The organism is Algoriphagus formosus, from assembly GCF_002807035.1.
In the GTDB taxonomy this organism is placed as follows: domain Bacteria; phylum Bacteroidota; class Bacteroidia; order Cytophagales; family Cyclobacteriaceae; genus Algoriphagus; species Algoriphagus formosus.
The window spans coordinates 1,268,773-1,351,043 of record NZ_NIUC01000001.1 but is presented as its reverse complement, the minus strand read 5'-3'; the positions used below and the strand labels follow the sequence as shown (position 1 = coordinate 1,351,043).

The 82,271-nt window shown below is 42.8% G+C and carries 73 protein-coding genes and 2 rRNA genes (1 of these 75 running past the window's edge); 40 read left to right on the top strand and 35 right to left on the bottom strand.

The features are described 5' to 3' along the window. Positions 1-88: 88 nt before the first annotated feature. Together CDH51_RS06010 and rrf are read left to right on the top strand one after the other, a co-directional pair. A 23S ribosomal RNA gene (locus tag CDH51_RS06010) occupies positions 89-2,959 on the top strand. Between the two features lie 165 nt (positions 2,960-3,124). After that, positions 3,125-3,236: ribosomal RNA gene (gene rrf / locus CDH51_RS06005) — 5S ribosomal RNA — on the top strand. A gap of 431 nt (positions 3,237-3,667) precedes the next feature. Here rrf and CDH51_RS06000 read toward each other — a convergent pair. The 5 genes from CDH51_RS06000 to CDH51_RS05980 form a co-directional block, all read right to left on the bottom strand. Next, the gene (locus tag CDH51_RS06000) at positions 3,668-5,707 is read right to left on the bottom strand and encodes a M16 family metallopeptidase (protein ID WP_100627748.1); all 2,040 of its coding nucleotides are present in this window, start codon (positions 5,705-5,707) and stop codon (positions 3,668-3,670) included. A 27-nt stretch (positions 5,708-5,734) separates the two neighbouring features. Then, complete coding sequence (locus CDH51_RS05995) at positions 5,735-7,063, bottom strand: M16 family metallopeptidase (protein ID WP_026944791.1); 1,329 nt, start codon at positions 7,061-7,063, stop codon at positions 5,735-5,737. A gap of 224 nt (positions 7,064-7,287) precedes the next feature. After that, on the bottom strand, positions 7,288-8,553 hold the full coding sequence (locus CDH51_RS05990) for a replication-associated recombination protein A (protein ID WP_100627747.1): 1,266 nt from the start codon (positions 8,551-8,553) through the stop codon (positions 7,288-7,290). A 152-nt stretch (positions 8,554-8,705) separates the two neighbouring features. Further along, positions 8,706-9,719, bottom strand: coding sequence for a threonine aldolase family protein (locus tag CDH51_RS05985; protein WP_100627746.1), 1,014 nt, complete (start codon positions 9,717-9,719; stop codon positions 8,706-8,708). Then, entirely contained in the window at positions 9,709-10,668 is a 960-nt protein-coding gene (locus CDH51_RS05980; RefSeq protein ID WP_100627745.1) for a glycerophosphodiester phosphodiesterase family protein, read from the bottom strand. The genes CDH51_RS05985 and CDH51_RS05980 overlap by 11 nt, the downstream gene beginning before the upstream one ends. Positions 10,669-10,868: 200 nt before the next feature. Between CDH51_RS05980 and CDH51_RS05975 the strand changes: the two genes are divergently transcribed. Continuing rightward, positions 10,869-12,665, top strand: coding sequence for a tetratricopeptide repeat protein (locus CDH51_RS05975; protein ID WP_100627744.1), 1,797 nt, complete (start codon positions 10,869-10,871; stop codon positions 12,663-12,665). A 3-nt stretch (positions 12,666-12,668) separates the two neighbouring features. Next, positions 12,669-13,403, top strand: a complete 735-nt coding sequence (locus CDH51_RS05970; RefSeq protein WP_100627743.1) for a LytR/AlgR family response regulator transcription factor — start codon at positions 12,669-12,671, stop codon at positions 13,401-13,403. Positions 13,404-13,677: 274 nt separating this feature from the next. Here the strand turns inward: CDH51_RS05970 and CDH51_RS05965 are convergent, their stop codons facing one another. From CDH51_RS05965 to lpdA, 4 genes are all read right to left on the bottom strand, one after another. Continuing rightward, positions 13,678-14,130, bottom strand: coding sequence for a DUF2721 domain-containing protein (locus CDH51_RS05965; RefSeq protein WP_100627742.1), 453 nt, complete (start codon positions 14,128-14,130; stop codon positions 13,678-13,680). Between the two features lie 134 nt (positions 14,131-14,264). Continuing rightward, a complete protein-coding gene (locus CDH51_RS05960; RefSeq protein ID WP_100627838.1) occupies positions 14,265-15,086 on the bottom strand; it encodes an anti-sigma factor in 822 nt (273 codons plus the stop codon). A gap of 1 nt (position 15,087) precedes the next feature. After that, positions 15,088-15,621: an RNA polymerase sigma factor gene (locus CDH51_RS05955; RefSeq protein WP_100627837.1), complete on the bottom strand. Its 534-nt coding sequence runs from the start codon at positions 15,619-15,621 to the stop codon at positions 15,088-15,090. A gap of 78 nt (positions 15,622-15,699) precedes the next feature. Continuing rightward, a complete protein-coding gene (lpdA, locus tag CDH51_RS05950; RefSeq protein WP_100627741.1) occupies positions 15,700-17,097 on the bottom strand; it encodes a dihydrolipoyl dehydrogenase in 1,398 nt (465 codons plus the stop codon). 293 nt (positions 17,098-17,390) lie between these two features. Between lpdA and fabG the strand changes: the two genes are divergently transcribed. After that, positions 17,391-18,137, top strand: a complete 747-nt coding sequence (gene fabG / locus CDH51_RS05945; protein WP_100627740.1) for a 3-oxoacyl-[acyl-carrier-protein] reductase — start codon at positions 17,391-17,393, stop codon at positions 18,135-18,137. A 180-nt stretch (positions 18,138-18,317) separates the two neighbouring features. Here the strand turns inward: fabG and CDH51_RS05940 are convergent, their stop codons facing one another. The 5 genes from CDH51_RS05940 to CDH51_RS05920 form a co-directional block, all read right to left on the bottom strand. Next, a complete protein-coding gene (locus tag CDH51_RS05940) occupies positions 18,318-19,493 on the bottom strand; it encodes a hypothetical protein (protein WP_157807049.1) in 1,176 nt (391 codons plus the stop codon). A gap of 184 nt (positions 19,494-19,677) precedes the next feature. Next, the gene (locus CDH51_RS05935) at positions 19,678-20,826 is read right to left on the bottom strand and encodes a hypothetical protein (protein WP_100627738.1); all 1,149 of its coding nucleotides are present in this window, start codon (positions 20,824-20,826) and stop codon (positions 19,678-19,680) included. Between the two features lie 188 nt (positions 20,827-21,014). Beyond that, on the bottom strand, positions 21,015-22,649 hold the full coding sequence (pruA, locus tag CDH51_RS05930; protein ID WP_100627737.1) for an L-glutamate gamma-semialdehyde dehydrogenase: 1,635 nt from the start codon (positions 22,647-22,649) through the stop codon (positions 21,015-21,017). A gap of 71 nt (positions 22,650-22,720) precedes the next feature. Beyond that, the gene (locus CDH51_RS05925) at positions 22,721-23,416 is read right to left on the bottom strand and encodes a YjjG family noncanonical pyrimidine nucleotidase (protein ID WP_100627736.1); all 696 of its coding nucleotides are present in this window, start codon (positions 23,414-23,416) and stop codon (positions 22,721-22,723) included. A gap of 6 nt (positions 23,417-23,422) precedes the next feature. Continuing rightward, positions 23,423-23,806, bottom strand: coding sequence for an ArsR/SmtB family transcription factor (locus CDH51_RS05920; RefSeq protein WP_026944805.1), 384 nt, complete (start codon positions 23,804-23,806; stop codon positions 23,423-23,425). Between the two features lie 158 nt (positions 23,807-23,964). Here CDH51_RS05920 and CDH51_RS05915 point away from each other — a divergent pair, with 158 nt between their 5' ends. Next, entirely contained in the window at positions 23,965-24,561 is a 597-nt protein-coding gene (locus tag CDH51_RS05915; protein WP_394335567.1) for a carboxypeptidase-like regulatory domain-containing protein, read from the top strand. A 50-nt stretch (positions 24,562-24,611) separates the two neighbouring features. Here the strand turns inward: CDH51_RS05915 and CDH51_RS05910 are convergent, their stop codons facing one another. Both CDH51_RS05910 and CDH51_RS05905 read right to left on the bottom strand, forming a co-directional pair. After that, a complete protein-coding gene (locus CDH51_RS05910) occupies positions 24,612-24,929 on the bottom strand; it encodes a GxxExxY protein (RefSeq protein WP_198514262.1) in 318 nt (105 codons plus the stop codon). A gap of 3 nt (positions 24,930-24,932) precedes the next feature. Continuing rightward, positions 24,933-26,531: an aminopeptidase P family protein gene (locus CDH51_RS05905; RefSeq protein WP_100627735.1), complete on the bottom strand. Its 1,599-nt coding sequence runs from the start codon at positions 26,529-26,531 to the stop codon at positions 24,933-24,935. Between the two features lie 110 nt (positions 26,532-26,641). Between CDH51_RS05905 and pafA the strand changes: the two genes are divergently transcribed. Together pafA and CDH51_RS05895 are read left to right on the top strand one after the other, a co-directional pair. Continuing rightward, a complete protein-coding gene (gene pafA, locus CDH51_RS05900; RefSeq protein ID WP_100627734.1) occupies positions 26,642-28,273 on the top strand; it encodes an alkaline phosphatase PafA in 1,632 nt (543 codons plus the stop codon). 277 nt (positions 28,274-28,550) lie between these two features. Then, positions 28,551-29,006, top strand: coding sequence for a hypothetical protein (locus CDH51_RS05895; protein ID WP_100627733.1), 456 nt, complete (start codon positions 28,551-28,553; stop codon positions 29,004-29,006). 10 nt (positions 29,007-29,016) lie between these two features. Here CDH51_RS05895 and CDH51_RS05890 read toward each other — a convergent pair whose 3' ends face one another. Beyond that, positions 29,017-29,409, bottom strand: a complete 393-nt coding sequence (locus tag CDH51_RS05890) for a rhodanese-like domain-containing protein (RefSeq protein ID WP_100627732.1) — start codon at positions 29,407-29,409, stop codon at positions 29,017-29,019. 113 nt (positions 29,410-29,522) lie between these two features. Here CDH51_RS05890 and CDH51_RS05885 point away from each other — a divergent pair, with 113 nt between their 5' ends. Both CDH51_RS05885 and CDH51_RS05880 read left to right on the top strand, forming a co-directional pair. Beyond that, positions 29,523-30,629 (top strand): App1 family protein, encoded by a 1,107-nt coding sequence (locus tag CDH51_RS05885; RefSeq protein ID WP_100627731.1) that lies wholly within the window; start codon positions 29,523-29,525, stop codon positions 30,627-30,629. A 78-nt stretch (positions 30,630-30,707) separates the two neighbouring features. Further along, positions 30,708-32,069 (top strand): M20/M25/M40 family metallo-hydrolase, encoded by a 1,362-nt coding sequence (locus tag CDH51_RS05880; protein WP_100627730.1) that lies wholly within the window; start codon positions 30,708-30,710, stop codon positions 32,067-32,069. Positions 32,070-32,090: 21 nt separating this feature from the next. On the opposite strand, the gene CDH51_RS05875 is transcribed toward CDH51_RS05880, so the two are convergent. Together CDH51_RS05875 and CDH51_RS05870 are read right to left on the bottom strand one after the other, a co-directional pair. Further along, on the bottom strand, positions 32,091-34,508 hold the full coding sequence (locus CDH51_RS05875) for a penicillin acylase family protein (protein WP_100627834.1): 2,418 nt from the start codon (positions 34,506-34,508) through the stop codon (positions 32,091-32,093). A 148-nt stretch (positions 34,509-34,656) separates the two neighbouring features. After that, the gene (locus CDH51_RS05870; RefSeq protein ID WP_100627729.1) at positions 34,657-35,103 is read right to left on the bottom strand and encodes an Hsp20/alpha crystallin family protein; all 447 of its coding nucleotides are present in this window, start codon (positions 35,101-35,103) and stop codon (positions 34,657-34,659) included. A gap of 184 nt (positions 35,104-35,287) precedes the next feature. Between CDH51_RS05870 and CDH51_RS05865 the strand changes: the two genes are divergently transcribed. Then, entirely contained in the window at positions 35,288-36,712 is a 1,425-nt protein-coding gene (locus CDH51_RS05865) for an SLC13 family permease (protein ID WP_100627728.1), read from the top strand. Between the two features lie 91 nt (positions 36,713-36,803). Continuing rightward, positions 36,804-37,913, top strand: a complete 1,110-nt coding sequence (locus CDH51_RS05860) for a Gfo/Idh/MocA family protein (RefSeq protein WP_100627727.1) — start codon at positions 36,804-36,806, stop codon at positions 37,911-37,913. Positions 37,914-37,938: 25 nt separating this feature from the next. Here the strand turns inward: CDH51_RS05860 and CDH51_RS05855 are convergent, their stop codons facing one another. From CDH51_RS05855 to CDH51_RS05840, 4 genes are read right to left on the bottom strand one after another with little or no spacing between them, the layout of a single operon-like run. Then, a complete protein-coding gene (locus tag CDH51_RS05855) occupies positions 37,939-39,102 on the bottom strand; it encodes a retroviral-like aspartic protease family protein (RefSeq protein ID WP_100627726.1) in 1,164 nt (387 codons plus the stop codon). A 3-nt stretch (positions 39,103-39,105) separates the two neighbouring features. Further along, on the bottom strand, positions 39,106-39,477 hold the full coding sequence (locus tag CDH51_RS05850) for a VOC family protein (protein WP_100627725.1): 372 nt from the start codon (positions 39,475-39,477) through the stop codon (positions 39,106-39,108). A gap of 37 nt (positions 39,478-39,514) precedes the next feature. Beyond that, complete coding sequence (locus CDH51_RS05845) at positions 39,515-40,615, bottom strand: Gfo/Idh/MocA family protein (protein WP_232724756.1); 1,101 nt, start codon at positions 40,613-40,615, stop codon at positions 39,515-39,517. A gap of 6 nt (positions 40,616-40,621) precedes the next feature. After that, positions 40,622-41,698 (bottom strand): DUF6544 family protein, encoded by a 1,077-nt coding sequence (locus tag CDH51_RS05840; RefSeq protein WP_157807048.1) that lies wholly within the window; start codon positions 41,696-41,698, stop codon positions 40,622-40,624. Between the two features lie 339 nt (positions 41,699-42,037). Here CDH51_RS05840 and CDH51_RS05835 point away from each other — a divergent pair, with 339 nt between their 5' ends. Then, positions 42,038-43,534 (top strand): M28 family metallopeptidase, encoded by a 1,497-nt coding sequence (locus CDH51_RS05835; protein WP_232724755.1) that lies wholly within the window; start codon positions 42,038-42,040, stop codon positions 43,532-43,534. Positions 43,535-43,562: 28 nt separating this feature from the next. On the opposite strand, the gene CDH51_RS05830 is transcribed toward CDH51_RS05835, so the two are convergent. Next, positions 43,563-43,790 carry a hypothetical protein gene (locus CDH51_RS05830; RefSeq protein WP_100627722.1) on the bottom strand — a complete coding sequence of 76 codons (228 nt, stop codon included), beginning with the start codon at positions 43,788-43,790 and terminating at the stop codon, positions 43,563-43,565. Between the two features lie 23 nt (positions 43,791-43,813). Next, positions 43,814-44,308, bottom strand: a complete 495-nt coding sequence (locus CDH51_RS05825; protein WP_157807047.1) for a hypothetical protein — start codon at positions 44,306-44,308, stop codon at positions 43,814-43,816. Positions 44,309-44,682: 374 nt separating this feature from the next. Here CDH51_RS05825 and CDH51_RS05820 point away from each other — a divergent pair, with 374 nt between their 5' ends. From CDH51_RS05820 to hisIE, 15 genes are all read left to right on the top strand, one after another. Beyond that, positions 44,683-46,095 (top strand): anthranilate synthase component I family protein, encoded by a 1,413-nt coding sequence (locus tag CDH51_RS05820; RefSeq protein ID WP_100627720.1) that lies wholly within the window; start codon positions 44,683-44,685, stop codon positions 46,093-46,095. Positions 46,096-46,106: 11 nt separating this feature from the next. After that, positions 46,107-46,673 (top strand): anthranilate synthase component II, encoded by a 567-nt coding sequence (locus CDH51_RS05815; RefSeq protein ID WP_100627833.1) that lies wholly within the window; start codon positions 46,107-46,109, stop codon positions 46,671-46,673. Positions 46,674-46,697: 24 nt separating this feature from the next. Beyond that, the gene (trpD, locus tag CDH51_RS05810; RefSeq protein WP_100627719.1) at positions 46,698-47,708 is read left to right on the top strand and encodes an anthranilate phosphoribosyltransferase; all 1,011 of its coding nucleotides are present in this window, start codon (positions 46,698-46,700) and stop codon (positions 47,706-47,708) included. Between the two features lie 9 nt (positions 47,709-47,717). Continuing rightward, complete coding sequence (gene trpC / locus CDH51_RS05805) at positions 47,718-48,533, top strand: indole-3-glycerol phosphate synthase TrpC (protein ID WP_100627718.1); 816 nt, start codon at positions 47,718-47,720, stop codon at positions 48,531-48,533. Then, a complete protein-coding gene (locus tag CDH51_RS05800; RefSeq protein ID WP_100627717.1) occupies positions 48,533-49,171 on the top strand; it encodes a phosphoribosylanthranilate isomerase in 639 nt (212 codons plus the stop codon). Before trpC ends, CDH51_RS05800 begins: the two co-directional genes overlap by 1 nt. 12 nt (positions 49,172-49,183) lie before the next feature. Beyond that, entirely contained in the window at positions 49,184-50,362 is a 1,179-nt protein-coding gene (gene trpB, locus CDH51_RS05795; protein WP_100627716.1) for a tryptophan synthase subunit beta, read from the top strand. An 88-nt stretch (positions 50,363-50,450) separates the two neighbouring features. Further along, on the top strand, positions 50,451-51,227 hold the full coding sequence (trpA, locus tag CDH51_RS05790) for a tryptophan synthase subunit alpha (protein ID WP_100627715.1): 777 nt from the start codon (positions 50,451-50,453) through the stop codon (positions 51,225-51,227). Positions 51,228-51,342: 115 nt separating this feature from the next. Next, complete coding sequence (gene aroF, locus CDH51_RS05785; RefSeq protein ID WP_100627714.1) at positions 51,343-52,362, top strand: 3-deoxy-7-phosphoheptulonate synthase; 1,020 nt, start codon at positions 51,343-51,345, stop codon at positions 52,360-52,362. A gap of 80 nt (positions 52,363-52,442) precedes the next feature. Then, complete coding sequence (locus tag CDH51_RS05780) at positions 52,443-52,694, top strand: type II toxin-antitoxin system Phd/YefM family antitoxin (protein ID WP_100627713.1); 252 nt, start codon at positions 52,443-52,445, stop codon at positions 52,692-52,694. After that, positions 52,691-52,945 (top strand): Txe/YoeB family addiction module toxin, encoded by a 255-nt coding sequence (locus CDH51_RS05775; protein WP_100627712.1) that lies wholly within the window; start codon positions 52,691-52,693, stop codon positions 52,943-52,945. Before CDH51_RS05780 ends, CDH51_RS05775 begins: the two co-directional genes overlap by 4 nt. 452 nt (positions 52,946-53,397) lie before the next feature. After that, the gene (locus tag CDH51_RS05770; RefSeq protein ID WP_100627711.1) at positions 53,398-54,180 is read left to right on the top strand and encodes a phenylalanine 4-monooxygenase; all 783 of its coding nucleotides are present in this window, start codon (positions 53,398-53,400) and stop codon (positions 54,178-54,180) included. 136 nt (positions 54,181-54,316) lie between these two features. After that, positions 54,317-54,913 carry an imidazole glycerol phosphate synthase subunit HisH gene (gene hisH / locus CDH51_RS05765; RefSeq protein WP_100627710.1) on the top strand — a complete coding sequence of 199 codons (597 nt, stop codon included), beginning with the start codon at positions 54,317-54,319 and terminating at the stop codon, positions 54,911-54,913. A gap of 90 nt (positions 54,914-55,003) precedes the next feature. Further along, positions 55,004-55,723 carry a 1-(5-phosphoribosyl)-5-[(5-phosphoribosylamino)methylideneamino]imidazole-4-carboxamide isomerase gene (gene hisA, locus CDH51_RS05760; protein WP_100627709.1) on the top strand — a complete coding sequence of 240 codons (720 nt, stop codon included), beginning with the start codon at positions 55,004-55,006 and terminating at the stop codon, positions 55,721-55,723. Between the two features lie 90 nt (positions 55,724-55,813). Continuing rightward, positions 55,814-56,569: an imidazole glycerol phosphate synthase subunit HisF gene (gene hisF / locus CDH51_RS05755; RefSeq protein ID WP_100627708.1), complete on the top strand. Its 756-nt coding sequence runs from the start codon at positions 55,814-55,816 to the stop codon at positions 56,567-56,569. 165 nt (positions 56,570-56,734) lie between these two features. Next, a complete protein-coding gene (hisIE, locus tag CDH51_RS05750; protein ID WP_262494512.1) occupies positions 56,735-57,358 on the top strand; it encodes a bifunctional phosphoribosyl-AMP cyclohydrolase/phosphoribosyl-ATP diphosphatase HisIE in 624 nt (207 codons plus the stop codon). On the opposite strand, the gene CDH51_RS05745 is transcribed toward hisIE, so the two are convergent. The 3 genes from CDH51_RS05745 to CDH51_RS05735 form a co-directional block, all read right to left on the bottom strand. Then, a complete protein-coding gene (locus CDH51_RS05745; protein WP_100627707.1) occupies positions 57,355-58,596 on the bottom strand; it encodes a glutamate-5-semialdehyde dehydrogenase in 1,242 nt (413 codons plus the stop codon). The two genes, hisIE and CDH51_RS05745, sit on opposite strands and share 4 nt — an antisense overlap. After that, a complete protein-coding gene (gene proB / locus CDH51_RS05740) occupies positions 58,589-59,671 on the bottom strand; it encodes a glutamate 5-kinase (RefSeq protein ID WP_100627706.1) in 1,083 nt (360 codons plus the stop codon). The genes CDH51_RS05745 and proB overlap by 8 nt, the downstream gene beginning before the upstream one ends. Before the next feature lie 76 nt (positions 59,672-59,747). Then, complete coding sequence (locus tag CDH51_RS05735; protein WP_024281643.1) at positions 59,748-60,623, bottom strand: geranylgeranylglycerol-phosphate geranylgeranyltransferase; 876 nt, start codon at positions 60,621-60,623, stop codon at positions 59,748-59,750. Between the two features lie 133 nt (positions 60,624-60,756). On the opposite strand from CDH51_RS05735, the gene CDH51_RS05730 reads away from it, so the two are divergent. Continuing rightward, the gene (locus CDH51_RS05730; RefSeq protein ID WP_100627704.1) at positions 60,757-62,136 is read left to right on the top strand and encodes a Gfo/Idh/MocA family protein; all 1,380 of its coding nucleotides are present in this window, start codon (positions 60,757-60,759) and stop codon (positions 62,134-62,136) included. Between the two features lie 3 nt (positions 62,137-62,139). Here the strand turns inward: CDH51_RS05730 and CDH51_RS05725 are convergent, their stop codons facing one another. Continuing rightward, positions 62,140-62,889: a DeoR/GlpR family DNA-binding transcription regulator gene (locus tag CDH51_RS05725; protein WP_024281645.1), complete on the bottom strand. Its 750-nt coding sequence runs from the start codon at positions 62,887-62,889 to the stop codon at positions 62,140-62,142. A gap of 161 nt (positions 62,890-63,050) precedes the next feature. Here CDH51_RS05725 and CDH51_RS05715 point away from each other — a divergent pair, with 161 nt between their 5' ends. The 7 genes from CDH51_RS05715 to CDH51_RS05685 all read left to right on the top strand — a co-directional run bounded on the left by CDH51_RS05715 (position 63,051) and on the right by CDH51_RS05685 (position 69,380). Then, complete coding sequence (locus CDH51_RS05715) at positions 63,051-63,734, top strand: N-acetylmuramoyl-L-alanine amidase (protein ID WP_100627699.1); 684 nt, start codon at positions 63,051-63,053, stop codon at positions 63,732-63,734. 6 nt (positions 63,735-63,740) lie between these two features. Then, positions 63,741-65,372 (top strand): glycoside hydrolase family 10 protein, encoded by a 1,632-nt coding sequence (locus CDH51_RS05710; protein ID WP_100627697.1) that lies wholly within the window; start codon positions 63,741-63,743, stop codon positions 65,370-65,372. Beyond that, positions 65,369-65,848, top strand: coding sequence for a GNAT family N-acetyltransferase (locus tag CDH51_RS05705; RefSeq protein ID WP_100627695.1), 480 nt, complete (start codon positions 65,369-65,371; stop codon positions 65,846-65,848). Before CDH51_RS05710 ends, CDH51_RS05705 begins: the two co-directional genes overlap by 4 nt. Next, positions 65,845-67,107 carry an MFS transporter gene (locus CDH51_RS05700; protein WP_100627693.1) on the top strand — a complete coding sequence of 421 codons (1,263 nt, stop codon included), beginning with the start codon at positions 65,845-65,847 and terminating at the stop codon, positions 67,105-67,107. The genes CDH51_RS05705 and CDH51_RS05700 overlap by 4 nt, the downstream gene beginning before the upstream one ends. A gap of 106 nt (positions 67,108-67,213) precedes the next feature. After that, on the top strand, positions 67,214-68,713 hold the full coding sequence (locus CDH51_RS05695) for a glycoside hydrolase family 3 protein (protein ID WP_100627691.1): 1,500 nt from the start codon (positions 67,214-67,216) through the stop codon (positions 68,711-68,713). Between the two features lie 59 nt (positions 68,714-68,772). Next, a complete protein-coding gene (locus CDH51_RS05690; RefSeq protein WP_100627690.1) occupies positions 68,773-69,075 on the top strand; it encodes a DUF4160 domain-containing protein in 303 nt (100 codons plus the stop codon). A gap of 2 nt (positions 69,076-69,077) precedes the next feature. Further along, a complete protein-coding gene (locus tag CDH51_RS05685; RefSeq protein ID WP_100627688.1) occupies positions 69,078-69,380 on the top strand; it encodes a DUF2442 domain-containing protein in 303 nt (100 codons plus the stop codon). Positions 69,381-69,505: 125 nt separating this feature from the next. Here the strand turns inward: CDH51_RS05685 and CDH51_RS05680 are convergent, their stop codons facing one another. The 3 genes from CDH51_RS05680 to CDH51_RS05670 all read right to left on the bottom strand — a co-directional run bounded on the left by CDH51_RS05680 (position 69,506) and on the right by CDH51_RS05670 (position 72,619). After that, positions 69,506-70,642: an aldose epimerase family protein gene (locus CDH51_RS05680; RefSeq protein ID WP_100627686.1), complete on the bottom strand. Its 1,137-nt coding sequence runs from the start codon at positions 70,640-70,642 to the stop codon at positions 69,506-69,508. A gap of 41 nt (positions 70,643-70,683) precedes the next feature. Next, positions 70,684-72,057: an amidohydrolase family protein gene (locus CDH51_RS05675; protein WP_100627684.1), complete on the bottom strand. Its 1,374-nt coding sequence runs from the start codon at positions 72,055-72,057 to the stop codon at positions 70,684-70,686. Between the two features lie 67 nt (positions 72,058-72,124). Continuing rightward, positions 72,125-72,619: a gluconokinase gene (locus CDH51_RS05670; RefSeq protein ID WP_100627683.1), complete on the bottom strand. Its 495-nt coding sequence runs from the start codon at positions 72,617-72,619 to the stop codon at positions 72,125-72,127. 40 nt (positions 72,620-72,659) lie between these two features. Between CDH51_RS05670 and CDH51_RS05665 the strand changes: the two genes are divergently transcribed. From CDH51_RS05665 to CDH51_RS05655, 3 genes are all read left to right on the top strand, one after another. Continuing rightward, the gene (locus tag CDH51_RS05665) at positions 72,660-74,114 is read left to right on the top strand and encodes a DUF294 nucleotidyltransferase-like domain-containing protein (protein WP_100627831.1); all 1,455 of its coding nucleotides are present in this window, start codon (positions 72,660-72,662) and stop codon (positions 74,112-74,114) included. Between the two features lie 232 nt (positions 74,115-74,346). Continuing rightward, the gene (locus CDH51_RS05660; protein ID WP_100627681.1) at positions 74,347-76,674 is read left to right on the top strand and encodes a PIG-L family deacetylase; all 2,328 of its coding nucleotides are present in this window, start codon (positions 74,347-74,349) and stop codon (positions 76,672-76,674) included. A 64-nt stretch (positions 76,675-76,738) separates the two neighbouring features. Beyond that, positions 76,739-77,599: an ROK family protein gene (locus CDH51_RS05655; protein WP_100627679.1), complete on the top strand. Its 861-nt coding sequence runs from the start codon at positions 76,739-76,741 to the stop codon at positions 77,597-77,599. A gap of 71 nt (positions 77,600-77,670) precedes the next feature. Here the strand turns inward: CDH51_RS05655 and CDH51_RS05650 are convergent, their stop codons facing one another. Next, positions 77,671-78,765: an endo-1,4-beta-xylanase gene (locus CDH51_RS05650; RefSeq protein WP_100627677.1), complete on the bottom strand. Its 1,095-nt coding sequence runs from the start codon at positions 78,763-78,765 to the stop codon at positions 77,671-77,673. Positions 78,766-79,015: 250 nt separating this feature from the next. On the opposite strand from CDH51_RS05650, the gene CDH51_RS05645 reads away from it, so the two are divergent. Continuing rightward, entirely contained in the window at positions 79,016-79,972 is a 957-nt protein-coding gene (locus CDH51_RS05645; protein WP_100627675.1) for a carbon-nitrogen hydrolase family protein, read from the top strand. Between the two features lie 3 nt (positions 79,973-79,975). Here the strand turns inward: CDH51_RS05645 and CDH51_RS05640 are convergent, their stop codons facing one another. After that, complete coding sequence (locus CDH51_RS05640) at positions 79,976-82,060, bottom strand: penicillin acylase family protein (protein ID WP_100627674.1); 2,085 nt, start codon at positions 82,058-82,060, stop codon at positions 79,976-79,978. A 204-nt stretch (positions 82,061-82,264) separates the two neighbouring features. Further along, positions 82,265-82,271, bottom strand: the final stretch of a protein-coding gene (locus tag CDH51_RS05635) for a bifunctional metallophosphatase/5'-nucleotidase (RefSeq protein ID WP_100627673.1). It continues 1,664 nt past the right edge of the window; the window shows 7 of its 1,671 coding nt (coding positions 1,665-1,671); the start codon falls outside the window, past its right edge; its stop codon occupies positions 82,265-82,267.

The window sequence follows — 82,271 nt, the reverse complement described above, 5'->3', positions numbered from 1 at the left end:
GGGAGAAGCGGAAGCAAGTTCATTGACATATTGCGTAGAAACTGTAACAGAGTAGTCGCTGCGTGAGCAGCGGTTAATATGATTAAAAGAGTAAGTGAATAAGGGCGCACGGGGGATGCCTAGGCTCTCAGAGGCGAAGAAGGACGTGCCAAGCTGCGAAAAGCCGCGGGGATCGGCTGAGGCGAAATGATCCGCGGATGTCCGAATGGGGCAACCCAGTCCGTTAAGGACTATGTCGTAAGACAGGCGAACGTGGGGAACTGAAACATCTAAGTACCCACAGGAGGAGAAAACAACAGTGATTCCGATAGTAGTGGCGAGCGAACTCGGATTAGCCCAAACCCAGACTGTTTCGGCAGGCTGGGGGTAGTAGGACCTGCATGATTGCAAACAAGGAGACGGGAACGGCATGGGAAGGCCGACCGCAGGGGGTGAGAGTCCCGTACTGGAATTTTTGTTTGTGAGGCGGGTATCCTGAGTAGGCCGGGACAGGAGAAATCCCGGTTGAATCTGCCGGCACCATCCGGTAAGGCTAAATACTCCTGAGAGACCGATAGTGAACGAGTACCGTGAGGGAAAGGTGAAAAGTACCCTGAATAAGGGGGTGAAATAGAACCTGAAACCGTGCGCTTACAAGCGGTCGGAGCCCTTTAGTGGGGTGACGGCGTGCCTTTTGCATAATGAGCCTACGAGTTGCACCTCTTTGGCGAGGTTAATCCCGTTGACGGGAGCAGCCGGAGCGAAAGCGAGTCTGAAAGGGCGTATAGTCAGAGGGGGCAGACGCGAAACTTAGTGATCTACCCATGGCCAGGCTGAAGTTGTGGTAACACACAATGGAGGGCCGCACCGATAAGCGTTGAAAAGCTTCCGGATGAGCTGTGGGTAGGGGTGAAAGGCCAATCAAACTGAGAAATAGCTCGTACTCCCCGAAATGTTTTTAGGAACAGCGTCGTGGATTGTATGATGGAGGTAGAGCTACCGATAGGACTAGGGGGAGTCACATCCTACCAAATCCTGACGAACTCCGAATGCCATTATACAGAAACGGCAGTGAGGGCTGGGGTGCTAAGGTCCCAGTCCGAGAGGGAAAGAACCCGGACCTACCGCTAAGGTCCCGAAATTTAGGTTAAGTTGAACAAAGGTGGTCCAGTTGCAGAGACAGCCAGGAGGTTAGCTTGGAAGCAGCTATTCCTTTAAAGAGTGCGTAACAGCTCACTGGTCGAGCGACAGGGCGTCGATAATAATCGGGCATCAAACCTAATACCGAAGCGTAGGATTGGCAGCAATGTCAGTGGTAGGGGAGCATTCCAACGGCGGCGAATGCACATGGCGATGTGTGCTGGAGCTTTTGGAAAAGCAAATGTAGGCATAAGTAACGATAATGGGGGCGAGAAACCCCCACACCGTAAGACCCAGGTTTCCTGATCAACGCTAATCGGATCAGGGTTAGTCGGGTCCTAAGGCGAACCCGAGAGGGGCAGCCGATGGCAAACGGGTTAATATTCCCGTACTAGACATGCAGGTGATGGAGTGACGGAGTGGTGAAAGGCCCGCCCGGTGACGGAATACCGGGTTGAAGGGAGTAGGTATTGGACCCATAGTTAAATGCGTGGGTTTAGCCGAACCTGACAGTACCGAGCGTCCTTGGACAATCGGATAGTGGCCCTAAAAGCTTCCAAGAAAAACTTCTAGCGTTAAGCGCATGTTTACCCGTACCGCAAACCGACACAGGTGGTCGAGGAGAGTATCCTAAGGTGCTCGAGTGAATCATGGCTAAGGAACTCGGCAAAATGGCCCTGTAACTTCGGGAGAAGGGGCGCTCCGAGCGATCGGAGCCGCAGTGAAGAGGCCCAGGCGACTGTTTAACAAAAACACATGGCTTTGCGAAGTTGAAAGACTAGGTATAAGGCCTGACACCTGCCCGGTGCCGGAAGGTTAAGAGGGGATGTTATCGCAAGAGAAGCATTGAATCGAAGCCCCGGTAAACGGCGGCCGTAACTATAACGGTCCTAAGGTAGCGAAATTCCTTGTCGGGTAAGTTCCGACCTGCACGAATGGTGTAACGATCTGGGCACTGTCTCAGCCATGAGCTCGGTGAAATTGTAGTCGCGGTGAAGATGCCGCGTACCCGCAACGGGACGGAAAGACCCCATGAACCTTTACTGCAGCTTAGCATTGGTACTGGGCAAACGATGTGTAGGATAGGTGGGAGACTGAGAAGCGGCGTCGCCAGGCGTTGTGGAGTCACCGTTGAAATACCACCCTTTGTTTGTCTGGTATCTAATCCCGTCTCGGGAGACATTGCTTGGTGGGTAGTTTGACTGGGGTGGTCGCCTCCAAAAGGATAACGGAGGCTTCCAAAGGTTCCCTCAGCACGCTTGGTAACCGTGCGTGGAGTGCAATAGCATAAGGGAGCTTGACTGTAAGGCCGACAAGCCGAGCAGGGTGGAAACACGGGTATAGTGATCCGGCGGTACTGTATGGAAGGGCCGTCGCTCAAAGGATAAAAGGTACTCTGGGGATAACAGGCTGATCTCCCCCAAGAGCTCATATCGACGGGGAGGTTTGGCACCTCGATGTCGGCTCGTCACATCCTGGGGCTGGAGAAGGTCCCAAGGGTTGGGCTGTTCGCCCATTAAAGTGGCACGCGAGCTGGGTTCAGAACGTCGTGAGACAGTTCGGTCCCTATCTGTTGCGGGCGTGGGAAGTTTGCGAGGACCTGACCTTAGTACGAGAGGACCGGGTTGGACTGACCGCTGGTGTACCGGTTGTGGTGCCAACTGCACTGCCGGGTAGCTACGTCGGGAAGAGATAAGCGCTGAAAGCATCTAAGTGCGAAACTCCCCTCAAGATGAGACTTCCGTATAGGGCCCTCAGAGACGATGAGGTTGATAGGCTGCAGGTGTAAAGGCAGTGATGTCATAGCCGAGCAGTACTAATTGCCCGAAAGCTTACCGAAATCCTGTTGCAGTTTCTACAAGATATGTTAAAAAAGTATCGAGTACGAAGTACAATGTACCAAGTACCAAGATAATGATACAGAACAATAAGACATTAGACCAAGGGTCTGGCAGTAAAGAGATTGAATCTTTCTGCTTGCTACCGGCTACTTGAGTCTTCCAGTTTAGGCGGCCTGGCGCAGGGGTTCCACCTCTTCCCATCCCGAACAGAGCAGTTAAGCCCTGCAGCGCCGATGGTACTGGGGTTACACCCGGGAGAGTAGGTCGCCGCCTCATTATTCAAAACCTCAGCCCCGATAGCTATCGGGGTTGGGGTTTTTTGGTTTTAGGACTTTTTGAAAAGGGGTAGAAGAAATGCATCTTAACTTGGACAGTTAAATACAAGTGTACCATGTCTATTTTTAGTAATTAATTCTAAGACCTGTACAGTTTTTTTATCAATTTTAAGTGTTTAAAATCCAGAATGATAAAGGTTATTGCTCTGTTTATTGGTCCTATTTTCTGAATTTTAATCAATGCCTAAAATAAAAGTATGTTCATAATCATCATCTTTTATTTCGCGCTTATTTGGGTGATTGCTTTGTATCAAAAGGGCTTTAAAATTTGTGGCTTTCATTAATAGATATTGAAAAATCATGTAAGAGTATTTGGTTAGTGGAAATAAAAAAAGGAGGCATTTGCCTCCTTTTCATATGGTTCAATATTAATTATTGAAAATCACTTTCAGTTAATTCTTCATTGATGGTGACTTCAGCAACCTTTGCTTCCAAAGGAACTGGGATCATTGGAGATTTGATAGTCCAAGTCATCGGTATTAAAACCCCATTTTTTTCTTGATAATCTGAATAGAATGTATCCCCTGAAGCTGGATTTTCATTTTTGATTTTCAAACCGGTTGATTGATCGTAGTAATTGATCAGTTTGGCACCGGATGGAGCTGAAATAACCACTTTATAGGCAGGAGTTCCATCCACGTCTTTTAGTCCGTCTAATGAAAGCGAATATCCCAAATCACTTATCCAGGCTTCTGGAATTAGATAGGAATTAATTTTAGCTTCCTCTAGTTGTGCGCCGGTAAGTTCCATGCTTTGACCTTGAACACTGATTTTACCAGAATCTTTTAAGATGACAGAACTTTGCATGACATTTCCACCTACTGAAGTTTTTTGAGCATATCTGCCATTGGCGTCATAGGTCATTGCCATAGTTAGAACTGTTCCCATCACTTCTGCATTCATGGTGAATTTGGCTGTTTCGATGGTTTGAGCTTTATCCTTTCCTCCGATTGCTTCAAGATAATTGGAAATTACTTTTTCTGCAGTCATATCAGCATCAGCTGTCAATTCCTTAGCAGGAAAGCCCATGTTGTCGTATAACATAACTTCCCCAAACTGAGCTAATTTTTCCTGAATTTCGCTTCCATTTCCTACTGCGGTGATATAAAGCTTACTCGGATCAATTAACTCCTTTGCTGTTTGGTTGATGTCAGAAACCGTATAGCTATTTAATTCCTGAAGGTAATTTTTGTAGTAATCTTTAGGTAGTCCATAGCGCTCAATATTCAATGCAAAACTTGCAATGGTGGAAGGACTTTCAAGAGATCTTCCAAAAGAACCTGATAGATTAGCCTTCGCTTTTTCAAGTTCCTCAGCAGTTACTCCTTCTTCTACAATTTTATTAATCTCATACAGAAACTCTACGACTGCAGAATCAGTAACTTCAGTTCTGACAGAACCGCTAGCATTAAATCTACCAATCAATCGATCAGGACTAATAGATGAGTAGGCACCATAAGTATAGCCTTTATCCTCTCTAAGATTCATGAAAAGTCTAGCAGATGAGCCACCACCTAGAATCTGATTAAGTAGTCTTGAAGAAATATAATCTTCGTCTCCTACCTTAAGCTCTACTGGCTGAGTTACATTGATTACTGTTTGGACGGAAGAGCTTCTATCTACAAGGCCTACTACCGTTTCATTCGTTCTGGCTGGCTTCTCGTAAGTAAACGTCGGAACATCACCGGCTTGCCAATCTGCAAAATATTCTTCGGTGATTTTCTTGGCTTCATTAAGCTCCATATCACCTACAATGGTGAGGTAGGCGATATTAGGCTTGAAAAAGGTTTCGTAATAGGATTTTACATCTTCAACAGAGATATTTTTGATTGTCTCCTCTGTCTCTACTTCACCATACGGATGATCTTTGCCATAAACCATGGCCGAAGCTAATCGACTTGAGATGGCATTCGGGTCATCTTTGGTCGTAGCCAAGCCTGTTAATGTTTGCTTTCTCAATTTTTCTAATTCCTCCTCTGGAAAAGTTGGGTTGTACAGAACATCAGTCATCAGTTCAAGTAATTTTCCCTGATGCTTCTTCAGTGAGGAACCAAATATGGAAGTAGAAGAAGCCGAAAGGCTAGCCCCTATAAAGTCAATTTCCTCATCAATCTGATCCTTTGTTCTGCTTTCGGTACCGGATGTCATCATTTGGCCCACAAAGCCAGTAAGTCCGGCTTTATCTCCTTCCATCAAAGGATCTCGGTCTAAAACAAGAGAAAAAGCCACTCTTGGCAATTTGTCATTTGTAACCAAGATAACTTTCAGCCCATTTTCCAGGGTGAACATTTCAGCATCCCCAATATTGATTTCGGGAGCCGGTCCTGAGGCAGGAAGCTCACTTCTGTCAACTTGAGCCCACGCATTGCCTACTAGGAGAGCAGCGAATAATAGTATTGCTAATTTTTTCATCTTTCTATTCTGATTAAAGCCAAATAATTATTCAGTAGTTTCTTGCGGTTTAGGCAAATAATATAAAACCACTCGTCCATCAAGGTTCAAGTATTCGTTTGCTACTCGCTTGATGTCTTCCTGAGTCACCTTGCTGTAGTAGTCCATTACCTGATTGATGTAATTGGTGTCTCCAAAAATCACGTGAGCCTCAGCCAAATTTTGCGCAACGCCAGACACGGAGGAGTTTCCGCTTACAATATTGTTTTCAATAATATTTTGCAGTTTTTCAAAATCTCTATCGGAGATTCCTTCTGACTGTACCTGTGCAATTAGCTTATCAATTTCACTTTCCAAATCCTCAGGAGCTACACCCATATTGGTGATTCCATACATGATGAAAATTCCACCATCTTCAAGTTCTAGGGGAATAGCAGCTACTGCAAGGGCCTTTTGCTGCTTATCTACCAATTCTTTTGTCATTAGCGAAGAATTACCTCCTGTCAGGTAGGTTGAGAGCATAGAGAGCGCATAGGAATCCGGGTGATTTCTTGGCGGAAGATTGTAAGCCTGAATCACGGCCGGTATTTGAATATTATCATAGATTACATCTCTGATTTCTTCGGTCTTCTTAGGCTCCGTAACGTTTGGTCTGTAGATTTCTCCGCTACCTCTAGGGATTTCTGAGAAGTATTCTCTAACCCAAGATTCAGCCTGCGCGTAATCGATATCTCCGGCTACTACCAGTGTAGCATTATTCGGTACATAAAATTGCTTGTAGAAATCTTGGAATTCCTCGATCGTCGCTGCATTTAAATGATCCAAAGATCCGATTGGCGCCCACTGATAAGGATGCTCTGAATACGCTCTCTTCAATGTTTCGATCAAAATCGAACCGTAAGGACGGTTGTCATAGCTCTGTCTCTTCTCTTCTTTCACGACTTCTCTTTGAGTCTCCACACCCGTCTCATCTACTTTGGAATGAAGCATTCGTTCACTTTCCATGTATAAGGTTAATTCCAGTTCATTAGATGGAACAGTTTGATAATAAAAAGTAATATCGTTTGAGGTAAATGCATTGAGCGTTCCTCCACGTCCCTGAATAATATTCATGTATTGCCCGCGTTCGATATTTTCAGAACCTTCAAACATCAGGTGCTCGAAGAAATGCGCAAATCCAGTTCTTTCGGGATTTTCATTTTTTGAGCCTACATGATAAAGAACAGAGGTGTTTACAATCGGGGTGGAGTTGTCTTGATGTAGAATGACATGCAACCCGTTGTCCAAGGTAAACTCCCTGAACTCGATTTTCTTTTGGGCCATTGCTGGGATTATCATCCAAGCCATCAACAGGCCAAAGACTGTGAGTTTTTTCATTTTAGATTAGGATTAGTTTTCAATTGTAACTCGTAAGCCAATACGGTTTGTTTTGAGTGTTCGTTTTCGAACAAAACAAAATAAACTAAACTTTTTGACCTACTTATTTTTCAGATGTCTAAACAATTATTTTCCCTCGAAATAAAAAAATATTTCAGCTAAATAAATCTTATTTTATCCTAAAAAAAAATTTATAAAAGTCTATTGATTTTTTCACATGAATCTTATTCATACCCATATTTTCCTTTCCATTTCCCGGATAGGTATCTCCTCAATTCATTTTCTCTGGCATTTTCTCCTGGTTCGAACAACTTTGTGCCTTTAATTTCTTCTGGCAAAAACTCCTGCTCGACAAAGTTGCCTGGAAAGTCATGCGAATACTTGTAGGCTTTGCCATAGTTCAAGTCTTTCATCAATTTGGTGGGAGCATTTCGGAGGTGAAGCGGCACAGAAAGATTACCCGTTTCTTTCACTAAAGCCTGAGCTTTGTTGATTGCCAAATAAGCTGCGTTGCTTTTTGGAGAACTTGCCAAATAGGTCACACACTGAGAAAGGATAATTCTTGCTTCCGGATAGCCAATGATTTTCACAGCTTCAAAACAGTTGGTGGCTAAAAGCAGGGCGTTGGGATTGGCATTGCCGATGTCTTCAGATGCTAAAATCACCAACCTGCGAGCGATGAACTTCACATCTTCCCCTCCTTCGATCATTCGAGCTAGCCAATAAACGGCTGCATTGGGATCAGAACCCCGAATCGACTTGATAAAAGCCGAAATAATATCGTAATGCTGCTCGCCTGATTTGTCATAAAGCGCCACTTTCTGTTGAGCAATTTGCATTACTTTTTCATCTGTGATCACACAGGGATTTTCATTGATCCCATCAATCACGATTTCTAAAAGGTTGAGCAGCTTTCTGCCATCCCCTCCGGAAATGCGAAGCAGAGCATCGGTTTCCTGAAGCTCGACCTGGATCTTTTTTAGGTCCATATCTTTTTCCAAAGCCTGCTGCATCATGGCCTCCATTTCGGATTTACCTAATGAGTTCAGGGTGAAAACCTGACAACGGGAAAGAAGAGCAGAATTAACTTCAAAGGATGGGTTTTCTGTGGTGGCACCGATCAATCGGATTATTCCCTTTTCCACAGCTCCCAATAAGGCGTCCTGTTGAGATTTATTGAAGCGGTGGATTTCATCTATAAAAAGCACTACCCCCATCTGAAATCTGGCCTTTTCGATGACTTCTCGGATGTCTTTTACGCCCGAGCTAATCGCGCTAAGGGTATAAAAAGGAGCCTTAATCTCATTGGCAATGATATTGGCGATGGTTGTTTTTCCCACACCGGGAGGTCCCCAAAGGATCAAGGAAGGCACATTTCCGGACTTGATAGCTTTATACAAAAAAGAGCTGGGAGAGGATAAATGCTCCTGACCAATCAGGTCTTCCAGTCGGGTAGGACGCATTCGCTCGGCAAGGGGGGTAGAATTCATTTTCGTAGAAGCAAGAGATTAGAAATTAGAAAGTATCGGGTATCGATATTTAATTACTTTCAGGTTTATTTATTCCTTTGAGAATCGCAAAATAGCATAAAAAAAGGCCTTTTCAGGCCTGATTCGTTTTGAATAAAGTCAAATACTGTCTGCTAGATATTCTGAATTCTTTTTCCAAATTCCTCCAAGTGATCGTCTCCAAAATCCAAATGAGTGACAAATCGAACTAGGTCTTTTCCGAATTTCACGGATTTGATATTTTGATCCGCCAGCTTTTTCATGAATTCCTCAGGGCTTGTGTTCTCTAGTCTGGCGATCACAATGTTTGTAGCTACTGGCAATATTTCTGAAACGAAAGGGGATTTGCTAAGCATCTCACCCAACATCCTAGCTCGGGCATGATCTTCCTTCAGTCTATCAATATGATGGTCCAAGGCATAAATACCAGCCGCAGCTAAGAATCCTGCCTGTCTCATTCCACCACCAAATACTTTTCGAACTTTCCGTGCCTGCTTGATATCTGCCTTAGATCCCAATAAAACAGATCCAATTGGACAGCCTAACCCTTTACTCAAGCAGATGGAGATGGTATCAAAATGTGCCCCCCAGTCCGCTGGACTTTCTCCAGTCTCGACTAATGCATTGAAAAATCGGGCACCATCCAAGTGGAGCTTAATGCCTTTTTGTTGACATAGGGAATGGATTGGTTTGATTTCGTCCAAGGTATAAATGCTTCCTCCGCCTTTGTTCATGGTGTTTTCCAGAGAAACCAAGGTTGTCTCCGGGGCATGTACATCATCCGGATTGATGGATTCGGCAATCTGGGCTGCGCTGATTTTTCCCAAATTCCCATCCAGCAATTTGACAGATGCTAGGGAATTGGCCATGATCCCACCCCCTTCATAGAGATAGATGTGGGAATATTTATGGCAAATCACTTCTGTCTGAATTCGAGTGTGAAGACGAATCGCAATCTGGTTGGTCATGGTTCCGGAAGGACAGAAGATCGCCGCTTCCATACCAAATTGCTTGGCGATTTTTTCCTCCAAGGCATTGACAGTCGGGTCCTCTCCAAAAACATCGTCGCCTATTGGGGCTGCAAACATCGCTTCTTTCATGCCCGGTGTGGGCTGGGTCAGCGTATCACTTCTTAAATCAATCAACATGGGTGAAATACTTGGATTTGGAACTGTTTTCTGGGTGAAGGGTTTGAATGGCTTTGGCAGCCTCGATGGGTCGGTCAGTTGCTAAAATATCCGCTCCATTATTCACGAAACTCACATACATCTCATCTCCCCTTGCCACTGCGCTTCGATCTAGGTTGCCTAAAGTACCCAAAATGGTAAAAACTCCTTTTTCATGAAGGGCTTCATTGAAGGACTTGGGTCTTTCAGCCACTCCTGTGAAAGCTATAACCCGATCCCAGGGAATACCGGTTTCTTCAAATCGTCTAATTTCCTCTTCATTTCGGATGGTCACCGATAGCATGAGTTCAGGGGCGAGAATATTAAGCTTTTTGGCAGCGGGAAAGGTATAGGAAATCAAAGCTGCGTGAGCTTCACTTTCTGTTTCCCTTACTTCTTCTACCACTTTCTCAAAAGGTACAGATCGCTTTATGTCCACTGTGAGCAGGGCTTTTCCCTTTGACCAAATCAGAGCCTCTTCCAAAGTAGGAACTTTGAATTCGGTGATTTTTCCCTCATTGTCTTCCAGAAACAACGTTTGGATGTAGTCATAAGTAACTTCATTCACTTTCCCTGTTCCGTTGGTCGTCCGATCCAAATCATCGTCATGCATAAGGACTAAAACGGAGTCCTGCGTCATAGCTACATCCAATTCAATAATGGCAGGCGTGTATTTGAGGACATTCTCGAAGGTCTCGATCGCATTTTCAGGAAAGCCAGGATAAGGTCCACCTCGGTGAGCAGAGACTAGCGGGATTCGATCAGAGGTCCAGTTATAAAAATCTTTTGTCTCGGAAAGACTGGGTACCTGAATTCGGTAACTTGATTCAGTTTCTTGGGGCTTGGATCCTTCATTCTTTTGAGAATTGGATTCACAGGAAATGAAGATAAGTGCTGTTAAAACACACCAAGAGGGTATTAATACTCGCATGCTTTAGTTTTTTTTCAAATAGAACAAAATGGTCTCATTAATTAAAGAGAAATTTTAGAAAAGGTGGTTTAGGGCTTCAAATAAAAATTAGAATAATCCTGAAGAAAATATTTCTTGATTTGAAGATCATTCCCCATTTTCATAGGCGATTTAAAATCACCTTTTGACTAGCACCCCTTTCCTTTAAACCAACTATTGCAATGCTGCTGCGCTGCTGGATTTCTTTTGCTTTTTTTTGGACCGTTTGTCTTGCTCAGGCACAGGTTAACCGGGTAGATAGCCTCAAGGCTAGTCTTGAGGCGCTGGAGGAAAAAGATTCGGCCTATGTCCTACTTTTGATTGAGCTTTGCGAAGCAAGTACATTCACAGAGGAGCAGGGTGGACTTGATTATGCCAGAAAGGCTCTTGAAATTTCACAAGAAATCTCCTTTCCGAAGGGACAGGCTTTAGCTAATAATTCGCTAGGTGCATACTACCTCCAGGTTGGGAATCTAGGTCAAGCCTTGGAATATATTCTGGAGGCGGAGCGAGTGTATCTCCAAAATGAAGATCAGTCTGAAGGCTTGCTTTCGGTCTACAATAATCTGGGCATCATTTACAACCGAACTGGAGAAGTCGAAAAAGCCATCGAGGTATATTTGGATGCCATACAAATTGCCTCTCAAAACACATCAAACTTCCAGCAATTAGCCATTCTTTATAATAATCTTGGATCAGCCTATGATAATTTGGGTGAGTATGATCAGGCTTTGCAGGCTTTTGAGAAGGTGGAAGCAGTCAGCCGGGAGGCAGATTTACAAGTAGGGGTGATGATGGCCAAAAGTAATTTGGGCTCGGTTTATTTTTCTAAAAACGATCTGAATCGGGCCGAATCTGAATACATCATGGCTTTGGAAATTGCTCGGAAAGGTGGTTTTACCCGAAATGTAGGGACTATCATGCTTGGCATGGCAGACGTTTATTCAGGGCAGGGGCGCTATCAGGAAGCTGAAAAGTATTTTCAGGATGGAATAGCTTTAGCTGAGGAAATTCAGGCTTTGCCCCTTTTGGAAGATGGGTATCGAGGACTCGGTAAGCTTTATGAGCGACGCGGGAACTTTTCCCTTGCTTTAAATTCTTTCAAAAAATGGCAAAATATCAGGGATAGTATCTTTTCCTTGGAGAAGGCACAAACTATCGAAGAATTGAAGGCTCAATATGAAACTGAAAAGAAAGAAGCTGAGATTCTGGCTCTCTCCCAAGAAAATGAAATTCAAAGTCTTGAGCTCACACAAAAAAACCAATTACTTATTCTGGCAGGAGTTGGCGCCTTGTTATTGATTGGGTTGGGATATAGCTTTTACCTTCGGAAAAAAATCACTGCAGAGGCAAAAATGTCTGAGATTGAGCAACGCTTTTTGCGATCCCAACTTAACCCGCATTTCATTTTCAATGCGCTCTCTTCGGTCCAAAACTACATGCTAAACTCCGAGTCAAAGAAAGCCTCCTACTATTTAGGCAAGTTTTCCAAACTCATGAGGCAGGTGCTGGAAAACTCACGAGAAGAATACATTCCTTTGGAGGAAGAAATAGGAATGCTTGAAAATTATCTAGAGGTCCAAAAAAACCTCAGTCAAAAGCAATTTGATTTTCAAATTGAGTGCCTTCCACCTTTGGATTCACAGATGTATGAGATTCCACCGATGTTTGTACAGCCTTTTGTAGAAAATGCCATCCAACATGGAATTCAAAACCAAGACGGTAAAATTGAGTTAGAGTTTTCATTGGTAAATGAATATGTGCAAGTAAGAATTAAAGACAATGGACTGGGAATCAAGGCTACAGTGAAGCCTTCTAGCAGGCACCAATCCTTGGCTACCTCCATCATTGGAGAAAGAATTGAGAACTACAACAGGAAGCTTAAAAATCAAATTCAATTAAAAATCACAGATTTATCCGAAAAAGGTCTACAGGGTACAGAGGTTCTACTGCTTGTTCCTTTTTCCAAAAACTACTAATTCATGAGAGCGCTAATTATTGATGATCATGCTCATGTAAGAGAAAATCTGAGATTGCTTCTCAATGAGGTAGCCCCCGATTTTGAACTCGTAGGAGAGGCGGATGGGGTGAATTCAGGTGAGCAGGCTATTAAAACCCTACAACCAGACCTGGTTTTTTTAGATATTGAAATGGCTGACGGTACTGGTTTTGACTTGCTCAATCGCTTTAAAGAGCCTGGTTTTCGATTGATTTTTGTCACCGGGCATGATGGCTATGCTATTCGGGCTTTTCGGGTAAGTGCCATCGATTACCTGCTAAAGCCGGTGGATCCCGATGATCTTGAAGAGGCTATCGAAAAAGTACGAAAACAGCCGCCCTTACAAAAGATGCAAATCCAAGAGGCTGAAGAAATTCAGCACGCTGAGAAACTTCAGCAATTGGTGCTCTCTGACTCTGAAAATATTTATTTGGTACAAGTCTCTGACATTTTGCGATGTCAATCCGAGGATAATTACACTCGATTTTTTTTGAGAGATGGGCGTAAACTATTAATTTCCAGAACTCTAAAAGAGTATGCTGAGTTACTTGAACCTTCTGGTTTTTTTCGTTCTCATCAGTCTCACTTGATCAATTTGTCATTTTTTGATCATTACGATAAACGTGACGGCGGTACGATTCGGATGAAAGATGGAACGACATTGCCGCTTGCTACCCGCAAGAAAGATCAACTCATTCAGGTATTGAGATCGCTTTGATTAGCAGATTCTAGACCAAAGCTTACGCTTTCTCAGCAGTTCTTCTCAAATTCTCATTTGCTGATTTTTCCAACTTTAGACGGGCTACTTTTGATCCGTAATCAGTAATCAAAATGTCCAAATGGTACTGAAAACTTTCCTTAAAAAGGTTATTTGGTTAAGCGTCTTTTTGATGGTCATCACGGTGATGAATTATTTTTTTTATATCTTTTTTTAAGAGACGATCCGAATCCAAATGGGGGTGATTTGGCGGATTTTTTTGACTGAGTTTTTTTTATTCTTTTTTATTTTCCTTTCTGAAAAAAGTGTCCAAAGTGCTACTCCGCTTTGCAAATACATCTTCCATATCAGATAGCTCAAGATTGAGGGCCTTAGTGGAGATTTGAATTTCAATTAATGAAAGTGCCAAAGCAATCAACAAGGATCCCATACTTCCCACAAAAACCCAATTTGCTGCCATGGTATACCCTCGAAAAAGCAAATACATACAAATGATGCATAACAAAAAGCTAAAAACACCAAATAGCTGCATGTTTTTAATCAGGGAAAGCCGTCGCCGTAAATTGTGCAATTGCTCCACGACCAACTGCTCATCTGGGTTGTCTTTGAATTTCTTATGAAGTCCTCGGATCAAACTCGCTATCGCCAAAAAACGATTGGTAAAGGCCAACATGAGTAGGGTGATGGCTGAGAAAAGTAGAGCGGGTGTTGAGAGTTGCAGTTCCATTTATGAGTGGATAAATGTAATCAGGAATCGCTAAGTTCAAAAAAATCGGGGAATCGGCACGATTAAAATCATTATTAAACATAAATGAAAGAGCCCGCTTTAATAAAACGGGCTCTAGAAAATTTTTCTATTGATTAGGCTACTTCTCCCAAGACGACCAACTTTTCCAGAGTAGGACTTTCAGATCCTCCTTTTGGTTCGATAGTGATGGCAAAGGCACCCGCTTCTGCTACTGCATTCATCTGCTGTAAGCTGAATGGCTGTGAAGGATCCACGATTCCGATTCCTACCGGACCATCAGGGCCGATTGCCCAAAGCTGGTAGTCAAAAGAAGCGCTGAGTGAGTTTAACCTGTTGACCGCGATGAAGACTTCTTGCTGAGATTGATCCCAAAAGACATCCACCTTCGCATCTTTTTGCATGTCAAAGCTTTCTCCGACCATTTCGATACGTCTGAAATCACCTGCAACCAAGCGGTCTAAACGAGAATCGGTTTTCTCAAACTCTTGCTTTACCTGGTTCAGATTGTCTGCCAAAACGGCCTGTTCTTGTTGCAAAGCGACAAACTTCTGATCTGTTTCATAGAATTTTCCGGCAAAATAAATTGCCGCCGCACTTGCCAATACTGCCACCAGTGAAGCCGCCACAGCAAAAGGTTTCCATGGAGTCATTTTGACTGTTTTGGTTTCCTTAGGAGCTGCCGTTGGAGTGGAAATTTTCTTTTCTTGAAGGTCTTCCTCAAGAGTGGCGAAGATTTTTTCTTTCGTCTGAATGGAAGGCTCGACTCCCGTCAGTTCATCCAAAGAAAACATAGCCTCCTCCAAGGAATCTAATTCCTGCTGAATCTCGGGGTGGGCTTTAGCCATAGCGATGACTTCCTCCCGCTCACGCTCGTTCAGCTCTCCGAGAAGGAAGAGCTCCAGCTTGCCTGATTCGATATATTCTTGGATGTTCACGCTAAATTCTTTCAATATTCTTTTTTAAAACCTGAAGGGCTGCCCGTAGCCTGGATTTGACTGTTCCTAAGGGTATGTCAAACTCCTCTGCAATCTCCGAATGGGTGTATCCCTGAAAGTAAATATACTCAATGATGAACTTTTGGTCTGTGTTGAGTTGATCCATCAGTTCCTTCACACCGATACCATCTATTTTCTCCTGGGTCTGAGCACCTCCTTCGAGACCATATACGAAGTCATCAATAGTATTGGTCTTACTGGATTGAGAGATTTCTTTGGATCGCAACTTATCAATAGCCGAGTTTCTGCAGATGTTTGCCATCCAGGTATAAAGTCGCCCTTTCGACTCGTCGTATGAATCGATTTTTTGGGTGATTTTTACAAAGGCATCATGAAAGACTTCTTCGGCCAAATCCCGATCACTGATGATGCGAAGGATTACTCCAAAAAGCGCTCGTGAATATTTCTCATATAAATATTCCACCGTCTTGCGGTCTCTTTCGCGTAATCCTTGTATTAGTTCCTTTTCCTCCAAAATAATTGTCAATGAATATGAGAAAAATAAAACACCGGACCAATTGTTTCGATCCGGTGTGATTTTGCTAAAACTTTTTTAGAGGTGAATCACTTCATCGTATGCTGCTGCTGCGGCTTCCATCACCGCTTCAGACATAGTTGGGTGAGGGTGAACTGTTTTGATCAGTTCATGTCCTGTAGTTTCCAGCTTACGGATTGCAACGATTTCAGCGATCATTTCGGTCACATTGGCTCCGATCATGTGTGCGCCTAGAAGCTCACCATATTTTTTGTCGAATACCAGTTTTACAAATCCGTCTTTTGCTCCAGCTGCTGAAGCCTTGCCGGAGGCAGAGAATGGGAACTTACCCACTCGCACTTCGTAGCCTGCTTCTTTCGCCTTGGCTTCTGTATAACCAACGGAAGCAATCTCAGGAGAGCAATAAGTACAGCCAGGGATGTTGTTGTAGTCCAAAGCCTCAGGATGATGGCCTGCAATCTTCTCTACACAAATAATCCCTTCGGCAGAAGCTACGTGAGCCAATGCAGGTCCGGAAACTACATCACCGATGGCATAGTAGCCAGGCATGTTGGTTTTGTAATATTCGTCAACTTTGATTTTGCCCTTATCTACTAGAATTCCTACATCTTCCAGACCGACATTTTCTAGGTTGGAAACTACTCCAGCTGCAGAAAGCACCACATCACATTCTAGCGTTTCCTCGCCTTTGGCAGTTTTTACTTTTACCTTACATCCTGCACCCTTCGTATCCACGCCAGTTACTTCGGAGGAAGTCATGATTTTCATCCCAGCTTTCTTGTAGATTTTTTCCAAAGCCTTAGAAACCTCTACGTCTTCTACAGGGACGATTCGGTCCATGTACTCTACTATCGTCACCTCGGTTCCGATCGAATTGTAGAAATATGCAAATTCAACTCCGATCGCTCCTGAACCTACGACAACCATTTTCTTAGGCTGCTTTTCTAGAGTCATAGCCTTTCGGTAGCCGATGATCTTCTTGCCATCTTGAGGCATAGAAGGTAATTCTCTAGATCGAGCACCTGTAGCAATGATGATATGGTCGGCCGCATAAACGGTCTTTTTACCATCCTTGTCTGCTACTTCCACCTTCTTGCCAGGTTGGATTTTGCCCCAGCCAGCAATCACTTCAATTTTATTTTTCTTCATCAAAAACTGCACACCCTTACTCATGCCGTCGGCTACGTTTCGGCTACGCTTAACCATACCTGTGAAATCGGCCGAAGCATCTTTGACGCTGATTCCATAGTCATTGGCGTGATTGATGTATTCGAATACCTGTGCACTCTTCAAAAGGGCCTTGGTAGGGATACAACCCCAGTTGAGGCAGATTCCACCTAGCTCCTCAGCTTCTATGATAGCAGTTTTCAGTCCGAGTTGGGATGCACGAATGGCAGCCACATAGCCTCCCGGTCCGCTTCCCAATACGATCAGATCAAATTTTGATGAAGACATATTTTCTTGAGTTTGTTACGATTTTGAAACTATGCAAAAATAGGCCTTTTGGTTTCAGAAAAAAATCTACTCTAAAGCCTGAAAACGCTATTAAATCCGCCTCTAGGGCCTCGGAAAGTCAATTTTCGAAAATTCCTTTCGTTAAAGTGGTTATTTACAGTTGATTAATTTTGTCTGAGTAGATATTTCCTTGTTTTTCAGGGTTTAAAAATGAAGGAGATCGATTTGCTTGGTTCAGGGAAGGATTACTACTGGCTTTTTTTATATTTTTGACCAATCAAAAAATAGAATTTATGGGATTACTTTCAGGAAAGACTGCATTGATCACCGGTGCCTCCAAAGGAATCGGAAGAGCCATTGCCATCAAATATGCCCAAGAAGGGGCAAATGTCGCATTCACCTATCTTTCTTCAGTCGAAAAAGGTCAAGCTTTGGAAGCCGAACTGGCTGAATTTGGGATCAAAACCAAAGGATATCGTTCCGATGCTTCTGATTTCAAAGCTGCTGAAGATTTGGTAAATAGTGTTGTGGCAGATTTTGGGTCTTTGGATATCTTGATCAATAATGCTGGAATCACCCGAGACAATCTTTTGATGCGAATGACTGAGGAATCTTGGGATGAAATCATGAATGTCAACCTGAAGTCTTGCTTCAATACGGTCAAAGCCGCTACGCGAACCATGATGAAAGCCAAATCCGGCTCTATCATCAACATGACTTCAGTCGTGGGTGCCAAAGGAAATGCAGGTCAGGCCAACTATGCAGCCTCCAAGGCTGGAATTATTGGATTTACTAAGTCAGTAGCTTTGGAATTGGGTTCAAGGAATATCCGTTGTAATGCGATCGCGCCGGGATTTATAGAGACCGAAATGACCGAGGTTTTGGATGAAAAAACCGTGCAAGGCTGGAGAGATGCCATCCCAATGAAGCGAGGAGGCAAGCCAGAAGAGATTGCTGATGCTTGCGTATTCTTAGGTTCCGATATGAGTACTTATATCTCCGGGCAGGTACTTCATGTGAATGGAGCGATGTATACCTAAGTACGAAATACGAGATTAGAAATACGAGCGGCTGGAGAGATTCAGCCGTTTTTTTGTTTTTTGTCCCACAGATATGCACAGATTAAAAACACAGATTTTCACAGAAGTTCTATCGCTTTTATATCTGTAGGAATTTGTGACTTTTCCGGTAGAAATCTTTGTCCATAAACCATGGCCCTTTCAATCCTTAAATAGACTCAAATCAATTTTATAAAACACATACTCATCTTCTGACTTTTGCTCGGGTTTGTTGATGAAAAGACCTTCAGAAGTCAGAAACCAATTTTCTAAATCCAATTCAGACTCAAAGTCAAATAAGTATTCGCCCAAGGGTTCCCATTCTCCGGAATAAATACTGAGAACGTAATGTTTTGTACGTTCGAACTTTGTTTCTCCTGCCCCTGATTCATTGATTTTGGTACACTTTAAAATTAAATCCCTTTTCTCATCGTAAAGAAGAAAAACATTCTTAGAAGCTTCTTTTGGTAAAGCCCAATAAGTAGATCCACTAGCCAAACGCTCAACTTCTCTTGGTTTAAAGTTTAATTCAACATTTGATTCAGGGATAACTTTTTCAATCAGGTTTACCCCTTTTAAAACATAAATTTCATTTGAACCTGGCCAGCACAGATAATATTTAATTCGATTGGAATCAAAAACTCCAAATAGGTTAGTTGCTGTCAAATCATTTTTGAACTCCTCATATCCATCGGGTATATTGAAATTACTTTTTTCAATTAGCTGGGTAGTGAGATTAATAGAAATTATCCACTCCGTGAAATTTTCAGGGAATTCAAATTTCGTCTCTTTAAGGCCTGGTGGATTAACTAACTTTGGCCTTAGTTTTAATTGCAGGATTGAGTCTCCAATGTATTCAATTTCTCTGTTAAAACTAAAACTGGTTTTGATATTCGGAATACTGTCAAAATAATTTTTTATGCTTGAAATGATCCTAATTTGTTGCCCATTCTGGTCATACTCACCTAGTACTCCCTCTCTGTTCATTACAAAAAACAAATTCTTAGATAAAACAATATTACCCAAAATTCCTCCTTTCATAGATTCAGGCCCTTCGTAGGGAATTTCTATTCTTTTTACCTCATAACCCGAAATTGGGTCTGTAAAAACGAAAGCCCAACCTGCAAATTCTAGAGCAGATTTAGTTGTTAAAAGGTATTCATTTTCTCCCTCTTTAACTACTTTTATTTCATAAACAGATTTAGTTAATGAATCAAGATGAAAAACGAAATCCCCAACAATTATTTCATCCAATTTTCCAAGATATATATCCTTATCCCTTTTTTCTCCGCATGAAAAAAATCCCAAGATCAGAAGTCCAAATAATATCTTTTTCATAGTTCTCCTATTTTTCAATTGGAAAACTAAAAGAAATACCTTCATAAAAAAATAAAAGCCCCGATCCCGATTTTATCGGGACCGAGGCTCTTGAGAACCTTTGAGGTCTTTGAGTCCTCGAAGGTTTTAGAAATTTGATTGATTTGTCTCAATTGGACCTTCGAGGTTTTAGAAACCCCAAAGGTCAATTCGAGAACTTGCTCAAATCAATGATATAAAGCTCATACTCATCTTCTGATTTTTGCTCGGGTTTTGGGATGAAAACTCCTCTTGGAGTAGCTATTAAATTCCCGATAGTTTGTCCTATGTCGTAAATAATTTCCAATTCAGCCTTTAATTCCCACTTTGAATTATATACTAGCATCAAATAAGTACTCTTATTCAATCCTTGACGCAGTCTAATATCGGTAACTTCCGGGCGACTTTCCTCAGTTTTTACTTTCACCATTCGCAGATATAGTTCATTTATGGGATCATAAGCCAAATCTGTATTTGCTGCAGATTTGGGGTTTGATCTCCAAGATCTATTCCTGCCATTTTTTTCATAAATACCTGGCAAATAATCAAACCTAGAACGGCTTGTTAACTTTAACTTTCGTACAACCTCACAATTTTTGATTTGAAAGAGGGAGTCTGAAGGAGAAAACATCACATAAAATTCATCATTATTTGGGTTATGAACGGAAATTAAACTTGCTGCTGAGCTGCTGTTTGAAAATTCTTCCCCAAGACCTGATGAAAAATTGGAAGTACAAATCCAGCCATCTCTTAGGTCAAATTCAGCTATCCACTTTCCAAAGTTTACATCTACATAATTCTCCGCAAAGGGGTTTGTCGGATTGTTAACTAGTTGGAAATGACCCTCACCAATTTTTCTAAAATTATCCTTTTTATCAGACATTTGAATCATAGGTAGCTCATCATAAGCCGACCAATCCAAGTTTATTTCTGCTCTTTGATCACCATCAATATACATCTTTACATTACCCGTTGAGCTAATTGCAACGAATTCGCTGTTATCGAATCCTTGAGAGGCTATATGGTATCCATTGAGTGAAATTGGGCCTTCATCAGGAATAGTAAAAGAATGATTTTTTTCACCATTTGAGGCACTAAAAAGGGAGTATCCCTTCTCATCTTTCGAAAGGAAAAAATGCTTCTCATTATAGGTAATTTGTTTTTGTAGGTTGATTCGCTTAGTAGTTGAGTCTTTCTTGAGAATAAACTTGTCCACCACGAAATCCTCTAGTTTGCCTTGAAATATTTCATTGCTGTCTTCTTCTCCACACGAAAAAAATCCCAATACCAGAAGTCCAAACAATATCTTTTTCATAGTTCTCCTATTTTTCAATTGGAAAACTAAATGAAATTTCTTTATAAAAAAATAAAAGCCCCGATCCCGATTTTATCGAGACCGAGGCTATTGAGAACCTTTGAGGTCTTTGAGTCCTCGAAGGTTTTAGAAATTTGATTGATTTGTCTTAATTAGACCTTCGGGGTTTTCAAAACCCCAAAGGTCAATTAGTCTTTCCCCAAAAACGGATATCGGTAGTCTTTCGGAGATACAAAGGTTTCCTTGATTGTCCGTGGAGATACCCAACGAAGCAAATTGATCATCGAACCAGCCTTGTCATTGGTACCGGATGCTCTTGCTCCACCAAATGGCTGCTGTCCAACTACGGCCCCTGTTGGCTTATCGTTGATATAGAAGTTGCCGGCTGCGTTTCTTAGCTTTTGCGTAGCCAATTCGATCGCATAGCGGTCTTGAGAGAATACAGCACCTGTCAAAGCATACGGAGAAGTCTGATCCACTAATTCCAATACGGTTTCGAAATGCTCCGAATTGTAAACATAAATGGTCAAAACTGGACCGAAAATCTCTTCACACATCGTCGTGTACATCGGATCCTGAGTAAGGATAACAGTAGGCTCGATAAAGTAGCCTTTAGACTTATCATAGTTTCCTCCGGCGATGATTTCAACACCATCGGCTGCTTTTGCATTGTCGATGTAATTGGCGATTTTGTCAAAAGCCTTCTCATCGATGACTGCATTGATGAAATTGGTGAAGTCTTCCGTACCACCCATTTTCAGCGTGCTTAGATCTTCGAGCATGTATTTTTTTACATCCTCCCAAAGATTGGATGGAATGTAAGCACGCGAAGCGGCAGAGCATTTTTGGCCTTGGTACTCGAAAGCCCCTCTGACCAATCCGACTGCCACTGCTTTTGCATCGGCAGATTTATGAGCCAAGACAAAGTCTTTTCCTCCTGTCTCACCCACGATTCTAGGGTAAGATTTATAAAGTTTGATGTTTTCTCCGATAGTTTTCCAGATGTGCTGGAATACGCCGGTAGAACCTGTAAAGTGAATTCCTGCAAAGTCCGGATGCTTGAAAATCACCTCCCCGGCAGTTGGGCCGTCTACGTAAATCAAGTTGATCACGCCATCAGGCACGCCTGCTTCCTTGAAAACCTCCATCAACACATTCGCTGAGTAAATCTGCGTGTAGGCGGGCTTCCAAACGATGGTATTTCCCATCATGGCTGCAGAAGTAGGTAGATTCCCAGCAATGGCTGTAAAGTTGAAGGGAGTCAAAGCAAAAACAAAGCCTTCCAAAGGACGCTGTTCTACTCTATTCCAAACGCCATTACCGGATACCGGGGGCTGCTGGGAATAGATCTCGGTCATGTATTTTACATTGAACCGAAGGAAGTCAATAATTTCACAGGCTGCGTCGATTTCAGCTTGGAATGCATTTTTGGACTGCCCCAACATAGTGGCCGCATTGATTTTAGCACGATACGGGCCAGCCAATAAATCTGCAGCTTTTAGGAAAATGGCTGCTCGCTGTTCCCATTCCAGGTTTTCCCATGCCTCTTTGGCTCCCAAAGCGGCATTGATCGCCTGCTCTACATGGGAAGCATCTCCTTCATGAAAGTGGCCTAATACTTTCTGATGATCATGTGGAGGAGACATTGGGCGGGTTTTGCCAGTGCGGACTTCCTCGCTTCCGATATACATCGGGACATCAATTTCTTGAGCCCGTAATTCGCTCAACATCGCCTGCAATTCTTTTCGCTCAGGACTTCCCGGAGCATAAGATTTTACCGGCTCATTGACGGGAGTGGGGACATTGAAAAATCCTTTTAACATACTATTTGGAGTTTATGTGATTCTGATACGCCAAAGATAAGCTTTCCCGTCAAAACGGGCCGTGATTTTACTTACAAAAGCTGCTCAAGCTCTCGCAAATGTCTGATCTCGTAAGTAGGGGTGAGGGCTATGCTTTTTCCCTCTGGGTTGAAATAAACCTGATCGATCTGAGCCTGCTGAGCACCTAAGATGTCCGAATTGGGATTGTCACCAATCATCAGGCAATGTTCAGGGTGTGTTTTCAGCTCAGTCAATGCATATTCAAAGATTCGAACATCTGGCTTTTTATGGCCTGTGGTCTCTGAGGTCACCACCAGCTCGAAAAATACATCCAAACCCGAGGACTTCATCTTTTTCGCTTGGGATTCATTAAATCCATTGGTGATGACATGGACTCGATATTTTTCTTTTAGGTAGGTTAAAATCTCCTTCGAATAGGGGAAAACATGCGGCTTGCTTGAAGTCCGGTGCATAAAATCCTCTTCAAATTCTAGGGGGATCGCATCCACTCGGCCTCCTGCATGGGAAAAAATCATCGGAAAACGTTCCTTACGAAGATTAATTTTATCGATTTTCCCAATATTGTACCAGTCCCAGAGTTTGAAATTGACAGCATGAAAAGCCTCAAAAAACTTTTCGAATGTTGGGATGCCCAATTCCTTTAAGGCGTAGATTTCATAAAGTTCTTGCAGGGATTCACTGACATTTCGATCATAGTCCCAAAGCGTATGATCTAAGTCGAAGAAGAGGTGTTGGTAAGTTTTCAAGGAAAATTATCGTCTGTATTGGTTGTTTTGAATTTTATTGATCGCCAGCTCACGATTGGATTTGAGGATTTCAAAGGTCTCCTGATCTTTTAGCAAGTTGGGGTCCTTTTGAATAAACTTAAAAATCTGCTGAATGATTTCGAGGTATTCTTCCAGGATGTAATAAAATACCCATTGATCTACACGCCGACTACCGAGAAGTCCAGCATTTTTCAGCCCGATGAGATGACGACTGGTTTTGGTCTGGGTAAAATCCAGGATCAACTCCAAATCAGAGATACTCAGCTCCTTATTTAAAAGCAATAAATGAATGATACGGACTCTCGCTTCCTCACTTAACGCTTTAAAAATTCGCAATCCATAATTTAAACTTATATTTTTGAGTCTCATTTGAGCAATTTTAACAGCGATTTGCTGGTGAAATTAAAAAATCAACCGAACTTTCAGGAGTTGTGCGTTTCATTTGGCAACTTTCGTCCATCAATTTGGTTTCTTTATTTGTGAAAAAGCTACTTCTACCTTCTTTTCTTATCATTTGTTTCTCGCTTTTGGCTAGTGGATGGGCTCATGCCCAAGATCAACGCGAGCGAAAGGTAGTCCAACTCTCCGGTATCATCCTCAATGCTGATAGCACAGATGCTGTTCCCGGAGTAAATATTTATGTTCCTAAGAAAGGACGAGGAACGAGTAGTGGTCGCTTTGGATATTTTTCAATGCCTGTTTTGGAAGGCGATAGTGTGGTGTTCAGTTTTATTGGTTTGAAAAGACAGACTTATAAGGTTCCGGAGAATATGGACGATGACCGGATTAGCTTGATCTTGACGATGGAATTGGATGAGATCGCTTTGGAGGAAATAGAAGTTATGCCATACCCTTCGGAAAAAGAATTCAAAGAGGCAGTTTTGGCGATGTCTGTGGTAGATCCAATGACCATCAGTGGCTCAAATATGAGCCCAGAGATGCTTTTACGAGCTGCTGAAATGATGCCAGCTTCCGGGAATGAGAATTTCCGCTACTTCCAACAAGGCCTGATGCAACAGAATCAGGATCTCTACGGTCCAAGGCCATTGCGACTGCTTGATCCATTTGCTTGGGCTCAATTCATTCGGTCGATTAAGCGGGGTGATTTGAAAAGGCGTGACTAGGAGTCTAGTGCAAAGAAAGCAAAGAAAAAAAGTTTTCTAAAAAGGAGCTTTTAACTTGGATCTTTGAGGTCATTGACAACCCATACAATTCCATTAACAAACTTAGCCTCATTAAAATTTATAAGTAGGCCCAGCTTTAAATCCAGTACTTTTAAACAGGTTTTCAATTGCTTTGGATGAACTGGAAGAACTTTTTCTACTGATTTAAGCTCGATAAGTACTTTTCTTTCGATCAGGATATCTGCGCGATAACCAGTTCCTATTTCTTTACCTTTCCAAAATACTGGTATTGGAACTTGAGTCTCTATTTTCAAGCCTTTGTTTTTAAAACTAATCTTTGCTCCTTCAACCTTTGCGGGAGGATTCAAGCATCAGTCTATGTCGGGTAGCACCCAATTTTCCAGAATACTCGGGATTTTCATCATTTGCTCGATGTCGGCTACAGTTCGGGGGGCGTCTTTGGAAAGATTCTCCGGACCTGATTGAGTGACTAGGATGTCGTCCTCGATTCTTACAGCAATTCCCCACCACTTAGGATCACAATCGCTGCCTTCAGGAATGTAGATGCCCGGCTCAACGGTCAGAATTACCCCTTCTTTCAGGGCTCCATATCCTCCTCGGTCATGCACATCCAAGCCCAAATGGTGACTGGTTCCATGGGGAAAATAGTTGTGACGCTCACCCTTTTTGATAATGCCCAGTTCGGCAAGTCCCTCGTTGATGATGTTTCGGGTCACTTGGCCGATTTCTGAAAAGTCCACTCCAGGCTTGCAGAGGGCTATTCCTGCCTCTTGGGATTTTAGGACGAGTTCGTAGATAGCTTTTTCTTCTGGGGTGAAAGTCCCGTTGACAGGGATGGTACGGGTGACATCAGCGGTATAGCCACGCCATTCAGCTCCTAGGTCCATCAGAATCAAGCGCTCACTCATATGCTTCATGTCATTGTCAATGTAATGCAGAATGCAACCATTATTTCCTGCACCCACAATTGACGGATAGCCGATTCCTTCTGCACCATAGCGCTTGTAGATAAATTCATGGATTCCCTGAACTTCACGCTCTGACATGCCAGGCTTGGCAGCTTTCATTACCTCGATTTGGCCAATAGCTGAGATTTTAACCGCTTTGCGGAGCAAGGCAATTTCCTCGGCTGTTTTGACTTCTCTTAGAACATCCATCATCTGGGATAAGGCAAAAAGGTCTGTTTTGCTTGCCGGGATCTTGGATTTTACTTCCATTCGTTTTTCAGGGCTGTCTGCCTCGACAAAATTTCGAAGGATTTCATCATTTTCCACTTCCGGATAGCGTTGGCGGTAGCGACCGATGATTTGTGCTACATTGGCGGAATTTTCGATATCTGTTGCTCGTATCAAATCATACATCTGAAGGGAAACAGGGCTCTTGTCGCTCGGGTAGTTTGCATTTTTTTTAAAATCAGCAATCATGCGTCGCAAGGGTGCATTGGCACTGCTTCCCTCTATATCAGCGCCTAAATCCATGGATAAAATTTTGTCAAAATCTCCGGCATTTAGCACCGGCTTTTTCCCGAAGTCATCAAAAAGAAAAACCGTCTGAAAGCCTAAAACCTCCTGCACGCCCTCCGTTCCCAAACGTTTTCCGTTCCACATTTCTGACCTTGGGTCTCTCGGCTGGACATAAATGATCTCATCGGTTTCCATGCCATCGATCATGCGCTTTTCGGAGAAAATAATCAAAGCTGAGTTTGGCTCACGAAACCCTGTCAGGTAATAAAAATCGGTATTGGGGTGATAAATAAAGTCAACATCGTTGGATCGATTCTTCACCGGGTTATTGAAGAGGATTGCCATGCTATTTGCGGGCATAAGCTCTCGCAAAGCATCTCTCCGCTGTCGGTGCCATTCGGCGCTTAGCCCATCATCAAAGTATGACTGTGCAATTGAAATTTGAGAGATAAAAAGGATTAAAAAGGAGAGAAGTAATCTGTTCATAATTTCGTCATCTAGTTCTCCTAAGATGTAGGCTTTTGTCCATTTAACAAAGTGTTAATATGCAGATGCATCTATATCCTTATCTTTGTGGCGTTAAAAAACCCAAAAGAATGAAAATCATCTCCAAATTCTTTCTCACGTTCTTCTTATTTGTCTCTTTAGGAGCTTTTGCGCAGCAATCGGCCGAAAAGCCAAAATTGATCGTAGGAATCATCGTCGACCAAATGCGTCAAGAATATCTTTATCGCTTTTCTGACAGATATTCTGAAGGCGGATTTAAGCGACTGATGAAGGAAGGGTTTATGATGAAAAATGGGCATTATAATTATATCCCAACTTACACCGGTCCGGGCCATGCTTCTGTTTACACCGGCACCACTCCAGCTACACATGGAATTATAGCCAATAACTGGTACTCGAAAACGCTTAAGCGATCGGTGTATTGTGCGGAAGATACCACGGTTTACAATATTGGAGGCACGCCGCGGGCTGGACAAATCAGTCCAAGAAACCTACTCAGTACAACCATAACAGACGAGTTGCGGCTTGCAAACAACAAGCGCTCAAAGGTGGTGGGGATCGCCATCAAAGACCGTGGAGCCAGTATGCCTGCTGGTCACCTGGGAGATGCTTACTGGTTTGATAGTGAGTCAGGAGAGTTTATGACTTCTTCTTACTATGGAGATAAATTGCCAAACTGGGTTCAGAAATTCAATGAGCAAAAGCAGGTGCAAAAGTATCTTCAGATGACTTGGGAGCCCCTTTTTCCAGCAAACACCTATGTCAATAGCATTGATGATGATAATAACTTTGAGCAACCTTTCATCGGAAAGGATGCCCCTGTTTTTCCTTACGATCTCTCAAAACTGAATGAAAATAATGGAGGAGCAGGTATGATTTCTTCGACTCCTTTTGGAAATAGCTTGACCTTTGATTTTGCTTATGCGGCGATCGAAGGAGAGAAGCTTGGAAAAGGGGAAGAAACCGATTTTCTGGCGGTTAGTTTTTCCTCTCCAGACTACATCGGTCACCGCTTTGGCCCATCCTCGATGGAGCTGGAGGATAATTATCTTAGACTTGATCGAGAAATGGAAAAATTTCTCAACTTTTTGGATCAAGAGTACGGCAAGGGTAACTACTTAATTTTTCTATCTGCTGATCATGGGGTAGCTGAGATTGCAACTCACATGGAAAGTGAAAATATCTTTGCTGGGAATGTGAATGTTGGCTATATCCGAAGTCAGCTGATGGGCTACAGCAACTACGTATATGGTGAAGGTGACTGGATCGAAAATGTGTCAAATGATCAGGTCTTTTTGAATCACAAATTGATCCAAGAGAAGGAAATTGATCTGGATGACATGCAGGAGGACTTGGCCAACTTCCTTCTACGATTCCGAGGAATCAAGGAAGTATATACGGCTCACACCATGCGAAGCACCGAGTTTGGATCCGGGAGGGCAAAGCTTTTGCAAATGGGATATAATCATAAATCTTCAGGGGATTTGCTGCTGATCCTGGAGCCGGGTTGGTTGACAGGAGGTCCTAGAGGGACATCTCATGGCACGGGATACACTTATGATACCCATGTTCCGATTCTTTTTTATGGATGGAATGTGCCTGCAGGATCGAGTACCCGCTATGCAACTATCACGGATATCGCCCCGACGCTTTCTATGCTTCTCAATATTCGGCTTCCAAATGGCGCGACAGGCCAGCCAATTCATGAGATATTTGAATGAGGGGAGATTTAAGAAAATAAAATCTTGGATTAAGCTTCGTTTTCTTTTCCTAAAGAGCTGGATGTCGGATGTCGGATGTCCGAAGCTTTCATAATCTGAACTTCTTGGCCTATTCTAGTAATTAAGATTTTAACGCTGGCAGTCTAGCCGATGATCAGAAAGTTGATTATTTGGGTCAAAAGCAATCATTCGATTTAACTCAGGCTTCTGGGTGATTAATGTCATATTTTCTCTGCCGATTTGGGCTTAAAATTGAGTTCATTAATCCCAATGAGTTATGAGCGATACGCATATATCCAAAGCCAGTATTCTTCACGCTTGCCAGATCAAGCAGGAGTTGACTATTTCAGATTTTGAAAAGGAAGTAAAAAATATCCGACAGAATCTTACCGACCATGATGAAATTGCCAGTCAAGCGCATCGTGGAAGCGGTGGTCAAAATGAAATGTTGGTTCGTTTAGAGCACGAATTGAGTTTCCTCAAAAAAGAATTGGAGACGCTGAATAATTTGGATCCAAATGAGGCCAAAACCCACGTTGAACATGGTGCTGTCGTCGTAACAGATCAACGGACCTTTTTTATTTCCACTTCAATCGAACAAGTGGAGGTGAATGATAAGTCAATCTTTGGGATTTCAGTGAAGGCACCCATTTTCAAAGTAATGGAAGGTAAAAAAGCTGGGGAAAGCTTTGAATTTAATGGGATTCGCTACCAGATAGAATCAATTTACTAGCAGAGCATTCTTATCGAGTCAAAGGGAATCCTTGCTGATACCAAGCTTGGATTCCTCCTTGGAGGTGATGCACATTGGTAAAACCCTCATTCACCAGCATTTCTGCAGCGTCCCTACTTCGGGCACCGACTGCACAATAAATAAAAATTTGGCTGTCCTTAGGAAGCTCCAAAACCTTGCTTTTGAAATCTGGCCTGTAATAATCCATTTCTATCGCACCTTCAATTTTTCCCTGAGCGATTTCCTGAGGAGTTCGGACGTCTATGATTTTACCTGATGGACTCAATTCGCTAAACTGCTTAGGGTCTAAATTGATGACCTGGTTGTCTGTTTTTGTAGTGGCAGTGCCACAGGCAGAAATCAGGAGAATTGAGAAAAGGAATATCCAGCTGAGATTTTTCATAAGGGTTTATTTTATTCTGGGCTGATTCAAAGCAGCAAAGTTTTTTCAAAATTAGGATATTGGACCTTCGATATATTGTGAGAAAAATTACAAAACCCAAAAGTGAATAATAAATGGCTTTGAAAAAGCTCCTCCCATTGCTTTATTTTTTCAAACGACAGGTCTCAAACTCCAAGCTATGGTTGAGTATTCGGCTTGGTCTTGTGAAAAAGGCAAAGATTCAACCCTACTTAGGATTTGGGAGCGGAAGGGAAATCTATCTTGCAGGCCGGGTTTTGGAGGATAAGGGGATCGCACCTGCGAATGAGGAGGATGGTTTCAAAGAAAACTTCCGATCCATGCGAAAGCGGTTTTTGACCGTGATTTTTCCGGGTTTGGATGTTCGATTAGTTTGGGGTGAAGAAGAATTTTTAGCCAAGACCGATGAAGAAGGGTATTTCGAATTCAGGTTTTCTCCCATGAAAAAGCCTGAGTCAGGTTGGAATAGCCTAAGCCTTTCCCTTCCTAAGCCTCCAATCAGAAAGCAGGAGCAGGTAGAAGCGAGCGGATGGATTTATGTGCCATCCAAGAAAGCTGATTTTGGAATCATTTCGGATATAGATGACACCATCGTACCCACTGGGGCAACCAGGCTTTGGGATATGCTGAAAACCACTTTTGCCAATAACGCGCATACCAGGATTCCTTTTGCAGGGGTAGCTGCCCTGTACGATGCACTTCGAAAGGGTTCGGATGGAGAAGATAGCAATCCCATATTTTATGTTTCGAGCAGCCCTTGGAATCTCTATGATTTTCTTCAGGAGTTGATGGCAGTTCATCAGATTCCTAGAGGACCATTGATGCTGCGTGATTTGGGATTGTCAAGGGATCAGTTTATAGCAGGGAGTCATTGGGATCATAAATTGAAACAAGCCAAGCATATTTTGTCTGCTTATCCTGAACTGCCATTTATTTTGATTGGAGATAGCGGTCAGAAGGACCCTGAGATTTATTTGGAGATTTGTCGGGATTTCCCGGGTCGAATTCAAGGGGTGTATATCCGGGCAGTGGCTGATAGAGACCTCTCGAAGCTTCAAAGGGATTATAAAATTTTAGATGTACCTTTTATTCTGATGCAAGATTCCCTAGATGCTAGTAGACATGCTGCTGGTATGGGCTGGATATTGGAGGAAGATCAAAGGACAATTCTTCGACAAAAGCTACAGGATGAAGCGAGTTGACAGAATATTCTAACCATTAATCCTAGTGAGTTTTGAATTTTACCAAGATTTCATTCTATTCCCATAAAACCGATCATTATGAAGAAAATACTCCTTTTACTTTGCCTATTTCCTTTGGGTCTTTTTGCCCAAAGTCATGAAGAGAAAATCAAGACGATTTTTAATCTCGAACTATCAGAAGGGCATACCTACGAAAATCTCCGCTACCTCTGTAAGGAAATTGGGCACAGATTGTCCGGCTCTCCTCAAGCTGCGGCAGCGGTGGAATACACGAGGCAACTCATGGAAAGCTATGGTTTTGATACCGTGTATTTGCAGCCGGTGATGGTTCCGCATTGGGTTCGTGGAGGCAAGGATGAAGTGAAGATCGTCAATTCAAATAAGTTGGGCACGCTGGAATTGAATGCGTTGGCACTTGGAAATACGCAAGGGACAGGACCAAGTGGTCTTTTGGGAGATGTGGTGGAGGTCCAAGGACTTGATGGATTAAAAGTACTTGGTGAAGGTGCTCGAGGGAAAATAGTCTTTTTCAATCAGCCCATGGACCCAACTCTAATCAATACTTTCCAAGCCTACAGTGGAGCAGTGGGTCAGCGAGGCTCAGGAGCTGCAGAGGCTGCTAAATTTGGAGCTAAAGGTGTCATTGTTCGCTCCATGAGCAATCGGATTGATCAGATTCCCCATACCGGAAATCAGCGCTACAATCCTGACTACCCAGAGATTCCAGCCTTGGCTATTAGTACTGCAGATGCTGAGCTGCTGAGTGAATTGCTTCAGGAGCAATCGGACCTTAAAGTGTTTTTGAAGTCTGAGGGAGAAATGAAGGGAGAAGTGCTTTCATACAATGTGATCGGTGAAATTAGAGGCACGGAAATACCAGAAGAAATCATTGCTGTGGGTGGTCACTTGGATTCTTGGGATGTGGGAGAAGGAGCTCATGATGACGGTGCAGGATGCATCCAAGCAATTGAAGTGCTGAGGCTTTACAAGCAATTAGGCTGGAAACCAAAACGGACTATTCGGGCAGTCATGTGGATGAATGAGGAGAATGGATTAGCAGGAGGTAGAGAGTATGCCCGAGTGGCTAAAGAAAAAGGGGAAAAACATATCGCTGCGATTGAATCTGATGCCGGTGGGTTTTTACCACTAGGTTTTTCCTCTTCTGGGACGCCTGATCAGCGTGGCAAGCTTGCCAGTTGGAGAGAGCTCTTTACCCCGTATAATATTTGGAAATTTGACGTGCCTGGAGGTGGAGCGGATATAGGTCCACTCCGTGATCAGGGACCGATTTTGATCGGTTTACATCCCGATTCTCAGCGATATTTTATCTATCATCATACTCCTGCGGATGTATTTGAAGTAGTGGATCAACGGGAATTGGAATTGGGAGCAGCAGCCATGACGGCACTGGTCTACTTGATCGAGCAGGAGGGGATTTAATACCTTGACTTTTAATAGATCTTATTTCTTTGGAATCAATCTTTCTTGGGAAGCTTTTTTTCTGAGGATGTTTTCTTTGGAAAAAGGAATCCCCACAAATTCGTCATTGGCCCAGATAGGAAAGAGATTTTTGTAAAAGGGGCTTTCGGGGTTTCCTGACTGTCCAGGATTGTTGATTCCGATGGTTTTTTCCCAGTCTTCGGTATCCACTACGATTCGAAAGGAAGCCCCGGAGGTGTTGTTGTCCCCATAGGCATTGGCTCCGGGGGTAAAGCTGTAGCCTCCCCGGGGCAGCGTTTCGGTGTTGAGCTTGGCTTGCCATTCGGCATTGACCACTTCGCCTAGGGGATGACGGATTTTGGCATGTTTGTAATCCGCCTGTCCATACTGCCAGTTGGATGGGTTTTTCCCAAGTTTTTCTTCCAAAGCTTCGATAGCTTCCTCGAAACTTGCCATCAATAATTGATTTCGGTTTTCTATCGGGTTTTGATTATAGATCCTAGTAGGATTTTCCATCCAATCCAGCACCCGTGTCAGCTGAATACTTCCCAGCCATGGCTTGACTTCATCAGGAATCATCAGTTCAGATACATTTTCACGAAGAATTCGCTCCCACATCACATAAACTCCCGCTTCCACTGAATTGGGAGCCAAAATGAAATTCCAATTTTGAAGTACCTGACTTAAAGAATCAGCTCGCTTAGTTTCAAAAGTTAGATTTTTCAGCAAAGGCACTAATCGTCTTGCCGGTAAAGCGAGGTAGTCATTTTGCAAAGCACCCAATTCCTCAAGGGTGAATTTTCTGTCTTGGCTCAGGACTTCCTTGATTCGCTCACCGCGAAAATCATCTGCCCATTCATAGCCAAGGGCCTCCGGAAAGGGATAATCTGCTTCAGCTACATTTTGATTGGCTGTAGAAATAAAACCAGATTCGGGGTTTATGGAATGAGGTCGATCGGCGATGGGAAGGTAGTCATCCCATTCGTAGCGGCCATCACCCATGGTGGCAACCAGTCCGGAAAAACCCCTTCGAATGGGGGCGATTCCCGTTGCCTGCCAGCCGATATCGCCTTTTTTATCAGCCCAAACCATGTTTTCCGCAGGAATATTATTGTAGGTACAGGCATCCCGAAATTCCTCCCAGGTCTTAGATTGATCCATGCGCAAGCTGGCAAGGTAGGGAGCCGAACCCGGTTCCAACCAAGCACATTCCACCGCCACTGCCTTATTTAAGTCCTCATCGATAAAGGTAACAGGCCCGTGAATGGTGTATAAATGCTCCACGATTCGGTCTTCACTACCTTTCACTTTGATCGTGTCTTTGATACTTTGCATGTCCAGCCATTCGCCTTGGAATCGATATTGTCTTGGGTTGTCGGGATTAATATCATACACTCGCAAATCTTCATTGTCTGTCGAGAAAATCGTCAAGCCCCAAGCGCCATAGTCATTGTGCCCGATGGAAACGCCCGGAATGACTGGTTCTCCCGCTCCAATCACATTCCAACCCGGAGCATTCAGATGAACCCAATAGCGTAAGGAAGGAATGGCTTGTAAGCGATGGGGATCATTCGCCATCATGGGATAGCCACTGGCAGATTTTTCTCCCGAAATCACCCAATTGTTACTCCCCTGTGCAAAAGCGTCTGATTCCATGGTGAATTCTAATTCCTCCTCTAGTAGGGCGGTGGCTTCTTCAAACTTCTCAATATCCTTACGGAATTCCTCTTTGATATCTTCCGGCCGAAATTCAACCCTTCGCCGAAAAGCTTGATAGGGAGTGAGAATATCCTTCATCAATAATTCTTCTGGGATACCCGGATCTAGCTCCAAAATGGGTTCATTAGGATGAAAAAAGTAAAGCTCTTTGGCTTTTTCAGGTCCAATCTGACTGACCACTCTGCTGATGTCCAACTCGTCTACGACATTTTCTAAAAGTCCTTGATGTCTGGAAATCACCACCTCCCAAGTCCAAGGTTGGGGCTGTATGTCCAGCATTTGAAATTCAATCGGAAGTGATTCAGGATTAGAGTTTGCCTTTTCGATGTAGGTATTGATACCAGCCACGAAAGCATCAACAATCTCAACACCTCTTGGATGATAGTGCCGGAGTTCGGTCTCCTTATCGCCTCTAAACTTGAAGAGTCGCACACCTCGATCGCGTTCGAATTCCCTCTCTCCCAGAATCTCAGCTAATGTTCCGGTGGCCTGTCTCCTCCAAAGCTCAAATTGAAATAAGCGATCTTTGGCAGCAAGATATCCCTGTGCAAAGAATAGGTCTGCTTCATTTTGGGCGAAAATATGATTGATCCCATTTTGGTCGCGAATGACTTCCACAGGCTGATTAAGACCTTGGATTTCATTTCCTGTTTCTGTGCAAGAAATAAAGGCGGTGAGGGAAATGGTCCAAATAAGAAAGGAAATGCGAGCTATTTTCATGAAGTTGGAATTTGATAGAAAGTCGAGTTCAAAATACTGAATTCCAACTGCTTTTATATGGATGGAATAAAAACCAAAAAAGAACCCCGGAATGTCCGGGGCTCCTTTTCTAACTATCAATCAAAAAATACTACCTCTATGGGTGTTTTCAGCCTACCGAAATTGCCTTTTTGGCTTTTCCTTCGGCTAGTGCTTTTTTAGGAAGGACTAGTTTCAACAAACCCTTTTCGTATTTGGCATCAATACTCTCTTCGGTGATATTTTCGGGAAGTACAAAAGACCTTCGAATACTTGAATACGAAAATTCCTTTCTTCGATAATCATCCTTTTCCTCTTCTTTTTCGTCCTTTTTCTCCGCAGAAATATTGAGAATGCCATCCTCCACTTCAATTTTGAAGTCCTTCTTTTCAAATCCCGGCGCCGATAATTCGATTTTAAATTCCTTTTCATTCTCGATTACATTGGCTGAGGGAACCTCCGCAGATTTGTCTGCGAACCACAATTTTTCATCCCAGTCGAAGGGATTCTCTGCGCCAAAGAAGTCCTGGACCATTTTGGGCCAAAAACCTCTATTTCGTTTTGCTAAAGTGCCCATGATTGAAATTGATTTTGTTGATTTAAATTTCGACTCTCTTCCTGAAATTTGGAATGACAAAAGTCAGGAAATCAGCTGATTGAGATCAAAATTTTCATTGAAAAGGCATCTTTTGCTAGAAATAATTCAAATTCTTTGTAATCGTTCGTAGCCTTTGTTTTTTTGTATCTATTAGTTTTAGGTTATGGCTTACACCGATTCAAGATTATCTGCTGTAAGACTTTTTCGAAAGATCAAGACTGGCTGGATATACGCTTCCTCTACCTTTGTGGGCAATTTTTTAATTGCACTATTTCTGACTTACCTTTTTAGAAAGCTAGGGTATGGAGTCGATGTGAATTACGTCTTTTTTCTTTCTATTCTTGCAGTTGGTTTATGGATCACAGAAGCGATTCCACCTTTTGCAGTGGGGATTTTTACGATAGCGGGATTGTTGCTTGGTTTTGGGACTGATTTCATCAAAACAGAGATCAATACTCCTGTGGAGATGTACTTGGGCACTTGGACGAGCAATGTAATTTGGCTACTTCTAGGAGGTTTTTTCTTGGCAGAGGGGATGCATCAGGTAGATTTGGACAAGTCCTTGTTTCGCTTCACTCTTAGACGTTTTGGAAGAAAGCCTAATCAATTACTTCTGGGCCTCATGTTGACAACGGCACTTGGGAGTATGGTAATGTCCAATACCGCGACGACTGCTATGATGGTGAGTTCAGTTTTACCCATCGCTCATTTGATGGGAAGGGACTCTCCCTTTACCAAAGCCTTGCTGATTGGAATACCCGCCGCGGCGACTCTTGGAGGGATGGGTACAATTATCGGAAGTACTCCAAATGCCATCGCAGTGGGTGCACTTCAGGAAAAAGGCATTTCTATCACCTTTGTAGAGTGGATGGCTTTTGGTCTTCCCACAGCTTTGATCTCGATTTATATTTTCTGGAAATTTCTAATCAGAAAATTAGATTTGACAGAAGTAGAAATCGATTGGAGTAGCTTGATTTCTAATAGCCCTGACATAAATCGATTTGAGCGCAATTCGGTCATTTTTACACTGATTCTCACGGTATCTATGTGGCTGACTGAACCTGTCCATGGTGTGCCAATTGCAGCGACATCTGCTATTCCCATCGTTTTACTGACCATCTTTCAAGTCATCAAAGCAGAAGATGTAAGACGTCTTCCTTGGGATACCCTGATGCTAGTAGCGGGAGGATTAGCACTTGGCATAGCCATGGTGGAGGTAGGCTTGACGGATATAGTCATGGATCGGATCAATACCTTATCTATCGCTACTGTCGGAGTGGCGGCAATCTTTGCTATTATCGGAGTTCTGATTTCAAATATCATGAGTAACACAGCCGCTTCCTCAATTCTTGTTCCGTTAGCTCTATCGCTACCTGGTCTTTGGGGCTTTACTGTTCCGCTTATTGTGGCTTTGAGCTGTTCCTGTGCGCTGCTCCTGCCTGTTTCTACGCCCTCGAATGCTATTTCATTTTCTACAGGAATGATCGCTCAGAAGGATTTTCGTCCCGGTGGTTTGCTGATGATCGGTGTTGGGCCTCTGCTAGCTTTTTTGGTCGTCTTGCTTTACGGCTATTTTTTCATTCAATAAAATTCAGACTTTTTCCTCATCGGCTGAATTTTAGACAGTTGATTATTAGGGAAAATGGGTCTATTTTGAATCAAAAATAAGTATCAAACTCATGATTGATTTTTCTAGAAGAGATTCTTTAAAGAAACTTGGTTTACTATCGGGGATGTCCATTTTGACTCCTCTAAATCTGATGGCGTGTAATTCTGCCACATCTAAGAAAAGGGATAAACTAGGCGTAGCCTTAGTCGGTTTGGGCTATTACAGTACCGATTTGTTAGCGCCTGCTCTGGAAATAACAAAACACTGTTACCTGGCAGGTATCATAACCGGGACTCCTGAAAAGGAGAAAATCTGGATGGACAAGTACGGGATACCAAAGGAGAATGTGTATAACTACGAGAACTTTGACTCCATCAAAGACAATCCTGATATCGATGTCATTTACGTGGTTTTGCCACCTTCCATGCACCGAGAGTATGTGGAGCGGGCCGCTGCAGCCAAAAAGCATGTTTGGTGTGAAAAGCCGATGGCGGTAACTGCCAATGAATGCCAATCCATGATCGACGCTTGTCAGGCAAATGGAGTCAGCCTATCTATTGGTTACCGCTGCCAGCATGAACCGAATACCCTAGAGTTTCAGCGAATAGTCAAGGAAGGATTGCTAGGCTCAGTTCAGCGGGTAGAATGCGCTGCAGGCTATCGGGAAAACCGGACTAATCACTGGAAGCAAAAGCGAGAAATGGGAGGTGGAGTGATTTATGATATGGGAGTTTACTCCATTCAAGGAGCTCGATTGGGTAGCAATTTGGAACCCATTGCAGTCAAATCAGCCAAAGTCTGGACAGAAAGACCGGAAATCTACAAGGATGGTCTGGGAGAAATTGTGGAGGCCGAATTGGAATTTCCAAATGGGGTAAGCGCTTGGATTAAAACTAGCTTTGCAGAGAATGTCAATTTCCTCAATATTTATTGTGAAAATGGGACGATCGAAATGGCTCCCTTTCAGGCTTATGCTGGGAATCGCGGAAAAAGTCCTCTAGGAGAAATCAATTTCCCCTATCAAGTCCCTTGGCAACAAGCCAATCAGATGGATATGGATGCACTCGCGATTATGAACAATCAACCCATGAAGGTGCCTGGAGAGGAAGGGAAGCGGGATATCCGGATCGTGGAGGCGATTTTAGAATCCGCAGAAACAGGTCAGCGAGTGGTGATTTAATTTTGATACCTTGAATTGTTCAAGTCTAATTTCTCAGAGGAATTCTGCTAAATATCAGCTCTTGTCCATTTGTTTTTTTGATTATCATCTGATCTAATTTTAGACCATAGTACCACTGAACAAACTGGCATTGATCTTCAAAGCTTGCCGTTGGAATTCCATTGACTTCCAAGATTTCTTCTCCGATCTCAATTAATTCGTCCTCCGGACTAAGTCCTATCGATTTGCCAGAAATTAGCACCTTTCCATCCTGAAAATTCAAATCGAGATGATTGGGATCTTTAAAGCGACCGGGATTTTCTTTAAGATTTAAATAATAGGCAGACTCAGAATTATTGATAATTGTCTGTTTGGTGAAATGAGAGAAAAAGCCGAGCCCGATTTTTTCCGTTGTAGGGTATTCAAAATTGGCAGGTATCCATGGAAAGTCAACATCGGCAATTTTCAGAGATTTCAAAAGAATACTAGTGGTCGGTGCGATGGTTTGACTAACTGCACCAGTACTCAAGCTGATATTAGGATTGTCTAGACCGAGTGATTTTTTGGAAGCCAAAAAGTCCTGAATGGTCGTTTTTCTATCCGAGAGATCCAGAACCCCGGTGAACCCAGTATCAATCAGGATATTTTCGTAAACATATCCTTCAAAAGAAAAATCAAGAAAGGGACGGTTGTTGAGGTATTTGACCGGAACTTTTACGAAGTGACTTTCAACCGGAAATGGCTTTAGCGAAACATGAATAAGCTTTTCATCAAAATCAATCTTCCAATTGAGTTTTTCAATCACATTGGAGCCAAGGAGGTAATAGTCATGGCAAACTAGGTAAGGCATATCGAAAATCAAGCTACTGACATTGGAAACTTTGAACCCTCCAATTTCTACTAAATTGGTGTTAGCGGTCCGTACTTTTTTTCTATTCTTATTCGCATCGGTCAGAGTCATGGATTTTCTTTTTCTAGAAATCCCTCCTTTGTCGATAACATTTTTTCCCGCTAAGCCCATAGCAGCACCGGTATCAAAGGCAAAATCTATTTCCTGACCATTCATTTTGCCTTTGAAAATGAGTAGGCGAGCATCCATGTGGAAGGGAATGGTAAAGACAGTATCCTCATTCGATTGAGCGCTGAGCTTTGTCCCAGAAAAGAGGAGAATAATAGTTAGGATCCGGAAAATGAGTGAACTCTTCTTCATTTTTTAAACATGTCGATCAATAAGGATTGAGTTTCCATCAGGGTCAAAAAGTAGGATACTTGCAGGACCTGAACCATATGGGTCGGCTTCCTGAGCCAATGGAATTCCGGATTCCTTGAGTGATTTTTGGATTTTCCGGATATCGTCGTAGTCACTTATTTCCTGAGCTTCCTGATTCCAACCAGGGTTGAAAGTGAGGATGTTTTTTTCGAACATTTCATGAAAAAGGCCAATCAAAATCTGATCGTTTTTCATGATAAGGTAGTTTTGTTCGTCGCCTCCGGCAAATACTTCAAATCCAAGTTTTTCATAGAACTCTTTGGACGCTTGAAGATTTTTGACTGAAAGACTTATGGAGAAAGCGCCTAGTTTCATGATCTATAGTTTTAAAATTTCAAGAAATTACAAATTTTCAATCAAAATAAACAGTCTTTCCCTTCTCAGCACTTTCCTTAGCAGCCTCCAAGATTTCCATCACCAAGAGATTATTTTCTAGGGAATAAAGATCAAAGTTTGGCAATTCTAGTTCCCCCCTGACAACGGCTTTTAACATCAGAAATGGGTCGGGGTAGGGAGGGGGGAGCTCGGGAAGATTATATACCTGCTCTTGAAATCCATCGTAGCCTTCTGCCAATCTAGTCCTTAATTGATTGCGATTGTCTGCGTAAATCACCCCCTTTTCAGCATAGATTTCCATGTCCTTTCTACCGATGGGCCAGTTCCATGAAGCTTGGATAATCAATTGCTTATCAGGGTAATTGACGATGATGGTAGCATCATCCTCCACCTTGGGGTTGTTTTCAGGCTGAAGCTGCTGGGTGATGGCAGTAACAGAAATGGGGCGTTCCCCTGCTGTGAGCCAAGTCATCAGATTGGCTCCATAGCAACCAAAATCCATCAAGGCGCCTCCTCCATTCAATTTGGGGTCGGTCAACCAATCCAAAAATTCCGGGCCAACGCCGATCTTTTTTGGTCCTCGGTGACCATCTCTGACAATGATTTTCACTGCTTCACCAAATTCTCCTGACTCCAAAATCTCTTTGGCTCGATGGTTAGTAGGATACCAACTCGTCTCGTAATTTGTCAGCAGGTGAATTCCATGTTTTTTTGCCAAGGCTTCCATTTCGCGGGCATGAGCCAAACTGACGGCTAGTGGCTTTTCGACCATGACGTGGATTCCTCTTGGAGCTGCCTCTTGGACGATTTTCAAGTGATCGAAGGTGTTTCCAAATGCGGCAATTGCTTCAGGCTTAGTCTTCTCTAGCATTTCTGCTAAATCATCATAGACCAAGCTCATTGAGAAACCGAACTGATTGGCATATTTTTCCGCAAGCTCTCGGTTACTTTCTGCGATACCTACAATTTCATAATCGCCCCGATCCATAGAAGATAGAACCCAGCCTACATGTCCGTGGCTTAGGCCTCCTACCGCCAATCGAAGCTTTTCAGTTTGTGCCAACGCTATATAATTCATTCCAAAAAGGAAAAGACAGATGATTAGCTTTTTATTCACGGGTTTCTAGTTGTAAGTATATTTAATGGAATCAATCTGCAAGCGGAGCCAGGTCCAGTCGCCTTCTGGTAGTTCCCAAGTTGCATTCATTTTGCTGGGGATTCGAACGCCCTCAAAATCCCTGTATTCTTCCACTTTCAAAATCCAGGGGAATCGTTTCGAATCTTCTTTGTTTTCATAAAATCGCAAAGCTTCGAAACGAACAAAATCACCAGCTTCATTGAAATGAAAAGTTCCGCTACCACTAGTTTGATTTATCCTCAGAGTAGCTTCTGCAGTATTTTGATCAATTTCTTTCCAACTGATAGCCGGATGAAGGGCCAAGCTAGGCATCCAAACAAGTTCACCTAAAAACCGCTGTAGGCTTCCCTCATTTATTTTATCTCCGCTCTCGTCCACCATGGGGATGGCCGCTCCAATACGAATAAGCATTTCGCCATTTCCATCTTTGAATTGATCTCTACCAAAAATTTTAATGCCGGGAATCATATCCATCTCTACTTGCCAGTGGAAGCCAAGCGGATCTAAGCTGCTCACTTGAAAAGCTTGGGCTTCTTTCCAATTCGTTTGATCCGGTTTCATTTTCATATGGGCAGTTTGATGGATTTCAGCAGAGATCATGGGACTTTCCATCCGGTATCCTGAAGCCTTCAACCATTTTTGGATAGCAGGAGGTAGTTCTTCTATTTTTCTCAGATCAGGAATACTTCCCAATTCCTTAAATACAGCTTTTTCCGAATCGATTTTTTTCTCCCAATTAGCCTGATAGATCATTTGTATTGCTACAAATAGGAGAATCAAATTGGCGATACTGCCGAATTTTGCATCCTGCCAGACTGTGAAAATGAGAACCTGCGAAAGGACTACAGCTGCGAGACCCAGGTAGCCAGCTAATGGTTTCCCTAAGAAAGAAGCTACTGCAAAGGCTAAGAAGAACAAAGTCCCAATTAGCCAAAAAACTCCTTGAATTGTTGAAATAGGCTGAGTGAGTTGTTGGATTTCAGCCAATTTGAATGCCTTGAGAAAACCCATCAAATGGATTAAGCCATGCAGGCACGCAAAAAAAAGTAAGGCCGTTTTCATTTTTTTATGATTTGTGCTTGAGCTTCCTCCAATTTTGTAATTTTCTATCCATAATCAAATTTTGAGTAGCTTACTTCACGAAAATTATCCTTCTGAATCTGATGAAATCGACACGATTAAAATAATCAATAAATAGGCAGGTAAATGATTATTTTAATCGTAAAAGATTCCATCAGACCATTGAAAATCAAAAATAAACTGATGAAAAATATCCCTTTTAAACTCTTGTTCTTGGGGCTGTTATTTGCAGCCTGTGAATCTCAAGAAACCTATCAATTTCAAGTTTCTGATCTATAGCCTCATATCGATACCCTATCATCGGATTATTTCGAAGGGCGAATGCCTTTCTCTGACGGAGAAAAAAAGACAGTAGACTATCTTCTGCAGGAGTTTCAAGAAATTGGCCTCGAACCTGGTAATGGAGATTCCTTCATTCAGGATGTCCCCTTGGTATCTATTCAAACCACGGCTTCCCCAACAATGGAGATTTCATCCGAAGATCAAAAATTGACCTTGGAAGGGCTGAAAGATTATGTGCTTTGGACTCAGCGGACCGAGTCTGAGGTAGCCTTTGAGGATGTGGAAATGATTTTCGCAGGCTTTGGTATCGTCGCTCCTGAGTATGGGTGGAACGATTATAAAAACATCGATGTAAAGGATAAAATTGTGGTAGTCCTGGTCAATGATCCGGGCTTTGGTACAGAGGATCAGGATTTTTTCAAAGGAAATACCATGACCTACTACGGTCGATGGACCTATAAATACGAAGAAGCTATTCGTCAGGGAGCTTTGGGTTGTCTGATCGTTCACAATACGATTCCGGCTGGTTATGGCTTCAATGTGATTCAAAATTCATGGAATTCGTCCAAGCTTTATTTAGATGATCGTGGGAAAGAGGACTATAAGTTGGCCTTCGAGGGATGGGTGACTTTGCCTACGGCAAATGAGCTTTTTGAAATGGCTGGTTTGAATGAGCGTGAACTCTTGGCCAAGGCACGAAAAGCAGATTTCGAACCGATTCCCATGAATTTGAAAGCTAGTGCAAGTATGGAAGTGGAGGCTACCTACAATACATCCAAAAATGTGGTGGCCAAGATTACAGGCTCGATAAGACCCGAGGAATATGTGGTTTATACCGCGCATTGGGATCATTTGGGAATCGGAAAGCCGGATGAAAAAGGAGATAGCATCTACAATGGAGCTTTGGATAATGCCTCAGGTACGGCCGCTCTTTTGGCAATTGCCAAAGCGTTTAAGGAAAGTGAGCAGCCAGAGCGATCTGTGGTTTTCTTGGCTGTCACGGCAGAAGAACAGGGACTTTTGGGTTCAGCTCATTACGCTCAAAACCCGATTTATGCCCTAGAAAAGACCGTTGCCAATATCAATATGGATGGAATAAACCCTTACGGAAAAATGCGTGACGTTTCTGTCATCGGTGTTGGACAATCCGAGTTGGAGGATTTATTGAATGTGGAGTTGGAAAAACTGGGTCGGTATTCAGCTCCGGAGCCCAATCCTGTTGCTGGATATTATTTCCGTTCGGACCACTTCAATTTTGCCAAAGTTGGCGTGCCGGCCTTGTATTTTCACACAGGAATTGATCATGTGGAGAAAGGAAAGGAGTATGGGAAAACGCTACAGGCTAATTATACGGCCGAATATTATCACAAACCATCAGATGAGTACGATCCTGAGCGCTGGAATCTTGATGGGGCGGTAGATGATGTCCAATTGCTCTTTAATATCGGACAGAATATTTCCAATAGTAACAATTGGCCTAATTGGAAGGCTGGTTCTGAGTTTAAGGCAATTCGGGATGGGTATATGAAGAAGTGATTTTTGGGTAATTTACCTTATTAGAAGTCTAGATTTTCGCCAAAAGCAACTGAAATTCCAAAGGGCTGCAAGGCTTAAATTCATCTTCGGCCAAATCCTCAAAAATTTCTTCATCGAAGGTCATTTCTGTTTTTTCTACTTTTCCGTCAGGATGTAATATCAATTCCGTACCGGTGTAATCTGAGGGATTGACCATTACCAAAACCTGATAGTCATCAAAAATCCGCTTGAAATACTGTGCTATTGCCTTGCCCATAGTTTTTTCTGCAATAATAGCATTTAGTGACTATACGTGATAGAATTATAATGGTAAATGACCTCCTGAGGAGGATTTTGAGTATCTCGGATTCTTTGAAACAAAAACATAGCCTGAGCTAAAAAATCGTTTTCTTCATATGTTTTTATTGGTGTAAAAGCATGGTTTTTTACAAGAAAAAGCGGTCCGAAAGGTCCGGTGATTTCATAGCCGTTTGGAAAATTTTTACGGTCTAATTTAATCACTGACACATCAATAAATTCAATTCTAGCATTCCCAAGAAAAAATCCCCCTCGTCCCCTTGCAATTTCTAGATCAGAATTTTGATCTATAATTCTAATATTCTTGATTAAAGGCCGATTTCGATGAAAAAAAAGCCGAAATTTTCTCTCTTTTGATTCCAATTCAGCATATCGAAAACCCTGATCAATTTTCAATAATGCAGACTCCCCATTAGGATCCTGATATTTAACTTCAGCCATAGGCATTTCCCAAGAAGGGGGATTTTGAGCTTTCACCAAGTAAAAAGAAAATAGTAGCGAAAATGTCGTGAAAATGGTTTTGATGTTCATAAGGAGGGATTTGAAATCAATGAGTTTACGCAATTGAAATTCAGAAAGTTTTAAGTTGCCTCTACCAAATTCGTAGAGCGATCTTTGTTTTTTGAAAAAAAGAATCAAAATTTTGTCTAGATGCTTTGTCTTTTGCTTTCCCTTCCTAAATTTGCCGATATCTTATGAAACAAAGCACAAACAAATATTGGTGGTGGCATACTGAAACTTTCCCGGGGAAAGCACAGAAAGCCCTTGCCTAAATTTGAATGCAAGAAATATATGAAAGGCTTACTGGTTTCCCCCGGTAAGCTTTTTTTTATGTCAAAAAATAACCACTCATGAACCACGTGAAATTTCCTATTCTGACCACCTACAAAAAGCGATTGGCTGATACGATTACCCCGGTGAGTATTTACCTTCAGATTCGGGATCGTTTTGCGAATCCGATTTTGCTGGAAAGCTCCGATTATCATGGCCAGGAAAATAGCTACTCCTACATTTGCTTCAATCCATTGGCTACCTTTTCCTTCAACGATGGGAAGGTATCTGAGAAATTGCCAAACGGAGAAGAATTAAACTACGAAGTCAGCTCAGAAAAGCCATTAATGGATCATTTGAGGGCTTTTGGAAATAAATTTGACCCAACACCAGACAAGTTCAAGTTTAGCACAAACGGACTTTTTGGCTATATCCAGTATGATACGGTAGGGTGGTTTGAAGATATCAAACTGAGTAAAACTCAGCCCAACGAGATTCCGATGATGCATTACTCCATGTATCAAAATATCATCGTGGTCGATCATTACAAAAATGAACTTCATCTTTTCGAACACCGAGTAGCCGGAGCTGAAAATCCGGAGTACATGGCTGAAATTGAGCAATTGCTCAATAATAAAAATATTCCTGCCTATTCCTTCAAGAAAGTTGGGGAGGAAGTTTCCAACTACACGGATGAGGAATTTCTAAAAATCCTGAATCAAGGAAGGGAGCATTGTTTTCGAGGTGATGTCTTCCAGATCGTACTTTCCAGAAGGTTTACCACTGAGTTCAAGGGGGATGAATTCAATGTGTATCGGGCTCTTCGCTCTGTCAATCCTTCGCCGTATTTGTTCTATTTTGATTATGGTTCTTTCAAGGTTTTTGGAAGCTCGCCAGAGGCACAGATTGTGGTCAAAAATCGAAAAGCAACGATATATCCGATTGCCGGGACTTTCCGCCGTACGGGAAATGATCAGGAGGATGCAGCTCTTGCCCGCAAATTGTATGATGACCCGAAGGAAAATTCAGAGCACGTGATGTTGGTAGACCTGGCAAGAAATGATCTTTCGCGTTCCTCCGATGTGGTCAATGTGGATGTCTTCAAAGAAATCCAATATTATTCGCACGTCATTCATTTAGTGTCAAAAGTAACAGGAGAACTGCCGGAAGGAGCCAATCCCCTGCAACTCGTGGCAGATACTTTTCCTGCCGGGACACTTTCCGGAGCTCCAAAATACCGGGCTATGGAACTCATCGACGGCCTTGAAAACATCAGTCGACAGTTTTATGGAGGCGCGATTGGCTATTTGGGATTCAATGGAGATTTCAACCATGCCATTTTGATCCGATCCTTTGTCTCAGAAAACAATCAGCTTCGCTTTCAAGCCGGAGCCGGTGTAGTGGCCAAGTCCTCCATTCCATCCGAATTGCAGGAGGTGGCAAATAAACTGGAGGCACTAAGAGTAGCACTTCGTGCTGCTGAAAACATTTAATGTTATTGACCATGAAAATTTTGGTGCTCGACAATTACGATTCCTTCACCTACAACCTTGTGTATATCATCAGGCAGCTAGGCTATGCAGATCGGATGGATGTCTTTCGGAATGATAAGATTTCCTTGGAAGAGGTAGCTCAATACGATAAAATCCTGCTTTCCCCCGGTCCTGGTATTCCAGAAGAGGCTGGGATCATGCCCGAATTATTGAAAAGGTATTCTTCTGAAAAGTCTATTCTAGGAGTTTGCCTGGGACATCAGGCGATTGGGGAAGCTTTTGGCGGCAGTTTGATCAATTTGTCTGAAGTCCTACACGGAGTAGCTTCTCAGGTGAAAGTGGAAAAAGATTTGCTTTTCGAAGGAATCACAGATACTTTTCCTATTGGAAGGTATCACTCTTGGGTCATTGACGAATCCACCCTTTCGCCAGACCTAGAGGTGATAGCTAGAACTCCGGACCGACAAATCATGGCCGTTCGCCACAAACAGTTTGCCGTCAGAGGAGTTCAGTTTCATCCCGAAAGTATCCTGACCGAAAATGGAGTCAAAATCATTCAAAACTGGTTGGAATCCTGATTTCTGCCCAAAATCACCCATAAAATGAAAGAAATTTTAAATCAACTGATCGAGCATAAAACTTTGAGTCAAAGTCAAGCTCGTGAGGTATTAAAAAACTTGGCAACAGGAGCCTATAATTCCTCTCAAGTCGCAGCCTTTATGACGGTGTATTTGATGCGTTCGATCACGGTCGAAGAGCTTCGAGGCTTCCGTGAGGCTATGCTAGAGCTTTGTGTGCCGGTAGAGATTGCTGAATACGATGCCATGGACCTTTGTGGTACGGGAGGTGATGGAAAAGATACATTCAATATTTCCACCCTTTCTTCTTTCATCGTCGCAGGAGCTGGGCAAAATGTCGCCAAACACGGTAATACAGGAGTTTCCTCGATTTGTGGATCCTCAAATTTGCTGGCTTATTTTGGCTATGAATTTACCAATGACATCAGTGAAATCAGGCGCTCATTGGACGAGGCTGGTATTTGCTTTCTGCATGCACCACTTTTCCACCCTGCGATGAAAAATGTGGCTCCGATCCGAAAAGAGCTTGGTGTAAAAACCTTCTTCAATATGCTTGGCCCAATGGTCAATCCAAGCTTTCCCAAGAAGCAATTGGTGGGAGTTTTTAGCTTGGAGTTGGCCCGATTGTATGCCTATCTCTATCAGGAAAGTGATGCGCAATTCTCCATTTTACATGCCTTGGATGGCTATGACGAGATTTCGCTTACGGGAGATTTTAAAATGATATCCAATTCTGGGGAAAAATTATTTAAGCCAGAGCAAATCGGACTCTCTAAACTGAATGCCGAAGAAATCAAAGGAGGTGAAACTGTGGAAGAATCCGCTAAAATCTTCGAAAATATTTTAAGAGGAAAAGGAACGAAGGCTCAAAATGAAGTTGTTTTGGCCAACTCGGCTGCGGCTTTGGTTACCGCCAACCCTGATCTCTCCTTCCCGGATGCGGTGGAGCAGGCTCGAGAGGTATTGCTAAGCGGAAAAGCCTTTGATGTCTTTAACGGACTAGTCAATCCCAAAACCTCTGTTTCATTCGCTTAAACATTGATTATGAATATTTTAGAAAAAATAATTGCTGACAAATACCGTGAGGTAGCCGAGCGCAAAAGCTTGATTCCAGTCAAACTGCTTGAAAAAAGCATCTTCTTCGATGGCAAGGTGGTTTCGATGAAAAAGTATGTGACTGATCCTGAAAAATCCGGAATCATCGCCGAATTCAAGCGAAAATCACCTTCGAAAGGTCTGATTAATGGGGCTGCTTCGGTAGAGCAAGTCAGCATTGGCTACATGCAGGCTGGAGCTTCTGCCTTGTCCATTTTGACTGATCAGGAGTATTTTGGTGGAAGTAGTGAAGATTTGAAAGTCGCTCGCAAATTCAACTTTTGCCCGATTCTTCGGAAGGATTTCGTGGTGGATGAATACCAAATCATTGAGGCCAAATCAATTGGTGCAGACTGCATTCTTTTGATAGCTGCGGCTTTGGAGCCAGAGAAGCTTAAGTCACTTGCATACTTTGCAAAAAGTCTCGGATTAGAGGTTTTGTTGGAAGTTCATGATGGAGAAGAATTGGAAAAAAGCCTAAATGACGGAGTGGACCTGGTAGGAGTGAATAACCGAAATCTGAAGACTTTCGATGTTTCCATCGATACCTCTTTGGAGCTAGTTTCAGCGATTCCTTCTTCTTTTGTAAAAATCTCTGAGAGTGGGATTTCAGATCCTAAAACCCTCATTGAGTTGAAGAAGGCTGGATTTGACGGTTTTCTGATCGGAGAGAATTTTATGAAATCGAGTAGGCCGGAGCAAGCTGCTTACAATTTCATCAAGGAGTTTAAAAAATTAGCTGCGAGCGAATTATCAGAAGTCTGATGGAAATCAAAGTCTGCGGCATGCGTGAGTTAGGCAATATCCAAGGATTGATCTCTGAGGTCAAGCCTGATTGGATGGGATTGATTTTTTATCCCAAATCCCCACGCTATGTGACTGAGGATAAAGCTATAGATTTCAATAAAGTTGAGGTAAAAAAAGTCGGGGTTTTCGTCAATGAAACGGAGATCGAAATTCTTCGAAAAGTCAATCTTTTTGGACTCTCAGCCATTCAATTGCATGGAAGTGAATCTGCTGAATTTGCCGAGCGACTTTGCCAAAATACGGAAGCTGAGATTTGGAAGGTGATATCCGTAAAAGAGGAGGTTGATTGGGAAAGTTTGGAAGGCTACTTGCCATTTGTAGATAAATTCCTTTTTGATACCGCGACTGCCGCGCACGGTGGTTCGGGAAAGAAATTTGATTGGTCTGTTTTGGAAACTTATCCCTTCGACAAAAGCTTTCTTTTGAGTGGGGGACTGGATGAGGAAAGTGCCGGTGAAATTCTAAATTTGAACCGCCAAATTCCACAATTGAGCGGGGTAGATTTGAATTCCAAATTTGAGGATGCGCCGGGTTTAAAGAATATTGAAAAATTGAAAAAATTTAAACAAAAGCTTCTGTCACAAGAGGCCATTTAAACGGGAGAAGATATGATAAGAGTGGATGAAAAGGGTTTTTATGGAAAGTTTGGAGGTGCCTACATCCCTGAGATGCTCCATCCCAATATCGAGGAGTTGAGAGATAATTACGAGTCCATTGTGGCCTCAGAGGAATTCCAACAAGAGTTTCAGCTTTTGCTGAGGGACTTTGTGGGAAGGCCGACCCCATTATATTTTGCCAGCCGATTGTCAGAGACCTTTGGAGCAAAAATTTACCTAAAGCGAGAAGATCTTTGCCATACAGGAGCACATAAGGTCAACAATACCATCGGTCAGATCATTTTGGCCAAGAAACTCGGAAAAAAGCGAATCATCGCCGAAACGGGAGCTGGACAGCACGGAGTAGCTACAGCGACGGTTTGTGCACTGATGGGGATGGACTGTACCGTGTACATGGGCGAACTGGACATTGAGCGTCAGCGTCCCAATGTGGAGCGGATGAAAATCTTGGGTGCTAAAGTTGTGCCCGCTACTTCTGGCTCCAAAACGCTGAAAGATGCAACCAATGAAGCCATGCGTCAGTGGATCAACAATCCCGTGGATACGCATTATATCATCGGTTCGGTAGTAGGTCCGCATCCTTATCCCGAGATGGTAGCCCGGTTCCAATCGGTGATCTCAGAGGAGATGAAATGGCAACTGAAGGAGAAAGAAGGACGCGAAAACCCGGATTTGGTCATCGCTTGTGTGGGTGGAGGTTCGAATGCGGCAGGAGCCTTTTATCACTATTACAATACGCCTGATGTTCGCCTGATTGCTGCTGAGGCCGCGGGATTGGGAATCAGTAGTGGCAAATCTGCAGCAACTACCGTTTTGGGAACGCCCGGTATTTTGCATGGTTCGAAAACCATTCTGATGCAAACAGAAGATGGTCAAGTAGTCGAACCTCACTCCATTTCTGCAGGTTTGGATTATCCTGGGATCGGACCCGTTCATGCGCATTTATTTGACATTGGCCGGGGTGAATTTGTTGCGGTGGAAGATGAAGATGCCATGAAAGCGGGGATTCTACTCAGCCGTACGGAAGGAATCATTCCAGCCATCGAGACAGCCCATGCTATTCATGCATTGAACATGATCGAGTACCGCAAAGACGACGTCATTGTGATCAACCTTTCCGGCCGAGGGGACAAGGATCTGGAGACTTATATTAAATGGGGAGGATACTGATAAAAGTCCGATGCTGGATGTCAGATGATCGATGTATGCTAAAATACTCTCATCGGACATCGGACAACGGACATCAAACAAAAATTTCATGAACCGAATACATTATTTATTCAACAACAAGCAGGAGCGGGTGCTCTCGATCTACTTTACGGCTGGTTTCCCCCATTTGGATGATACGATTCCTGTAATGGAGGCCATTCAGGCAGGTGGTGCGGATATTATCGAGATTGGCGTGCCTTATTCTGACCCGATCGCAGATGGTCCGACCATTCAGGATAGCAATAAGATTGCCTTGGAAAATGGTATGAGCATGAAGAAGCTTTTTGAACAACTGAAGGGCTTTCGTGCCAAAATTCATATTCCTGTAGTCTTGATGGGTTACTTGAATCCAATCATTCAGTTTGGCATGGAGGACTTTTGCAAAAAGTGCAAGGAGGTCGGAATTGACGGTTTGATCGTTCCTGATTTGCCGATGCAGCAGTATTTGGATGAGTTCAAATCGCTTTTCGAAGAATATGGATTAGTGAACACCTTCTTGATTTCCCCACAAACTTCCGAGAAGCGGATTCGGGAAATTGATGAAAATACAGATGGCTTTATTTACATGGTTTCTTCCCATTCCATCACCGGAGCAAAAAGTGGAATCAGCAAGGAGCAAATCACTTATTTCAAGCGGGTGCAGGATATGAATCTTAAAAATCCTCGTCTGATCGGCTTTGGGATTTCCGATGCGGAAACCTTCACCACCGCTTCCAGCTACAGCCACGGAGCCATTATCGGTTCGGCTTTTATCAAAACTGTCAAAGACTCAAAAAACTTGAGTGAGGATATTAAGAATTACTTACAATCTGTATTGAAAAATTGAAAGCACACTTCCGCCGCGGCGGATTGGAAAATCCTTTAAATCAACCCAATTCATACAATTAACCAAGAAGAGTTGGGAAGACTCGTAATTCGTATTTCGTAAATCGTACATAAAAATGATTATTCAACTACAACCCGATATTTCTTCTAAGCAAAAGGAAACCTTGATCGATAAGGTCAACGGAATCGGATATAAAACCACAGAAGTCAAGACTCAATTGGGGGACTACCTGATCGGTATTGGCAAGAAAGATTTTGATATCCGTAAAATTGGCCAACTCGATGGCATCCGGGATATACATATTGTCTCCGATGAATACAAACTGGTTTCCAAAAAATGGAAGGCCAAACCAACTTCCATCGACTTGGGCGACGGGGTATTTATTAAGGATGGAGAAATGGCTATTATTACCGGGCCCTGCTCTATCGAGTCGGAAGAGCAGATTCGAAAGGTGGTCGCTCATTGCGTCGAAAACGGAATCCGAATGATGCGTGGTGGTGTATTCAAGCCGCGAACTTCCCCTTATGCTTTCCGAGGTATGGGCATTGATGGGCTCAAGCTTTGGCACTCAATAGCCTCAGAGGCTGGCATCAAAATAGTCACCGAAGTGATGCAAACCTCCCAAATCGAAGAGATGTATCCTTATGTAGACATTTATCAGGTAGGGGCTAGAAACTCCCAAAATTTCAATCTGCTCGACGAACTCGGTAAAGTGGATAAAGCCGTGATGATCAAGCGTGGTATTTCTGGTACGATAGAAGAATTGCTTCAGTCTGCTGAGTATGTTTTCTCTGGAGGAAATGAAAAACTGATTCTCTGTGAGCGAGGAATTAGAACCTACGAAAAGGCATCAAGAAACACCTTGGATCTGAATGCGATCCCGATTTTGAAAGCCAAGTCCCATCTTCCGGTGATTGTGGATCCTTCTCATGGAATTGGTATTCGCTCTTATGTGCCACAGATGGCCTTAGCCGGTGTGATGGCTGGAGCTGATGGAGTTATCTATGAATCCCATGAAATTCCCGAAAAAGCCTACTCTGACGGACAGCAGACCTTGGACTTTGCGCAAAGCACACGATTAGCTGCTTGGATTCGGGAAAGTTTTGCGATGCGGAAAGGGTTTGATTTGCTTTAAGGGCGTCATTCTATCTTTAAGGAAACTTGAATTATTTTATTTACGTACGGATTTAAGTACATTTATAAAAATATTTGGCTATGAAAGTGGTAAACTACACGGACTTGAGGGTGAACTTGAAGAAATGGTTTGATTTGGTTGTAGATGATCTGGAGGAAGTGATTATAAAAAGGAAAGACAACCGAGACTTGGTCTTGATCTCCTTGGATGAATACAATGCGCTCAAAGAAACCAGCTATTTGCTCTCTGGTAAAAACAGGGATGTTCTTATGAAATCCCTTGAAGAAGCTAATGCAGGAAAAATCATTGAAAGACCTTTGATTGAAGAATGAGAATTGTCTGGACGGTGACGGCTTGGAACGATTACCTTTATTGGCAAAGTATCGACAAGAAAAAACTCAAGCGTATTAATGAACTAATTAAAGCGGCTCTTAGAGATCCCTTTCATGGAATTGGCAATCCTGAACCGCTCAAACACGATTTACAGGGATTCTGGTCTAGGAGGATTGATGGTGAACACCGGTTGGTTTACTCATTTCAAAACTCGGAATTATTAATTATTGCCTGCAGGTATCATTATTGATTTACACAACTGACAGACAGCAGACCTTGGACTTTGCGCAAAGCGCCAGATTAGCCAAGTGGATTCGGGAAAGTTTCGCGATGAGAAAGGGATTTGAGTTGTTGTAAAAGCACTTGCTTTGTAAACCTTCTATTGAGTATCTTAGTAGCAAATTAGATCATGAATCCAACCCCAAGAACCTTTATTCATCATTCCCACTATCCGCTTCAATGAAGGAATGGGATGAGTATGGTTTCTTGTGAACGATATCAAAGCCTATTCCAATTGCGGGATGGGCTTTTTTCGTTTAAGAGTCACTTCAAAAGGCTACGAGGCTTTTCCGAAAGCAGCAGAGGTGTGGCTTGTTAAGATCCTGCTTCAAATGAAGTAGGATAAGGGCAAGGGTTTTAAGAAAAAGAATCGAAACCCAAGAGATAATTAGAAGTTAGATAAGTATAAACCCAAATAGAAATATGACTGATAAACCGAAAAACTGGGTCTTTAGCGACCCCCGATTGCAGGATCTCAAACAGGACTATGAGGCATACACGGCGGAAGATTTTAAGGTATGGAAGATTCTCTATGAGAGACAAATGCCCAATCTACCCAAAGCAGCCTCTCAGGCCTATTTGGATGGGGTGGAGATTGTAAAATTCACTGCTGAACGCATTGCTAATTTTGAGGAACTCAATAAGATTTTGAAGGAAACTACAGGATGGGCAGTTCAGGTTGTACCGGGCTTGATCGATGATGATTTATTCTTCGGCTTGCTAAATAATCGAAGATTCCCTTCTTCCACATGGTTGCGAAAAATGGAGCAATTGGACTACCTCGAGGAGCCGGATATGTTCCATGATGCCTTTGCACACATGCCTATGCTTACCAATCAGCCTTATGTGGACTTTTTGGAGAAGCTTTCAGGCATCGCACTGAAGCATATCGATGATCCATGGGCGATTCAGTTGCTCAGCCGAATTTATTGGTTTACGATTGAGTTTGGTTTGATCCGTGAGAATGGAGAGTTGCGCATTTATGGAGCAGGGATTTTGAGCTCTAAAGGTGAAACTAAATTCTCTCTCTCTGATGAACCTGCTCATTATCCCTACGATGTGAAAAGAATCATGAATCAGGAGTATTGGAAGAATAAATTCCAGGATAAATACTTCGTGATCGAAAGTTATGAGCAACTTTACAACTCCATTCCAGAAATAGAAGCGGTTTTGGAGGAAATGTTAGCTGAAAATAAGGTAAAATAAAAGCTAAATAGTAGCGCTTGGAAATACGATTAAAATACATCCTGACAAGTCAGGATGAAATAAGGTAGAAATATTTCTAATTATTTCGCCCCGGGGAGCCGGGGCTTATTTCTACAGTATTTCAGATTAGAATAAAATGAAAATAGCCGTAATCAAATACAACTCCGGCAATGTGCAGTCGGTCTTGTATGCGCTGGAGCGATTGGGAGCTGAAGCTGAGCTAACTGATGATCCGGAGAAAATCTTAAATGCCGATAAGGTCATTTTTCCTGGTCAGGGAGAAGCGAGTACCGCGATGACTTATCTCAAAGCCAGAAAACTAGATCAGTTGATTCGGGAAATCAAGCAACCCTTTTTAGGAGTTTGTTTGGGTTTGCAATTGCTTTGCGAGCACTCCGAGGAAAATGATACGGATTGCTTGGGCATTTTTCCGGTGAAAGTTAAACGCTTTATCCCTGAAAACTCTCAGGAATTCAAGGTTCCCCACATTGGCTGGAATGAGTTGGAAAATCTAGCTGATAATGTCCTTCTAAAGGATCTGCCTGACCCAAAATTTCTCTATTATGTGCATAGCTACTATGCGGAATTGAGTGAAGCTACGATTGCTAGCACGCATTATATTCATGATTTTACAGCTATTCTTCATCGGGATAATTATTGGGCGATTCAAGCCCATCCTGAGAAAAGCAGTACTGTGGGGGAGAAGTTGCTGAGTAATTTCCTTTCGATTTAGAAACACGAAATACGACCGAAATCAAAATCAACTTAACAACTTTACCACTTTTAACCTTTCTACTTAATTTTCCAATCCTTCAATTCGCTTATGTTTATCATTCCCGCCATAGACCTTATAGATGGTAAGTGTGTTCGTCTCAGTCAAGGCGATTACAGCAGCAAAAAAGAATATCACGACGATCCTGTGGAAATGGCTAAGCGTTTTCAGGATGCAGGGATTCAGCGCCTTCATTTGGTAGATCTCGATGGCGCCAAAGCCAAACGAATTGTCAATGATCAGGTGCTTTTGGATATCACTCAGAAAACCAGTTTGAAAGTAGATTTTGGAGGAGGGGTTCAAAGTGAAGAAGAGATCGAAAAAGCCTTTTATTTGGGTGCATCTCAGGTGACGGGAGGCTCCGTAGCGGTAAAAAAGCCTGACATGTTCAAATCTTGGTTGATTACCTACGGTCCGGAAAAACTCATCTTGGGAGCTGATGCCAAAGACCGTAAGATTGCGATTCATGGTTGGGAAGAGACTACGGAGCAAGAGGTGATTGCTTTCATTAAGTCCTACTTCCAATTGGGAGTTCGCTATGTGATCTGCACGGATGTGGCTAAAGACGGTTTGTTACAAGGTCCATCGGTGGAACTATATCAAGAAATCATGGAAGAGATTCCTGATCTAAAACTGATTGCCAGTGGAGGAGTTTCCTCAGTCAAGGATTTGGAAGAATTGGAGAAAATTGGGATCTATGGAGCCATTGTCGGAAAAGCCTATTATGAAGGGAAGGTGAGTTTGGAAGAATTAGCAGAATTTAATCGATAGCAATAGGCCAACGTTGCAACCTTTCAACTTAATTTTCCAATCCGCCGCAGCGGACAAGTACTTTCAATTTTAAAATTTTCCTATCCGAAAATGTTGACAAAAAGAATCATCCCCTGTCTCGATATCAAAGACGGTCGCACCGTCAAAGGTGTCAATTTTGTACAATTGCGGGATGCAGGTGACCCGGTAGAACTAGCCAAAGTCTACTCAGATGAAGGAGCAGACGAACTGGTCTTTTTGGATATCACTGCTACGGTAGATAAGCGAAAAACCTTGGCTGAATTGGTGACTAAGGTTGCCATGGCGATCAATATTCCCTTTACAGTCGGAGGAGGAATTTCTACGGTAGAAGATGTGAAGGTTTTGCTAAATGCTGGTGCGGATAAAATCTCCATCAATTCAGCAGCGGTCAAAAATCCAGGCGTGATTGATGAAATGGCTCGGGAGTTCGGTTCGCAATGCATCGTGGTCGCCATCGATACCCGGGATGTGGATGGTACAGACTATGTGCATACGCATGGGGGAAGGAAGCCAACCCTTTTACAAACTCAAAAATGGGCAAAAGAAGTAGCTGACAGGGGGGCGGGTGAAATTCTGCTTACTTCCATGGATCATGATGGTACGAAGGGAGGTTTTGCGAATGAAATTACCGCTGAGATTTCATCGGCTCTTTCTATTCCTGTGATTGCATCCGGAGGAGCGGGTACCATGCCTCATTTCAAAGATGTGTTTACCTTTGGAAAAGCAGATGCTGCTTTGGCAGCGAGTATTTTCCACTTTAAAGAAATTCCTATTCCTGAATTGAAAAGTTATTTGATTGGGGAGGGAATATCGATTAGAAAGTAACCTTTGAGGTTTTTTAGACCTCGGAGGTTTTAATAAGTTATTAAAGAAATACAATCGAAATACGTTGAAATGTGGCCCGTTAAAACGGGCAGAAATATTGGGTAAACTCTTTCCGTTTTTATTTCACCCTGACTTTTCAGGGTATATTTCTGCAGTATTTCCACTGTGTTTCAAAAAAAAGAAAACATGAATATCGACTTTTCAAAAATGAACGGCCTTATTCCCGCCATTGTACAAGACGCTGTTTCAGGCAAAGTCTTGATGCAGGGATATATGAATGAGGAAGCTTTGGAGAAAACAAAGAAATCCGGCATGGTGACTTTTTTCTCCCGAAGTAAAAATAGGCTATGGACCAAAGGGGAAACTTCAGGGAATTTTATGGAGTTGGTTTCAATTGCGGGAGATTGTGACGGGGATTCAATTTTAGTGAAAGCAAATCCTCGTGGACCTGTCTGTCATACTGGCTCTGATACTTGCTGGGATGAAGAAAACTCGTCCAAGACCGGCTTTATCGACCAACTGAGAGCCATCATCAAGGATAGAAAAAACAATCCATCGGACAAGTCTTACACTGCTTCGCTGTTTGCCAAAGGTATCAACAAGGTCGCTCAGAAAGTAGGAGAGGAAGCGGTAGAAATCGTCATCGAAGCCAAGGATGACAATAAGGAGTTGTTTTTGGGTGAGGCTGCAGATCTACTTTTTCATTATCTCGTCCTTTTGGAGGCCAAAGGCTATGAATTGGATGAGGTGATGGAGGTGCTGATTGATCGGCATTCTAAAAAGTCTTAATTCCTCACCTGCCCATTTCCCCTTATCACCCACTTATAGCTAGTTAATTCTCTCAAAGCCATCGGTCCTCTGGCATGTAGCTTTTGGGTAGAAATACCGATCTCAGCCCCTAATCCAAACTGCGCCCCATCGGTAAATGCCGTGGAAGCATTGGCATAGACAGCAGCGGCATCCACTTCCAAAAGGAATCGCCGTATGTTTTCCTGGCTTTCTGAAACAATCGCCTCAGAATGCTTGGAAGAAAATGTCGAAATATGAGCAATCGCCTCTTCCAGGCTGTCCACTGTTTTGATAGCAAGTTGCAAACTCAAAAACTCGGTTCCAAAATGCTCTGGCATTGCTTTTTGAATCAGTTCATGTTCTTCCAAGTTGCTAAAAGCTTGTTCATCAGCATAGATTTTCACCCCGCCTTCCAATAAAGGCTGAATCAACTCATTCAGATTTTTCAATTGACTTTGATGAATAATCAGACAATCCAACGAATTACAAACGCTGGGTCTTCGGGTTTTAGCATTATGGATGATCGCCTTGGCTTTATCCAAATCAGCCGTTTCATCCACATAGGTATGGACGATCCCTGCACCTGTCTCAATGACCGGGACTTTGGCATGCTCTCGCACAAAATTGATCAGGCCTTGAGAGCCTCTAGGAATGATGACATCCACATAATCCACCGCCTCCAAAAGGGCTTTCGTAGCTTTCCGATCTGCGGGTAGCAGTTGGAAGGCTTCAGTAGGAATTCCATTCTTCTCTAAAACTTCATGAATGACAGAGATGATTGCCCGATTGGAATAATCCGCATCCGAACCTCCTTTCAAAATCAAGCCATTTCCGGATTTCAAAGCAATGGAAAATACATCAAATGTAACGTTTGGTCTAGCCTCATAGATGATCCCTAAAACACCCAAAGGCACCGTAACTTTTTCCAAGTACAATCCGTTGGGAAGTAGCTTTTCTTCCAATTTCAAATGCAATGGTGAAGGGAGTAGGCTGACCTGTCTGATCTCCTCCGCGATTCCCTCAAGTCTAGCAGGTGTTAGCAGCAAGCGATCATACATGGGGTTGTCCTGATCCATCCGCTCTAGATCTTTCTTGTTTTCTGCCAAAATAAAATCGGCCTTCATGACCGCCACTTCTGCTAAATCGGTAAGCACTTTTTGTATCTGCTCTTCCGAAATAGCAATGAGTTTTCGGGACTTTTTTTTGACAGATTGGAAAATATCAGTGTAATCAGTCATGGTCAAATAAGTATAAATAATCGTAGTGGATAAGGGCTTTTTGATTCTTTTGACCAAGCTTTTCAGCCGCTGATTTGGATGAATACTCAGCCCTTCCTAAGCCTATCTTTATTCCTTTTTCATCCCGAATCAGCAAAATGTCACCTTTGGAGAATTCACCCTCTATCCGGGTGACTCCGACGGGTAGGAGGCTGCGAATGACAGCTGAAGTCAATGAAACTTTGGCACCCTCGTTGATAAAAACTTTTCCTTTGTAGTATTGAGCACCATGGGCTAGCCATTTTTTCGGGGCCTGTTTTTTCTTTTTCGGTTCAAAATGGGTGCAGGCAAGTTTTCCTGTCAGATATTCCTCCAATACCCCATCTCGTTTGCCATTCGCAATGATGACATTGATTCCCAAGTCGGCAGATTTTTTTGCGGTAGAAAACTTGGTCAGCATGCCTCCTCTTCCAAAGGAGGATTTGGCAGCGGAGATGTATTCAGAAAGATCCTTGGTATCAGAAGAAACCCATTCGATGAGTTTTGAATCTGGGTCTGCAGGGTTTCCGGTGAAAATCCCATCCACATTAGAAAGTAAAATCAGACTGTCAGCATTGACCATGGCTGCGGTCAAACTGGCGAGTTCATCATTGTCTGTAAACATCAACTCCGTGATCGTAACAGTATCGTTTTCATTGACGATCGGTAGAATGTTTTGCTGCATCAGCCCCTCCATGCAGTTCTTCATGTTCAGAAAATGCTTTCGATCCCGAAAATCCTCCTTGGTCACCAAGATTTGAGCTACTGATTGTCCCTGTTTTTGGAAAAGCCGCTGATAAGCCTCGATCAGATGAACCTGACCGGTAGCTGCCCAAATTTGGCGCTTGCTGATTGGGTTAAGTTTTTCTGGAATAGTTACCGCCTGTCTACCAAAAGCCACCGCACCAGAGCTTACCAGCACAAGTTTGTTCCCGGCTTTTAATAGCTGCATGATCTGACCGACCAAATGGTCCATTCTGCCAAGATCGGGCAGGCCATCTGCTTGAGTCAGTACATTTGAGCCTATTTTAATGACTAGGGTGCTGGGATGCTTCATTGATGAAGAATTTTTATAAAAATATCCCGAATGTTGTGGAATTGCTAAAATTTAGCCGATTACTCGTTTTTCCACTTTACAAAAACCCCATACTTAGGGTGCCGACAAGCATTAGGATTTTTGCAAAAGTGCTCAACTCAGTAAAGTGTGCTTTGCGATCCGAAACGTAAACTTTCCGCATAAACCAGATGAAAAAGAAGCCTAAAATCCCGAAATAGTAGAATAGTTCTGGCTTGTTGAGTTCTATAGTTACAATGCTTATCGCAGATACAAAGCAGATGGCAATAATGAAAATGACTTGCTTGGTCTTTCGGAACCCCAGTACGATAGGAAGCGTTTGGCAGCCATGCTTTCTGTCCCCATCCCGGTCTTCGATGTCTTTGATAATTTCGCGGATGAGGTTGAGAAAAAAGGCGAAAATGGCATAAGTAAAGACCAAGAGCTCATTTTTTTGATAATAAAAGGCTACTAAATAAACAGAGAGTCCTGTGAGGAAAGCCACGGTGAGATTGCCGATGAAAGGCTTTCTTTTGAGTTGGTTACTGTATAGCCAAAGAAGAAAGGCTGCTATAAAGTTGACTAGACCAATTCTCGGCGCAACCAAAACACCAAGCCCAATACCAGTAAAATTAAAAATGGTATGCAGAAATATGACTACTCGTCTCTTGATGCCTTTTCCGACGATGACCTCATTGGGACGATTGACATAGTCAATTTTGACATCGTAATAATCATTAATCATGTAGCCTGCAGCAGTGATGATCAAGGTGGACAGAATCAAAATATACAGCTTGAAGTCCTCCAATACAGGAAGTCCTGTCTGGCTAGTCTCGACCAGAAAATAGGCCGTCATCAGCTGTGTGAATGCCACCAGCAGTAAATTGATAGGTCTGCTGATCCGTAGCAAACTGCTGATAGAGATGTTTCGCTCAATAGTGGCGTTTTGATTCATATTCAAACATACTAAATTAGGGCATCCGAGGTTTAAGGAAATATTTTTTTGCTTAATGAAATCGATTCCGATTAAAGATTCTGTAAACAATCCGAGATTAATTAAATTAATCTTTTGAATTCAAACCCAAAATATGATGGACCCAAAAAACGCCCAATCCAGAAGAGACTTTATTGCTTTAACAGGAGGACTACTTGCCGGAAGCATGTTTGTTCATCCTGTAGCTGAAGCGCTTTCACTTTTTGAAAAGGAAAAAAAGAATCAAAAGATGCGATTGGCGCTGGTAGGAACAGGGATTCGGGGAACTACGATGTTTGGAAGAGATGTGGTCCGGGCCTATGGTGACCTAGTGGAATTTGTAGGCTTGTGTGATATCAATGAAGGGCGCTTGCGGTATGGGAGGGAATTTATCGGGGTAGATTGCCCGGTATTTATAGATGGTGATCAGATGATTAAAGAGACCAAGCCGGATGTGTTGATTGTCACCACCATGGACAGCACCCATCATGAGTACATTATCAAAGGATTGGAAAATGGGATTCATGTCATTTCCGAAAAACCCATGACCACTGATGAGTTTAAGTGCCAGGCGATTTTGGATGCAGAGCGCAAATCAGGCAAGAAACTGATAGTGACCTTTAACTATCGCTATTCTCCACATCGGCAGCGAATGTATGAGATCCTGCGAGCAGGAGATATTGGAGAATTGACATCAGTTGACTTTCATTGGTACTTAGATGTGTACCATGGAGCCGATTATTTCAGAAGATGGCATCGCAGAAAAGAATTTGGGGGGACGCTATTGGTGCATAAATCCACACACCATTTCGATTTGTTGAATTGGTGGATAGATTCAGATCCCGAGGAAGTTTTTGCTTTCGGAGAGTTGGAGTTTTATGGAAAAAATGGACCATTCCGAGGAAAAAATTGTCGTACCTGCCCGCACAAAGATAATTGTGACTTTTTCTGGGATATCACAAGAAATGGGCATTTGAAAAAGCTTTACGTGGATAATGCGCAATACGACGGTTATGATCGAGATGGCTGTGTATTCCGTGAGGACGTGGATATCTACGATAAAATGGCCGTGCAAATCAAGTATAAAAATAAGGTTCAGGTTAGTTACTCCCTGACTACCTATTCGCCTTATGAAGGCTATCGCATTGCATTTAATGGGACGAAAGGTCGGCTCGAAGCCTGGATCAAAGAAAGACAGCCTTGGGAGGAAAAAGCAGAAGATGTGCTTTACCTGACAACCAACTTTGGGGAGCGAAAGGAGATAGTCATACCCCACGGTGGTGGAGGTCATGGTGGAGGCGATACCCGTCTAAAGGATAAGCTTTTCAAAGATCCTAAAATGGCTGATCCTTGGCGTCAATCAGCCGGGAGTCGAGATGGAGCCATGTCAATTTTGGTAGGTATCGCAGCTCGAAATAGTATCGAGTCCAAGAAGCCAGTCAAAATAGCTGACTTGACTGACATTGAGCTAAAAGAAAGTGGGAGAGGTGTCTAGCCTCTAAACGATCTTCAAATGAAAAGGTCGGAACGCGTCGAGCTTAGAATCCATCGGATCCAATTCGGTCACCAAGGTGTCGACTTCCGTCAGGCTGCAGGTCCGGTATTTTTGGACACTATGCAACTTATCCGATACGGATAGGATAATCGTCCTTTTGGCAGCTTGAATCATCGCCTGCTTCACTTGAATGACTTCCCAGTCAAATTCTGTGAGTCCTGCCTCAGCATCTAAATAGCCCGTGCCTAGGATGCAAAGGTCTACTTTGAGTCGATTGAGCGCATTGACTACTGTGCCGCCGATGGCAAATTTTGATTCGTGCTGTAGCTTTCCGCCCAAAAAGAAAACTTCTACTTCCGGTAACTCCAAAAGCTGTACAGCGATATGCAAACTGGGAGTAAAGACTGTCAAAGGAAATTTCCTGGGGATCATCTTTGCCACCTCCAAATTGGTCGTACCCCCACTCATCAGGATGACTTGACCTTCGGAAAGTAATGAAACGGTCTTTTCGGCGATTTTAATCTTTTTAGAAAGGAGATAAGTATTTCCATCTTCTTTGGAAAAGTTCATAAAGCCAAATGAAGTGGCTCCACCATGGACCTTTTTTAGCTTTTTTTCCTTGTCGAGTTCCTTGACATCGCGACGAACCGTATCGATAGAGACTTCGAGTGCTTCTGCCAGGTCATTGAGCAAAACTCTGTGATGAAGATGTACTTGGTCGAGAATGAACTTTTGCCGTTCTTCTTTAAGCATTTTGGGTTGATTGTTTTTGGAAGCTAATCAAAACAGCAAAAACTTGCAAAAAATCCGACGTTTTAGATGTGCTTTGCAAAAAATTGCGGGATTTTCTTCTCAATCCTGCAAATTTCTAGGTAGTTTAGCTATCGAGTACTATTCAAAATTTGACCCAAAATATGAAGAAGCGCCAAACTCACCCTTTGATCTTTAGCCTACTGATTCCATTACTTTTTCTCTCCTGTAAATCCCAACAGCAGGCTACTTTTCGAATCATTGATAAGCCGATAACTTGGAATGCTGAGCGCGAGCAGCTTTCCATTCAATACCTGAAGGACCGGCATGGTTTGGTGAAGGATAAGGCCACGATAGATCCTCAAATGGTCGTAGTCCATTGGACGGCAATTGACAATGTAGAGGTGACATTCGATGTTTTTGATTCCCCGACTTTGGGAGGAAGGGAAGATCTGACAAGTGCCAGCAATTTGAATGTATCAAGTCAGTTTCTGATAGATCGGGATGGGACGATTTTTCGGCTTTTACCAGATACAACTTTTGCCAGACACACTATTGGGTTGAATTATTGTGCTGTGGGGATAGAAAATGTGGGAGGACCTGACGCTCCTTTGACTTCTGCCCAGCTTCGTGCAAACGAGGAGCTGATTCGCTATCTCCGGAAAAAGTACCCGGCCATTGACTACGTAATCGGGCATCATGAATACCAACTTTTCCAGGACACTCCACTGTGGAAGGAGGCCGATCCAGATTACCGCACTGTGAAAACTGATCCGGGAGATGAGTTTATGGAGAAGCTTCGCAAAAACCTTTCAGACCTTGGATTAAAACCACTTCCTCAACTGTAATTATTAATGAAGGTCTATTCAAGATTTGTTTTTGCGCTGTTACTAGTATCGATTTTCGCTTGTAAATCTCAACAGGAGTTTTCGCAAGACAGACGAGATATCAAAACAGATACCCCTGAAGTAAAGGATGAAGAAGTGCCGACTAGACCTCTGCCTGATTCCCCCGTTTTGCTCCAGCCGCTTTCTTTTGAAATGCCGGAAATTCCACGTGAATTTAGAGGAGTTTGGATTGCCACGGTGGTCAATATTGATTGGCCAGAGTCGGGGACGGACGGTTGGTCTAAGCAGAAAGAGGATTTCCTCGCGCTTTTAGATCACTACAAGAATTTAAATTTCAATGCCGTGATTGTGCAGGTACGAGCTGCAGGAGATGCTTTCTATCCTAGCCGGCATGCCCCTTGGTCCAGATATTTGACTGGAAAGGAAGGCATAGCGCCTCAAACTTCAGAGAATCCTTTGACTTGGATGATCAAAGCGGCACATGATAGGGGCTTAGAATTTCATGCATGGCTGAATCCTTACCGCGCGACTTTTGATGATAAAACAGAAACCTTGAGTCAGGAACATGATTTTTTCCAACATCCCGATTGGATGCTCAAGTACGGAACCAAATACTATTATAACCCTGGCTTGCCTGAGGTGAAAGAGAAACTTTTGGCAGTCATCAAAGAGTTGGTGGATGGATACGATATTGACGCCATTCACTTTGACGACTATTTCTATCCTTACAAGGTTCAAAATCAGAGATTCCCTGATCAAAAGACTTTTGAAAAGTATAAAAAGCCAGGCCAGACCATTGAAGATTGGAGAAGGGATAATGTAAACTCCCTGATTCAAGCTATTCATCAAACTGTCAAAACAAGCAAGCCTTGGGTGCAATTTGGGATTTCTCCCTTTGGAGTGTGGCGAAATCAGGACAGAGATCCTAGAGGCTCTCCGACCCGAGCCGGACAAACTAACTACGATGACTTGTATGCAGACCCCTTGACTTGGATGCAAAACGGTTGGATTGATTACCTCATTCCCCAGCTGTACTGGAGTATGGACTATGAGTTGGCTAGCTATCGCAAACTCAATGACTGGTGGGCTGCCAATAGCTATCAAACCAATGTCTATATCGGTAATGGACCCTACAAGATTCGCGATAATGCAGACATTGCATGGGATAATCCCAAAGAAATCAACAATCAAGTTCAATACACCCGAACGCTCATGGAGATTCAGGGAAATGCCTTTTTCTCTGCAAAATCCCTTTTCACAAAAAATCAGGATGTCGCCAACTTGCTCAAGCAAGAATTATATGACAGCCCGACCTTACCACCGGCTTTCGAACCCACTGAGCCAGTCTTGATTGAAACGCCTCAGGTTTTACAAGTAGAAGCAAACAGAGACTGGACGAAGGTATCACTCGAAAAGCCTCTAGACCCTGCCATTCGCTATGCCATGGTGCAAGGAGCCGATGAGCTAAGTATGCTCGCTGAAGCCGAGATTCACACAGTTTGGGTAGGCAGACAGCGTGCAAGGGCATTGGAAGTGAGCAGTTTAAATACCAATTATCTCGCGATCCGATGGATTGATCATTTTGGTAGAATCGTTCAAACTCAGGTATTTCAAACCCCCAAAAAAACAAAGCCATGAAGGATATGCTCGTTCGTTTGATTGATTTGCCTTCTTCACTGGACATAGAGAAAAGGCTTTCCAACAAAGAGGGAATCATTTTTCGGAGGGCCATAGCTCCAGAAAAGGCATTGGTTTGCGATTGGGTGATGGAGCAGTTTGGCGCCTACTGGAAGTCGGAAGTGGAAGTTGCATTCAGTAGACAACCGGTAAGTTGCTGGATAGCCCAGCGAGGAAATGAGATTTTGGGTTTTGCTTGCTATGAGTCAACAGCAAAGAATTTTTTTGGCCCAACAGGTACCCTGGAGTCCGAGCGGGGAAAAGGCATAGGCAAGGTACTGCTGATCAAGTCACTTGAGTCACTCCGTGAATTAGGCTATGTCTATGCCATTATTGGGGGAGTGGGGCCCGCAGAGTTTTATGAAAAGGCTGTAGGAGCAACAATCATCGATGGCTCAGAAATCAGTATTTACCAGCATTTACTCAGAAAATCATGACCCAAAATTCTAGCAAGAGCCCATGGATTTGGGTACCCTCCCTGTATTTGACCGAATCGGTGCCCTATGTCATCATTATTACAGTTTCGGTGATCATGTATAAGAGTTTGGGGGTATCCAATGCTGATATCGGGCTTTATACCTCATTTCTGTATTTGCCGTGGGTGATCAAACCTATCTGGAGTCCGATTTTGGAGCTTTTTGGAAATAAAAAGCAATGGTTCCTCAGTATGCAGTTTATACTTTCCCTGACATTTCTTGGGGTAGGACTGACTACAGGACTCGATCAGTTTTTTGTGATTACTCTGGCTTTCTTTTGGATGGGAGCTTTTGCTTCAGCTACCAATGATATTGCTTCGGATGGGTTGTATCTTATAGCCTTGAAACCCGATCAGCAGAGTTTTTTCGTAGGGATGCGTAGCACATTTTATCGGGTAGGAATGATTACCGGGCAGGGCTTGATTGTGATAGCCGCAGGATATTTGGAGGAGAAATTTGGAGATCCGACTCAAGCATGGTCTTGGACGATGATTGGGGTCGGAGGTCTTATGTTGTTGCTTACGGTGATTAATTTTCTATCCACTCCCAATGTGATCGAGGAACGAGTAGAAAAGGTAGACCGACCAAGTTTTGGAGAGGTGTTTAGCACCTTTTTTACGAAGAAGAATATTGGCCTTTCTTTGGCTTTCGTGCTTTTCTATCGATTGGGCGAATCTCAATTAGTCAAGATGGCTTCTCCATTCTTTTTGGATGAAAGATCGGAGGGTGGCTTGGGGCTCACTGTATCGGAAGTAGGTTTACTATATGGAACCTTGGGAGTCATTGCTTTGCTTCTCGGAGGGATCGTTGGGGGAATAGTGATTTCCCGTCATGGTTTGGGTAGATGGATGATACCTATGGCGATTGCAATCAACGCCCCGAACTTGGGTTACGTTTTACTCTCATGGCAGCAACCCGAAAGCTTTTATTTTCCCGCAATTGTTGTTTTGATTGAGCAGTTGGGTTACGGTTTTGGCTTTGCGGCTTACATGGTCTTTTTGATTTATTTGGCTGAGGGTCTTTTCAAAACTGCACATTACGCTTTGGCTACTGGATTTATGGCTTTGGGAATGATGATTCCGGGGATGATTTCGGGCTACATGCAGGAGTGGCTGAATTACCCAGGATTCTTTATTTGGGTGGTAATTGCGACGATTCCCAGTTTTGTGATGGCTTATTCGGTGAAGTATCCGAGGGAATTTGGGAAAAAGAATTCTTGATTTACGACTTTCGAAATACGATTTACGAAATGGTCAGAAGGGGCATTGCTTCTTTAAAACCTTGCCACTTTACAACCTTAGCACTCCTTAATCTTCCAATCAGCAAATGAACAAAATCCAAAAAATATCCCAGTTCTTCTCCCCAGCAGCCTTTATTCACGATACGGAGGAAAATTACCAGGCCATTGAGCGTCTGATTATAGAACAGGAAATTGGCGGATTGACATTTTTTCACAGCCGTCATTCTGCTGCGGCAAATTTCGAAAAACGGGCGGAATCACTGGATACGGAAGGCACTTTTGAGAAATTAATCGGATTGATTAATCGCTATCAAGCCCTTTCAAAAATCCCCTTATTGATCAGCATAGATGGGGAATATGGTTTGGCTATGCGAATCGAAAAAACACCTCAGTATCCCTTTGCCATCACCTTGGGCGCATTGAAAAAGGATGCAGAAAAGTGGGTTGAGGAAGTCGGCTATCGAATGGGCTTGGATATGAAAAGATCAGGGATCCATCTCAATCTGGCTCCTTGCGCTGATGTCAACACCAATCCAAATAATCCTGTGATTGGCTACCGCTCTTTTGGAGATCAGACTGAGAAAGTAGCCAAACTCGCTTTTGCTGCATACTCAGGGATGAAAAAAGCTGGAATTGGTGCTTGTTTGAAGCATTTTCCGGGACATGGTGATACTGCAGTTGATTCTCATTTGGGTTTGCCAATCTTGCAGAAAACCAAAGCAGAACTTGAAGCTGAGGAACTGTTTCCTTTTCAATACGGAATCGACCGAGGGGTGGAAATGATCATGGTTGGACATTTGGCTGTGCCTGCACTGACCGGAGGAAAAGACATTCCCGCAAGTATCAGCAGAGAATTAATTACCGATTTGTTGAAGGGAGAAATGGGTTTTCAAGGCCTCGTTATCTCCGATGCGCTGAATATGAAAGCCGTGGCCAATTTGTATCCCGAACCCGGAGAGCTTGAATGGCAGGCTTTCCATGCCGGAAATGACATTCTTTGTTTTTCAGATCACGTAAAGGAAGGAATTAAAAGAATAGTCCAAAATGCTTCAGATAAAGAAGTGGATGCTGTTTTTGAAAAGGTAATAGATTTAAAAAGGCGGTTGGGTGTACTAGAGGTAAAGCCCGTTGAAGTTCCAACTTTTGATTGGAAGAGTCATTCCCAATTGCAAAAGGAGTTGGCGGAAAATTACATTTCTGTCATTTCAGGAGAAATAAAATCTGCTGAGCTTCAAGCCTTGGCAAGAGAAGGAAAGCTGGGTTTTCAAGAATTTTTTACCAAAGATTCCAGCCGCTTTTCTCAGGATATCAAACTTGAATTTTCTCCAATTGAGCAGGCCGGAAAAGTAATTATCGCCGTATTTGTTCCTAGCCACAAGCCTTTGAATCAGTTTGGAATGGATCAGGCTACGCTGGATGAAATCAAGGAATTAGCAAAAAGCAAACCTTGTGTCTTAGTTCATTTCGGGAATCCTTTGGCGGTAAAGCACCTAGGAAATTTGAAAGATTTCGAAGCGGTGATCTGTGGTTATCAAGGATTTGAGGAGGTGCAACGGGTAGTTGAGGAGGTTTTTTTTCAACAATAAGGTTATATTAGAATTACCAAAAAAGCTTTAATCTATTGGATGATTTCAGATTTTGATTTATGCCTAAAATCTATGAATATTTAGGAATTACATTTTTCTTTTATTCAAATGAACATGAGCCTATACATGTCCATGCGAGAAAAGGGGAGTTTGAAAGTAAGGCAGAGATCATTTTTGAAAAGGGAGTGATTACAGAAATAATTCTTACAAACGTAACAGGTCGAAAAGCGCTCAAAGGAAAAGATTTGAACAATCTTAAGTTTTTCTTAGAAAAATTTGCGGAATCTATTGTGGTCAAATGGGTGGATTATTTCGTTTATCATAAAGAGATTAAATTTGAAAGAATCAACCAAAAACTTTAAAAATGAAAATCACCGAAAAATACCTTTCTGACGAAAAGCCCGATCTTTTGGAAATCCAGGAAGCCAAATACATTGGTGATTTCGCCATACGCCTAATTTTTAATGATGGGCAAAAGGTTTTGGTAGACTTTAAGCCTTTTCTAGAAGAGTCGAAGCATCCCTCGATTCAAAAATACCTGGACGAGAATCTTTTTAAAGGATTTCAGATTAAAGAAGGTAATCTTGATTGGAATGATTTTGATTTATGCTTTCCTATCAAAGATTTATACAATAATACTGTTTCGAAGAAAACAGTAGAGATTTAATTTCGCTCTTCATTTCGGGAGTATTTGCAAAACTATTCCTAATTCCAGTTTTCAGCTAGACACTTAAATATATGTGCCAATTGTCAACATTACGGATAACTGCAAAGAGAAATCACTTTTTATTTTTACTTCTCAACCGAAAATCGATACTCGATGGTATGCTCATATTTTTCACCCGGACTTAGAATCGGGCTTGGGAAGTTTTCATGATTGATGGCATCCGGCCAAATCTGGGATTCTAGGCAAAAGCCCCAGTGTTTATCGTAGGTTTTTCCATCTGCTCCTTGGAAGTCTTTCACAAAATTTGCTGTGTAAAACTGCACACCCATATTGTCCGAATACATGTCCATTACACGGCCACTTTCGGGATGCTTCACTTGGACAAAATGCTTCATCTCATCTGATTTTTCTAGATTCATCACCATGTTGTGATCAAAGCCTTCTCCATTGGCGGCAATTTGTTCCCCAAGGTTTTTTGGACTTCGAAAGTCAAAAGGCGTCCCTGTCACATCTTTGACCTCTCCAGTAGGAATCAGTTCCTCATTCACTGGAGTGTAGGCATCCGCCCAAAACTGAAATTCATGATCCAGTACATCACGCTTTACTCCACCAAGATTGAAATAGGTGTGATTGGTCAAGTTGACTATGGTCTTCTGGTCAGTGACAGCTTCAAATTTGATTCGCAAAGTATTGTCTGTGGTCAGTTCCATCCAGAGGGTGGTTTCCAGATTTCCCGGATAGCCTTCTTCTCCATCTACGCTCAGATAAGTCATTTTCACTCCTACGACTGAGTCATTAGAGTAAGTCTCAGGGGTCCAGACTTTTTTATTAAAGCCCTCTACCCCTCCGTGAAGATGATTATCACCATTGTTTCTTGCCAGTTCATAGGACTTTCCGTCCAAGGAAAATTTACCTTTTGCGATTCTATTAGCAACCCGACCTGCGGTAGCTCCGAAGAAAGGATTTGGTTTAGTCAGGAACTCCTCTACGGTATCAAAAGTGAGCGTGATGTTTTCTTTGTTTCCGTTTTTATCGGGAGTGATGATTTTGTGAACAAGACCTCCGAAATTGGAGAGTTCGACTTGCATAGTGCCATTGTCTAACACATAATGAAAAACGGGCTGGCCATTATGCTCAGCTACTTTTTCTGATTTGATCATAAGGTTGATTTCTTCTTGAATAGGTTCTTGAGTTTGTTTTTGGGAGCAGGCAAATGCAAGCGACAGAGAAATTGCTAAAACATAAATATTGGAGAGCTTCATGGTTTTGTGATTTTGCCTATGATTTAATATTGATTTTAGGATTACTTCCGCTCGTGGTTTTTGGCAATTCGATCCAACTCTGACTCAAGCCTTTCCCCACTTATCCAATTTCCTCCTACAGATACCCCCATTGGCTTTTGCATAGTTTTCAGATTCATTAGAGGATTTTCTTTGACCATCACAAAGTCGGCCTCCATTCCCTCTTTGATCATCCCCCATTGAGACTCTGCGCTCATGTATTTAGCAGGTTCTACTGATCCACTTTTTAATATCTCAATATTGCTCATACCCGCTTTTGACATCAATTCAATCTCATGGTGAATCGAAAATCCGGGTACATTGAATACTTGCGGAGAATCGGAGGCCAAAAGAACTGGAATCCCGGCCTGATGAAGAGTCATGAAGAGCTGATTACGAAATTGCAGATATGGCTCTACAAATTCCCGGTCTAGCATCCCCGCTCGCTCAAGTTGCTTTTTGGTATTTACCCATTGCTGAATCAGGGGCCCGGGTAAGTATTTCATTTCTGGTGCCTGTCGAAATTCATCGGCAGGGATATAGCCGAAATACCTATCAAATAGGGTCAAAGTCGGGGCAATGTAAGTTCCTTTTTCCAAGGTTTCCTCGATCAAAGCAGGAAGCTTTTCCATTTCCACCTTTCCAACAAGCTTTAGATTGAATGGACCCGAGGTAGTCGGATCGATGGTAAGATTATCTGGAAGAAGGCCTTCCATATACCCATCCATGTGTTCTATGGATTTGAAGCCGCTAGCGAGTGCATTTTCTATCCCCACAGCCAAGGGTACATGTCCACCAAAAGGAATATTGACCTCCTTAGCTGTTTTGGAAATGGCCCACATTTCATCCAATTCGACTCCTGGATGGATTTTTAAGTGATCATAGCCTGCAGCCTTTTGTTCCCTGACCATTTGAGAAGCTTGCTCTGGGCTGCTTACTGAATTTCCATTGAAGGACGGGCCGGATATAAAAACACGTGGTCCGGGAATCTCTCCATTTCTGACTCGCTCTCGAAGTTCCACATGACTGGGATGGCCCAGCATACTTCGAATACGAAGAACACCATTAGCCAAATAGAGCCAAAGTGATTCTTCCTGCAATTGAGTACTGCCATCTCCAGCTACTGGTAGGTGGGCGTGAAATTCAGCCAAGCCCGGAAAAATGTAAGCTCCCTGTCCATCGATCAGATTTTCATGGCTCATCCGAGGCGTTTGAGGCGTAAGAGGAATGATTCGATCAATCTTGCCGTCCTTTACGAATAGTGCGTGATTTTCCAGCAATTCATCTCCATCCATCGTGATGATATGCACATTGGTGACCAAGAAGTCCTGTGCAGAAAGCGTGGGTATGGATAAGAAAGTCCAGAAAAAGCCAAATAGGATCTTGAGGGTTTTCATAGTTTTTTATGGGTTGCTCTCCAATTTCGGCTATTCAGGTGGCTATTCCAATCCGGTCCTGTAATTTCTATTTCTTCAAATAATCCAATGCTTCTTCTAGAATCTCTGTTGGTGTTTGATCGATTGAAAGCTTCTTGCCATAATTCGGCTCTTCCCAGGTGGCAAACTGCGAGTCAAGCATTTCTGCCTTCATGTAATGGTTTTTTCGTGCCTTCATTCGATCCCAGATAAGATCTCTGTCTCCTTTGAGATGAATCCATTTTATATCATTCCCTCCAGCCAGTATTTTTCGATAGCTTTCTTTCAACGAGGAGCAAGCCAAGATGCAACCACCTGACCTTTTCGATTCTTCGAGTTTTGAAGCTAGGGCCTCCAGCCAAGGTTGACGATCCTTATCTGTCAGAGGGATCCCATTACTCATTTTTGCTACATTTTCTTTTGGATGGAAAAGATCTGCGTCGTAGAAGGGCAAGGATAGCTTTTCCGATAATGAAGTGCCTAGAGTGGTTTTGCCAGTTCCTGAGACACCTGTGATAATGATGAGTTGATAGTTTGCTGTCATGCTTTGTAGAATCATCCAAAGATTGTCTATTTTGGGAAAGATGGAAAATTCACCTTCGTTTATTTCGGATCAATTTTACACCAAGCGTGTATCGGACCTTCACTTTAGACATTTGAGGCTTGTTTCCTCAGGTACTTCTATTCAAGAATGTGCCAAACGAATGGCAAGAGAGCAGGTAAGTTGTCTGTTTGTTGGTGAATCCGCAGACCAGATCGAAGGCTATATTACTGATATCACCCTTCGCGACGAGGTTTTGGCAAAGGGGCTATCACCTGATGAGCCTGTCAAGCTAATTATGGAATACAAAATGGTTTCCATTAGCCCGGATGCTAGTTTGGTGGAGGCTTTGCTTTTGATGTTTCGTACCAAGTCCAGATATCTCTTAGTCGAGGATCAATTTCAGTTTGTGGGCTGGATCAGCAGAAATAAGATTTTGACAGAGCAGAGTCAGGGGCCCTTTATGTTTATTCAGTCGGTAAAAGAGGCTCGTCAGATTTCTGAGTTAAAATCAAAATGGGATAGAATGCCGGAAATTATTCATCTCTTGCTAAGTCGTGGTATGAAGGCAGCTTATGTGAATCAAATTATCACAACTGTTGCTGATACGATTACACAGCGGGTCATCGAGCGGGTGATCAAGGAGATAGGTCCTGCTCCGGCAAAGTTTGTGTTCTTTGTTCTTGGAAGTGAAGGTCGGGGAGAGCTGACGCTCAATACCGATCAGGACAATGCGATCATCTATGAGGACAAGGCTAATGAACAACGAGAAAGTGTTCGTGCTTACTTTTTGGATTTTGCGACGCGAGTTTCTACGGCTTTGGACCAAATTGGGATTGACCTTTGCGAAGGGGATTTGATGGCGATGAACCCGAAATGGACGCATTCCCTCTCTCACTGGAAAAGAAATTATGAGTCTTGGATTGCTGATGCTTCTCAAGAGACAGCCATGAAGTACTCTACTTTTTTTGACTGTAGGGCTATTTATGGAGAAGAAAACCTACTCGATGAATTAAAAGGTCACATGTATAAACTGGTGGAGTCAGCTCCTGAGCGATTTTTTGTCAACTTGGGCTACAATGCTCTGCAGTATGAGCCTCCGTTGACATTCTTTCGAAGGATTCGTACGGAGAAGATTGATGGAGAAAAGCAATTTAACCTCAAGCACGCTATGCGAACCATGGTAGATTTAGCCCGTGTCTATGCACTGCGGCATCAAGTTCAAGCCACCAATACTTCTGAACGAATCCAAAGCCTACAAGGGAAAGGTGTTTTTTCCGAAGCTGAATGTCAAGAACTTAATCATGCTTTTTCCTACCTAATGGCTTTAAGATTGGAAAATCAGGCTGAAATCATCATGGCAAAATCCCCGCAGCCACTCAACTGGGTGAAAATAGACCGACTGACCAAGGTGCAAACAGTGACGCTAATTGAGATTTTTAAAGTTATTCGTGATTTTCAGGCCCGAATGCGAATTTCCTTTACCAAGAGTCTATAAATTCTTGATCTGAATTAGACTTCTTTAAATTTTTTATAAAAGTTATTTTTTATTTAATAAAGTTTTTTAATTTTGTTGAGTGAAAGAAAAGCTTGTAAGTGTTTATTAATCCTAATTTAATTTTACAAAAATAAAACTGGTAAAATTTTTTTTGGAGATCAAACGATTGCACTTTATCTTTTATTTGGAATGTATATCTAATTTATCATCACGCTAATCAGCCTAGAAAACCATGCTCAGCAACTATCCGCTTTCTGAAGTAGAAAAAAGCTTTCTCCAAGAGTCTGGAGTAGATAAAATCACTACTCTGATCCCTTACTTGACGGTTGATAATTTCCCAAAATTAGGTTTGTTGACAGCCTGTAGATTTTTGGAATGGGCCGCTGCAAATCCTCAGGGGGTTATCAGTCTTCCTACCGGTAAAACTCCGGAGTTTTTTATCAAGTGGACGCAGTTTTTGCTTGAAAATTGGGATACAAAAAAAGGCAAGGCCATTCGTGACAAATATGGGATGGGTGATACTAAAAAGCCTGTCCTGAAGGATCTTACATTTGTTCAGATTGATGAGTTTTACCCGATATCATCCAAGCAGCACAACAGCTTTTACGATTATGTAAACAAGTTTTACATTCAAGGCTTTGGGCTATCCAAGGAGAAGGCTATCCTGATTAATTCAGATGAGATTCCTTTGGCTGAAGGAAAACATTATTCGGAGATTTTCCCCGATTTGAAAGTAGACCTGTCGCTTAGATTCAGAGATCCAGTAAACGATCTTGAAAAACTACAGCAAGAGTCGATTTACATGATCGATCAGTGGTGTGCAGATTATGAAAAGCGCATTCGCGACCTTGGCGGGATAGGTTTTTTCTTAGGAGGAATTGGTCCTGATGGTCACATCGCTTTCAACACCCGAGGTTCTCATATTTACTCCGTCACGCGCTTAACCGAGACGAATTTCGAAACCCAGGCTGTAGCAGCAGGGGATTTGGGAGGAATTGAGGTTTCTGCCAACCGATTGGTCATTACCATCGGCCTTGATACCATCGTCCACAATCCTGATGCAGTGGCAATTATCATTGCAGCAGGTGAGGCAAAGGCGGGAATTGTCAAAGACTCCTTGGAGACGAAACTGAATAATGTCTATCCAGCTACTGTCCTACAAAAACTTAAAAATGGTCGATTCTATCTTACCAAAGGAGCGGCTGTCAAGTTGACCGACTCCATGGACGCTTACTATGAGAAGGGGGAGTGGACATTTGAAAAGACCGAACGCGCAGTAATCGATCTGTGTAAGAAACTCAATAAATATGGCCACAGGCTGAAGCTAAGTGACCTAAAGGCGGATAAATATTGCAAGCTTATCCCTGACCTTTCTGAAGACACAGTGAATCAGGTCATCAAAAGTATTGATGCGAAGTTGGCGAAAGGCTTGGAGCAAGAAGAAAATCAACGACTGCTGCATACAGGCCCGCACCATGATGATATTTCTCTTGGTATCCTGCCACACATCACCAATCAGCTAAATGAACCTACCAATGAGGCACATTTCTCAGTCTTGACTTCAGGCTTTACTGCTGTGACCAATACCTTCGTCATCGAGACTTTGCAGCATACCAAAAAGTTACTTGACGAGGGTAAAATCCAAATGGTCGATTATGATGACTTTTTCTCAGTGGGTTATAGTCTAAAGACTGATAAGGATGTCTACCATTATTTGACAAATGTCGCCTCTGAAAATGCCGAGGCTCGAAAGAGAGGACTTTGCCATCGGGTAGTTAGAGCCTTGGTCACCGTCTATGAAGTAAAAAATAAAACCCAACTCCGGGAAACGATCAATGATGTAATCAGCATCCTTCGAAAAAGCTACGATGGGGAGAAAAATCCAGCGAAGATCCAAAAGCTAAAGGGGATGATTCGTGAATTTGAAGAGGAGTTGGTATGGGCGCACTTTGGTGTCCAAGTAAAAAACGTACATCACCTGAGACTAGGCTTCTACACAGGAGATATTTTCACCGAACAGCCCGATAAAACCCGCGATGTGGAACCGATCGTGGAATTGTTTAGGGAAGTGAACCCAACAAAGATTAGCTTAACCCTTGATCCGGAAGGATCAGGTCCGGATACTCACTATAAAGTCTTGCAAGCTACGGCTGCAGCTGTGAAGAAGTGGGGCGAAGAAAAAGATCTTAGTGAGCTTCGAATCATCGGATATCGTAACGTATGGTTCAAGTTTGAGCCACATGAAGTCAATGTGATTGTTCCGGTATCCCTAGGAGATATGTCAGTGATGGAAGATTCTTTTGCGAATTGCTATCTTAGCCAAGTAAATGCATCTTTCCCTAGTTATTCACACAACGGAAAATTCAGTACAGTCGCCAAGCGTACTTGGGTTGGACAGTTGAATGACATCCAATTGCTTTTGGGCAAAAACTTCTTCTATCTTCACGAGCGTGCAAAAGTTCGGGCAAGTCATGGATTGATTTTCTTCCGGGATATGAATGTGGAGGAGTTTTTGGCGACAGCCAGAGAATTGGAGAAGTCCATTGAAGGAATGCTTTAAAACACAGGGAGTTTATGCTCCAGACCAAACCTATTTAACCTAAATTGAACCAAGACCTCAGCACATGGAAAAAGCCATTCTGGGATTAGATATTGGCGGTACGGGGATCAAAGGAGGTGTCCTAGTCAAAGGGCATCTTGAGGATATTCGATCGATCCCCACTCCGGCGCATGAGTCCAAGGAATTTATCTTGGAGACCATTGCTTTGTTTATCGAGTCCTATCTCGATTATGATATTGCAGGCATTGGCATCGGCATTCCCGGATTGGTTGATGTAGAAAGAGGTGAAGTTCTAGGTCTTGCAAATATTCCTGCCTTTCAGCATGTAGAGCTAGCTAAATTCCTCCAAGAGCGCTTTTTTAAGCCGGTTTTCATCAATAACGATGCAAACTGCTTTGCGATAGGAGTTCATAAGTTTGGAGTCGGAAAGCCCTTCAAAAATCTAGTTGGAATTACACTCGGTACAGGAGTAGGTGGAGGTATTGTGATCAATGGTCATTTGTATTCTGGGAATTATTCAGCTGCGGGCGAGTGGTGTAGCGCTCCGTACTTGGAACACAATTTCGAGCATTATTGTAGTGGGAAGTTTTTTCATGCCTACTATCAGACTAAGCCAAAAGCAATGGCAAAGCGTGCACGAAATGGAGACCCTGAGGCGATTAAGGCCTTTGAGGAATATGGAAATCATTTAGGGGAGTTGATCAAGCATATTTTGTATGCCTTGGCACCTGAGGCAGTCGTGCTTGGAGGGTCAATTCGAAAGAGCTACCCGCTTTTTGAGGCTTCACTCAAAAAATCCCTTTCGACTTTTGCCTATCCGACAGTTTTGGAGCATGTAAAGATTTTGCTTTCAGAGCTGGATGAAACAGCCATCCACGGAGCGGTGGCTTTAGTGGATTTAGAGCCAGAAGTGGTAAATAATTAAAGAAAAATTAAAGAAATAGTTGGTTTAGTGAAAGAAAAATGCGGTCTCGATTGAGGCCGTTTTTTTGCTTTTTAATCATTATTGAAAGGAACCTTCAAATTTAATTCCCTGTCAAAAAGCAATGGATAATTTGTCCTGCCTCTCACCGGCCAGTTATTGAGCCAAGAACTTCCGTCATGCAAGCCCCAAAAGGTCACTCGGCTGATTTTGTCTGAATGCTTACTAAATAGCTCAAAAAGTGAAGTATATCGATTTTTCAATTTCTCCTGAATAGCCGAAGGCAAGGAATCTGTGTATGGATTCCAGATTTCTGAATCTTCAATCGAAATATTTAAATCTGCACCGTCAAAGTCACTGGGTCTAGGCAATACATCTACATCCAATTCGGTAATCATCACCTGAAAGCCGGCCTGATGAATATCCAATATTGCGGCTTCAATTTGATCTAAGCTTGGATGATCCAAGCGGTAATGTCCCTGCATTCCGATCCCGTCAATCCGAATCCCTTGTTCCCTTAGATTTTGAGCCATCTTTAAGATAGCCCGGCGCTTTTCCGGTTTCCAGACATTGTAATCGTTGTAGTAGAGTTTCGCTTTTGGATCCTCTTGATTGGCTTTTTTAAAAGCTTCCGCAATATAGTCTTCACCCAAAATCAAATACCAATGGGTTTTTCGCCAGGTACCATCATCTTCAAAAGCTTCATTGACCACATCCCATCCATCAATTCTTCCCTTGTACCTGCCCACTACGGTTGCTATATGCTCATTCATCCGGTCTTGTAATTCCTCTTTAGAAAGAAAACTTCCTTCTTGATCCTGAAATACCCAAGTTGGCACTTGTTGATGCCAGACTAGCGTATGACCTACTATAAAGGCATTCATTTCTTCTCCCTTCCTCACATAATTATCTCCAAATTCAAAGGCATATTCCCCTTCTTTTGGGTGGATATTGCTCCATTTCAAACCATTCTCCGAAGTCAGAGAACTGAAATGTAGGTTGAGCAAAGAATCAGCTTTGGGCAAACTCCCATTGACCTGTCGGCCATTGACTGCAGCCCCGATAAAAAATTCATCTTGAAATTCATCTTTTAGTCCCTTCTCGGTGGGAGGCTGGCAGGAAAAAACAAAGGCTGAAATCAGTAGAATCAAATTAAGAGAGCGTTTCATCTTCAGGGTTTTATAGGTTTTACTAAAGGTAGAAAGACCTGCGTTGAATCTCTAGGTTTTTTGATTAAAAGACCTTTAACTAATTTGAATGAGAAACCGAATTGAAAAATATAATATTCCGCAATTATACCAGTTGTCTATTTTACTTTCTGAATCCAGTTGGATGTCGGATGTCCGATGTCAGCTGACTATATAAAACGATCATTTTCGCTACTGGGACGAAAGCAGAAATACATAAAATAACTCCTAAATGAACCCCAATAAATTAACCCTAGCACTCGCCCAGATAGCACCCGTTTGGTTGGATAGACTGGCAACTTTGGAAAAAGTAAAAGCTAATATCCAGGAAGCTGCACAAAAAGATTGCGAGTTAATTGTTTTTGGGGAAGGGCTTTTGCCGGGGTATCCTTGGTGGCTATCGATTACCCATGCCTCTGCTTGGGATGACCGTATCCAAAAAGAAATTCATGCTCATTATGCTCGAAACGCAGTACAGATAGAACGGGGAGACCTAATAGAGATTCAGAAATTAGCCAGACAAAAAAAGATTGCCGTTTATCTTGGCATAATCGAGCGACCAATCGATCGGGGAGGGCACAGTCTCTATTGCTCTCTGGTTTTCATTGATCAGCAAGGAGAAATAAGGTCTGTACATCGAAAGCTTCAACCGACATATGATGAGCGCTTGACCTGGTCTCCGGGGGATGGAAATGGTTTACAAGTTCATGCCTTGAAAGGCTTTCGAGTGGGCGGACTGAACTGCTGGGAAAACTGGATGCCACTCGCCCGAACAGCCCTGTACGGGCAAGGAGAAAATCTTCATATCGCAGTTTGGCCTGGAGCAGTACGAAACACGGAAATGATTACTAGGATGATTGCTCAGGAAAGTCGGTCTTTTGTAGTTTCTGTCTCTAGTTTGATGCGAAAAACTGACTTCCCTACCGATACCCCACATTTGGATTTGATTTTGGAAAACTGCCCTGCGGTTTTGGGAAATGGAGGAAGCTGCATTGCAGGACCTGACGGTAAATGGATTTTAGAACCAGTGGCTGACGAGGAAGGATTACTGATTCAAACCTTGGATCTCAACAGGGTCTTCGAAGAGCGCCAAAATTTTGATCCGGTGGGCCATTACTCCCGACCTGATGTACTAAAGCTTCAAGTCAATCGAAGTCGGCAATCCTCAGTAGATTTTGACGGGGAGTAATTTCTATTCCTCTCCCGGGTGGTAAACTCGTACTGCATCTTTTAGAACGCTTTCCTTATTGAGGCTCATGGGTTTTAAATCTCTGGCTAAAAAACGTTCCATTTGATCATCATAATGAGGACTTTCTGGACGATTGCTTGCACCAAATACATTGATGGTTTCAATTTTAGGTAGTCCTTCCCCGAATCGAACCATCATGATATAGGATTCACCTTGAACTCCTTTTCGCATACCATTTTTCCAAGGCTCGGATCGCATGGCGGTGATCACATCATCCAGCCCCCAGAGTGGCAATGCCTTCTCACCTCGGACGAGTTTTTGGTATTCACCTAAAGTGACTAGTTCTTTGCTAAAATGGCTCTCAAAATGTTCTTTGGCCTTTATGAGTCCTTCCGCCGCTTCTTCTTCGCTTAAAGTAGTCTCCCATTTTCTTCCGTTCTCTTCAAATTTCTCCCACCAATAATAGTAGCTGAAAGCAAAAAGAGCAGCGCCTTCAGAGTTGACGTCTCCACGCTTATTCCAGTTTTTAAGTGTCTCAATTTGAGTCTTAATCTCAGGGAATTTTTCAGGATCAAGTGAAAAAAGGGCATCCATATTAGTTCGGAAGGCTAATACCTCAGGTAGTTGATCATCAAATTTGATTCGCTCAAAATCCTCCCATCTCAGCAACCCCTCTTTTGGCATGATTTCCCGAAAGCGGGTGGAGCGATTGTTTTCCCGGCGAGAAAAATTCATTTCCTCTGCGAAGTTGTTTGGATCTAAGTTGTCTGCTGAGTCGGAAGCAGTAAATGGGCTATGATTGGTATTGAATAGGTATCCGGAAGCTGGATTCAAGTACTGAGGAAGGTCTTCAAAAGTATGGTAACTACTCCAGTTGGTTTCTTGGGTATTTCCAGGAACTGTTTCTGTGTACTCGTATTTTGGGTTACGAATCGGCAGAAGCGCATTGCTTACATAAAATACCGTATCGTATTTGTCCGCATAGACGGTATTAAAACTCGTCAATTGAACGCTTTCCATAGCAGCTTTCCATTCTGAGAAGTTCTGAGCCTTATTCATTCGCCACCATTGCTCAGGAGCCCCGATCCGATCTAGGGCGCCTAGTTTTATTGAAAAGGTGCCATTGTCAGTGACCAAAGTGGGACCATAGATACTTTTCCATACTTTTTTTGGAACTGGCAAAGTGATGAAGTTCCAAAGTTTGACCTTTAGCCAGATAGTCCGCTCCTCAAGTTCGAGCCATTCATCGTCCACTTTATATTGATCGGGATTTTCCGGATGGACTTCTAATTGGTATGTGTCTAGCAAATCAGGAAAGTTGACCGTGTGAGCCCAACCCAAATGTTCATTGACTCCATGAAAAATCATGGCTCCACCGGGGAATAATCCACCTAAAATATTCCAACCTTCTTCGGAGTGGAGATGCGCCTCATACCAGGAAACTGGTCCCTCCAGGGGTTGGTGAGAGTTGATAGCCAGAAAGTTTTCGCCTGATTCTGTTCGGGAAGAGTGAATGGCAATTGCATTGGATCCTTTTGGATTAGAGTCCGGTAGGACTTTTCCGGCTTCTCCATTTACAATTTGCTGAACTGCTCGATCAGCACCTGACATTTGAGCAAGAGATAGAATGTAGGCTGAGGTGATATCCAAAGGGGTCACAGGAAAGGCTCCTGAATACAAAACCTCTTTGGGATGACTTTCAGCGTAGTCGTTCATTCCAGCAGCATAGCCTTCGAGTACTGCTTTGAATTCATCTGAAAAGCTATCCTCGTACTTTGCTTTGGCAATCTTTTGGGTTTCTAAAAGGTGAACAAAAAAATCCACGGCAGCGCCTTGTTCCCCGTATACCCGACCTACTAGGCCTTTCCCTGCCAAAAGGGTTTTTTGAATGGTTTCGAAATCATCTTCTGCATGAGCCCAAGCCAAGCCATAAGCTACGTCGGCATCCTTTTCACCAAAGATATGGGGTACTCCAAATTCATCCCGAGCTATTTGAACCTTACTGGTGTCCCAGTCTGAAGGTTGAAGTACACTGTGGCAGGACTGAATGAGGAGCACTGCTAGGATCGCAAAAAAAGACTTTTTCATCTGTTTATATTTTGACTTTTATTGGTCAGATGGAATCTCGCATGGATTATAATCCTCCCTCTGTTTGTCGCTCGCGTCATGCTCGATTTCATGGATTTAATTTTGGAATTGGAATTAGCAGTTTATTTTTTAAATAGACAAAACCAAATAAAAAAAGCCGACAAAATGCCGGCTTTTCGGTGAATAAATACCTTTCTTAAAAGTCTATCTA

Excerpts from the sequence above, each read along its gene's own strand:
- CDH51_RS05705 (WP_100627695.1), top strand. The coding sequence starts at position 65,369 with ATGAAGGATATGCTCGTTCGTTTGATTGATTTGCCTTCTTCACTGGAC.
- proB (WP_100627706.1), bottom strand. The coding sequence starts at position 59,671 with ATGAAGCATCCCAGCACCCTAGTCATTAAAATAGGCTCAAATGTACTG.
- CDH51_RS05655 (WP_100627679.1), top strand. The coding sequence starts at position 76,739 with ATGGAAAAAGCCATTCTGGGATTAGATATTGGCGGTACGGGGATCAAA.
- trpD (WP_100627719.1), top strand. The coding sequence starts at position 46,698 with ATGAAAGAAATTTTAAATCAACTGATCGAGCATAAAACTTTGAGTCAA.
- hisH (WP_100627710.1), top strand. The coding sequence starts at position 54,317 with ATGAAAATAGCCGTAATCAAATACAACTCCGGCAATGTGCAGTCGGTC.
- pruA (WP_100627737.1), bottom strand. The coding sequence starts at position 22,649 with ATGTTAAAAGGATTTTTCAATGTCCCCACTCCCGTCAATGAGCCGGTA.
- CDH51_RS05905 (WP_100627735.1), bottom strand. The coding sequence starts at position 26,531 with ATGAACAGATTACTTCTCTCCTTTTTAATCCTTTTTATCTCTCAAATT.
- CDH51_RS05935 (WP_100627738.1), bottom strand. The coding sequence starts at position 20,826 with ATGAAAAAGATATTGTTTGGACTTCTGGTATTGGGATTTTTTTCGTGT.
- CDH51_RS05835 (WP_232724755.1), top strand. The coding sequence starts at position 42,038 with ATGCCTTTCTCTGACGGAGAAAAAAAGACAGTAGACTATCTTCTGCAG.
- CDH51_RS05780 (WP_100627713.1), top strand. The coding sequence starts at position 52,443 with ATGAAAGTGGTAAACTACACGGACTTGAGGGTGAACTTGAAGAAATGG.
- CDH51_RS05890 (WP_100627732.1), bottom strand. The coding sequence starts at position 29,409 with ATGAAAAATCTCAGCTGGATATTCCTTTTCTCAATTCTCCTGATTTCT.
- CDH51_RS05815 (WP_100627833.1), top strand. The coding sequence starts at position 46,107 with ATGAAAATTTTGGTGCTCGACAATTACGATTCCTTCACCTACAACCTT.
- CDH51_RS05745 (WP_100627707.1), bottom strand. The coding sequence starts at position 58,596 with ATGACTGATTACACTGATATTTTCCAATCTGTCAAAAAAAAGTCCCGA.
- CDH51_RS05920 (WP_026944805.1), bottom strand. The coding sequence starts at position 23,806 with ATGAGACTCAAAAATATAAGTTTAAATTATGGATTGCGAATTTTTAAA.
- CDH51_RS05870 (WP_100627729.1), bottom strand. The coding sequence starts at position 35,103 with ATGGGCACTTTAGCAAAACGAAATAGAGGTTTTTGGCCCAAAATGGTC.
- trpC (WP_100627718.1), top strand. The coding sequence starts at position 47,718 with ATGAATATTTTAGAAAAAATAATTGCTGACAAATACCGTGAGGTAGCC.
- CDH51_RS05675 (WP_100627684.1), bottom strand. The coding sequence starts at position 72,057 with ATGAAAACCCTCAAGATCCTATTTGGCTTTTTCTGGACTTTCTTATCC.
- CDH51_RS05995 (WP_026944791.1), bottom strand. The coding sequence starts at position 7,063 with ATGAAAAAACTCACAGTCTTTGGCCTGTTGATGGCTTGGATGATAATC.
- hisF (WP_100627708.1), top strand. The coding sequence starts at position 55,814 with ATGTTGACAAAAAGAATCATCCCCTGTCTCGATATCAAAGACGGTCGC.
- CDH51_RS05710 (WP_100627697.1), top strand. The coding sequence starts at position 63,741 with ATGAAGGTCTATTCAAGATTTGTTTTTGCGCTGTTACTAGTATCGATT.
- CDH51_RS05735 (WP_024281643.1), bottom strand. The coding sequence starts at position 60,623 with ATGAATCAAAACGCCACTATTGAGCGAAACATCTCTATCAGCAGTTTG.
- CDH51_RS05650 (WP_100627677.1), bottom strand. The coding sequence starts at position 78,765 with ATGAAACGCTCTCTTAATTTGATTCTACTGATTTCAGCCTTTGTTTTT.
- CDH51_RS05770 (WP_100627711.1), top strand. The coding sequence starts at position 53,398 with ATGACTGATAAACCGAAAAACTGGGTCTTTAGCGACCCCCGATTGCAG.
- CDH51_RS05665 (WP_100627831.1), top strand. The coding sequence starts at position 72,660 with ATGGAAAATTCACCTTCGTTTATTTCGGATCAATTTTACACCAAGCGT.
- fabG (WP_100627740.1), top strand. The coding sequence starts at position 17,391 with ATGGGATTACTTTCAGGAAAGACTGCATTGATCACCGGTGCCTCCAAA.
- trpA (WP_100627715.1), top strand. The coding sequence starts at position 50,451 with ATGAACCGAATACATTATTTATTCAACAACAAGCAGGAGCGGGTGCTC.
- CDH51_RS05860 (WP_100627727.1), top strand. The coding sequence starts at position 36,804 with ATGATTGATTTTTCTAGAAGAGATTCTTTAAAGAAACTTGGTTTACTA.
- CDH51_RS05685 (WP_100627688.1), top strand. The coding sequence starts at position 69,078 with ATGAAAATCACCGAAAAATACCTTTCTGACGAAAAGCCCGATCTTTTG.
- CDH51_RS05895 (WP_100627733.1), top strand. The coding sequence starts at position 28,551 with ATGAGCGATACGCATATATCCAAAGCCAGTATTCTTCACGCTTGCCAG.
- CDH51_RS05660 (WP_100627681.1), top strand. The coding sequence starts at position 74,347 with ATGCTCAGCAACTATCCGCTTTCTGAAGTAGAAAAAAGCTTTCTCCAA.
- aroF (WP_100627714.1), top strand. The coding sequence starts at position 51,343 with ATGATTATTCAACTACAACCCGATATTTCTTCTAAGCAAAAGGAAACC.
- CDH51_RS05990 (WP_100627747.1), bottom strand. The coding sequence starts at position 8,553 with ATGAATTCTACCCCCCTTGCCGAGCGAATGCGTCCTACCCGACTGGAA.
- CDH51_RS05800 (WP_100627717.1), top strand. The coding sequence starts at position 48,533 with ATGGAAATCAAAGTCTGCGGCATGCGTGAGTTAGGCAATATCCAAGGA.
- CDH51_RS05730 (WP_100627704.1), top strand. The coding sequence starts at position 60,757 with ATGATGGACCCAAAAAACGCCCAATCCAGAAGAGACTTTATTGCTTTA.
- CDH51_RS05855 (WP_100627726.1), bottom strand. The coding sequence starts at position 39,102 with ATGAAGAAGAGTTCACTCATTTTCCGGATCCTAACTATTATTCTCCTC.
- CDH51_RS05645 (WP_100627675.1), top strand. The coding sequence starts at position 79,016 with ATGAACCCCAATAAATTAACCCTAGCACTCGCCCAGATAGCACCCGTT.
- CDH51_RS05820 (WP_100627720.1), top strand. The coding sequence starts at position 44,683 with ATGAACCACGTGAAATTTCCTATTCTGACCACCTACAAAAAGCGATTG.
- CDH51_RS05670 (WP_100627683.1), bottom strand. The coding sequence starts at position 72,619 with ATGACAGCAAACTATCAACTCATCATTATCACAGGTGTCTCAGGAACT.
- trpB (WP_100627716.1), top strand. The coding sequence starts at position 49,184 with ATGATAAGAGTGGATGAAAAGGGTTTTTATGGAAAGTTTGGAGGTGCC.
- CDH51_RS05885 (WP_100627731.1), top strand. The coding sequence starts at position 29,523 with ATGGCTTTGAAAAAGCTCCTCCCATTGCTTTATTTTTTCAAACGACAG.
- CDH51_RS05880 (WP_100627730.1), top strand. The coding sequence starts at position 30,708 with ATGAAGAAAATACTCCTTTTACTTTGCCTATTTCCTTTGGGTCTTTTT.
- CDH51_RS05850 (WP_100627725.1), bottom strand. The coding sequence starts at position 39,477 with ATGAAACTAGGCGCTTTCTCCATAAGTCTTTCAGTCAAAAATCTTCAA.
- CDH51_RS05985 (WP_100627746.1), bottom strand. The coding sequence starts at position 9,719 with ATGTTGATTGATTTAAGAAGTGATACGCTGACCCAGCCCACACCGGGC.
- CDH51_RS05840 (WP_157807048.1), bottom strand. The coding sequence starts at position 41,698 with ATGAAAACGGCCTTACTTTTTTTTGCGTGCCTGCATGGCTTAATCCAT.
- CDH51_RS05865 (WP_100627728.1), top strand. The coding sequence starts at position 35,288 with ATGGCTTACACCGATTCAAGATTATCTGCTGTAAGACTTTTTCGAAAG.
- CDH51_RS05940 (WP_157807049.1), bottom strand. The coding sequence starts at position 19,493 with ATGAAAAAGATATTATTTGGACTTCTGATCTTGGGATTTTTTTCATGC.
- CDH51_RS05715 (WP_100627699.1), top strand. The coding sequence starts at position 63,051 with ATGAAGAAGCGCCAAACTCACCCTTTGATCTTTAGCCTACTGATTCCA.
- CDH51_RS05975 (WP_100627744.1), top strand. The coding sequence starts at position 10,869 with ATGCTGCTGCGCTGCTGGATTTCTTTTGCTTTTTTTTGGACCGTTTGT.
- CDH51_RS05700 (WP_100627693.1), top strand. The coding sequence starts at position 65,845 with ATGACCCAAAATTCTAGCAAGAGCCCATGGATTTGGGTACCCTCCCTG.
- CDH51_RS05875 (WP_100627834.1), bottom strand. The coding sequence starts at position 34,508 with ATGAAAATAGCTCGCATTTCCTTTCTTATTTGGACCATTTCCCTCACC.
- lpdA (WP_100627741.1), bottom strand. The coding sequence starts at position 17,097 with ATGTCTTCATCAAAATTTGATCTGATCGTATTGGGAAGCGGACCGGGA.
- CDH51_RS05775 (WP_100627712.1), top strand. The coding sequence starts at position 52,691 with ATGAGAATTGTCTGGACGGTGACGGCTTGGAACGATTACCTTTATTGG.
- pafA (WP_100627734.1), top strand. The coding sequence starts at position 26,642 with ATGAAAATCATCTCCAAATTCTTTCTCACGTTCTTCTTATTTGTCTCT.
- CDH51_RS05830 (WP_100627722.1), bottom strand. The coding sequence starts at position 43,790 with ATGGGCAAGGCAATAGCACAGTATTTCAAGCGGATTTTTGATGACTAT.
- CDH51_RS05965 (WP_100627742.1), bottom strand. The coding sequence starts at position 14,130 with ATGGAACTGCAACTCTCAACACCCGCTCTACTTTTCTCAGCCATCACC.
- CDH51_RS05725 (WP_024281645.1), bottom strand. The coding sequence starts at position 62,889 with ATGCTTAAAGAAGAACGGCAAAAGTTCATTCTCGACCAAGTACATCTT.
- CDH51_RS06000 (WP_100627748.1), bottom strand. The coding sequence starts at position 5,707 with ATGAAAAAATTAGCAATACTATTATTCGCTGCTCTCCTAGTAGGCAAT.
- CDH51_RS05970 (WP_100627743.1), top strand. The coding sequence starts at position 12,669 with ATGAGAGCGCTAATTATTGATGATCATGCTCATGTAAGAGAAAATCTG.
- CDH51_RS05980 (WP_100627745.1), bottom strand. The coding sequence starts at position 10,668 with ATGCGAGTATTAATACCCTCTTGGTGTGTTTTAACAGCACTTATCTTC.
- hisA (WP_100627709.1), top strand. The coding sequence starts at position 55,004 with ATGTTTATCATTCCCGCCATAGACCTTATAGATGGTAAGTGTGTTCGT.
- CDH51_RS05695 (WP_100627691.1), top strand. The coding sequence starts at position 67,214 with ATGAACAAAATCCAAAAAATATCCCAGTTCTTCTCCCCAGCAGCCTTT.
- CDH51_RS05690 (WP_100627690.1), top strand. The coding sequence starts at position 68,773 with ATGCCTAAAATCTATGAATATTTAGGAATTACATTTTTCTTTTATTCA.
- CDH51_RS05640 (WP_100627674.1), bottom strand. The coding sequence starts at position 82,060 with ATGAAAAAGTCTTTTTTTGCGATCCTAGCAGTGCTCCTCATTCAGTCC.
- CDH51_RS05680 (WP_100627686.1), bottom strand. The coding sequence starts at position 70,642 with ATGAAGCTCTCCAATATTTATGTTTTAGCAATTTCTCTGTCGCTTGCA.